At 66.6% G+C, this 111,705-nt stretch carries 106 protein-coding genes (1 of these 106 cut by a window edge); 32 read left to right on the plus strand and 74 right to left on the minus strand.

Features of this window, described 5'->3' with window-relative positions:
- The 14 genes from ACZ1I2_RS00250 to ACZ1I2_RS00315 form a co-directional block, all read right to left on the minus strand.
- Positions 1–553: the 5' portion of a hypothetical protein gene (locus tag ACZ1I2_RS00250; protein ID WP_465171586.1), read on the minus strand. Its footprint begins 926 nt before the window's first position; 553 of the gene's 1,479 nt are visible here — the first part of the coding sequence; its start codon is at positions 551–553; the stop codon falls past the left edge of the window.
- Positions 554–557: 4 nt separating this feature from the next.
- Positions 558–1,067: a DUF2306 domain-containing protein gene (locus ACZ1I2_RS00255; RefSeq protein WP_465171585.1), complete on the minus strand. Its 510-nt coding sequence runs from the start codon at positions 1,065–1,067 to the stop codon at positions 558–560.
- Positions 1,068–1,322: 255 nt separating this feature from the next.
- Positions 1,323–1,793 (minus strand): hypothetical protein, encoded by a 471-nt coding sequence (locus tag ACZ1I2_RS00260; RefSeq protein ID WP_465171584.1) that lies wholly within the window; start codon positions 1,791–1,793, stop codon positions 1,323–1,325.
- Positions 1,794–1,819: 26 nt separating this feature from the next.
- Entirely contained in the window at positions 1,820–2,356 is a 537-nt protein-coding gene (locus ACZ1I2_RS00265) for a demethoxyubiquinone hydroxylase family protein (protein WP_465175503.1), read from the minus strand.
- Positions 2,353–2,859: a disulfide bond formation protein B gene (locus tag ACZ1I2_RS00270; protein WP_465175502.1), complete on the minus strand. Its 507-nt coding sequence runs from the start codon at positions 2,857–2,859 to the stop codon at positions 2,353–2,355. The genes ACZ1I2_RS00265 and ACZ1I2_RS00270 overlap by 4 nt, the downstream gene beginning before the upstream one ends.
- Before the next feature lie 115 nt (positions 2,860–2,974).
- Positions 2,975–4,306 carry a S41 family peptidase gene (locus ACZ1I2_RS00275; protein WP_465175501.1) on the minus strand — a complete coding sequence of 444 codons (1,332 nt, stop codon included), beginning with the start codon at positions 4,304–4,306 and terminating at the stop codon, positions 2,975–2,977.
- A gap of 125 nt (positions 4,307–4,431) precedes the next feature.
- Positions 4,432–5,625 (minus strand): murein hydrolase activator EnvC family protein, encoded by a 1,194-nt coding sequence (locus tag ACZ1I2_RS00280; RefSeq protein WP_465175500.1) that lies wholly within the window; start codon positions 5,623–5,625, stop codon positions 4,432–4,434.
- A 3-nt stretch (positions 5,626–5,628) separates the two neighbouring features.
- On the minus strand, positions 5,629–6,051 hold the full coding sequence (locus ACZ1I2_RS00285; protein ID WP_465171579.1) for a 23S rRNA (pseudouridine(1915)-N(3))-methyltransferase RlmH: 423 nt from the start codon (positions 6,049–6,051) through the stop codon (positions 5,629–5,631).
- A 109-nt stretch (positions 6,052–6,160) separates the two neighbouring features.
- Positions 6,161–6,577, minus strand: a complete 417-nt coding sequence (gene rsfS / locus ACZ1I2_RS00290; protein ID WP_465171578.1) for a ribosome silencing factor — start codon at positions 6,575–6,577, stop codon at positions 6,161–6,163.
- Positions 6,578–6,585: 8 nt separating this feature from the next.
- On the minus strand, positions 6,586–7,203 hold the full coding sequence (locus ACZ1I2_RS00295) for a nicotinate-nucleotide adenylyltransferase (RefSeq protein WP_465171577.1): 618 nt from the start codon (positions 7,201–7,203) through the stop codon (positions 6,586–6,588).
- Complete coding sequence (locus ACZ1I2_RS00300) at positions 7,200–7,481, minus strand: type II toxin-antitoxin system RelE/ParE family toxin (RefSeq protein ID WP_465171576.1); 282 nt, start codon at positions 7,479–7,481, stop codon at positions 7,200–7,202. Before ACZ1I2_RS00300 ends, ACZ1I2_RS00295 begins: the two co-directional genes overlap by 4 nt.
- The gene (locus ACZ1I2_RS00305) at positions 7,481–7,738 is read right to left on the minus strand and encodes a CopG family ribbon-helix-helix protein (RefSeq protein ID WP_465171575.1); all 258 of its coding nucleotides are present in this window, start codon (positions 7,736–7,738) and stop codon (positions 7,481–7,483) included. Before ACZ1I2_RS00305 ends, ACZ1I2_RS00300 begins: the two co-directional genes overlap by 1 nt.
- Before the next feature lie 31 nt (positions 7,739–7,769).
- On the minus strand, positions 7,770–8,807 hold the full coding sequence (locus tag ACZ1I2_RS00310; protein WP_465175499.1) for an aldo/keto reductase: 1,038 nt from the start codon (positions 8,805–8,807) through the stop codon (positions 7,770–7,772).
- A 113-nt stretch (positions 8,808–8,920) separates the two neighbouring features.
- Positions 8,921–10,186, minus strand: coding sequence for a glutamate-5-semialdehyde dehydrogenase (locus ACZ1I2_RS00315; protein WP_465171573.1), 1,266 nt, complete (start codon positions 10,184–10,186; stop codon positions 8,921–8,923).
- A gap of 79 nt (positions 10,187–10,265) precedes the next feature.
- Here ACZ1I2_RS00315 and ACZ1I2_RS00320 point away from each other — a divergent pair, with 79 nt between their 5' ends.
- Entirely contained in the window at positions 10,266–11,333 is a 1,068-nt protein-coding gene (locus ACZ1I2_RS00320) for a DUF3667 domain-containing protein (RefSeq protein ID WP_465175498.1), read from the plus strand.
- A gap of 21 nt (positions 11,334–11,354) precedes the next feature.
- Here the strand turns inward: ACZ1I2_RS00320 and ACZ1I2_RS00325 are convergent, their stop codons facing one another.
- Entirely contained in the window at positions 11,355–11,726 is a 372-nt protein-coding gene (locus ACZ1I2_RS00325) for a hypothetical protein (RefSeq protein ID WP_465171570.1), read from the minus strand.
- A gap of 152 nt (positions 11,727–11,878) precedes the next feature.
- Here ACZ1I2_RS00325 and ACZ1I2_RS00330 point away from each other — a divergent pair, with 152 nt between their 5' ends.
- Both ACZ1I2_RS00330 and ACZ1I2_RS00335 read left to right on the plus strand, forming a co-directional pair.
- Positions 11,879–13,576, plus strand: a complete 1,698-nt coding sequence (locus ACZ1I2_RS00330; RefSeq protein WP_465175497.1) for an Hsp70 family protein — start codon at positions 11,879–11,881, stop codon at positions 13,574–13,576.
- A gap of 13 nt (positions 13,577–13,589) precedes the next feature.
- Entirely contained in the window at positions 13,590–15,974 is a 2,385-nt protein-coding gene (locus ACZ1I2_RS00335; protein ID WP_465175496.1) for a hypothetical protein, read from the plus strand.
- 50 nt (positions 15,975–16,024) lie between these two features.
- On the opposite strand, the gene ftsH is transcribed toward ACZ1I2_RS00335, so the two are convergent.
- The 7 genes from ftsH to ruvB all read right to left on the minus strand — a co-directional run bounded on the left by ftsH (position 16,025) and on the right by ruvB (position 25,226).
- Positions 16,025–17,986 carry an ATP-dependent zinc metalloprotease FtsH gene (gene ftsH, locus ACZ1I2_RS00340; RefSeq protein WP_465171567.1) on the minus strand — a complete coding sequence of 654 codons (1,962 nt, stop codon included), beginning with the start codon at positions 17,984–17,986 and terminating at the stop codon, positions 16,025–16,027.
- Between the two features lie 78 nt (positions 17,987–18,064).
- A complete protein-coding gene (gene tilS, locus ACZ1I2_RS00345; RefSeq protein WP_465175495.1) occupies positions 18,065–19,057 on the minus strand; it encodes a tRNA lysidine(34) synthetase TilS in 993 nt (330 codons plus the stop codon).
- Positions 19,058–19,166: 109 nt separating this feature from the next.
- On the minus strand, positions 19,167–20,156 hold the full coding sequence (locus tag ACZ1I2_RS00350) for a hypothetical protein (RefSeq protein WP_465175494.1): 990 nt from the start codon (positions 20,154–20,156) through the stop codon (positions 19,167–19,169).
- 61 nt (positions 20,157–20,217) lie between these two features.
- The gene (locus ACZ1I2_RS00355; protein ID WP_465171563.1) at positions 20,218–21,123 is read right to left on the minus strand and encodes a helix-turn-helix domain-containing protein; all 906 of its coding nucleotides are present in this window, start codon (positions 21,121–21,123) and stop codon (positions 20,218–20,220) included.
- A gap of 110 nt (positions 21,124–21,233) precedes the next feature.
- Complete coding sequence (gene ptsP / locus ACZ1I2_RS00360; protein WP_465171562.1) at positions 21,234–23,504, minus strand: phosphoenolpyruvate--protein phosphotransferase; 2,271 nt, start codon at positions 23,502–23,504, stop codon at positions 21,234–21,236.
- Positions 23,505–23,634: 130 nt separating this feature from the next.
- Complete coding sequence (locus ACZ1I2_RS00365; RefSeq protein ID WP_465171561.1) at positions 23,635–24,111, minus strand: hypothetical protein; 477 nt, start codon at positions 24,109–24,111, stop codon at positions 23,635–23,637.
- A 92-nt stretch (positions 24,112–24,203) separates the two neighbouring features.
- Positions 24,204–25,226, minus strand: a complete 1,023-nt coding sequence (gene ruvB / locus ACZ1I2_RS00370) for a Holliday junction branch migration DNA helicase RuvB (RefSeq protein WP_465171560.1) — start codon at positions 25,224–25,226, stop codon at positions 24,204–24,206.
- Between the two features lie 59 nt (positions 25,227–25,285).
- On the opposite strand from ruvB, the gene ACZ1I2_RS00375 reads away from it, so the two are divergent.
- Complete coding sequence (locus ACZ1I2_RS00375) at positions 25,286–26,188, plus strand: 2-hydroxyacid dehydrogenase (protein ID WP_465171559.1); 903 nt, start codon at positions 25,286–25,288, stop codon at positions 26,186–26,188.
- A gap of 130 nt (positions 26,189–26,318) precedes the next feature.
- On the opposite strand, the gene ACZ1I2_RS00380 is transcribed toward ACZ1I2_RS00375, so the two are convergent.
- The 6 genes from ACZ1I2_RS00380 to ACZ1I2_RS00405 all read right to left on the minus strand — a co-directional run bounded on the left by ACZ1I2_RS00380 (position 26,319) and on the right by ACZ1I2_RS00405 (position 29,316).
- The gene (locus ACZ1I2_RS00380; RefSeq protein ID WP_465175492.1) at positions 26,319–26,621 is read right to left on the minus strand and encodes an antibiotic biosynthesis monooxygenase family protein; all 303 of its coding nucleotides are present in this window, start codon (positions 26,619–26,621) and stop codon (positions 26,319–26,321) included.
- Complete coding sequence (ruvA, locus tag ACZ1I2_RS00385; RefSeq protein ID WP_465171557.1) at positions 26,618–27,211, minus strand: Holliday junction branch migration protein RuvA; 594 nt, start codon at positions 27,209–27,211, stop codon at positions 26,618–26,620. Before ruvA ends, ACZ1I2_RS00380 begins: the two co-directional genes overlap by 4 nt.
- Before the next feature lie 109 nt (positions 27,212–27,320).
- Complete coding sequence (gene ruvC / locus ACZ1I2_RS00390; RefSeq protein ID WP_465175491.1) at positions 27,321–27,815, minus strand: crossover junction endodeoxyribonuclease RuvC; 495 nt, start codon at positions 27,813–27,815, stop codon at positions 27,321–27,323.
- Positions 27,816–27,843: 28 nt separating this feature from the next.
- The gene (locus tag ACZ1I2_RS00395; protein ID WP_465171555.1) at positions 27,844–28,587 is read right to left on the minus strand and encodes a YebC/PmpR family DNA-binding transcriptional regulator; all 744 of its coding nucleotides are present in this window, start codon (positions 28,585–28,587) and stop codon (positions 27,844–27,846) included.
- Between the two features lie 118 nt (positions 28,588–28,705).
- Positions 28,706–28,945, minus strand: coding sequence for a DUF2312 domain-containing protein (locus tag ACZ1I2_RS00400; RefSeq protein WP_465171554.1), 240 nt, complete (start codon positions 28,943–28,945; stop codon positions 28,706–28,708).
- Positions 28,946–29,019: 74 nt separating this feature from the next.
- Entirely contained in the window at positions 29,020–29,316 is a 297-nt protein-coding gene (locus tag ACZ1I2_RS00405) for a DUF1244 domain-containing protein (RefSeq protein WP_465171553.1), read from the minus strand.
- A 74-nt stretch (positions 29,317–29,390) separates the two neighbouring features.
- On the opposite strand from ACZ1I2_RS00405, the gene pyk reads away from it, so the two are divergent.
- On the plus strand, positions 29,391–30,848 hold the full coding sequence (gene pyk, locus ACZ1I2_RS00410; protein ID WP_465171552.1) for a pyruvate kinase: 1,458 nt from the start codon (positions 29,391–29,393) through the stop codon (positions 30,846–30,848).
- Positions 30,849–30,851: 3 nt separating this feature from the next.
- Here the strand turns inward: pyk and ACZ1I2_RS00415 are convergent, their stop codons facing one another.
- The 4 genes from ACZ1I2_RS00415 to ykgO form a co-directional block, all read right to left on the minus strand.
- Entirely contained in the window at positions 30,852–31,241 is a 390-nt protein-coding gene (locus ACZ1I2_RS00415; RefSeq protein ID WP_465171551.1) for a type II toxin-antitoxin system VapC family toxin, read from the minus strand.
- Complete coding sequence (locus ACZ1I2_RS00420; protein ID WP_465171550.1) at positions 31,238–31,522, minus strand: type II toxin-antitoxin system Phd/YefM family antitoxin; 285 nt, start codon at positions 31,520–31,522, stop codon at positions 31,238–31,240. Before ACZ1I2_RS00420 ends, ACZ1I2_RS00415 begins: the two co-directional genes overlap by 4 nt.
- Before the next feature lie 357 nt (positions 31,523–31,879).
- On the minus strand, positions 31,880–32,497 hold the full coding sequence (locus ACZ1I2_RS00425) for an HAD family hydrolase (RefSeq protein ID WP_465171549.1): 618 nt from the start codon (positions 32,495–32,497) through the stop codon (positions 31,880–31,882).
- Positions 32,498–32,623 (minus strand): type B 50S ribosomal protein L36, encoded by a 126-nt coding sequence (gene ykgO, locus ACZ1I2_RS00430; RefSeq protein ID WP_004210176.1) that lies wholly within the window; start codon positions 32,621–32,623, stop codon positions 32,498–32,500. It abuts the gene before it with no gap.
- A gap of 164 nt (positions 32,624–32,787) precedes the next feature.
- Here ykgO and ACZ1I2_RS00435 point away from each other — a divergent pair, with 164 nt between their 5' ends.
- Positions 32,788–33,408, plus strand: a complete 621-nt coding sequence (locus tag ACZ1I2_RS00435) for a DUF4136 domain-containing protein (protein WP_465171548.1) — start codon at positions 32,788–32,790, stop codon at positions 33,406–33,408.
- Positions 33,405–34,523, plus strand: coding sequence for a M14 family metallopeptidase (locus tag ACZ1I2_RS00440; RefSeq protein ID WP_465175490.1), 1,119 nt, complete (start codon positions 33,405–33,407; stop codon positions 34,521–34,523). The genes ACZ1I2_RS00435 and ACZ1I2_RS00440 overlap by 4 nt, the downstream gene beginning before the upstream one ends.
- 115 nt (positions 34,524–34,638) lie before the next feature.
- On the opposite strand, the gene ACZ1I2_RS00445 is transcribed toward ACZ1I2_RS00440, so the two are convergent.
- Positions 34,639–35,361 (minus strand): dienelactone hydrolase family protein, encoded by a 723-nt coding sequence (locus tag ACZ1I2_RS00445; protein WP_465175489.1) that lies wholly within the window; start codon positions 35,359–35,361, stop codon positions 34,639–34,641.
- Between the two features lie 110 nt (positions 35,362–35,471).
- On the opposite strand from ACZ1I2_RS00445, the gene gpmA reads away from it, so the two are divergent.
- The 3 genes from gpmA to ACZ1I2_RS00460 all read left to right on the plus strand — a co-directional run bounded on the left by gpmA (position 35,472) and on the right by ACZ1I2_RS00460 (position 37,783).
- A complete protein-coding gene (gene gpmA, locus ACZ1I2_RS00450; RefSeq protein WP_465171545.1) occupies positions 35,472–36,158 on the plus strand; it encodes a 2,3-diphosphoglycerate-dependent phosphoglycerate mutase in 687 nt (228 codons plus the stop codon).
- Positions 36,159–36,230: 72 nt separating this feature from the next.
- Positions 36,231–36,716, plus strand: coding sequence for a 5-(carboxyamino)imidazole ribonucleotide mutase (gene purE / locus ACZ1I2_RS00455; protein ID WP_465175488.1), 486 nt, complete (start codon positions 36,231–36,233; stop codon positions 36,714–36,716).
- Entirely contained in the window at positions 36,713–37,783 is a 1,071-nt protein-coding gene (locus ACZ1I2_RS00460) for a 5-(carboxyamino)imidazole ribonucleotide synthase (protein ID WP_465175487.1), read from the plus strand. The genes purE and ACZ1I2_RS00460 overlap by 4 nt, the downstream gene beginning before the upstream one ends.
- Positions 37,784–37,839: 56 nt before the next feature.
- On the opposite strand, the gene ACZ1I2_RS00465 is transcribed toward ACZ1I2_RS00460, so the two are convergent.
- From ACZ1I2_RS00465 to ACZ1I2_RS00485, 5 genes are all read right to left on the minus strand, one after another.
- The gene (locus ACZ1I2_RS00465) at positions 37,840–38,139 is read right to left on the minus strand and encodes a hypothetical protein (protein ID WP_465171542.1); all 300 of its coding nucleotides are present in this window, start codon (positions 38,137–38,139) and stop codon (positions 37,840–37,842) included.
- A gap of 20 nt (positions 38,140–38,159) precedes the next feature.
- Positions 38,160–40,991: a M16 family metallopeptidase gene (locus tag ACZ1I2_RS00470; RefSeq protein ID WP_465175486.1), complete on the minus strand. Its 2,832-nt coding sequence runs from the start codon at positions 40,989–40,991 to the stop codon at positions 38,160–38,162.
- 72 nt (positions 40,992–41,063) lie between these two features.
- Positions 41,064–43,196: a penicillin acylase family protein gene (locus ACZ1I2_RS00475; RefSeq protein ID WP_465177204.1), complete on the minus strand. Its 2,133-nt coding sequence runs from the start codon at positions 43,194–43,196 to the stop codon at positions 41,064–41,066.
- A gap of 2 nt (positions 43,197–43,198) precedes the next feature.
- Positions 43,199–43,771 (minus strand): ExbD/TolR family protein, encoded by a 573-nt coding sequence (locus ACZ1I2_RS00480; RefSeq protein WP_465175485.1) that lies wholly within the window; start codon positions 43,769–43,771, stop codon positions 43,199–43,201.
- Positions 43,772–43,870: 99 nt separating this feature from the next.
- Positions 43,871–46,159, minus strand: coding sequence for a TonB-dependent receptor (locus ACZ1I2_RS00485; protein WP_465175484.1), 2,289 nt, complete (start codon positions 46,157–46,159; stop codon positions 43,871–43,873).
- A gap of 247 nt (positions 46,160–46,406) precedes the next feature.
- Here ACZ1I2_RS00485 and clpB point away from each other — a divergent pair, with 247 nt between their 5' ends.
- A complete protein-coding gene (clpB, locus tag ACZ1I2_RS00490) occupies positions 46,407–48,986 on the plus strand; it encodes an ATP-dependent chaperone ClpB (protein WP_465175483.1) in 2,580 nt (859 codons plus the stop codon).
- Between the two features lie 90 nt (positions 48,987–49,076).
- Here the strand turns inward: clpB and ACZ1I2_RS00495 are convergent, their stop codons facing one another.
- The 4 genes from ACZ1I2_RS00495 to xseA form a co-directional block, all read right to left on the minus strand.
- Positions 49,077–52,124: a TonB-dependent receptor domain-containing protein gene (locus tag ACZ1I2_RS00495; RefSeq protein ID WP_465175482.1), complete on the minus strand. Its 3,048-nt coding sequence runs from the start codon at positions 52,122–52,124 to the stop codon at positions 49,077–49,079.
- 264 nt (positions 52,125–52,388) lie between these two features.
- Positions 52,389–53,309, minus strand: a complete 921-nt coding sequence (locus ACZ1I2_RS00500; protein ID WP_465181549.1) for a M23 family metallopeptidase — start codon at positions 53,307–53,309, stop codon at positions 52,389–52,391.
- Complete coding sequence (locus ACZ1I2_RS00505; RefSeq protein ID WP_465171535.1) at positions 53,306–53,506, minus strand: DUF2093 domain-containing protein; 201 nt, start codon at positions 53,504–53,506, stop codon at positions 53,306–53,308. Before ACZ1I2_RS00505 ends, ACZ1I2_RS00500 begins: the two co-directional genes overlap by 4 nt.
- An 11-nt stretch (positions 53,507–53,517) precedes the next feature.
- A complete protein-coding gene (gene xseA / locus ACZ1I2_RS00510; protein WP_465175480.1) occupies positions 53,518–54,906 on the minus strand; it encodes an exodeoxyribonuclease VII large subunit in 1,389 nt (462 codons plus the stop codon).
- Here xseA and purD point away from each other — a divergent pair.
- Entirely contained in the window at positions 54,905–56,167 is a 1,263-nt protein-coding gene (purD, locus tag ACZ1I2_RS00515; protein ID WP_465175479.1) for a phosphoribosylamine--glycine ligase, read from the plus strand. The two genes, xseA and purD, sit on opposite strands and share 2 nt — an antisense overlap.
- Positions 56,168–56,523: 356 nt before the next feature.
- Here the strand turns inward: purD and ACZ1I2_RS00520 are convergent, their stop codons facing one another.
- Positions 56,524–56,763, minus strand: a complete 240-nt coding sequence (locus ACZ1I2_RS00520; RefSeq protein ID WP_465175478.1) for a hypothetical protein — start codon at positions 56,761–56,763, stop codon at positions 56,524–56,526.
- Between ACZ1I2_RS00520 and ACZ1I2_RS00525 the strand changes: the two genes are divergently transcribed.
- Together ACZ1I2_RS00525 and ACZ1I2_RS00530 are read left to right on the plus strand one after the other, a co-directional pair.
- Entirely contained in the window at positions 56,762–58,210 is a 1,449-nt protein-coding gene (locus ACZ1I2_RS00525; protein WP_465175477.1) for a vWA domain-containing protein, read from the plus strand. The genes ACZ1I2_RS00520 and ACZ1I2_RS00525 overlap by 2 nt on opposite strands.
- 64 nt (positions 58,211–58,274) lie before the next feature.
- On the plus strand, positions 58,275–58,823 hold the full coding sequence (locus tag ACZ1I2_RS00530; protein WP_465175476.1) for a helix-hairpin-helix domain-containing protein: 549 nt from the start codon (positions 58,275–58,277) through the stop codon (positions 58,821–58,823).
- Positions 58,824–59,002: 179 nt separating this feature from the next.
- Here ACZ1I2_RS00530 and ACZ1I2_RS00535 read toward each other — a convergent pair whose 3' ends face one another.
- Positions 59,003–60,316 (minus strand): hemolysin family protein, encoded by a 1,314-nt coding sequence (locus ACZ1I2_RS00535; protein WP_465171530.1) that lies wholly within the window; start codon positions 60,314–60,316, stop codon positions 59,003–59,005.
- Positions 60,317–60,464: 148 nt separating this feature from the next.
- On the opposite strand from ACZ1I2_RS00535, the gene ACZ1I2_RS00540 reads away from it, so the two are divergent.
- A complete protein-coding gene (locus ACZ1I2_RS00540) occupies positions 60,465–61,142 on the plus strand; it encodes a YiaD family glycine zipper/OmpA-like lipoprotein (protein ID WP_465171529.1) in 678 nt (225 codons plus the stop codon).
- A gap of 159 nt (positions 61,143–61,301) precedes the next feature.
- Here ACZ1I2_RS00540 and ACZ1I2_RS00545 read toward each other — a convergent pair whose 3' ends face one another.
- Both ACZ1I2_RS00545 and ACZ1I2_RS00550 read right to left on the minus strand, forming a co-directional pair.
- The gene (locus ACZ1I2_RS00545; protein WP_465174031.1) at positions 61,302–61,730 is read right to left on the minus strand and encodes a nucleoside deaminase; all 429 of its coding nucleotides are present in this window, start codon (positions 61,728–61,730) and stop codon (positions 61,302–61,304) included.
- A gap of 88 nt (positions 61,731–61,818) precedes the next feature.
- Complete coding sequence (locus ACZ1I2_RS00550; RefSeq protein WP_465171528.1) at positions 61,819–62,100, minus strand: hypothetical protein; 282 nt, start codon at positions 62,098–62,100, stop codon at positions 61,819–61,821.
- A 190-nt stretch (positions 62,101–62,290) separates the two neighbouring features.
- Between ACZ1I2_RS00550 and rpmB the strand changes: the two genes are divergently transcribed.
- Positions 62,291–62,590 (plus strand): 50S ribosomal protein L28, encoded by a 300-nt coding sequence (rpmB, locus tag ACZ1I2_RS00555; RefSeq protein ID WP_272624386.1) that lies wholly within the window; start codon positions 62,291–62,293, stop codon positions 62,588–62,590.
- 62 nt (positions 62,591–62,652) lie between these two features.
- Here the strand turns inward: rpmB and ACZ1I2_RS00560 are convergent, their stop codons facing one another.
- On the minus strand, positions 62,653–63,675 hold the full coding sequence (locus tag ACZ1I2_RS00560; RefSeq protein ID WP_465175475.1) for an esterase-like activity of phytase family protein: 1,023 nt from the start codon (positions 63,673–63,675) through the stop codon (positions 62,653–62,655).
- 140 nt (positions 63,676–63,815) lie between these two features.
- Between ACZ1I2_RS00560 and ACZ1I2_RS00565 the strand changes: the two genes are divergently transcribed.
- On the plus strand, positions 63,816–64,214 hold the full coding sequence (locus ACZ1I2_RS00565) for a glycine zipper 2TM domain-containing protein (RefSeq protein WP_465171526.1): 399 nt from the start codon (positions 63,816–63,818) through the stop codon (positions 64,212–64,214).
- Between the two features lie 258 nt (positions 64,215–64,472).
- On the opposite strand, the gene phbB is transcribed toward ACZ1I2_RS00565, so the two are convergent.
- From phbB to ACZ1I2_RS00585, 4 genes are all read right to left on the minus strand, one after another.
- Complete coding sequence (gene phbB, locus ACZ1I2_RS00570; protein ID WP_465171525.1) at positions 64,473–65,195, minus strand: acetoacetyl-CoA reductase; 723 nt, start codon at positions 65,193–65,195, stop codon at positions 64,473–64,475.
- A 35-nt stretch (positions 65,196–65,230) separates the two neighbouring features.
- The gene (gene hemH / locus ACZ1I2_RS00575) at positions 65,231–66,238 is read right to left on the minus strand and encodes a ferrochelatase (RefSeq protein ID WP_465175474.1); all 1,008 of its coding nucleotides are present in this window, start codon (positions 66,236–66,238) and stop codon (positions 65,231–65,233) included.
- On the minus strand, positions 66,235–68,478 hold the full coding sequence (locus tag ACZ1I2_RS00580; protein WP_465181550.1) for a xanthine dehydrogenase family protein molybdopterin-binding subunit: 2,244 nt from the start codon (positions 68,476–68,478) through the stop codon (positions 66,235–66,237). The genes hemH and ACZ1I2_RS00580 overlap by 4 nt, the downstream gene beginning before the upstream one ends.
- Before the next feature lie 131 nt (positions 68,479–68,609).
- Positions 68,610–70,310 (minus strand): class I adenylate-forming enzyme family protein, encoded by a 1,701-nt coding sequence (locus tag ACZ1I2_RS00585; protein WP_465175472.1) that lies wholly within the window; start codon positions 70,308–70,310, stop codon positions 68,610–68,612.
- Positions 70,311–70,374: 64 nt separating this feature from the next.
- On the opposite strand from ACZ1I2_RS00585, the gene lgt reads away from it, so the two are divergent.
- From lgt to ACZ1I2_RS00610, 5 genes are all read left to right on the plus strand, one after another.
- Positions 70,375–71,253 carry a prolipoprotein diacylglyceryl transferase gene (gene lgt, locus ACZ1I2_RS00590; RefSeq protein WP_465175471.1) on the plus strand — a complete coding sequence of 293 codons (879 nt, stop codon included), beginning with the start codon at positions 70,375–70,377 and terminating at the stop codon, positions 71,251–71,253.
- Positions 71,254–71,311: 58 nt separating this feature from the next.
- The gene (locus tag ACZ1I2_RS00595; RefSeq protein WP_465175470.1) at positions 71,312–72,397 is read left to right on the plus strand and encodes a class I SAM-dependent methyltransferase; all 1,086 of its coding nucleotides are present in this window, start codon (positions 71,312–71,314) and stop codon (positions 72,395–72,397) included.
- Complete coding sequence (locus ACZ1I2_RS00600; protein WP_465171519.1) at positions 72,394–72,903, plus strand: N-acetyltransferase family protein; 510 nt, start codon at positions 72,394–72,396, stop codon at positions 72,901–72,903. The genes ACZ1I2_RS00595 and ACZ1I2_RS00600 overlap by 4 nt, the downstream gene beginning before the upstream one ends.
- Positions 72,900–73,658: a peptidoglycan editing factor PgeF gene (gene pgeF / locus ACZ1I2_RS00605; RefSeq protein ID WP_465175469.1), complete on the plus strand. Its 759-nt coding sequence runs from the start codon at positions 72,900–72,902 to the stop codon at positions 73,656–73,658. Before ACZ1I2_RS00600 ends, pgeF begins: the two co-directional genes overlap by 4 nt.
- Positions 73,659–74,105: 447 nt before the next feature.
- Positions 74,106–75,434 (plus strand): cystathionine gamma-synthase family protein, encoded by a 1,329-nt coding sequence (locus ACZ1I2_RS00610; RefSeq protein ID WP_465175468.1) that lies wholly within the window; start codon positions 74,106–74,108, stop codon positions 75,432–75,434.
- 141 nt (positions 75,435–75,575) lie between these two features.
- Here ACZ1I2_RS00610 and ACZ1I2_RS00615 read toward each other — a convergent pair whose 3' ends face one another.
- Positions 75,576–76,892, minus strand: a complete 1,317-nt coding sequence (locus tag ACZ1I2_RS00615) for an NAD(P)/FAD-dependent oxidoreductase (RefSeq protein WP_465175467.1) — start codon at positions 76,890–76,892, stop codon at positions 75,576–75,578.
- A 139-nt stretch (positions 76,893–77,031) separates the two neighbouring features.
- Here ACZ1I2_RS00615 and ACZ1I2_RS00620 point away from each other — a divergent pair, with 139 nt between their 5' ends.
- The gene (locus ACZ1I2_RS00620; RefSeq protein ID WP_465171514.1) at positions 77,032–77,829 is read left to right on the plus strand and encodes a hypothetical protein; all 798 of its coding nucleotides are present in this window, start codon (positions 77,032–77,034) and stop codon (positions 77,827–77,829) included.
- A gap of 175 nt (positions 77,830–78,004) precedes the next feature.
- Here the strand turns inward: ACZ1I2_RS00620 and murA are convergent, their stop codons facing one another.
- Entirely contained in the window at positions 78,005–79,288 is a 1,284-nt protein-coding gene (murA, locus tag ACZ1I2_RS00625; RefSeq protein WP_465175466.1) for a UDP-N-acetylglucosamine 1-carboxyvinyltransferase, read from the minus strand.
- 184 nt (positions 79,289–79,472) lie between these two features.
- Between murA and ACZ1I2_RS00630 the strand changes: the two genes are divergently transcribed.
- Positions 79,473–80,171: a Crp/Fnr family transcriptional regulator gene (locus ACZ1I2_RS00630; protein WP_465175465.1), complete on the plus strand. Its 699-nt coding sequence runs from the start codon at positions 79,473–79,475 to the stop codon at positions 80,169–80,171.
- Positions 80,172–80,327: 156 nt separating this feature from the next.
- Here ACZ1I2_RS00630 and clpS read toward each other — a convergent pair whose 3' ends face one another.
- From clpS to ACZ1I2_RS00645, 3 genes are all read right to left on the minus strand, one after another.
- Positions 80,328–80,663 (minus strand): ATP-dependent Clp protease adapter ClpS, encoded by a 336-nt coding sequence (clpS, locus tag ACZ1I2_RS00635; RefSeq protein WP_465174030.1) that lies wholly within the window; start codon positions 80,661–80,663, stop codon positions 80,328–80,330.
- A 202-nt stretch (positions 80,664–80,865) separates the two neighbouring features.
- Complete coding sequence (locus ACZ1I2_RS00640; protein WP_465175464.1) at positions 80,866–81,648, minus strand: phasin family protein; 783 nt, start codon at positions 81,646–81,648, stop codon at positions 80,866–80,868.
- 123 nt (positions 81,649–81,771) lie between these two features.
- Positions 81,772–83,505, minus strand: a complete 1,734-nt coding sequence (locus tag ACZ1I2_RS00645; RefSeq protein ID WP_465175463.1) for a PHA/PHB synthase family protein — start codon at positions 83,503–83,505, stop codon at positions 81,772–81,774.
- Positions 83,506–83,617: 112 nt separating this feature from the next.
- Between ACZ1I2_RS00645 and ACZ1I2_RS00650 the strand changes: the two genes are divergently transcribed.
- Positions 83,618–84,823 carry an LL-diaminopimelate aminotransferase gene (locus ACZ1I2_RS00650; RefSeq protein WP_465171509.1) on the plus strand — a complete coding sequence of 402 codons (1,206 nt, stop codon included), beginning with the start codon at positions 83,618–83,620 and terminating at the stop codon, positions 84,821–84,823.
- Positions 84,824–84,902: 79 nt separating this feature from the next.
- On the plus strand, positions 84,903–85,331 hold the full coding sequence (locus tag ACZ1I2_RS00655; RefSeq protein ID WP_465171508.1) for an acyl-CoA thioesterase: 429 nt from the start codon (positions 84,903–84,905) through the stop codon (positions 85,329–85,331).
- A 111-nt stretch (positions 85,332–85,442) separates the two neighbouring features.
- Here the strand turns inward: ACZ1I2_RS00655 and ACZ1I2_RS00660 are convergent, their stop codons facing one another.
- A complete protein-coding gene (locus ACZ1I2_RS00660) occupies positions 85,443–85,922 on the minus strand; it encodes a winged helix-turn-helix transcriptional regulator (RefSeq protein WP_465171507.1) in 480 nt (159 codons plus the stop codon).
- Between the two features lie 130 nt (positions 85,923–86,052).
- Here ACZ1I2_RS00660 and ACZ1I2_RS00665 point away from each other — a divergent pair, with 130 nt between their 5' ends.
- Positions 86,053–86,370 (plus strand): CC_3452 family protein, encoded by a 318-nt coding sequence (locus ACZ1I2_RS00665; protein ID WP_465171506.1) that lies wholly within the window; start codon positions 86,053–86,055, stop codon positions 86,368–86,370.
- Between the two features lie 80 nt (positions 86,371–86,450).
- Complete coding sequence (locus tag ACZ1I2_RS00670; RefSeq protein WP_465175462.1) at positions 86,451–88,541, plus strand: RelA/SpoT family protein; 2,091 nt, start codon at positions 86,451–86,453, stop codon at positions 88,539–88,541.
- A gap of 134 nt (positions 88,542–88,675) precedes the next feature.
- Here ACZ1I2_RS00670 and ACZ1I2_RS00675 read toward each other — a convergent pair whose 3' ends face one another.
- Positions 88,676–90,382 (minus strand): hypothetical protein, encoded by a 1,707-nt coding sequence (locus tag ACZ1I2_RS00675; protein WP_465181551.1) that lies wholly within the window; start codon positions 90,380–90,382, stop codon positions 88,676–88,678.
- 126 nt (positions 90,383–90,508) lie between these two features.
- On the minus strand, positions 90,509–90,643 hold the full coding sequence (locus tag ACZ1I2_RS00680; RefSeq protein WP_465175460.1) for a hypothetical protein: 135 nt from the start codon (positions 90,641–90,643) through the stop codon (positions 90,509–90,511).
- Between ACZ1I2_RS00680 and ACZ1I2_RS00685 the strand changes: the two genes are divergently transcribed.
- Complete coding sequence (locus tag ACZ1I2_RS00685; protein ID WP_465175459.1) at positions 90,642–91,667, plus strand: glycosyltransferase family 2 protein; 1,026 nt, start codon at positions 90,642–90,644, stop codon at positions 91,665–91,667. The two genes, ACZ1I2_RS00680 and ACZ1I2_RS00685, sit on opposite strands and share 2 nt — an antisense overlap.
- A gap of 155 nt (positions 91,668–91,822) precedes the next feature.
- Here ACZ1I2_RS00685 and ACZ1I2_RS00690 read toward each other — a convergent pair whose 3' ends face one another.
- Both ACZ1I2_RS00690 and ACZ1I2_RS00695 read right to left on the minus strand, forming a co-directional pair.
- Positions 91,823–92,554 (minus strand): class I SAM-dependent methyltransferase, encoded by a 732-nt coding sequence (locus tag ACZ1I2_RS00690; protein WP_465171502.1) that lies wholly within the window; start codon positions 92,552–92,554, stop codon positions 91,823–91,825.
- 1 nt (position 92,555) lies between these two features.
- Positions 92,556–92,939 carry a GtrA family protein gene (locus ACZ1I2_RS00695; protein WP_465174029.1) on the minus strand — a complete coding sequence of 128 codons (384 nt, stop codon included), beginning with the start codon at positions 92,937–92,939 and terminating at the stop codon, positions 92,556–92,558.
- An 86-nt stretch (positions 92,940–93,025) separates the two neighbouring features.
- Between ACZ1I2_RS00695 and ACZ1I2_RS00700 the strand changes: the two genes are divergently transcribed.
- A complete protein-coding gene (locus ACZ1I2_RS00700; RefSeq protein ID WP_465181552.1) occupies positions 93,026–94,855 on the plus strand; it encodes an AcrB/AcrD/AcrF family protein in 1,830 nt (609 codons plus the stop codon).
- Positions 94,856–94,975: 120 nt separating this feature from the next.
- Here ACZ1I2_RS00700 and ACZ1I2_RS00705 read toward each other — a convergent pair whose 3' ends face one another.
- From ACZ1I2_RS00705 to ACZ1I2_RS00735, 7 genes are all read right to left on the minus strand, one after another.
- Positions 94,976–95,596 carry a MarC family protein gene (locus tag ACZ1I2_RS00705; protein ID WP_465174028.1) on the minus strand — a complete coding sequence of 207 codons (621 nt, stop codon included), beginning with the start codon at positions 95,594–95,596 and terminating at the stop codon, positions 94,976–94,978.
- Positions 95,597–95,607: 11 nt separating this feature from the next.
- A complete protein-coding gene (locus ACZ1I2_RS00710; RefSeq protein WP_465171500.1) occupies positions 95,608–96,210 on the minus strand; it encodes a Cif family virulence factor in 603 nt (200 codons plus the stop codon).
- On the minus strand, positions 96,207–97,082 hold the full coding sequence (folD, locus tag ACZ1I2_RS00715) for a bifunctional methylenetetrahydrofolate dehydrogenase/methenyltetrahydrofolate cyclohydrolase FolD (RefSeq protein ID WP_465171499.1): 876 nt from the start codon (positions 97,080–97,082) through the stop codon (positions 96,207–96,209). Before folD ends, ACZ1I2_RS00710 begins: the two co-directional genes overlap by 4 nt.
- Complete coding sequence (locus ACZ1I2_RS00720) at positions 97,079–97,381, minus strand: DUF167 domain-containing protein (protein WP_465171498.1); 303 nt, start codon at positions 97,379–97,381, stop codon at positions 97,079–97,081. Before ACZ1I2_RS00720 ends, folD begins: the two co-directional genes overlap by 4 nt.
- Positions 97,382–97,384: 3 nt before the next feature.
- Positions 97,385–97,690 (minus strand): YggT family protein, encoded by a 306-nt coding sequence (locus ACZ1I2_RS00725; protein WP_465174027.1) that lies wholly within the window; start codon positions 97,688–97,690, stop codon positions 97,385–97,387.
- A gap of 72 nt (positions 97,691–97,762) precedes the next feature.
- Positions 97,763–98,662, minus strand: a complete 900-nt coding sequence (gene argB / locus ACZ1I2_RS00730; protein WP_465171497.1) for an acetylglutamate kinase — start codon at positions 98,660–98,662, stop codon at positions 97,763–97,765.
- 189 nt (positions 98,663–98,851) lie between these two features.
- Positions 98,852–99,493, minus strand: coding sequence for a queuosine precursor transporter (locus ACZ1I2_RS00735; RefSeq protein WP_465171496.1), 642 nt, complete (start codon positions 99,491–99,493; stop codon positions 98,852–98,854).
- A 129-nt stretch (positions 99,494–99,622) separates the two neighbouring features.
- Between ACZ1I2_RS00735 and ACZ1I2_RS00740 the strand changes: the two genes are divergently transcribed.
- Positions 99,623–100,888 carry a NupC/NupG family nucleoside CNT transporter gene (locus tag ACZ1I2_RS00740; protein ID WP_465175458.1) on the plus strand — a complete coding sequence of 422 codons (1,266 nt, stop codon included), beginning with the start codon at positions 99,623–99,625 and terminating at the stop codon, positions 100,886–100,888.
- On the opposite strand, the gene ACZ1I2_RS00745 is transcribed toward ACZ1I2_RS00740, so the two are convergent.
- Together ACZ1I2_RS00745 and ACZ1I2_RS00750 are read right to left on the minus strand one after the other, a co-directional pair.
- A complete protein-coding gene (locus ACZ1I2_RS00745) occupies positions 100,885–101,496 on the minus strand; it encodes a DedA family protein (protein WP_465171494.1) in 612 nt (203 codons plus the stop codon). The genes ACZ1I2_RS00740 and ACZ1I2_RS00745 overlap by 4 nt on opposite strands.
- Before the next feature lie 45 nt (positions 101,497–101,541).
- On the minus strand, positions 101,542–101,982 hold the full coding sequence (locus ACZ1I2_RS00750) for a winged helix-turn-helix transcriptional regulator (protein ID WP_465171493.1): 441 nt from the start codon (positions 101,980–101,982) through the stop codon (positions 101,542–101,544).
- Positions 101,983–102,068: 86 nt separating this feature from the next.
- On the opposite strand from ACZ1I2_RS00750, the gene ACZ1I2_RS00755 reads away from it, so the two are divergent.
- Positions 102,069–102,875 (plus strand): SDR family NAD(P)-dependent oxidoreductase, encoded by an 807-nt coding sequence (locus ACZ1I2_RS00755; RefSeq protein ID WP_465175457.1) that lies wholly within the window; start codon positions 102,069–102,071, stop codon positions 102,873–102,875.
- Positions 102,876–102,931: 56 nt separating this feature from the next.
- Here ACZ1I2_RS00755 and ACZ1I2_RS00760 read toward each other — a convergent pair whose 3' ends face one another.
- The 4 genes from ACZ1I2_RS00760 to ACZ1I2_RS00775 form a co-directional block, all read right to left on the minus strand.
- Entirely contained in the window at positions 102,932–104,527 is a 1,596-nt protein-coding gene (locus ACZ1I2_RS00760; RefSeq protein ID WP_465175456.1) for a rhamnogalacturonidase, read from the minus strand.
- Positions 104,528–104,587: 60 nt separating this feature from the next.
- Positions 104,588–107,701 carry a TonB-dependent receptor domain-containing protein gene (locus tag ACZ1I2_RS00765; RefSeq protein ID WP_465175455.1) on the minus strand — a complete coding sequence of 1,038 codons (3,114 nt, stop codon included), beginning with the start codon at positions 107,699–107,701 and terminating at the stop codon, positions 104,588–104,590.
- 311 nt (positions 107,702–108,012) lie between these two features.
- Positions 108,013–110,223, minus strand: coding sequence for a hypothetical protein (locus tag ACZ1I2_RS00770; protein ID WP_465175454.1), 2,211 nt, complete (start codon positions 110,221–110,223; stop codon positions 108,013–108,015).
- Complete coding sequence (locus ACZ1I2_RS00775) at positions 110,220–111,704, minus strand: UxaA family hydrolase (protein ID WP_465175453.1); 1,485 nt, start codon at positions 111,702–111,704, stop codon at positions 110,220–110,222. The genes ACZ1I2_RS00770 and ACZ1I2_RS00775 overlap by 4 nt, the downstream gene beginning before the upstream one ends.
- Between the last annotated feature and the right edge of the window lies 1 nt (position 111,705).

A 111,705-nucleotide genomic window follows, 5' to 3' on the forward strand; every position in this document is an offset into this window, starting at 1 on the left:
GCAGCGCCCCGACCGGCGCATGGCCGAACAGGGTGGTCGACCAGCCCCAGACCGGGGTCGCCAGCGCATAGGCGAGCGCCGTGACCAAGCCGGCGCGCACGCTGCCGGTGATGCCGGTCGCGAGATCGAGCAGCAGCACCGCAGCGAGCGCCGTGAGCAGCGCGACCGTCATCGCCACCGCGATGCGCAGCCGCAGCCGCATATAATCCCAGAGATCCTTGTTGCCGATCTCCTTGGGCATGCGCGTCGCGGTCGTGCCGGTCATCACGTCGCCGAGCCACACCGCGGGCATCGCCATGATCGTCATGCCCGGCGCCTTGTCGAGATAGGTGTGCTTGCCGAATTCCGCCTTGTCGATCGTCAGGTCGCGGAACTCGTCGATCGTCGCGTCATGCTGCTCGACCAGCGAAATGGACGCGAACATCCGCGTCGCGTTGTTGGCATTATAGGGGGAGGACCCGAACCAGCTGACCGACATCCACACCAGGAGGAACAGGCCGAGCGCGAGCTTGTACGGCACGCGCACGGCCGTGGAGGACGTCGTCAGGGTCATGATGTCAGCCGAACAGCCAGGCGCCGAGCATGCGGCCGAAAGGGAAGGTGAAGAAGCCGGCGATGAGCAGCGCGCCCGTCACCATGCCGCGCACCATCCTGCGGTGCTGCCGGACATTGTGATTGCGCGCCGTCCACCAGATCAGCGGCGCGACGATGACGACATAGGCCGAGATGAGATGAATGATGCTGAAGCCGCCATGGTGACTCTCGCGCACGCCGAAGGAGACCAGGGCGGTCAGGAACATCGCCGCCACCCAGATCTTGCCGAGCAGCCGGTGGCGCGAGTCGCCGCGCGGGCGCAGCAGCATCACCGGCGTGAGCGCGAGCGCTGGCAGGATCGTCGCGAGATGCGCCCAGACCAGCGGCGGCACCGCACCCCAATGCGGATAGCCCCGCGCGAGCGCGACCAGCACCGTCGCCAGCAGGGCGATCGCGGCGACCGCCAGAAATTTCTCATATCCGTCGGCCGCGAGCGGCTTTGCCCGCACCGTTCCGGCCGTCACCGTCGCCATTGCCCTGCCCCTTAGCGGAATAAGGCGGAGTCCCTAACCGAAGCGTCGAGGCAAGGTCAAAGCCTCAGGCGTCTAAAGCAGCGTGCGGTAAATCTGAACCACCGCCGTTCGTCCTGAGTAGCCATTGAGCTTGTCGAAATGGCGTATCGAAGGACAAGCGTCACGCGCCACACCTGTCCTTCGATACGGGTCTTCGACAAGCTCAGCCCCTACTCAGGACGAACGGTTCTGATTTTACGCACGCGGCTCTAAGGCTCAGGGTAGCGAGTCCTCGAGTCGCTTCTGCTCGGCCTTTTTCTGCTGGCTCTCGCGCTTGGCCTGTTGCGCCTGCTGGAGGAAGCAGCCGCTCTGCCCGCCGGCACCCACCGTGGAACAGCTGCCTATGCCGCCAGCTACGGTCGGATCGTTGACCAGGCCCTGCGCCTTCACCGCCCAGCTCTGGTTCTCGGGCGTGATCTGCAACTCGCGCACGTCCTTGGGGATACGGAACTGCTCGCTCGGGTTGCCGCGCACGCACACCACCACTTCGGCGCCATCGGCATTGGTCGGGCAGCGCTCGTTGCCGAACAACGTGATGACGCCGTTGACCGGCGCGCTGCGCGAGACCTCGGCCGGGCCCTGCGGCACCACCACGCGCGGGCCCGGCAATGCCGGTCCGGCGACCTGGGCTGCGGCCGGGCCGGTCGCGACCAGCGCCAGCGCCGACGCCATGATCCTGACAATCATCACACTCTCCCGTCTAATCCGCTCAATCAGAGTCTTTTGGCGGTCGCGATCGCCGCCTTGCAGCCGAGGCGGATCAGTCCGCTCAACAGGGGATAGGCTAGCGCACGCTCGGCGCCGGAGGCGAGCGCGGTATCGCGATGCTCGACCTCCTCGGCCTGAAAATCCGCAATCGCCTCGGACAGTTCCGGATCGCTCTCGCCGAGCGCGGCGAGCTGTTCCGAATAATGCTTGTCGATCTCGGTCTCGACCGCGGCGGTGCAGGCCATCGCCGCCTCCGGCCCGATCGCCGCCGTCACCGCGCCGAGCGCGAAACCGGCCACGTCCCAGAAGGGCTGGAGCAGGGTCGGCCGAACGCCGCGCCGGGCCATCATCGCATCGAAAAAGGCGCGGTGGCGCTCCTCCTGCCCGGCCATGCCGGCGATCTTCCGCGCGGCCGGGGTCCGGTCGCCCATCACCGCGAGCTGGCCGGCATAGATGCGCGTCGCGCCATATTCGCCCGCCTGATCGACGCGGATCATCGACTGCGTGGCGCGTTTCGCGTCGCCGGGCCGCCAGCCGTTCATTTCGCGAAGGCCGAAATCTTGCGCGGGCGGCGCAGCAGCCACAAGATCGCCAGGCCGCCAGCGAGCGAGAAGATCGCGTTGAAGCCCGCGAGCGAGATGCCGAACAGCGACCATTGCGGCACGTCGCAGCGCACGACCGGCGCATCCATGATCCGCTTGAGCATGTCCTGCACCGACCCGCCGGTGCCCTGCATCGTCGTCGAACAGGCCGTGATGCCCTGCCACCAATGATATTCGACCCCGGCATGGAACACGCCGATCGCGCCGCTGACCAGGATGGCGAGCGCCGCGAGCACGACCAGCCCGCGCTTCAGGACGGCGCCCGGCACCACGAAGGCGAGCGCGGCCAGCACGATCGCGGTGTAATGCGGCCAGCGCTGCCAGTGGCACATCTCGCACGGGAACAGCCCGCCGATATATTGCGACCCCAGCGCGCCGGCCATCAAGCCGGCGGGGAGCAATAGGGCGATCCAACGGGCGGTGGGGAAACGGTCCTGGATCATTAGGCTACCTCGTCATGCCGGACTTGTTCCGGCATCCATCGTTCAGCAAGCGCCGCCATCGGTTGCGGCACGATGGACCCCGCAACAAGTCCGGGGTGACGGACGGGACAGTGCCTCACTTCTTCGCGACCGCCGCGACCTGGGGCGCCGGGGTCGTGGCGAGCCGGCCGATCGTCTTCAGCGCATAATCGAGCTGAAAATCCTCGATCCCCTTCTCCTTGAGCTGTTCCGGCGTGGCGGCGAAGCGCGGATCGGTCTTGGTGTCTTCCTCGAGCACCGAATTATCGGCCTTGACCTCGTTGATCAGATGGCGGCGCAGATCGGCCTCGCGGAACACCGGGCGCGACTTGTAGTCGGCGTCGGAAATCTGCGGCACCTTGATGTCGGGCTCGATCCCGCCTTCCTGCACCGATCGGCCCGAGGGCGTGTAGTAGCGCGAGGTGGTCAGGCGCAGCGCGGTCGAATTGCCGAGATCGAGCACGGTCTGCACCGATCCCTTGCCGAACGAGCGTTCGCCCATGACGAGGGCGCGGTGATGGTCCTGCAGGGCGCCGGCGACGATCTCCGAGGCGGAGGCGGTGCCGGCATTGGTCAGCACGATCACCGGCAGGCCGCGCGCATAATCGCCATTATGCGCATAGAAGCGCTGGATGTCGTTCTTCTCGCGACCGCGTTCGGAGACGATCTCGCCATAATTGAGGAAATTGTCGGCGACGCTCACTGCCTCGTCGCGCAGCCCGCCGCCATTGTCGCGCAGATCGACGACATAGCCGAGCGGGGCATGGCCGAGCGATTTCTCGATGCCGAGGATCGCCGCCTTGGTCGCCTCGCCGGTATTTTCGGAAAAGGTGTTGATGTTGATGATGCCGATGCCGTTCTTCACTTCCCATTTCACCGGCTTCTGCACGATCTTCTCGCGCACCATCGACACCTCGATCGGCTTGTCGCGGCCGGGGCGGATCAGGGTCAGCTGGATCTTGCTGCCGGGAGGGCCGCGCATCTCGGTGATCGCTTCGTCGAGCGTCTCGCCATAGATCAGCTTGCCGTTGATATGGGTGATATAGTCGCCCGACTTGACGCCCGCGCGCCAGCCCGGCGTATCCTCCTGCGGCGAGATCACCTTGACCGCGCCGTCCTCCATCGTGACGGTCAGGCCCAGGCCGCCATAGCTGCCGAGCGTCTGGATACGCAGATTGTCGTAATCGAGGCCCGTCTCATAGGCGCTGTGCGGATCGAGCGCGGCGAGCATGCCGGAAATCGCGCCCTTGATCAGCGTCTTGTCGTCGACCTTGTCGACATAATCGACCTTCACCCGGTTGAAGACGTCCATGAACTGGTCGATCTCGCGATAGGTATTGCTGTCGACTGTGGCCATCGCGCTGGTGCCGATGGGAATGATCGCAAGGACCGCGGCGATCGCGGTGGCCTGAAGAAGTGCACGTGACATAAGCTTTTACCCAAACCGGTTTGCGGGCATCGTAGCGCTCAAACGCCGCGGATGAAAGCGCGGCACGGCTGAATGGGAGGTGACTCCGCGTCTTTCCCCCGCCCGCGCGGGAGGCAGGCGCCCTTTTATCCCAGCAGCGGCGTCATATCGACCGCTCGGTCGCGCCGGCGCAGCTCGATAGTAATGCGCGCATCCTCGCCGGTGCCGGCCCGGCCGACCGGCGATCCCTGCGCCACCGTCTCGCCGACCCGGGTGGAAACCGTACCGAGCCCCGCGATCAGCGAGGTCCAGCCGCCGCCATGATCGATGATCACGATCGTGCCATAGCCGCGAAAAGGGCCCGCATAGGCGATCCGCCCCGCCGCCGGCGCGATCACCATCGCCTCGGCGGCGCTGGCGATGGTCAGTCCCCGCGCACGCACGCCGGCGTCCGAGAGCTCGCCCAGCCCGGTCACCACCCGTCCCGCGACGGGCAGCCGGTAGGGCGGCGTGCCGCCCGACCAGGACAATGTCTCGATCGGCGAGGCGACCTCGCCCGGGCGCGCCGGGCGCGGCAGCGGGCCGGGCAGCGACTGCAGCGCCTCCCGGGTCGCGGCCTGGTCGGCGAGCTGGTCCATCAGATCGACGATATCGCGGGCGCGCTCGCCCAGCGCGATCGCCCGGTCCGATTCGAACAGCGCGTCGCGCCCGAGCGCCCGGGCGCGCAACCGGTGTTCGACCTCGAGCCGGGCGAGCGCGAGGCGCTGGTCCCGCAGCTGCGCCCTGCTTTCGGCGAGGCGCCGCGCGGCAAGCGACGCGCCCGCCTGGAGCTGGCGGGTGCGGGCAAGGTCGGCGCGGACATCCGCTGTACGGGCGCGGACGAGTGGCAAGGTGCTTGCCAGCACCGCACGGACATGGACGATATCGCTGACCGATCCGGGCTGAACGATGCCGACCAGCGCCGGCCGCCGGGCCAGCGACTGCAGCGCCGCCATCAGCCGCGTGACCGGCCCCTGCCGCGATGCGAGCCGCGCGCGCTGCGACGCGAGCAGCCGGTCGATGATCGCGATCCGCGCCTGGCCCGCGGCGATATCCGCCTCGGCCTGCTGGATGCGCGCGGCGACCGCGGCCTCCTGCGCACGCGCTCGGGCCGCCTCATCCTGTTCGCGCACTGCGTCCTGCGCGAGCCGGGCCGATCGCGCGGCGGCGGCGGCGGATTGCTGCCTTGCCGCGATCAGGCGCTGCTGCTCCGCGGCGGGTGTCTGGGCCGAGAGGGCCGCGATGCCGATGCCGGCCAGGGCGGCCGCAAGGGCGATCGATGCTGTCCATGCCCGGCGCATGGCCTATCCTTCGCGATGATAGGGATGGTTGGCAAGGATGCTCGTCGCCCGCCACAATTGCTCGGCGAGCATCGCGCGGGCGAGCAAATGCGGCCAGGTCGCGCGGCCGAAGGACAGCAGCAGATCGGCACTGGCGCGCTGCGCATCGTCGAAGCCGTCGGCCGCGCCGATCAGGAATCGCGCCTCGCGCACGCCGCCGTCGCGCCATTTCTCCAGCCGATCGGCGAAAACGCGGGAGGGCAGCACCTCACCGGTCTCGTCGAGCATGACGATGCGCGTACCCGGCTCGATCGCGGGCATCCTGCCGCCGGTATCGGGCAGTTCGGTCAGCTTCACCGGCCAGGCGAGCCGCTTCACATAACGATCGACCAGCTCGGCTTCGGGCCCGCGCCCGATCCGGCCGCGCGCGACGATATGGAGCAGCATGCCGGACCCCTAGCCCGTTCGCCCTGAGCTTGTCGAAGGGCTGATCTTCTTTTCCGGCGTCGAAAGAAAGAACAGTGCTTCGACAGGCTCAGCACGAACGGAAAGATGATTACGCGTCAGGCGTCGGCGTCGCGCCAGGCGAATCCGGGGTCGGCAGCGGCGCGTCGCCGAACGCCCACATCCGCTCGAGATTGTAGAAGCTGCGCACTTCCGGGCGGAACAGATGGACGATCACGTCGCCCGCATCGATCAGCACCCAGTCGGCAGTCGGCAGGCCCTCGATCCGGGTCGACCGGCCCAGCTCGCCCTTGATCTTCTCGGCGAGCTTCGATGCCATCGAGGCGACCTGACGCGTCGAGCGGCCGCTCGCGATCACCATGTGATCGGCGATGCTGCTCTTGCCCGCCAGCGGGATCGAGATGGTATCGACTGCCTGATCGTCGTCGAGCGACGCCAGGACGAGCTTGTGCAGCGCCTCCACCTCATCGGGTTCGGACGCACGATACGCAGGGGAAGATGAGGCCAAGACGATTCCTATGTTGAGGGTGTGAGGAGCACTGGTCGCGCAAAACGGCGCTGCCAGGCGGGATCGGCCAAACGAAGCCGGGTCGCAGAAGTCGGGTCGGGGCGGAATCGCAACAGCACGAGTGCCGGCATTCTCCACTTCGTCCAGCTCTTTGCCTGGTCCACGGGCCGGATGAAGCGCCGCAACCAACCCATCGCGGGGGCCGCGTGGGCAGCGCCATCATAGCCCGGACGGGCGACCACCGCAATCGGAACCTCGCGTGCTATGCCGCGCCAGTCCTTCCACCGGTCGAACTGGGCGAGATTGTCCGATCCCATCAGCCAGATGAAGCGTTTGTTGGGGTAGCGGCGCCTGAGCGTGCGGATCGTATCGATGGTGAAGCGCGTGTGCATGTCGAGCTCGATCGCGCTCGGCCGGATCGGCGCATGCCGTGCCATCCGCCGCGCCGACGCGAAGCGGATCGCAAAGGGCGCCATATCGCCCGCCGCCTCCTTGAGCGGATTGCCGGGCGAAACCAGCCACCACACTTCGTCCAGTCCCAGCGCGCGGATCGCGGCGAGGCTGATCGCGCGGTGGCCGCGATGCGCCGGATTGAACGAGCCGCCGAGGATGCCGATCCGGATCATTCGGCCAGCCAGTCCGCCGCGCCGTGCCTGACGCGACGAATCTCGATGTCGTCGCCGCGAACGACGTAGAGCAGCACGAATGGCGTGTGTCGTACACTCCATTTGCGGACATCGAGCGTCACCAGCGGCCGGCCGATATGGGGATTGGCCAACAGCACCGATGCGGCACCATCAATTCGATCGACGATCGCTTCGGCAAGGTCGGGATCGATCGCATCATAATAGTCGGCGATCGCAAAGACATCGTCGCGAGCGGGCCGCGACCAGAGGAGGCGCATCAGGCAGCGCGCTTCCGGCCAAGCTTCCAGCTCTTGATATCCGCGATCATTTCCTCATGGGTCAGATAATCGCCGCGGTCGATCGCATCCTCGCCTTCCTTGATGAAGGCACGAAACTCGGTTTCTTCCTTCACGTACCGCTGGATGGCCTTGGCGACGAGCCAGGCGCGCGTGCGTTCCTGACTTTCGGCCAGCGCGTCGAGGGATTGAAGCGTCTGTTCATCGACTCGCGCGGTGATCACTGCCGTCTTGCTCATGTATCGAACGTATACATCCGATACATCCTTATCAATCCCCGCGCGGCGGCTGCTTCAGCACATTGTCGCGATAGGTGGCCTGAAGCGCGGTCATCCAGCCGGGATATTCCCCCGGCAGCGTCGATACCGCATCCAGCGTCGCCAGCTCGTCGGCACTCAGCGCGACCCTGGTCGCCCCGAGATTGTCGTCGAGCTGGTCCTGCCGCTTCGCCCCGACGATCACGCTGGTGACGTGCGGCTGGTGGAGCAGCCAGGCGATCGCGATCTGCGCGACCGACACGCCATGCGCCCTGGCGATCGACCCGAGCGCATCGAGCACCTTGTCGCCGCGCGCCTTGTCGACCGGCGGGAAATCGCGCGTGGCACGGCGGCCGTCGCTGTCGCCATCGCGATATTTGCCCGAGAGATAGCCGCCGGCGAGCGGGCTCCACACCATCAGGCCCAGGCCTTCGGACTGCAGCATCGGCACCACCTCGCGCTCGAGATCGCGGCCGACGATGGTGTAATAGGATTGCACGCTCTGGAATTTCGCCGCGTTCAGCCGCTCGGCGATGCCCAGTGCCTTGGCGATCTGCCACGCCGCCCAGTTCGACACGCCGACATAGCGGACATGGCCCTGACGCACGAGATCGTCGAGCGCGCGCACCGTCTCCTCGATCGGCGTCAGCGCATCGAAGCCGTGGATCTGGTAGAGATCGATATGATCGGTGCCGAGCCGGGTCAGGCTCGCCTTGACCTCGTCCATGATGTGCCCGCGCGAATTGCCGCGGCTGTTGGGCCCCTCGCCCATCGGGCCCATCACCTTGGTGGCCAGGATCACCTCCTCGCGCCTCAATCCCAGATTCTTGATCGCCTGGCCGGTGATCTGCTCCGACAAGCCTTGCGAATAGACGTTCGCGGTGTCGATGAAGTTCACGCCGGCATCGACCGAGGCCCTGAGCAAGGCATCGGCCTCATCCTGCTTCACCTGGCCCATATAGGCGAAGAAGCCCTCGCCGCCGAAGGTCATGGTTCCCAGGCACAGTTCGGACACGAACAGGCCGGTGCGCCCGAGCGGATTGTAACGCATGCTTGGGTCCCCTTATCGATGCCACTCCCGTCGGCGCTGCGGATATGCGTATCCGTCGGCAGGGCGACAATGGGTTTGTTGAATAAGAGGGTTTGTTGAAATAATGGGCGGGCCTAGGGCCGCGTCTGCCCCGTCCCACGAACGATCCATTTGTAGGTCGTCAGCCCTTCCAGCGCGACCGGGCCCCGCGCGTGCAACCGGCCGGTGGCGATGCCGATCTCCGCGCCAAGGCCGAACTCGCCGCCATCGGCAAACTGAGTCGAAGCGTTCCACAGCACGATCGCGCTGTCGACGCCGGCGAGGAAGCGTTCCGCCACGCCCTCATTCTCCGCGACCACCGCATCGGTATGGTGGGATCCGTGCGCCGCGATATGCGCCATCGCGCCCTCCACCCCGTCGACCATCGCCACCGAGGCGATCGCGTCGAGATATTCGGTGTCCCAATCGGCCGCGTCGGCGGGCCTGGCAGTCGGCACCAGCGCGCGGATCGCCGCGTCGCCGCGCACTTCGCAGCCGGTATCGCCCAGCACCTTCACCAGCTCGGCCGTGTGCGCATAGGCGCGGTCGATCAGCAGGGTCTCCATTGCGCCGCACACGCCGGTGCGGCGCATCTTGGCGTTGACCGTGATCGCCTCGGCCATCGCCGGATCGGCCGAGGCGTCGACATAGACGTGATTGATCCCATCGAGATGCGCAAGCACCGGCACACGCGCCTCGGCCTGGACGCGGGCGACAAGGCTCTTGCCGCCACGCGGCACGACCAGGTCGATCATGCCCTCCGCGCCGAGCATCGCGCCGACCGCCGCGCGGTCGGTGATCGACACCAGCTGCACCACATCGCCCGGCACGCCCTCGCGTTCCATACCGGCGACGAGCGCGGCATGAATCGCACGGTTGCTCCCGATCGCTTCGGACCCGCCGCGCAGGATCACCGCATTGCCCGATTTGATGCACAGCGCCGCCGCGTCTGCCGTCACGTTCGGGCGGCTTTCATAGATGATGCCGATCACCCCGATCGGCACGCGCACCCGGCGCAGCACCATGCCGTTGGGGCGGCGGGTCTCGTCGATCAGCTGGCCGACCGGATCGCGCAGGCCGGCCACCGCGGCGACGCCCGCCGCCGTGGATTCGATCCGTCCGGCGTCAAGGCGCAGCCGGTCCAGCATGGCGCCCGACAGGCCCGCGGCCCTGGCGCGCGCCATATCCTCGTCATTGGCGGCGGCGATCGCCGGCGCGGCCTCGCGAATCGCCTCGGCGGCGGAATCGAGCGCGCGCGCCTTGACCGCACTGGACAGGCCGCCGAGCACATGGGCGGCGGCGCGGGCGCGGCGCCCCATATCGGCGATCAGCGCAACGGAATCGGTTTGGACATCGGCCATGGGGGCGTCGCTACCACGAGCGTCGATCCTCGCCAAAGCGCTATCGCCTTTTGCCCCCTCAAGATGATATTCGCATCGCATGAGTGGGGGAATCGAAGCAGCCGGCGACATCGCCACCGGCGTCCTGATCGGGCGCGCCGTCGAACCGCATGCCGGCGAAGGCCATGCGCACGGCGCCGGACATGGCCTGTGCCTCAATTGCGGCACGGCGCTGATCGGCGACTATTGCCATGCCTGCGGCCAGGCCGAGCATGTCCATCGGTCGCTCGCATCGATCGGGCACGACCTGCTCCACGGCGTGTTTCATTTCGAGGGCAAGATCTGGCGCACCCTGCCGATGCTGGTGACTCATCCCGGCGCGCTGACCCGGCGCTACATCGCCGGCGAGCGCGCGCGCTTCGTGTCGCCGCTGGCGCTGTTCCTGTTTTCGGTGTTCCTGATGTTCGCGTCGATCCACACCTTCGACGGCGACATCGAACCCCCTGGCAGCATCAGCCCGGCCAAGCGCCAGGAGCAGATCGCAGAGATCGACGGCCAGCTCGCCAAGGCGAAGGTCGAGCTGAAAAAGGCCGAGGCAGCGCACAAGGACAATGGCATTCCGGACGGCGATCTGATCGCCGCCCGCGCCGTGGTCAGTTCGCTCACCACCGCGCGGCAGGGAATCCTGTCCGGGAAAGACGGCATCCCGGTCACCGATTTCGACACCAAGCTCGGCTGGCCCGCGCTCGAGCATGGCGTCAAGAAGTTCAAGGCCAATCCCGGCCTTGCGCTCTACAAGCTACAGTCGAGCGCCTATAAATATTCCTGGGCGCTCATACCCATCTCGGTGCCGTTCGTGGCGCTGCTGTTCCTCTGGCGGCGCCAGTACAAGCTGTACGACCATGCGATCTTCGTCACCTACTCGCTTGCCTTCATGATGCTGCTGGTCGTCACGCTCAGCATTGGCGGCACGCTCGGGCTGTCCGGCGGCCTGATCGCGCTCGTCGCCATCGTGGCGCCGCCGGTGCACATGTTCGCGCAGCTGCGCGGCGCCTATTCGCTGCGCAAGCGATCGGCCTTGTGGCGGACCGTGGTGCTGCTCCACTTCGCCTTCATCGCGCTGCTGGCCTTTTCGATGCTGCTGCTGGTGCTCGGGCTGATGAAATGAAGACGCCCAGGTACAGGGGAGTCAGGGACAGGGGTAGCGCTTGTCCATGAAGCTGTAGAAGGCGGTCTTCACGCTTATCCCGCGCTTTCCCTCCGGGAGGGTCTGGAAGGACGCGATCAACGTGTTCGAATCGATCCTGGCCTGGCCCTTGGGCGGCGGGCAGCTGCGCGGCTTGCGGCCGGCCGCCTTGTCCGCGTCGATCTGGGCGCGATAGGCCTCGGCCGCGGTCGTCACCTCGCCGCGCAGCAGGCCGAGATCGGACGACATCATCGCCGCCATGCCCTTCGCCTTGAGTGCCGCCGCCTTGGCGAGAAATTCGTCGACCGTCATTGCCTGCGCCGCGACCGGCAACACCAACAGCGCCAGCGCGCCCGCCATCATCGATCTGCGCATTCCCATCCCCTCATCCGCACGCGCCTCCATGATGGCGGCCCACCCGGTGAACCGAAAATGAACTGAAACGGGGCGCCCGGGCAATCCGGTGCTTCACCGCCGCGAGCCGTGCGGTTATGCGGTTGAAATCAGGGTGGGGACCAGCGCACGCGATGATCATCGGAATCGATCTCGGCACGACCAACAGTGCCGCGGCAGTGTGGAAGGACGGCGCGGCGACGCTGATTCCCAACCGCCTTGGCCAGATGCTGACGCCCTCGGCGGTCAGTATCGACGACAATGGCAGCTTGCTGGTCGGCCTTGCCGCGCGCGACCGCCAGGCGAGCCATCCCAAGGCCACCGCCACTGCCTTCAAGCGCTATATGGGCACGAAGCGCACCACGCGGCTCGGTGGGCGCGATTACAGCGCGGAGGAGCTCTCCGCACTGGTGCTGCGCAGCCTGAAGGAGGATGCCGAGGCCTATCTCGGCGAGCCGGTCACCGAAGCGGTGATTACCGTACCCGCCTATTTCAACGACCAGCAGCGCAAGGCGACTCACCGCGCCGGCGAGATCGCCGGCCTGCGCGTCGAGCGGCTGATCAACGAGCCGACCGCCGCCGCGCTGGCCTATGGCATCCACAATCTCGATCGCGAGGCACGTTTCTTCGTGTTCGACCTGGGCGGCGGCACCTTCGACGTCTCGATCGTCGAGATTTTCGAAGGCATTATCGAAGTCCGCGCCTCGACCGGCGACAATCAGCTGGGCGGCGAGGATTTCAACGAAGTGCTGATCGGCCTGATGCGGGCAAGGTTCGCCGACGACTGGAAACGGTTCGAGCGCGACGACGCGCTCTACCAGAAATTGCGCGAGGCGGCCGAGCGTGCCCGCCGCGACATGTCCGCCGCCCCGTCGGCCACGATGCGCCTGGTCTGGCAGGACATTCCCTATGAGATCGAGATCGAGACCGCCGCGTTCGAGACTCAGGCGGCCGCGCTGATCGAGCGGCTGCGCGAGCCGGTGCTCCGCGCGCTGCGCGACAGCAATCTCCGGCCCGAGGCGCTGTCCGACATCATCCTGATCGGCGGCGCGACGCGCATGCCGGTGGTGCGCCGCGCGGTCGCGCGCATGTTCGGCCGTTTTCCCAACGCGACGGTCAATCCCGACGAGGCAGTGGCGCTCGGCGCCGCGGTCCAGGCCGGGCTGAAGGCGCGCGATTCGGCGCTGAAGGAAGTCGTCGTTACCGATGTCTGCCCCTATTCGCTGGGCGTCGAGGTCAGCCGCCAGCTTCCCGGCGGCGGCTATGAGCACGGCCTGTTCGCGCCGATCCTGGAGCGCAACACGGTCATTCCGGCGAGCCGCATCCACAGCTTCTCGACCCTGCAGGCCAACCAGACCGACGTGGTGTTCGGCATCTATCAGGGCGAGGGGCGGCTCGTCCGCGACAATGTGAAGATCGGCGAGACCAGGGTGAAGGTGCCGCGCGGCCCGGCCGGCGAGCGGATCGACGTGCGTTTCTCCTATGACGTCAGCGGCTTGCTCGAGGTGGACATCCTGGTCGAGAAATCGGGGCTGCGCACGCAGCTGCTGATCAACGACGATCCGGGCGGCGACGAGAAGGCGATCGCCGAGCGCCGCGCCGCGCTCGCCGCGCTCAAGACGCATCCGCGCGAGGACGAGCTCAACCGCGCGGCGCTGGCGCGCGGCGAGAAATGCTTCGAGAATTTCCTCGGCGACGAACGCGCGGCGATCGATTACCTGATCTCGCAGTTCCAGCGCGTGCTCGACGGACAGGATCCGCGCGCCGTCGAGCATGCCCGGCAGGAATTCCACGAGGCACTGGACCGGATCGAGGGCGAGCGCTTCCTGTGAGGAGCGTCCGGCCATGAACAGCGTCTGGGACGTCCTGGAGATTCCCCGGGGCAGCGACCGCGACGCCATCCGCCGCGCCTATGCGAAAAAGCTGCGCGTCACGCATCCGGAAGACGATCCCGAAGGATTCAAGCAATTGCGCGAAGCCTATGAGGCAGCGCTCGAACAGCATGATTATGTCGCCCGCTGGGCCGATGATGAGGATGATGCGGACGGCGGGATAGAAGGCGACCCCGCCGAAGCGGCACCTCATGACTGGAGCGCGCGCGCGCGGCGCGATGATCCCGGCGATCCGGTCCCGGCGCCCGCGACGCCCGAGCTCGACGCAATGCTTGCCGGGCGCGAGGAGGAACTGGCGGCGCTGCGCGCGGCAATGGCCGATCTCGAAGCGGGGCTGCGCGGACCCTGGCGACCCGGCGACGCGGTGCTCGAGAAGCGGCTCGAGGCGATCCTGACGTCGCCCGCCATGGGCGAGATCCGTATCCGCGACGATGTCGAGCCCTGGCTCGCCGACCTGCTCGCCTCGACCATCCCGCAGAGCGACGCCGTGCTGATGCAATCGATCCAGGCGTTCGGCTGGGGCGGCGACGATCATCATCTGCGCGGGACGAGCTGGTCGATCTCCGCGGTGCTCGGCCGGCTCGACGAATGGCGGATCATCGAGGGGCTCAATCATCACAGCCATGCCTATCACCCGGCCTGGCGATCGCTGACCCGGCCACCCGGGGCGTGGTGGTCGTGGCGGCTGGACGCGTTCCGGCCCGGCATGATCGACGGGGTGGAGACGTTGCTGGGCGAGCATGGCGAGGTCGCACCCGGCCTGCATCATTCGTTCAAGAGCGATTCGGTCGCCCGCTGGCGGACCTTCCTCGCCAGGCCGCGCCTGACTCTCGGCATGCTCGCCATGATGCCGATCGCGTTCCTGGCGACGCTGTGGCTCGGCTATGTCGTCGCCGGAACCGGCGTGGTGCGCGAAGCCTGGCTGATCGCGGGCATGGCCGCGATCGGCTTCGTGACGCCGGTGGCGATCCTGCTCCTTCTCGCGCCGGCGCGGAAACGCTGGCGCGCGGCGGAGCACCACCCGCGCTGGCAGCGCGAGGGTTGGCTTATCGCCTATGCGCTGCTCGGTTTCGTCGCGTCGGCGCTGCCGCGTCCGTGGTGGCCGGCGCTGATCCTGCTGCCCGCCATCGTCATCGCTGGCTGGGCCTATGTCGCGACCCCGCGCGCCGAACCGGGCCCGTTGCGGATCGGCGGCAGCGCCGTGACCTTTGCCATCGCAGGCTTTTTCGGCCTGGTGATGTTCGACCAGCTCGCGCCCGCCGAAGCCTTCGCGCTCGGGACGATGGCTGCGCTGCTGGTCTATCTGCGGATCGGGGCCTGGCCGGCGGTGCGGACCATGATCGAGGATCTGCTCTGGCAGCACCGCGAATGGATCATCCTGGGCAGTATCGTCGCCGGGCTCGGGACAGCCGTCGGCATCTGGCTGCTGCGCGAGCTGTGGCAGCCGGTCCTGCCCTTCTATCCGGTGGCGCTCGCCGCCATCGCGCTGGTGCCACTGGTCGGCGCGCCGGCACGCGGTTTTGGCGGGCCACCGCGCTGGATCGCGCGCACGCTGTTGATCCTCGCCTTTTTCTGGGCGTTCGGCGCATCGGTACCACCGTCAGAACCCCGGACGTCGACCAACGCCAGCGGCGTACCCTTTGTCCTGGGTGGCGACCTTGGGAATGCCGATGCGGATATGAGGCGGATGGAGGCCAATGTCAGCGGCTTCTCCCAGGTCCGGCAGGGCAATCCCGATCTTTACGACGCCATCCGCGCGGTGATGGTCCGGTATCGCAGCAACGAGATCACCCGCGATCAGGCCAATGCGCAGATCGGGACGCTCGTCACCGCGGAGCTTCGCGAAAGATTGCCCGAGGCGCAGACCGGCCCGCTGGTCGAATGGCTGCGAATCCGGATGGACCGGCTCGAGGCACTACGAAGGGCCAAGCCCGCCCTGTGCGCCTCGGAAAAGACCGCGATGGACGACGACATGGTACCCGAGCGGATTCGCCGGCGGGCCAGCGCCCAAACCTATGACATCGTCTCCACGACCTCGGCCACGCCCGAGGAGATGGCCCGGGGCCGGGTCATCAGCGGCAGCACGCTTGTCCGCCGGGCGTCGGCCGCGCTGCACATCGACCAGCGGGCGCTGATCGAGCGGCTCGACGGAAAGCGCGGCGACGTGCTCGCCTGCGACGCGAAGATCGCGCTGACTCAGACGCTGCTCGACAGCGACAGTCTCGACGATATCGCCGCGACCTTGCGGGCCGAATTCAGCCGCGCGCGGGATGCCAAGCCCGTCCCTGCGCCGGCGCAGGAAAAAGCCGGCGGCCGCAAGGTGCAGCCGCCGGCTTGAGATGGGGATCGTCCGGGCAACCCGCCCGGGCAGCTCAGGACCGTAGGATCTCAGGCGCCCTGGGGCGCCGGCGTTCCGAACGGGCCCTTGGGGCGCCGCGTGCGCGGGATCGAGGTGCCGCCGGTCGGCACCGCCGGGCCCTTGGGACCGCTGTCGATGCGGCCGATTTCCTCGCCGGCGATCAGCTTCTTGATCTCGTCGCCCGACAGAGTCTCATATTCGAGCAAAGCGCCGGCCAGCAGATGAAGCTGGTCGAGATGCTTGTGGAGCAGCTCCTTGGCGCGGTTGAGGCCGCCCTCGACGATCGTCTTGATCTCGTCGTCGATCAGTTGCGCGGTCTGGTTGGACATGCGCACCGGGCGGCTCGACGAATAGCCGAGGAAGCTTTCGCCCTCGGGCTCGGCATATTCGAGCGGGCCGAGCTTGTCGGACATGCCCCAGCGCGTGACCATGTCGCGGGCGAGGCCCGTGGCATATTGGATGTCGCTCGACGCGCCGGACGAGACCTTGTCATAGCCGAAGATCACTTCCTCGGCGACGCGCCCGCCCATCGAGACGGCGAGGTTCGCGTACATCTTGTCGCGGTGATAGCTGTAGCTGTCCCGTTCCGGCAGCCGCATGACCATGCCGAGCGCGCGGCCGCGCGGGATGATCGTCGCCTTGTGGATCGGGTCCGATGCCGGCTCGTGGATCGACACGATCGCGTGGCCCGCCTCGTGATAGGCGGTCATGCGCTTCTCGTCCTCGGTCATCACCATGGAACGCCGCTCGGCGCCCATCATGACCTTGTCCTTGGCTTCTTCGAACTCGGCCATGGCGACCAGCCGCTTGCCCTTGCGCGCCGCGGTCAGCGCCGCCTCGTTGACGAGGTTGGCGAGATCGGCGCCCGAAAAGCCCGGCGTGCCGCGCGCGATGACCCGCGGATCGACGTCGGGCGCTAGCGGCACCTTCTTCATATGGACCTGGAGGATCTTCACCCGGCCCTCGATGTCCGGACGCGGCACCACGACCTGGCGGTCGAAACGGCCCGGCCGCAGCAGCGCGGGATCGAGCACGTCGGGACGGTTGGTCGCGGCAATGATGATGATGCCTTCGTTCGCTTCGAAGCCGTCCATCTCGACCAGGAGCTGGTTCAGCGTCTGCTCGCGCTCGTCATTGCCATTGCCGAGGCCCGCGCCGCGATGGCGGCCGACCGCGTCGATCTCGTCGATGAAGACGATGCACGGCGCCGACTTCTTGGCCTGTTCGAACATGTCGCGCACGCGGCTGGCGCCGACGCCCACGAACATCTCGACGAAGTCGGAGCCCGAGATGGTGAAGAAGGGCACGCCCGCCTCACCCGCGATGGCGCGGGCGAGCAGCGTCTTGCCGGTACCGGGCGAGCCGACCAGCAGCGCGCCCTTGGGGATCTTGCCACCAAGGCGGGCGAACTTGGTCGGGTCCTTCAGGAACTCGACGATCTCCTGCAGTTCCTCGCGCGCTTCGTCGATGCCGGCGACGTCGTCGAAGGTCACCTTGCCCTCGCGCTGAGTCAGCATCTTCGCGCGGCTCTTGCCGAAGCCCATCGCGCCGGAGCCCGAATTCTTCTGCATCTGGCGCAGCACGAAAAAGGCGATGCCCAGGAACAGCAGGAACGGAAGCGACTGGACCAGCAGATATTGCCAGATCGGCGGGCCATCCTCAGGCCGCGCCGTGATCGTCACATTCTTGTCGCGCAGGCGGTCGGTCAGCTTGGGATCGGCCGGCGCATAGGTGCGGAACTTGCTCGAATCCTTCAGCGTGCCGGTGATCACCTCGCCCGCGACGTTGACGTCCTGGACCGTGCCGGCCTCGACCTTGTCGAGGAACGTCGAATAGGGAATGGTGCTGCTCGCCACCGGCTGGGCGCGACCGTCGATCAGCGTCACGAACAGCGCAAGCGCGACGAGGATGCCGACCCAGATCAACAGGCTCTTCATCCAGGGGTTGCCGCCCCCGCTGTCCGGGCTCGGCTGCTTGTCATTCTCGTTCATGGGTATCCGGTACCTTTCACGCTACAAGATAAGCGGTGTGAGGTTAATGGCAATGGAACAACGCAATGCTTTCGTTGATCAGTGTGATCGGCGCGGCGGAGCCTCACGAAAGTGCCACAGATCACCTTTTGCCGACGCCATCACCTCGGCCTGGGTGGCGGCTTTTCCGGCTTCGAGCGCGTCGAGCAGTGATTCGATGTTGGTGGAACGGGACCAATGGCCCCCGCCCATGCCGTTCATCATGATCACATGGTCGATCGCCATCCGCGCCAGATAGCGGCGGATCGCCCGAGGCAGACCCCCGACATCGATCTTCGCCTCGAAATCCCCGGCGGGCAGCGCCCGTTCCTGCCAGAGCCACTGGCTGATCGCGAGCAGATCGGCGTCGACGTCCGCCAGATGGGCGGCGGACCGCCCGATCTGGACCGGATCGATCCAGGGCGCGCCGCCAAGCAGTCGGCGGAATCGGGTCCGGTCGAACCGGTCGTCGTCATTGCTCGGATCGTCCACGAACGGCAGCCCCATCGCCTCCGCCAGCGCCACCAGTTCCCGGTGACGCCAGCCAAGCAGCGGCCTGACGAGCAGCAGCGGCGCATAGGAGATCGCGAGGCCCATTTCTTCCTCGACGACCGACATCGGCACCTCGAGCTCCTGCCGCGCCCGCACCGCGGCGAGCCCGGAAAGGCCCGCACCCCGCGCCGCCCGCATCAGGAAGGTTTCGGCCTGATCATCGGCATGATGCGCCGTCGCCAGCGCGACCGCCCCCGACTCGATTGCCCAGCGCCGCAGCAGCACATAGCGTTCCTGCCGCGCCCAGGCCTGGATATTGTCGCCGGCATCGGGTGGAACGGCGATGCGCAGGCTCTGGTGCGCAATGCCCGCGCCGGCGCACCAGCCGGCCACCATCGCCGCCTCATCAGCGGATTCGGGCCGCAGGCCATGGTCGACCGTCGCCGCGATCACCTGCCCGGGAAAGGCGGTAGCGGCCAGCGCCAGCATCGCCATGCTGTCGGGTCCGCCGGACACCGCCAGCGCGATCCGCTCGTTCGGCGCCGGGACACGCCCCAGCACCGCGTGGACATCTTTGCGGAATCGATCGACCGAGACAGTATCCGGCGCGCTCACGCGCACAGTGCTTAGCTGGATCCCGGCCTGCGCCGGGATGCCCCGCCGGCGCGGGTCACTTGCACTTCGCCTCGGTCCGGCCGCGCGCGATGTCGGTCTTCATCGTCGCGCTGATCTTCGCTGCATAGACGTCGCTCAGTTCGCCATAGACCTTGCAGGCATCGCCCGGCTTGCCGAGCTTCATCAACGCCGACGCCAGATAATAAAGGCTGTCGGGCGCCCGCTCGCCATCGGGCATCTTCTTGTAATTGTCGTAGAAGGCAATCGAGGCGAGCGACGGCTTGCCTTCGTCGAGATAGGAGCGGCCGAGCAGGTTCTGCGCATAGCTGGCCCGCTTGTGCTTGGGATAGGTCGTGACGACCTTCTTCAGCTGCGCCTCCGCCTCGGGATAGAACTGGCCCTGCCACAGGCGATAGCCATAGAGATAGGCATCCTCGGCCGGATCGTCGCTGACCGACTTCTCGACCGCCGCCAGTTTCTGGGCGCGCACCGGATCCTTGGCCGCGCTGGCAGGCGCGGGTGGCGTCGCGGCCGGGCGGCCCGGCGTCGCCGCCGGTGGCCGCGTGCTCGATCCCGGTCGCGGCGTCATCACCTCGGCCGTGCCGGCCACCGGCGCACCGGCCGGGCTCGCGCCCATACCCGCCGACGAGGCATTGTCTTCCAGCACCCGCAGCCGGGCATCGACGGTGCGCTTATACGCCTCAAAGGCCTCCTCGACCTGGCGAATCCGGTACTGGCTGGTCTCGACCTGGCCGGTCAGGCTGGTGATCTGCGATTCGAGCGCGTTCACCCGCGCGTCGAGATCGGCGACCGGGCTCGATGCCGGGCTTCCCGGAATGTCGGGATTTTGCTGAGGCGTGGTGATGTCGGGCTGGACGAACTGATCCCTGCCGCCCGGAAACACCTTGCGCTGCACCGCGCGCATCTCGCTCTCGAGGCGGCCGACACGACCCTCGATCGCCGCCTGGCCCTGGGCGACACCCGGCACGAGGCCAACCCCCGCCACCATCATCGCCGTCGTCGCCATCATCACGAAATTACGCATCTACACGTCCCGCTATCCTGAGTGTCAGGCTATAGCTGACACCGGCATTCTGTCGCCAGCCTTAAGGTGTCGCAGTCGGGGCGGGTGCCGGGGCGAAGGCAGGCGGCGCGGCAACGTCGGTCGGCGTCGGGGCCGGCTCGACGGTTGTGCTCCGCGCGCGCCGCGTCGGCGCCACTGCCGCCGGTGCGACCGGCAAGGGCGTGCCATTGGCCCGGGCCTGCAGCGCGGCCGCCCCGATCGGCACGTCCTTGATCGCCACCCTGCCGTCGCCGAGCGGCGCCACCAGCGACCCGTTGAGCATCACCTGCAGCTTGTCCGGCCGCCCGATATTGATCATCGGATTATTCGCATCGGCCGGCACGTCATAGCGGTCGCCCGGCTTCAGCGTGTTTTCGTAGAGCGTGGTGCCGGCCGCGTCATAGACCCGCATCCACACCTCGTCGGTTGCGGTCAGGGTCACCTGCCCGCTCGCGGCCGGCGTGGGCGTCGGGGCGGGCGCCGGCTGCTCTTCGGCGGTCTCGCTCAGCACAGGGGCGGGCGCCTCCTCCGCACGGAACAGGCTGGTACCGTACCAGAGCCCCCCGCCGATCGCGAGCAACAGCGCAAGGATGCACGCGATGATCGCGATGCCGGCAGTCGGCACCCGCGAGGCCTCGGCCACCGTATAGGTTTCATAATCGGTGCGGCGCACGCCCTGGTCGTTCTGACTGCGTACGTCGCGCGCGATCGCGACCTCGTCGGCGCCGACCGCCCGGGCATAGGCCTTGGCGAAGCCGACCGAATAGGTGATCGAGGGCAGCGCCGCGAAGTTGGATGCCTCGATCGCCTCGAGCTGACGAATCGGAATGCGGGTCCGCGCCGCGATCTCGGCCAGCGACAGGCCCTGCGCCTCGCGCGCCTCGCGCAGACGCTCGCCAGCGGTCTTGGGGAACAATGTCGCTTCTTCGCCGGAATCGGTGTCGGTCATGATCTTCTCCGGCGAGGCAGGTTGCGCCCTCTATGATTTTCCCGCGCCGCCGCGTGTCTCACAAAGGGACTGCGCTGAGTCAACGGCCTGCGGTGCTGCCTGTCACACTATCATGCCAGTTCGACGCCGCTTTTTGCCGCCCAGGCCGTCAGCGCCCCGCGCATGTCGCGCGGCGGCTTCGCCAGCAGCTCGTCCATGAACGCGACCAGCGCGGCGCGGTCGAGCGAACGGACCATCGCCTTGATCGGCCCGACCGCGGCGGGCGTGATCGACAGCCGGTCGATGCCGAGCCCTATCAGCGCCATCGCCTCGAGCGGCCGCCCGCCCATCTCGCCGCATACCGCGAGCTGGACGTTCGAGGCGCGCGTCGGCGCGACCAGCCGGCGCAGGAAGCGCAGGATCGCCGGACTCAGCCAGTCATAGCGTTCGGCAAGCCTCGGATTGGCGCGGTCCGCGGCGAACAGGAACTGAGTCAGATCATTGGTGCCGACCGACAGGAAATCGATATGGGGCAACAGCAGGTCGAGCTGCTCGGCCAGGGCCGGTACCTCAAGCATCGCGCCGTAGCGAATCTCGGCCGGCAGCTTGCGCCCGCGCGCCGCCATCCAGTCGCGCTGCGCCTCGAACAAACCGCGCGCCTCGTCGAACTCCCAGGGCTCGGAGACCATCGGAAACATCACGTTGAGCGTGCGCCCCGACGCCGCCTCGAGCAGCGCGCGGGCCTGAACCTTCATCAGGCCGCCGCGATCCAGCGCGAGCCGGAGCGCGCGCCAGCCCATCGCCGGATTCTCCTCGTCGGCATCTTCCTTGTTGAGATAGGGCAGGGCCTTGTCGCCGCCGATATCGACGGTGCGGAAGATCACCGGCCGGTCGCCCGCCGCGTCGAGCACGTCGCGATAGAGCCGCTGCTGCCGCTCGCGCGCCGGGAGCGTCGCCGAGATCAGGAACTGGAATTCGGTGCGGAACAGGCCGATGCCGTCAGCACCGGTCAGGTCGAGCGCGGCGACATCGTCGCGAAGACCCGCATTGACCATCACGGTCACCCGGTGTTCGTCCAGGGTGATCGGCGCTTCGGTCTTGAGCGCGGCGAAGGCGGCGCGGCGCTTCTGGCGAAGCTGCAGCTTGGTCTCGAACGCTTCCTCCATCGCGGCCGAGGGGCGCGCAAAGACGGTGCCTTCGGTCACGTCGAGCAGGAGCAGATCGCCCTCGCCGATCAGCTGGCGCACGCTCTTGACCCGACCCAGCACCGGCACGCCCATGGCGCGCGCGACGATCGTGACATGCGCGGTGAGCGAGCCTTCCTCGAGCACCACACCTTTCAGCCGGCGACGGTCATATTCGAGCAGTTCTGCAGGCCCGAGATTGCGCGCGATCAGGATGGTGTCCTGCCGCAATCCCATCTGCGCCGCGGTGCCCATCTGGCCGGAAACGATGCGCAGCAGCCGGTTGGACAGGTCCTCCAGGTCGTGCATCCGGTCGGCGAGCAGCGGATCGTCGATCTGTCGCATGCGCATCCGGGTGCGCTGCTGCACACGCTCGATCGCCGCCTCGGCGGTCAGGCCGGAATCGATCGCCTCGTTGATCCGGCGGCTCCAGCCCTCGTCATAGGCGAACATCTTGTAGGTCTGCAGCACCTCGTCATGCTCGCCACCCACGCCGAACTCCGCCTGCGCCGCCATGCGCTCGATCTGCTCGCGCATCTTGTCGAACGCGGCATAGACGCGGTGGCGCTCCGCCTCGGTATCGTCCGCGACGGTATGCTCGATGGTGATGCGCGGCTGGTGATAGACGGCATAGCCCGACGCCATGCCATCGACGAGCTTGAGGCCCGGGATGCGCATCGGCGCGGTGGACTGCGGACGCGCCGAGGCGCCGCCGCTCGCATCGGCGAGATCGGCATTGGCGATCAGCTCGCTCAGCACCATGGCGACGGTCTGCAGGGCTTCGATCTCGACATCGTCATATTTATGGGGATCGGCATGCTGGACACACAGCACACCCACCGCACGTTCGCGCCGGATGATCGGAACGCCGGCGAAGCTGTGGAATTTCTCCTCGCCGGTTTCGGGCTTGTAGGCGAAATCGGGGTGCGACGCGGCCTCGTCCAGGTTCAGCGTCTCGACTTCCTGCGCGATCGTGCCGACCAGGCCCTCGCCCATGGCGAGCTTGGTGACGTGCACCGCCTCCTGCGCCAGACCGCGCGTGGCGTAGAGTTCAAGCACGCCGTCGCGCAGCAGATAGATCGAGCAGACCTCGCTCGACATCGCCTCGCCGACGATCTGCACCACTGAATTGAGCTTTGCCTGCGCCGTGGTGCGCGACGCCATCAGGTCGTGGAGGCGGACGAGGATCTCACGGGCGGAGGCGGCGGCGCTGGGCATGATCTGGCGCTAACAGATTGTGAAGGGCTGGGCCATAATGCTGCGCAACATGATTGCTGTTCCGGGAAGAAGTGGCGATCACCGCTCGCCACGGCCCTGCTCGCCGCTGCGGATACCAGCCACACCGCGCTCAGGGCTTGGGCCTCCAGCATGATTTCAAGCGCGCGAGGCTATCCTCGACCCAGTCCGCAAGCGGCGTGCCGACATCGCTCGTCCACGTCATGCGGCTGAGCCCAAGCTGATCCTCGACCGGCATCGTGAGTCCATAGCCGATTCCGTCAACCAGAATTTCGGTCGGCGCGGGTCCGAGGCCGGGCGGCACGATCGCCGGCGGCTTCAGGGCGCGAAGCCGCGCCATCACCATATGTACGGCGGGGCAACTCCGGCTGTCGGCCCAAACGCGTGTGAGAGAGCCGTCACGAAAGCGCTGCGTCAGCCGCAGCTTATATTGCACGACGCCGCCCGCGTTCCCGTCGGTCCCGATATCAACCGTTTCGGTCCGATGCTCCAGCGTGGGGCTTCGCGAGAAGTGGCCCCAGGCACGATCTGCAAACGGGTCAATGGGCGGCGCAGCTATTTGCAGCACTATCGCCATCACTGTGAGCATCGCGAGTCCTCGGAATAGTCAAGAACGGATGGAGCGTAGTGGTAAAATCGCGAGGTCGACAGAGGCGTTCAACCGAGGACAAGCGCTCCAGGCTAGTCGAACAGCCCATCCTGCGTACTGGCCGGTGGATTGAGCCCAAGATGTTTCCACCCCCCCGCATTGAGCATCCGGCCCCGGGCGGTGCGCGCGATCAGGCCCAACTGGATCAGATAGGGCTCGATCACTTCCTCGACCGTGTCGCGCGGCTCGCTGAGGCCCGCCGCCAGCGTCTCCACCCCGACCGGCCCGCCGCGATAGACATCGGCGATCATCATCAGATAGCGCCGGTCCATCGCGTCGAGCCCGAGCTTGTCGACTTCGAGCCGGTTGAGCGCCGCATCCGCCGCCACCGCGTCGACCGTCTCGCGCCCGGCGACATTGGCGAAATCGCGCACCCGCCGCAGCAACCGCCCGGCGATGCGCGGCGTGCCGCGCGACCGGCGCGCGATCTCGTGCGCGCCATCGGGCGAGACATGCAGGTCGAGCAACGCCGCCGCCCGGGTGACGACCTTTTCCAGCTCTTCGACGGTATAGAAATGGAGCCGCACCGGAATGCCGAACCGGTCGCGCAACGGCGTGGTGAGCAGGCCTTGGCGCGTGGTCGCACCGACCAGAGTGAAGCGCGGCAGATCGATCCTGACCGAGCGCGCCGAAGGTCCTTCGCCGATCATCAGGTCGAGCGCACGGTCCTCCATCGCGGGATAGAGCACCTCCTCGACCGCGGGCGCGAGGCGGTGGATCTCGTCGATGAACAGCACGTCGCCGTCCTCGAGATTGGTCAGCAGCGCGGCGAGGTCACCCGACTTGGCGATGACCGGGCCGGAGGTGGCGCGGAACCCCACGCCCATCTCGCGCGCGATGATCTGCGCCAGCGTGGTCTTGCCGAGCCCGGGCGGGCCGAAGAACAGCACATGATCGAGTGCATCGCCGCGCGATCTCGCCGCCGAGATGAAGACGCGCAGATTCTCCCGCGCCGCCTTCTGCCCGACAAACTCGTCGAGCGACTTCGGACGCAGCGCCGCGTCGATATCCTCGGGCTTGCGTCCGGGCGTGATAAGGCGGTCGCTGTCACTCACTGAGCGGCGATAGCGCGCCGACGCTGGCGGGGGCAAGGCGCGCGCACTATGAGGGCGCAATGAACGACCTTCCCGACCTGTATCTCCCCGCCGCGATGGCCGGCCCCCTGATGGACGAGCTGGAAAAACGCTTCGTCGTGCACCGCGACAATCCGCCACCGACAACGCGCGCCATCGTCGGCGGCGGATCGGTGGTGGTCGACCAGGCGCTGCTCGACCGGCTGCCCGCGCTGGAGATCGTCTCGGTCAATGGCGTCGGCTATGAGCGGATCGATCTCGACGCGGTCCGCGCGCGCGGCGTGCGCGTGACGACCACGCTCGATATCCTCACCGACGACGTCGCCGATCTCGCCATCGGGCTGATGCTGGCGGTCGACCGGCGCCTCGCCTTCAACGACCGGACGGTTCGCGCAGGCGGCTGGAACGTCCCGCTTGGCCGGCGCTCCAGTGGTCGGCGAATCGGCATTTTCGGCTTCGGCACGATCGGTCAGGCGATCGCGAAGCGCGCCGCGGTGTTCGCCAGCGAAGTGCTTTATACCGCCCGGCACGAGCGGCCGGACTCGGGCTATCGTTTCGTGCCCGACATCGGCGCTTTGGCAGAAGCGTGCGACACGCTGATCCTGATCGCGCCTGGCGGCGACGCGACGCGCAACATCGTCAATGCCGATGTGCTGGCCAGGCTCGGCAAGGACGGCGTGCTGATCAACGTCGCGCGCGGCAGCCTGGTCGACGAGCCTGCGCTGATCGCCGCGCTGGAGGCAGGGACGATCCGTGGCGCGGGCCTCGATGTGTTCGCCGACGAGCCGCATGTCCCGGAAGCATTCCGGACTATGGATCAGGTCGTGCTCATCCCGCACCAGGGCAGCGCCACGGTCGAGAGCCGCACGGAAATGGCGGCGCTGGTGGTGGCCAATCTCGACGCGCATTTCGCGGGCAAGCCGCTGCTCACGCCGATCGCTTGAGCCCTGTTCCAGCGTTAGACGGGTCTTCCTCTCCCCGTTCGGGCTGAGCTTGTCGAAGCCCTGTTCTTTCTTCCGCCCAAGGGAAGAACAGCCCTTCGACAAGCTCAGGGCGAACGGGGGGTGAATCACCCTACCCGTCATGCACCTCATAATGCGTGACGTGCGGCTCCAGCTCGATCAGGAAATCCCGGTCGAAGTCGTAATATTTCGCGACCTCATGATCTTCGCCCGCAAAGCGCCTGATCGCTTCCAGGTCCGGCCAGAAGCTCAGCATCTGGAAATGCACCACCGCGCCCTCGGCCCGGTGCAGGCACCAGGCGCCGAGATTGCCCGGCGTCGACTTATAGTCGGGAAGGGCAACCTCACGCATATGCGCCAGATAGGCCTCCGCCTTGGCTGCCGGGACGGCGCCATGCCACAGCCGCGCGATCACGCCCTGGACGCCTTGCGCAGCGCCAGCCGCACGAGCGCGTCCAGCGTGGCACCCGAACCCAGCTCTTCCTCCGCCGCGGCAACCGCGGCGCTGGCCTCCGCGGGGCGGAAACCGAGGTTGAGCATCGCCGAGATCGCATCCGCGCCCGCGCCGCTCGCCGCGACCGGGGTCGCCCCGCCGATCGCGATGCCGCCGATCCTGTCCTTCAGCTCGCGCACGATGCGCTCGGCGAGCTTCGGCCCGACGCCATTGGCGCGGGCGACCATCGCCTTGTCCTGCGCGGCGATGGCGCGGCTGAGGTCGGACGGGTCGAGCGCCGACAGGATCGCCAGCGCCACGCGCGCGCCCACGCCCTGGACGCCGGTCAGCAACCGGAACCAGTCACGCTCGCTCGCGGTGGCGAAGCCGACCAGGCGGATGAAATCCTCCGCGACCAGCATCTCGGTGTGCAGCATCGCCGCCTCGCCGACCGGCCCGATCGCAGCCAGGGTGCGGGACGACGCGCCGACGAGATAGCCGACGCCGCCGACATCGATCACCGCATGATCGATACCGAGGGAGTCGAGGCGGCCTTTGAGATGGGCGATCATGGGCCAAAAATCTTCCGTTCGGGCTGAGCTTGTCGAGCCGGAGGCCGGCCGCAGGCCAACCCCTGTTCTTTCTGGCTACCGTAGAGAGAAGAACAGTCCTTCGACAAGCTCAGGACGAACGGGAGAGGGAGCGCGCGCTCGCGATGTGATGCGCGTGGCAGATCGCCACCGCCAGCGCGTCGGCGGCATCGGGGCCGTCGATCTTCACGCCCGGCAACAGGCGCCCCACCATGGCATGGACCTGCGCCTTTTCCGCCGCGCCGGTGCCGACGACCGCCTTCTTGACCAGCCGCGCGGCATATTCGCCGACCTCCAGCCCCGTCCGCGCCAGCGCGCACAGCACCACGCCGCGCGCCTGGCCGAGCTTCAGCGTCGATTGCGGGTTGGCGTTGACGAACACTTCCTCGACCGCGGCCGCGTCGGGCGCATGGTCGACGATCAGCGCGCCCAGCATCGCATCGAGGTGCGCCAGCCGGCGGGGGAGCATCGCGGCGCTGTCGGTCTTCAGCCGGCCATTGGCGAGGTGCGACAGCCGGTTGCCATCGGCACGGATCAGCCCCCAGCCGGTCGTGCCGAGCCCGGGATCGAGGCCGAGGATGATCATATCCTCCCCGGCCCGGGGAGGATTGAGGTCACCCTAATTTCTCCAGCACGGCGTCGGACACGTCGTAATTGCCCCATACCTGCTGCACGTCATCATCCTCGTCGAGGACATCGATCAGCTTGAACAACAGGCCGGCATCGTCCTCGCCGACCTCGACCATCGTCTGCGGCTTCCAGGCGAGCTTCGCGCCCTCGGGCTCGCCGAGCACCGGGGTCAGCGCCTTCACCACTTCGTGCAGCGCGTCGTTCGAGGTCCAGATCTCATGGCCATCATCGCCCGATTCGACATCCTCGGCACCCGCGTCGAGCGCTGCCTCGAACACCTTTTCCGCATCGCCGGCGCTCGCCGGATAGGAGATCAGGCCCATCCGGTCGAAGCCATGGCTGACCGAGCCGCTCGCGCCCAGATTGCCGCCATTCTTCGAAACGGCGGTGCGGACATTGGTCGCGGTGCGGTTGCGATTGTCGGTCAGCGCTTCGATGATCAGCGAGACGCCGCCGGGGCCGAACCCCTCATAGCGGATCTCTTCGTAATTCTCCCCGTCGCCCCGCTCGGCCTTGTCGATCGCGCGCTGGATATTGTCCTTGGGCATCGACTGCGCCTTGGCGGCGTTGACCGCCGCGCGCAGCCGCGGGTTCATGTCCGGATCGGGCGTGCCCATCTTCGCCGCCACGGTGATTTCGCGGCTGAGCTTGGAGAAGGCGGCGGACCGTTTCTTGTCCTGTGCGCCCTTGCGGTACATGATGTTCTTGTATTTGGAATGGCCTGCCATGGGACGTCCTGAAAACTAACCGTTCGGGCTGAGCTTGTCGAAGCCCTGCCCTTGCTGCACCTGAGGTAGAAGAAAGAACAGTCCTTCGACAAGCTCGGGACGAACGGAAAAGGGTGGCTTAGTCGAGTCCGAGCGCTGCCTTGTAGGTGTCGAGCAGCATCTCGGCCTCGTCGCGGTGATGCTTTTCCATCTTGCGCAGCTTGACGATGGTGCGGATCGTCTTGGTGTCGAAGCCGGTCGATTTGCATTCGGCGTAGACGTCCTTGATGTCGTCCGCGATGCCCTTTTTCTCTTCCTCGAGCCGCTCGATGCGCTCGATCAAAAGGCGAAGCTGGTCGGCGGCGATCACGTCGCTCATGAAATAGTCCCCGGGGTTGATTCGTTGGAAAGGTGGGGGGCTTTAAGCCAGCGCGGCGCGCCCGTCACGCATCTTCACGCATTCTTCGCGACGCTCTCCGCCATGCGCCGGAGCTGCTCGGGCGACGCCTCGCCCTGATGGTCCGCCTTCCACTGCGCATAGGGCATGCCGTAGATCGCTTCGCGCGCGCCCTCCTTGTCGAGCGTGCTGCCGGACGCCTCCTGCACCCAGTCGGACAGACAGTTGCGGCAGAATCCGGCGAGTCCCATCAGGTCGACATTCTGCGCGTCGCTGCGGTGGCGCAAATGCAGCACGAGCCGGCGGAAGGCGGCTGCCGCCACGGCATCGTCGATCGTCTCCAATTCGGCCATTTTACGCGCTCCACGGTTGATCCCCCCGTGATAGGGGTTAGAGCCAAGCGCGCACAAGCCGAGGAACGCGTTACATGACCAAGGCCATCAGCCCCCGATCGCGCAAGGTGCGCGTGCTCGCGACACTGGGGCCCGCCAGCAGCACCGCCGAGATGATCGGCAAGCTGTTCGAAGCAGGCGCCGACGCTTTCCGCGTGAACATGAGCCACGGCGACCAGGCCTCGAAGGTCGCGGTGATCCAGGCGATCCGCAGTCTCGAAAAGAAATATGGCCGCCCTACCACCATCCTCGCCGATCTGCAGGGCCCGAAACTGCGCGTCGGCAAGTTCGAGGGCGGCCGCACCGAGCTGGTCACCGGATCGACCTTCATCCTCGACCGCGACAAGACGCCGGGCGACGCGACCCGGGTCGAGCTGCCCCACCGCGAGATCTTCGAGGCCATCGAGCCGGGCGCACGGCTGCTGCTCGACGACGGCAAGCTGGTGCTGCGGGTCGAGAGCCATGAGGAAAAGAAGATCGTCACCACCGTGGTGGTCGGCGGTGCGCTGTCCAACAACAAGGGGCTGAACGTGCCCGACGTGGTCGTGCCGATGGCGGCGCTGACCGAAAAGGACCGCAGCGACCTGGCCTTCGCGATCGACCAGGGCGTCGACTGGATCGCCCTCAGCTTCGTCCAGCGCCCGGAGGACCTCGCCGAGGCGCGCAAGCTGATTCAGGGCAAGGCCGCGCTGATGGCCAAGATAGAGAAGCCGTCGGCGATCGACCGGCTGGAGGAGATCGTCGAGCAATGCGATGGCGTGATGGTCGCGCGCGGCGATCTCGGCGTCGAGCTGCCACCCGAATCGGTGCCGCCGCTGCAGAAGCGCATCGTCGAAACCGCGCGCCGCCTCGGCCGTCCGGTGATCGTGGCGACTCAGATGCTCGAATCGATGATCACCGCGCCGACCCCGACCCGCGCCGAAGTCTCCGACGTGGCAACCGCGGTCTATGACGGCGCCGACGCGATCATGCTGTCGGCGGAAAGCGCGGCGGGTGCCTGGCCGATCGAATCGGTCGCGATGATGAATTCGATCGGTGAAGCGGTCGAGCGCGACCCGATGCACGGCGACCGAATTCATTTCACCGTCACCCGCCCCGACCCCACCACCGCTGACGCGCTGGCCGAGGCGGCGAAGAACATCGCGGCGACCGTGACCGCGGCGGCGATCATCTGCTTCACCTCGTCGGGCTCCACCGCCCGCCGCGTCGCACGCGAGCGGCCTTCGGTGCCGCTGCTGGTGCTGACCCCGAAGATCGAGACGGCGCGGCGGCTCGGCCTGCTCTGGGGCACGCATGCGGTGCACACCCGCGACGTTGAATCCTTCGAGGACATGGTCGCCAAGGCCAAGCGCATGGCGATCCGCCACAATATCGCCAAGGCCGGCGACCGGCTGATCATCATCGCCGGTGTCCCGTTCCGCACGCCCGGCTCGACCAATGTGCTGCACGTCGTGCGGGTGATCGGCGACGAGTTGAAAGGCTATGGCGGCTAGTTCCTAAGGCGTAAGCGCCAAAGGGTGGCTGGCCAGCAACCGGTCACGGGTAAGCAGTTTGACGCCCAACTCCTGTGCCTGGATCAGCAGAATTTCTGCGAACGGGTCTCGGTGCGGTGTCGGATGCTTTAGCCATGCGACGGCCTGATCGGTTGTCAGGACCAGGATGCCGATGCCCAGGATATCGAGCCCCGCTCGAATCTCGACCGGATCGGCTGCCCCCTTTCTCGCACCCGAGGCCGTGACGCGCTCCCATTTGAGGCGCAACTCCCAGAGCGAGATCGCCGATACGAGGGAATCATTTTCTTCGATCGCTGCCAATTCCGCCGGACGCAACACGCTCGGGTCGCGGACGAGCCAGAGTGCAATATGCGTATCGAGCAGCAGTGTCATTGCGGTTCGACGTCAGGATTCCCATCAAGCATCAGTGCCCTGCGACTATATTCCGGATCGTTGAAATCAGCCGGCCACATTTCTTCGGCCGTAAGAGCGCCCCAACCCCGATCTTGGCGAAATCGTTCGAGTGCCCTCCAGTCCAGCGTCTTCCTTGCCGGAGCCGGACCGAGTTCCGCCACCGCAACGCCGTGTTTGGTGATCGTCACACGTTCGCCGCGTTCAACCGCGGCGAGAGCCCGCGCAAACTGCGCCCGTGCCTCGCGAACCGACATTTCCATGATCGCCTCCAGATATGTACACGGTGTACACAAATATGCGCATGCGGACAAGCAGCCTCGATTCAACGCAGGCGCCGATCATGAGAGCGTGACGCGGTCCGCAAGCCGGGCGCGCTCTTTGACATGGCTGGATGATGTTGGACGATAACCGCGCGGTGCCACGCCCCTGTTACGCGGAAAAACCGCGCCGTTTTCGACATTTTTTCGGCATTTTTTCCGCTGTTACGCCGTAACAGGGAAAAGCCACCTCAACCCGCTGGAATCGCTCGCCCAAATCGGCCCGGAATTCCAACATAACAGCGAAAGAAAAAAGGGGAGCGGCGTAACAGCAAAAAACCCGGGTCGCTGTTGGACGAATCAGGCGCGGAGTAGCCCCAGCGCGCTGAGCTGCCCGCGCAACGTCGGAGCGTCGACAAACTGCAGGCCGCGCATCCCGACTCCGTTCGCCGCGGCGACATTGTCCTCGCGGTCGTCGATGAACACCGCCTCGCCAGGCTGAAGACCGAAGCGGTCGAGCGCGAGGTGGTAGATGGCGGGATCGGGCTTCACCAGCCGCTCGTCGCCCGAGACCACGATATCGCGGAACCGGTCGAAGGTGGCGGCTTCACGGTCACGGAAGGGGCGCCAGAACTCGCCCGAGAAATTGGTGATGGCGAACAGCGGCACGCCGGCCGCGTCGATCTCCTCGACCAGCTCGCCCATGCCCGGCAGCAAGCCCGGGATCGTGTCGCTGAAGCGCGGCCCCCAAAGGGCGATCATCTCGGCATATTCCGGGTACAACGCGCTCAGCTCCGCCGAGGTCTCGGCGAAGGGGCGGCCCAGATCGTGCTGGAAATGCCATTCCTTGGTCGCGACATCGCGCAGGAATGCATCGAGCGCCCGATCGTCCTCGATCAGGCGCTCGTAAAGGAACCGGGGGTTCCAGTCATACAGGACGTTGCCGACGTCGAAGACGACGGCAGCCGGCCGGCTCACTTAGCCCTGGCGGGCCTTGAAGCGGCGGTTCGTCTTGTTGATGACATAGGTGCGGCCACGGCGGCGGATCACGCGGTTGTCGCGATGCCGGCCCTTGAGCGACTTCAGGGAATTGCGGATCTTCATGATCGATTCGCTTCTTTGATTCTCGGGTTTTGGAAAGAGGCGTCCGCATATGGACGAGCGGGTCCCAAGTCAACCCGCGCGACACGGAACCCGGATGCGTCTATCGTGCGTTATCGCTTACAGCGTTACAGTGACGCAACGATCGGTTCGAAGGACAGGCTAAGATGACGGGCAGCATGACGACGGCACGGACATTGTTCATCGCACTCGCGGCGACCAGCCTGGCAGGATGTGCGACGACCGTCAGCGGCCCGGTCCAGGTGACGCGCTTCCATCTCGGCGCGCCGCTCGAGCGCGGCACCGTCACGGTCGAGCCGCTGCCCGGCGGCGGGCCGGCGAGCCTCGAATTCGCGACCTATGCCTCGGCGGTCGAGGCCGAGCTGGTCCAGTCGGGCTATACCGCGGCGCCCGCCGACGTGCGCGGCCAGTATCTCGCCGTGGTCGGCTTCACCCGCACCACGCTGGAGGGACCACCCAAGCCACCGCCATTCAGCATCGGCCTTGGCGGCGGCTCCTATAGCGGCGGGCGTGGCGGCGGAGTCGGGGTCGGCGGCGGCGTTTCCTTCCCGATCGGCAAGGCGAAGTCGCGCTATGTCGTCGCGACGGAGCTGTCAGTGCAGATCCGCCGGCGCAGCGACGGCACGACCATCTGGGAAGGCCGCGCCCAGACTCAGGCCGACGACAAGGCGCCCGAGGCGCAGGCAAACGCGGCGGCGAGCAAATTGGCCCATGCCCTGTTCCTGGGGTTCCCCGGCGAATCCGGCCGTTCTATCACCGTCAGATGAGCATTCAGATCAACGCCGCCTTCGATGGCGGCAACATCCGCCTGGTCGCCATTGCCGGCGACCGGATCGACCTGGAGATCGTGCAGGATCACCAGTCGGACTTCTTCCAATGGTTCTATTTCCGCGTCGCCGGGGCGAAGGGGCGCAAGCTGACCTATCGCATCGTCAATGCGGGGTCTTCGGCCTATCCGTTCGGCTGGCCCGGCTACAAGGCACGCGTCTCGACCGACCGGATCGACTGGCGCATGACCGAGACGCGCTATGCCGACGGCGTGCTCGAGTTCGACTGGGAGGGCGATAGCGAGCTGGTCTGGTTCGCCTATTTCGCGCCCTATACGATGGAGCGCCACGACGCTTTGGTCGCCGCGACCGCACTGCAGCCCGGCGTGACTCACCGCCAGCTCGGCCAGTCGCTCGACGGCCGCGCGATCGACTATTTCCGCATCGGCGAGGGGCCGAAGCAGGTCTGGCTCTATGCCCGCCAGCATCCCGGCGAATCCATGGCCGAATGGTGGATGGAGGGCGCGCTGGAACGGCTGACCGACACCGAGGACGAAGTCACCGCCGCGCTGCTCGCCAAGGCGACCTTCCATGTCGTGCCGAACATGAACCCGGACGGATCTTTTCGCGGCCATCTGCGCACCAATGCCGCGGGCGTGAACCTCAACCGCGAATGGCACGCCCCGACGCCCGAGAAGAGCCCCGAGGTCCTGAGCGTGCGCAACGCGATGGACGAGACCGGCGTCGCTTTCGCGATGGACGTGCATGGCGACGAAGCGATCCCCGCCAATTTCCTCGCCGGCTTCGAGGGCATTCCGGGGTGGACCGACGCGCTCGGCGACAAATTCTACGACTATGCCCGCCGCCTCGCGGCCCATACCCCCGATTTCCAGATCGAGAAGGGTTATGAGAAGTCGAGCCCGGGCAAGGCCAATCTCACCATGTCGACCAACCAGCTCGCCGAACGCTTCGGCGCGGTGGCGATGACGCTGGAGATGCCGTTCAAGGACCATGATCCGAACCCGGACGCCGAGTTCGGCTGGTCGCCGGAGCGGAGCAAGCAACTCGGGCATAGCTGCCTCGAAGTGCTGGCCGAGGTGATCGATTCAATCTGAGGGAAGAGCGCACTCTCACCCCGTTCGTGCTGAGCTTGTCGACGCACTGCTCTTTCTTAACCGCCAAAAAGAAGAACAGCCCTTCGACAAGCTCAGGGCGAACGGTGGCGGTTCGCTAGAACAGCTCCGCCAGGAAGCCCTTCATCGCTTCCCAGCTCCGCCGGTCAGCGCGCTCCTCATAAGCCACCCCGGGCCGGGTGGAGGTTTTCGCCGCATGGTCGGTAAAGGCGTGGCCGGCATTGCCATAGACATGGATCTGCCAGTCGGCCCCGCCCTCGGTCAGCTCGCGGCTGAGCGCCACCATTGCATCGGCTGGCGCCAGCGGGTCGTCCCAGCCGTGGCAGACGAGCAGTTTCGGCTTGATCGGCACGGCGTTGGCATGGTCCGGGCGGTCGTACACGCCGTGGAAGCTGACACAGCCAAGCGTGTCGAGCCCGGCGCGCGCCATGTCGAGCACGCATTTGCCGCCGAAGCAGAAGCCGATCGCCGCGGTCTTTGCCGGATCGACCCGGTCGAACCCCTTCAACGCATCGAGCGACGCCTGCAACCGGTCGCGCAGCAGCCCGCGATCGGCGTTCAGTTCGTTCATATAGATCGCCATGTCGGGTGACTCATGCGTGGTGCGCTTGCCCTGGCCGAACACATCGCAGGCGAACCCGACATAACCGAGCCTCGCCAGCGCCTCGGCCTTGAGTGTGTCGGCTTCCTTCTGCCCGCGGATATTGGGCACGACGAGCACGCCCGGCCGCATCGTGGTGATCTCGTCCTCATAGGCGATCACGCCCTCGAACGGCCCGCCCGGCCCGTTATATACGAGTGTCTGCCGTACGATCGCCATGGAGAGTCTCCTTTTGCGGTCAATTGCCACGCCGGGAATGCACAGGGCAAGTTGCCTCATGGACATCAATCGTTAGAGACGGGCGCGTCATCGATAGCCCGGGAGAAACCATGCCCACCCTCGTCCTGATCCGCCACGGCCAGTCCGCCTGGAACCTCGAGAACCGCTTCACCGGCTGGTGGGACGTCGACGTGACCGAAAAGGGCGCCGAGGAAGCCCGTGCCGCCGGCCGGCTGATGAAGGAGAAAGGCCTGGACTTCGACCTGACCTTCACCTCGCTTCAGACCCGTGCGATCAAGACGCTCAACCTCGCGCTCGAGGAAATGGGGCGGCTGTGGCTACCGGTCGAAAAGGACTGGCATCTCAACGAGCGGCACTATGGCGGCCTGACCGGCCTCGACAAGGCCGAGACCGCGGCGAAGCATGGCGAGGAGCAGGTCCATATCTGGCGCCGCAGCTTCGACATCCCGCCGCCCCCGATGGAAGCGGGCGGGCCGTTCGACCTGTCGCAGGACCGCCGCTATGCCGGCATCGCCATTCCCGACACCGAGAGCCTGAAGGACACCATCGCCCGCGTGTTGCCTTATTGGGACGGGCGCATCGCCCCCGCGCTCAAGGCCGGGCAGCGCGTGCTGATCTCGGCGCACGGCAATTCGCTGCGCGCGCTGGTCAAGCATCTGTCGAATATTCCCGACGACGAGATCACCAGCTTGGAGATCCCCACCGGCCAGCCGATCGTCTACGAACTCGACGAGGCGCTGAACGCGACCGACCGCTATTATCTGAGCGAGCGCTGACCTTTTGAGTAAGTACGTTGCCCTTGCGGTGTCCCATGGTTAGGAAACCGCTCCTTTTTACCGGGGTATTTCATGTCGGATCATCCCCTTGTCGGCATCATCATGGGCAGCGCGTCCGACTGGGACACGATGCGCCATGCCGCGGATGCGCTCGCCGCGCTGGGCGTGCCGCATGAAACCAAGGTGGTGTCGGCGCACCGCACCCCGCTGCGGCTCTACGACTATGCCGCCCAGGCCGAGCATCGCGGGCTGAAGGTGATCATCGCCGGCGCGGGCGGGGCCGCGCATCTGCCCGGCATGGCGGCCGCGATGACTCACCTGCCGGTGCTGGGCGTGCCGGTCGAATCCAAGGCGATGAAGGGCATGGATAGCCTGCTCTCGATCGTGCAGATGCCCGGCGGCGTGCCCGTGGGCACGCTCGCCATCGGCAAGGCCGGCGCGAAGAATGCCGGCCTGCTCGCCGCCGCGATCCTCGCCACCAGCGACGCGCTGCTCGCCGAGCGGCTGAAGAAGTGGCGTGCCGCACAGACGGACAGCGTCGCGACCGACCCCGAATGACGATGCTTCCACCCGGCTCCACGATCGGCATCCTCGGTGGCGGCCAGCTCGGGCGGATGCTCGCGGTCGCGGCGGCACAGCTTGGCTATCGCACCCAGATCCTCGCGCCGGATGCCGAGAGCGTCGCCGCGCAGACCGCGTCGAGCTTCACCCGTGCCGATTATCACAGCCGAATCATCCTCGACGAGCTTGCCGCCTCGGCCGATGTCGTGACCTATGAGTTCGAGAATATCGCGATCGACCCGATCCGCTATCTCGCAACGAAGCTGCCGGTGCACCCCGCCCCCGCCGCGCTGGAAGTCGCGCAGGACCGGGCGACCGAGAAGAGCTTCGTCGACGGTCTCGGCGGCCGCACCGCGCCGTGGCGCAAGGTCACCACGCTCGACGAGCTGAAACAGGCACTGGCCGAGATCGGCGCCCCGGCAATCCTCAAGACCTTGCGGCTCGGCTATGACGGCAAGGGCCAGGTCCGGCTCCGCACCGCCGACGATGCAGAAAGCGCCTGGGCCGAGATCGGCGCGCGTCCGGCGATCCTCGAAGGCTTCGTCACCTTCAGCCACGAATTCTCGATCATCCTGGCGCGCGGCGCCGACGGCGCGATGGTCAGCTATCCGCCGCCCTGGAACCAGCATGTCGACGGCATCCTCGACCGTTCCTCGCTGCCCGCCCCCGCCGAGATCGCGCGTCACTGGGCCGAAGCGGCGGCGCTGGCCGGGCGCGTGGCGGATACGCTCGGCTATGTCGGCGTGCTGACGCTGGAGTTCTTCGCGACCGAGGATGGTCCGGTGTTCAACGAGATGGCACCGCGCGTCCATAATTCGGGGCACTGGACGATCGAGGGCGCGGTGACCTCGCAGTTCGAGAATCATATCCGCGCGATCTGCGGCCTGCCGCTCGGCGACACCGGGCTGACGGCACCGGGCGTCGAGATGGAGAATCTGATCGGCGAGGACGCCCATCGTTGGGCGGAGATCCTCGCCGAGCCGGGCGCGCATCTGCACCTGTACGGCAAGACGGTGCGGCCGGGCCGCAAGATGGGCCATGTGACCCGGCTGGCGCGCTCATAGAAAAAGCCCGCCCTCCTTGCGGAAAGCGGGCCTCTTCATCTCACCAAGACTGCAGATCAGCCGGTGCGCGTGCCCGTCAGCGGGAAGCTGCCGAACGCGCCAGCGCCGACCGAGCCGGCCAGCGTGTCGCCGTCCGCGGTCGCGGTGCAGTCCAGCGTCATCGGCATCGGCACGGTGATGTTCATGCTCCAGTGGATGGTATCGCCGTCCACGGTGCCGTTGATGTCGGTCGACCCCATCGCGCCGCTGTTGGTACCGGTGAAGGTGCCGCCATCGGTCTTGATCGTCAGCGTCATCTTCTGATCGCCAAGCGGCGACTTGACCGTCGCATCCCAGGTGCCGTCGATTCCAGCCATATCCGTCTCTCCATGAATCCCTAGCGCACGTCCGCGACGGACGCCGCGGGCACCACCTCAACCGGCAGCCCGAGGCTGTCAAGCTGGGGCCGAACCGTCTTCGCATCGCCCACGACCACCCAGATCAGCTTGGACGGATCGATTACCGCGCGTGCCGCAGCGTCAAGCTGGGCAACCTTCAGCCCGCGATAGACCTGGGGAAGTTTCGCATAATAATCGTCGGGCCGCTTGTAGAGGCTGTTCGACTGCATGCCCGACAGCACCGCGCCCGCCGTTTCGAAGTTTCCGGGCAGCGAGCGAATCGTGCCCGTGATCGTCCGGTCGAATTCGAGCGGGGTGATGCCCTTGGTCGTCAGGAAGTCTTGCACGTCAGCCCGAACCGCCGCGATCGAGGCGCCGGTCTTGTCAGCCTGGACGGGCGCCTGGATGACATAGGGCGCGGCGAATTCGGCACGCTGGAAGCCGCCGCCGGCGCCATAGGACCAGTGCTTGTCCTCGCGCAGATCCATGTTGATCCGCGACAGGAAGCCACCGCCAAGCGTGTCGTTGGCCGCAAGCAGCGGCACGAAATCGTCCGTGCCTTTCAGGCTGGTCGGGGTCGCGGCGTAGATCAGCGACTGCGGCGAATCGGGCCGGTCGATCAGCACGATCTTCGGCGCCGAGGGCGTCGACGGCGCGGAGAAATCCTTCACGCCCGCCGCACCCGTCGGGGTCCAGTCGCCGAATTCGGCGTCGAGTGCTGCCTTCACTTCGGCGAGCGGCCGATCGCTGACGACGAAGATGCGTGCCTTGTCCGGCCGGAGCCAGGCGTGCTGGAACGCGATCAGATCGTCGCGGGTCAGCGCCGCCACGGCCTTGGGATCGCCGCTGCCGAACGATTTGGCGTAGGGCGAGGCCGGGCCATAGACGAGCCGCGGCATGACGCGCGTCGCGAGCCCCCCCGGGTTGGTCAGCTCGGCCTGGATCTGCGCGAGCTGCTGGTTCTTGACCCGGTCGACCTCGGCCGGCGCGAAGGCCGGGTTGCGCACGATATCGGCGAACAGGTCGAGCGCCGGCACCAGGTTCGGGCTGGGCGCCGACAGGGTCAGGCTGGTGCGGTCGGCACTGGCGCCGGAGCCGATCGCGGCGCCGAGCCGCTCCTTCGCCTCGGCGATCTGGATCGAATCGAGCGTGGTCGTGCCTTCGTCCATCATGCCGAGGGTCAGCTGCTGCGTGCCCAGCCTGGTCGCCGGATCGGCCGCCACGCCGGCATCGAAGCTGATCACCGCCTGGGTGATCGGCACGGCGCCGCGCTGGGCATAGATCAGCTCGATGCCGTTTTTCAGGCTGGTGTGCACCGCCGGCGGGAAATCGATGTCGGAGATATTGGCCACGCCGGGCATTGCGCCGCGCGTGCCCTTGACCGGCACGTCCGTCGACGGCTTGGGCTCGACCGGCGCTGCCTCGGTATAGGCCTCGCGCGGGCCCGGCACGACGGTCAGCGCATAGACCGGGCGAGTCAGCCATTTGGCGGTCGCGGCCCTGACGCTCGCCGGCGTCGCGCCCGCCATGGTCGCGAGCTGTTTCTTGTAGAAGGCCGGATCGTTCGAATAGAGCGCGCCCTGCGCGAGCTGCGCCGCCTTGCCATTGCCGCCGCCGACCGACTCCAGGCCCTGGATCGTGCTGGTCACGCTGCCCGTGGCAACACGCTGCACTTCGTCGGCGGTGGGGCCCTTGGCGACCAGATCGGCCATCACCTCATCCAGTCGTTTCGCGACCAGCGCCGGATCGACACCCGGCTTCACATCGGCATAGACTTCGAACAGACCGATCTGCGCGAAGGTCTGGTTGCTGGCCGAAACGCGAACCGCGATCTTTTCCTTGCGCACCAGCGCATTGTCGAGCCGCGAGCTCGACAGCCCACCGAGCACGCCCGCCGTCACGTCGAGCAGCACGGCGTCCTTGTCGTTGACGCCGGGCACCGCCCACATGCGGTAGATGCGGGTGGTCGAGACCCGGTCCTTCATCACCTCCGCCTTGGCGGCGGCGAGGTCGGGGACGTCCGCCTTGGGCACGACGCTGACCGGGCCGCGCGGAATCGCACCGAAATATTTCTCGACGAGCGGCTTCGCCGTGGCGAGGTCGATATCGCCCGCCAGCGACAGGATCGCGTTGTTCGGCGCATAATGATCGTGGAACCAGTCCTTCACCGTGGCGAGGCTGGCGGCATCGAGATCGGCCATCGACCCGATCGTCGAGTGGCGATAGGGATGGCCCTCCGGGAAGAGGGCGTCGAGCTGGCTGTATTCGACCAGGCCGAAGGGCTGGTTGTCGCCCTGGCGCTTCTCGTTCTGGACGACGCCGCGCTGCTCGTCGAGCACGCCCTGCGTGACCGCGCCGGTGAGATAGCCCATGCGGTCGCTCTCGAGGAACAACGCGCGGTCGAGCGCGGGCGTCGGCACCGTCTCGTAATAATTGGTGCGGTCGAACCAGGTCGTGCCGTTCAAGTCAGTCGCGCCGACTTCCTTCATCGGCCCGAAATAGTCGCCCGGCGCATTCTCGCTGCCATTGAACATCAGATGCTCGAACAGATGCGCGAAGCCGGTCTTGCCGGCTGGCTCGAACTTCGACCCGACATTGTACCAGACCGAGACCGCGACGATCGGCGCCTTGCGATCGGTATGGACGATCACGCGCAGGCCGTTGGCGAGGGTGAATTCCTGGTATGGAATGTCGACGCTCTTCGCGAGCACGGAGACCGGGGCTGGCTTGGCCGCAACCGGCCTGGCTGCCGCCTGGGGCGGCGCCGCCACGACGGGAGTCGCCAGCGCGCCGAGCGCCACGCCCGCAAGCGCGAACAACTTGATGTTCATGAAAATGCGTCCTCGAAAAGCAATTATATTGCGCAGGTATAACGCGGCGATTTCAGCGCGCAATCGGGGCGATCAGGGCCGGTAGACCCGCTCGACATGACCCCTGAGCTGCGCCGGATCGAACCATACGGGCTTCAGCTGATGTCGGACGAACAACGGCGCCTGATCGGCATAATGCGGCGAATCGGGGCGCGTGGTGGCGGCGCCGAAGGGCTGGATCGACTGCGAGCTGACCTTGCCCTGCCTGTCCCAGGCAATGAACATGATGAAGCTGTCGCCATGCTTCACCGCCAGCCGACCATCGGCCGCCTCGTCCCACAAGGCGGCGGCGCGGAGCACGTCGGGGCCGCCATCCATCGGCAGATCGACCTTGCCCTGGCGCACACGGAGCACGACGCCGAGCGGCGGATCGAGCCGGCCGAAATGCGTCGTCAGATAGGCAGCGGCAGTGGCGAGTTCCTCGCGCGGATCGGCCTCGGGCCGGCGCTGGTAATGCCATTTGTTGCCGGCGCGCAGCAGCAGCGCGGCGATGGCGTCAGCCGGGCCCTTGCCGTCATAGTTCCAGTCCCATTTCGCCAGCAGCGTCTGGGCATCGATCAGCGTCTTGTCTCCTTTGGGGTCGACCGCGGCAATATCGGCGAACCATTTCGCCGCCCAGCTCACCCGGCTGACGCCGGTATCGAACTTGATGCGGTGCAGGTCAGCGTCGCTGATCGACGGATCGGCACCCATCAGCTCAAGCGCGCGGGTCGCGCGGTTGGTCGTGTCGGTCTCGATACCGAGCAGCGGCGAATAGTCCGCCGGGTTCATCTCCGAGCCCGCCCCCGCCGCCTGGAAGGGCGTGTTGTTGGCGTTGATCAGGAAGCCCGAAGCGGGGTTCACGTTGCGCGGCACCTGCGCCCAGGGCACGGTGCCGGGCGCGAGGTCGCGCGAGGTGTCGCCCGGCAGCACCCCGGCATAATCGTAACCCGGCTTCCGGTTGAGGAAGCTGGCATTGTAGAAATAGGCGATGTTCCCGGCCGCGTCGCCATAGAGGAAATTGGTCGCCGGCACGCCCTGAATCGCCAGTGCCTTCTGCCACTCGGCAAAGTCACGCGCGCGGTTCAGCCGATAATATTCCTCGCCCATCTTCAACTGGTCAGCCCCGCCATAACGGAGCGCTAAGGCGCCTTTGGCATTCTCGACCACGGGGCCCTGCACCGCCCGCAGCACCGTCTTGGGCACCGGCAGCACGAACGGACCCCACAGCTTCACATGCAGCCACACCCGCGTCTTTTCGAGCGGGCGCCATTTACCGTCGAAACGATAGGCGTCGCCCGCCGCGTTGAGCACCAGCTTGTAGACATCGATCAGATCGGGCCGGTTGACCGTGTTGGTCCAGCCGAGCGTGCGATTATGGCCGAGCAGCGGATAGGGCGCGCCTGGGAAGGTCGCGCCGGCGAAATCCCAGCCGGTCCGCGAATGCACCACCAGCTCATACCAGGCAGCGCCGCCGCGCCAGGGCTGGTGCGAGTTGGAGACGAGCCGGGTGAAGCCGTCCGCCGACCGTTTCGGCGCGACGACAAAGGCGTTTGAGCCATTCTCGTTACCGTTGGGGCCGATCGGCGTGATGTCCGGCGCGTCCGGCACCGGGCCGGCACTCTCCTTCGGCAGCGGCGTGTCGCCGGCGAGAGCGCCCAGCACGGCATCCAGCCCGAAGAAGAAGGGCGAGCGCAGCACGAAGCCGGTCGCGACATCCCGGCCCTCGACCGGGAAGAGCTTCGCCAGCCGCACCTCGCCCGGATGCTTCTCGGCATAATGGTTGAGGCCCGAGGCATAGCCGTCGAGCAGCGCGCGCACGTCCGCGGGCTGCTTCATGTAATCGCGTGCCACCGTCTCGCGCGCGCCGAGCAGATGAAGCACATAATCCGTCTTCGCCCCGTCTCCGCCGGTCATCGCGCCGAGCCGCCCGCGCGTCATCGCGAGCACTTCCTGCAGGGTCGCGAAATCATCCTCGGCATGGGCATAGGCGATGCCATAGGCGACGTCGGGGTCGGTCCTGCCGAAGATATGCGGCACGCCGAAAGTGTCGCGCGCGATCGTCACGTCATAGGCATGCGCCGGGGGCGCAGGCGGGGCGGACGCGGTCAGCGGTTCCCACACCGCGAGGCCGATGGCGAGCAGCAGAAGAAGTGCAAAAAGCCCAAGCCCGAGCCGCTTTACCATGGTCATTTCGACGTTCCTTCGGATGGCGCTCCCGAGCCGCCGATAAAGGCGATCTTGCCTACCCCCGCGTCCGCAATGACCTTTTCGATCGGCGCGACGCACTGATAGGTCGCGCTCGAGCTGGCCCGAAAATGGACATCCGCCCCTTCCGCCGCCCAAGCCGAAGACCTCGCGCGCAGCACATCGAGCGTTATCCGCCGGCCATCGAGCTTCAGGCGGCAGCGTCGGTCGACCTCGACGACGACGCGTCGTGGTGGCGGTTCGGATATGAAGCCGATCTTCGTGAAACCCGCCGCTTGCAACGTGTAGATAACGCCGCCGATACACCGGTAAGGCGCGTCCACCTTCCCGTCGATGTGAATGCCTCGTTTCTTGTCCTCAGCCGACACTGTTCTTGCGCGGTCGAGCAACGCTTCGTCGTCGACAGTCTCACCATTCCAGATCGTGACGCACTTGCCTGATGAGTCGGCCAATATCCGGACATGAGGCGCACCACCGGAGGGATCGGCAGATAGCACCGCCAGCAACGCCACAATCGCCGTCATGCCCACCCCTGCCGTATGGCGCATCGTCAAGCGGCGCCAATCGCAATCAGGGTAGCAGGCTTTTGCCGGGCGTCGCTAGCCAATCGCCGCCGTTCCCACCCGAAGCGGGGAACGGCGGCGGCGTAGCGATCAGAAAGCGGTCTTCACCGTGACGAAGAACTGCTGCGGCGCGCCGGCGAGCAGCGTCTGGTTGTCGCCGCTGTTGCCGAAACCGTTCGACCCGATGGTCGAGACATATTTCTTGTCGAACAGGTTGGTCGCGTTGAGCTGCACCTCGACCTTGCGATCGCCCGGCAGGGTGACGCGGGCGCCGAGGGTCGCGTCGAAGATCACCTGGCCCGGCACCGACTGGTCGTTGGTGTAGGTGAAATAACGCCGGCTCATATAATTCGCGCCGAACCGGCCGAAGAACATGCCCTGGTCATAGGTGATCTCGCCCTTGGCGAGGTGCTTCGGGCTGTCGACGGTGGTCTTGCCCTTGGTCAGCACCGTCGCGCTGACATTATCGCGATAGGTCGAGTCGTTATAGCTGTACGAGGCGAAGACGCCGAAGCCGTACGGCAGCTTCACTTCGCCCGCCGCCTCGAACCCGTAAGCGCGGACCGAGCCGACATTCTGGAGGATCACCGGATTGCCGACGATGCCGGCACCCGTCGTCACGCCGAGCAGGCGGTTGCGGAAATCGACATAATAAGCGGCGATCAGGCCGTTGAACCAGCGGTTCTTGAAGCGACCACCCAGCTCATAGGTATCCGATTCCTCGGGCTTGAGCTTGGCGGTGGTCAGCAGCGCATCGAACCCCGGCTGAGTCGTCGCGAACGGGCCGGTCGTGGCCGACGACACGAAGGCGCGCTTCACCTGCGTGAAATCGCCGAACAGCTCGGCGCTGTCGTTCAGCTTGTAGTTGAAGCCGGCATGCGGCTGGAACCAGTCAGTCACCTTGATCTTGCCGGCGGCGAGGCCACCCCCGACGATCGGCGCGGCCGCGTTGCGGACGTCGAAGCCCTTCCACCCGAAATCGAGCGTCAGGGCACCAAGCGCGATCTTGTCCTGGACATAATATTGGACCGTCTCGGTATCGTAATTGAAATCCCACTGGGTGAAGAAGGGATTGGTCTGGAAGTCGAGCGAATCCCGCGTCGAGACGTTACGGCTGGTCAGGCCGTAAAAGCGCCGCGCCTGGCGGAAATCATTCTTCTCGTACCAGCCGCCAACGGTGATGTCGTTGAAGGCCAGCATGCCGCCGACCGAGCCGAACACGCCCTTGCGACGGATGTCATACTCCGTGGTGCGCACGGAGAGCGGCGCGCCGCCGGGCGTCGCGGTGTACGGCGTGTACCAGATGCCCTGGCCATGGTTCGAATGATAATAGGCCTTGAGCATGCCGTGGATCGGCGCGTCCTTCGCCGTCTCGATGCCGAGCGACGCGAGATAGTCGACGCGGAGACCGGCGGCATCGAAATAGACGTCGTCGGCGGTGCCATAAGGTGCGGGATAGGGGATCGGCGCGGTCGGATGCGCGCTGTTATACGCCAGCGTATCGGCGATCACGACGGCGAGCGGATAATTGTTCGAGATATTGTCGTTACGCAGACCGAGGCGGTGGATCATGTCGAGCGACAGATCCTGATAGTCATTCTCGCGCCGGTCCGAGAAATCGAAGGTACCGACGAGCCGCATGGCGCCGACCGGGGCAGTGAACTTCGCATTGATCTGGTGCTGGCGCTGCGAGCCGAACCCCTTCCATTTATCGGTATCGAGGAAGCCGTAGGAGACATAGGCGCTCGGGCCGTTCTCGCCGAGCACGCCGGTGTCGAGCCGGCCAAAGGCGCGCACGGTGTTCTCGCTGCCATAGGTGCCGTTCAGCGTCATGCCGAAGACGGGCTTGGGGTCGCTCGACAGGAACTCGATGGTGCCGCCGAGATTGTTGGTCGCCTGAGTCCCGATCGACCCGGCGCCCTGCGACACGATCGTCTGGCCGATATTCTCCGACGAGATCGCGCGGCTGATGTGGAGGCCGTTGGTGTTGCCGTAGCTGCCGTCGCCGAGCGGGATGCCGTCGAGCGTGAAGCCGATCTGGTTCTGGTTGAAGCTGCGGATCGAGACGCGTTCCGACCATTCATAGGCGCCAAAGGCATCGGCCGACTGGAAATTCACGCTGGGCAGCTTGGCGATCGCCTTCAACGGGCTGGTGCCCGCCGGCAGGCGCTCGATATCGACCTGGCTGATACGCTGCACCTGGCGCGTTTCGCCGCGGCCGATGACGATGATGTCCGCGGTAGCGTCGTCGTCGGCCACGGGATCAGCCGTCGTCGCATCGGTCGCGGCGGCGGGCTTGTCTTCGATGACGGCGGCGTTCGCGGCGAAAGGCGAACACAAAGCGGTGCCAGCCAGCAGCCAGGCGTGAAGATGGCGCATGTCGATTGTCCCCCTTGGGCGTGAATTGGGCGTGTTTTTCCGCGGCGCCCCACTCCCGGCGCCTCGGAGCCGCCTAGGCGTTGCGCGTTGCACAATTATGGGAGGAACAAGTCGTTACCGCGTGACTGGTGAGACAGGTTCGTGACACGTATCTATCTGTCGGCAGCGAGGGTGAAAAAGTCGGGCGCAAGAGGCTTGTGTTGCATATATACAACACCATATCCGTGCCGGACCTGGAGGGACAACAATGAACCTGGAAAAATTCACCGACCGCGCAAAGGGCTTCCTGCAATCGGCACAGACCGTCGCGATCCGGATGAGCCATCAGCGCATTGCGCCCGAGCATATCCTGAAGGCGCTGCTCGAGGACGAGCAGGGCATGGCGGCAGGGCTGATCACCGCCGCCGGCGGCGACGCAAAGCGCGCGGCGACCGAGACCGACGCGGCGCTGGCAAAGGTGCCCGCCGTCTCGGGCGGCGGCGCACAACAGACGCCCGGCCTCGACAATGACGCGGTGCGCGTGCTCGACCAGGCCGAGCAGGCCGCGACCAAGGCGGGCGACAGCTTCGTCACGGTCGAGCGGCTGCTGCTCGCGCTTGCGCTCTCCACCACGACCACTGCCGGCAAGGCACTCGCGGCGGCGGGCGTGAAGGCCGATGCCCTGAACGCCGCGATCAACAAGATCCGCGCGGGCCGCACCGCCGACAGTGCGGGTGCCGAGGACCGGTTCGACGCGCTCAACAAGTTCGCCCGCGACCTCACCCAGGCGGCGCGCGACGGCAAGCTCGACCCGGTGATCGGCCGCGACGAGGAAATCCGCCGCACCATCCAGATCCTTGCCCGCCGTACCAAGAACAACCCGGTGCTGATCGGCGAACCCGGCGTCGGCAAGACGGCGATCGCCGAAGGTCTTGCGCTGCGCATCGCCAATGGCGACGTGCCCGACACGCTGAAGGACCGGAAGCTGATGTCGCTCGACATCGGCAGCATGATCGCCGGCGCCAAATATCGCGGCGAGTTCGAGGAGCGGCTGAAGGGCGTGCTCGATGAAGTGCGCGCCGGCGAAGGCGACATCATCCTGTTCATCGACGAGATGCACACCCTGATCGGTGCCGGCAAGACCGACGGCGCGATGGACGCGTCCAACATGATCAAGCCGGCGCTGGCCCGTGGCGAGCTGCACTGCGTCGGCGCGACCACGCTCGACGAATATCGCAAATATGTCGAGAAGGACGCCGCGTTGCAGCGGCGCTTCCAGCCGGTGTTCGTCGGCGAGCCGACGGTCGAGGACACGATCTCGATCCTGCGCGGGCTGAAGGAGAAATACGAACTTCACCACGGCGTGCGCATCACTGACGCCGCGATCGTCGCTGCCTCTACCCTTTCAAACCGATACATCACTGACCGCTTCCTGCCCGACAAGGCGATCGACCTGATGGACGAAGCGGCTAGCCGAATCCGCATGGAGGTTGAATCGAAGCCCGAGGAGATCGAGACGCTCGACCGGCGGATCATCCAGCTCAAGATCGAACGCGAAGCGCTGAAGCGCGAGACCGACGCGACCTCGCGCGAGCGGCTGGCCAATCTGGAGGGCGAGCTCGCCAATCTCGAACAGCAATCGGCCGAGCTGACCACGCGCTGGCAGGGCGAGAAGGACAAGATCAACGCCGAGGCGAAGCTGAAGGAACAGCTCGACGCGGCGCGGCTCGAGCTTGAGCAGGCGCAGCGCGCCGGCGATCTCGCCAAGGCGGGCGAGCTGTCCTACGGCACCATCCCGCAACTCACCCGCCAGCTCGACGAGGCGCAGGCGACTACCAAGGGTGCGATGCTGCGCGAGGAAGTGACCGCCGACGATATCGCCGCCGTGGTCAGCCGCTGGACCGGCATCCCGGTCGACCGGATGCTGGAAGGCGAGCGCGCCAAGCTGCTCGGCATGGAGGAGGCGCTCGGCAAGCGCGTGATCGGCCAGGCCCAGGCAGTCCGCGCGGTCTCGACCGCGGTACGCCGCGCGCGCGCCGGCCTGCAGGAGCCCAATCGCCCGCTCGGGTCCTTCCTGTTCCTCGGCCCGACCGGCGTCGGCAAGACCGAACTGACCAAGGCGCTCGCCGAGTTCCTGTTCGACGACGCCAATGCGCTGGTCCGCATCGACATGAGCGAGTTCATGGAGAAGCACGCGGTCGCCCGGCTGATCGGCGCCCCTCCCGGCTATGTCGGTTATGAGGAAGGCGGCGTGCTGACCGAGGCGGTGCGGCGCAGGCCCTATCAGGTCGTGCTGTTCGACGAAGTCGAGAAGGCGCATGGCGACGTGTTCAACATATTGCTGCAGGTGCTCGACGACGGGCGGCTGACCGACGGCCAGGGCCGCACGGTCGATTTCTCGAACACACTGATCATCCTGACCTCGAACCTGGGCAGCCAGTATCTGTCGAGCCTGGGCGACGGCGAGGACGCGTCCTCGGTCGAGCCGCAGGTGATGGAGATCGTGCGCGGGCATTTCCGCCCGGAATTCCTCAACCGGCTGGACGAGATCATCCTGTTCCACCGGCTCGGGCAGAGCGAGATGGCACCGATCGTCGATATCCAGGTCTCGCGCGTGCAGAAGCTGCTGGCGGACCGCAAGGTGGTGCTGGAGCTGACCGATGGGGCACGCGCCTGGCTCGGCCGGGTCGGCTACGACCCGGTCTATGGCGCGCGGCCCTTGAAGCGGGCGGTGCAGCGCTATCTGCAGGACCCGCTGGCCGACCTGATCCTGCGCGGCGACGTGAAGGATGGGTCGACGGTGAAGGTCGATGAGGGCGACGGGAAGCTGGAGCTTGCGGTGGGGTAATGTCCCGGGCCCTGGCCCCGCAATACCGACGGACAAAAAAAGGGGCGGATCCCGAAGGATCCGCCCCGATTTTTTGTAGTCCTGCGTGGCTTAGAAGTTGAACTTCGCGCCGGCGCGGAACTGACGGCCGAAGATGTTGTAACCGGCCTGAACCGGGTTGTAGAGATACGCACCATAGGTGACCGCATCGAGACCCGGCTTGGCGTTCGTCAAGTTGAGCACGTTCGCGTAGAAGGTGAACTGGTCGTTGACCTTAACCGACAGGTTCGCGTCGAACGTGATGTACCTCTTAACGCGGCAGCCGGTGTAATCCGGCGCGAGACCGCAATCGCCAGCGACGGTGCCCTGATCCTCAGCCGAGAGATCATATCCCGAAGTATAGTTCACGGTACCGGTGAGAGCGAACTGGTTGTACTCCAGCGTGTTCCGCCAGTTGCCGCGCCAGCGGAACGTGCCCGAGCCAGCGGTCAGGTTGAAGTTGCCGAGCGTGTCGACATACGTCTCCTTGGTGCCGTCCGGGAAGGTCGTGCTGAGCTCCAGGATCAGGCTGGCGTCGAGGACGGACGTCCATTTGACCGCACCCAGGTCGAACTTCGCATTCGCGCCGAAATCGATGCCTTCCGACTTGATCGTGTTGGCATTGATCAGGGCCGACTGAACGAAGGCGATACGCGGCTTGGCGGTCGGATTGTTGATGTCCGCCGCATCAGCGATGACGTTGTAGCCCGCCGGGATCGGCTGGCCGGCATAATAAGCTGCGATAGCCGGTGCCGAGGACGGCGAGGTGATCGCGCCGGTCTTCTTGATGTTGTAGTAATCGACCGTGAACGAGACGTTGCGGATCGGCTCGAAAAGGACGCCGGCGGTGAAGCTGCGCGACTTCTCAGGCTTCAGGTTCGGCGAGGCAAGCGTCGTCAGACCGATCGAGTAGTTGGTGAGATACGACGGGCAGTTGTTGGCATTCGCACCGCATGCCGCGCCGTACAGAGCGCGGAAATTTTGCGGGATATTCCCGACAGTTTGCGAGACATAGCCAGTCGTCGGCAGAGCGTTTGCTTCACCGAAGGACGGGATACGATACCCCTTGGAATAGGTCCCGCGGATCAGCAACTGGCGGATCGGCTTAAGCTTCACACCGAATTTCGGCGAAAAAGCGCTCTGGCCCGACGAATAGTGATCGTAACGACCCGAGGCGTTGAGCTCGATCTGATCGATGACCGGCGCGTTGAGTTCGTAGAAGGCCGAGGAAACGGTACGATTGCCCTTGGTGCCGAACGCATTGAGCGTGAAATAACGCTGGGTCGGGCCATTGACGTCGGAGTTCGCGCTGGGCGCGTCCACCGCTTCGTAATAAACCGATCCGCCGACGCCGAGCTGGAGCGGGCCGCCCGGGAGCTGCGCCAGTTCCTTGCCCAGGCTGATCTGCCCCTGGAACAGATCGGACGACGAGTTCGTCACGTTGTCCGGCGTCAGATAATCCTGCGCCGCCTGGCTGTTCGCGAGCGGATTCACGAAATTGTACGAGCCGTCGTTCACCACGTCGAGCAGGTGCTGGATGTACACATAGCCACGCGACGTGCGCTTCAGATCGGTGTGCATCGCCGTGAAGTCGACCTTGTAGCTGATGCCGTCGAACACGTCGCCGGACACACCGGCAGCGGCGCGGTACACGCGGCTGCGCGTCAAGTTGCTGGAAACCTGCGGGATCGTGCCGATGACCAGCGCGCGCTGACCGGCAGCCGCGAACGGATTGTTTGGATTGAGCGTACCGTTGGTCGCGGTGCAGGCAGCGATCGTGCCGCGCGGGCAGACATAGGTCGGCAGCGACAGGACGAACGAGCCGGGTGCACGGATCGCCGCGGCGCTCGAGGTCGAGAACTGCGGGTAGAAAATCCCGGTCGGCGCGTTGCCACGGATGGTGGGCGGGCCGCCATCATAGGAGGTGCTGGCCTGCTGGAAGTTGCCCTGGAAATAGCCTTCCGTATTGTCGCCGAGCATCGCGGTGACCTTGAACGAGGCCCCGAAACGCTCGATGTGCGGTGCAACCGTGCCATATTTGTTGACGCCGTCTTCGCGGCACACGGTGGTCGGCAGGTTGGCGTTTAGCGACGGTACGCGATCCGCGGCAGTCGGGTTATAGGCAACGCCGCCGTTGCAGACGCCGGGGTTCAGCAGCTGATAGCGCGTTCCGGGGACTGCGGCGTTGGCCTGATCCGCCGGGCGGACATAGATGTTGGACAGGTTATAATTGCCGTCCGCCTGGGCCGTCAGGTTTCCGTTGTTCGGCAATACGCCATTCTCGAGGCCATAAGCCTGGCCGTTATGACCGCAGACGTTCGGGTCGACACGCGAACTGCAGAGACCGGTCTGATCCGACGTGTTGTACGGATATCCCAGGTCGCGATTCTCGACTTCCTCGGCGCGATAATAAAAGCCGCTGATATAGGCATTGAAGCCCTTCTCATCGAGATCGCCGATGCCGGCGGTCAGCGACAGGCGCTGATTGCCGCCGAAGCCGCGCTCCGCGACGCCGGCTTCCGCGCGGCCCTGGACGCCAGTGACCGAACGCTTGGTGATGATGTTGACCACGCCCGCGATCGCGTCTGCGCCGTAGGACGAGGACGCGCCGTCGCGCAGCACTTCGATCCGCTCGACAATGTCGTCCGGAATGGTGTTGAGATCGACGAAGTTGCGCGAACCGTCATCGGCCAGCGGATAGTAAGCGGCGCGCAGGCCGTCGAACAGAACCAGGGTCGAGTTGGTCGACAGGCCGCGCAGCGACACCGACGACGCACCGCCGGCAAACGCGCCGTTGGCGGTGAAGGAGTTGCCGAGCGCCGGACCGTTGTTGGACGACAGCTGCTGGATCGCGTCCTGCACGGTGTTGATGCCGCGGGCGTCCATCGCCTCGGTCGTCACGACCGTGACCGGCGACACCGTCTCGGTGTCGGTGCGGCGGAACAGCGTACCGGTCACGACGATGTCGCTATTGTCGTCCGCAGCGGCCGTCTGGCCTTCCTGTGCGGCCGGAGCCGGGGTCTCCTGCGCGAACGCAGGGGTGGCCGCCAGCACCAGCGCGAATGGCGCAGCGGTGGCGAGCAGACGCGCCTTACGCGCGAAATTGTCTGGATTGATCACGAATTTTTCCCTCGCTTGACCCCTCCGGCCGCTTTGCGCGGTCCGGCAAGGTGATTGCCAAGCCCCCATCGGCCGCACGCAATACGGCCCCAAGAGACATGGCGGTGTGATGGGCCAAGCGCTCAGTTTCTGTAAAGGTAGCATTCATCTTCGCTGCGCTGCTTTCGCCCTAGCTGTATCCAAAAAGACACAGAAACGACGCGTTTCGGCAGCAATCGGCCGGTATCGCAGGATACCGTGCTGCGCCTGCGAAGGCCTGACTTGCTATGGAGTAACCGGCATCGGACCCGCCACGAGCAGCGGATCGATGCGGGAATCGCGCCACTTCATCCCCCAGTGGAGATGGGGTCCGGAGGCCCGGCCGGTCATGCCGATCAGGCCGACGGGCTGGCCGCGCCGCACCTTGTCGCCGACCCGGACGGTGATCTTCGACAAGTGCAGGAACGCGGTGTTCAGGCCCATGCCGTGATCGATCATCAGCAGATTGCCCTCCAGCGTGAAGGGATGGTCCGCGGCGAGAATCACCACCCCGTCAGCGGGCGCGACCACGATGGTGCCGGTCGGACGGGCGATGTCGAGCCCGGAATGATAGCTGCCCGCTTCGCCATTCTTGTAGATGCGCTGCGACCCGAACAAGGTGGAGATGCGCCCCGTCACCGGCCAGATGAACGGCCCGCGCCAGCCGTCCGCATCCGTCCCGATCCCGCGCGCGGCGGTGATCTGGGCAAGCTCGGCCGGGCGCAGTTTCTCGAACTCGGGCTGCGGCACCGGATATTTGGGCACGGTGTCGAGCTTCGAAATGTCCCAGGCGCGCGGCGCGACCGTCAGTGTGTCGCGCACATCGCCGCCGCGGGCCAGAGTCACCACCAGGCTGGCGGTCGGTTTCGCGTCGCGGTCGAACGCGATCAGGAACCGGCCGTCGGGCGCGACCGGGATGGCGGTGCCGTCGAAGGTGAGCTGGCTGGTGCCGACGGGCGCGATGCCGATCACCAGGCCGCCCTGGATCATGCTGCCCGAATAGCTGAAGCGCGCCGGAACCGGGGTCGGCCGGGGCGGGACGGTCGGCGCGGCTTGCGGGCTTGCCACGGGCTGCCCGACCCCGGGCGCCGCCGGCGACGCCCTCACACAGCCTCCGGCGACGATCAGCGCGGCGATTCCAACCACCCCGCGCCAGCCTGGCGTCATTGCGGCGCCATCGCCTGCATCGCCAGTTCCGGGGTCGCATAGGGCTCCTGCCGCGCGACGCTCCAGTAGCGCAGATCTTCGAGCGCGATCCGCTGGCCGGAGACCGCGCAGACGACATGGTCGCCGGTCGCGAGCACGCGGAAGCCATTGGCCATGTAATGAAGCCGCGCCGGGCGATCGCTGTTCGACATCAACATCGTATTTCCGCTCACAAAAGGCTCGGCTGTTCCGGGCTTGCCTTGTCATATGCCTTGCCGCACGCCCGCTCAACCCGCGCATCGACGGGCCCGTCGCGGAAGTGGAGCGTGATGGCGCCCGCCGTGCGCGCCGCCGCGCTGGTGGTGACGACGGCGCCCGAGGGCCGCGCCGAGACGCGGACATAGCCGCGCTCCAGCAATTTGTCGGGATTGAGCGATTCGGCCAGTCGCCAGGTCCGGTCGAGCCGGGTCCGCGCATCCTCCAGCCGGCGCTCCAGCACCGACAGCCGCAGCGCCCCGGCCGAACGATCGAGCACGCCGCGCGCCAGCGTCACGCGCCGTTCCAGCCCGCGATCGAGCCGCGCGCCGAGATCGTCGGCGCGCTGGCGCTGCGGACCGAGCAGCGCGTCGCGCTTCGGAATCACCCGCACCAGCGCGTCGAGCCGTTCGCGCCCGCGTTCGTGATAGCGCCGCGCGCAGCGTTCGGTCCGCTGGCCCATCGCGGCGAGCGTCAGCCGCAGATCGGCGAGCACCGGCACCGCCATCTCGGCGGCGGCGGTCGGCGTCGGGGCGCGCAGGTCGGCGGCGAAATCGGCCAGCGTCGTATCGGTCTCGTGCCCGACCGCCGAGATGATCGGGATCGAGCAGGCAGCGATGGCGCGCACCACCACTTCCTCGTTGAACGCCCAGAGGTCCTCGATCGAGCCGCCGCCGCGCGCGACGATGACGAGGTCGGGGCGCGGCACCGGCCCGCCCGGCTGGATCGCGTCGAACCCGCGCAGCGCCGCCGCGACCTCGGCCGCGGCGGCGTCGCCCTGTACCTTGACCGGCCAGACCAGCACATGAGTCGGGCAGCGATCCTCGAGCCGGTGCAGGATGTCGCGGATCACGGCACCGGTTGGCGAGGTGATGACCCCGATCACCCGGGGCAGATAGGGCAGCACCTTCTTGCGCGCATTGTCGAACAGCCCCTCGGCGGCGAGCCCGGCCTTGAGCTTCTCCAGCAGCGCCATCAGCGCGCCCTCGCCCGCCAGCTCCATGCGCTCGATCACGATCTGGTATTTGGAGCGGCCGGGATAGGTGGTGACCTTGCCGGTCGCGATCACTTCGATCCCGTCCTGCGGCTGGAACGGGATCAGCGCGATCTGGCCCTTCCAGATCACGCCGTCGATCACCGCGCTGTCATCCTTCAGGCTGAGATAGGCATGGCCCGAGGCGACGCGCTTGTAGCCTGAAATCTCGCCGCGCAGCCGGACATGGCCAAACTCGCCCTCGACGACGCGCTTGAGCTTCAGCGCCAGTTCGCCCACGCCGAGCGGCGCGGCGTTGTCGCCCGGCATCTGCTCGGCTACGAGCCGCCCGGTCTTGTCGTCGAGATCGTCGTAAAAGGGGTCGGTCATGAATGTCCTGCTGATCGGCTCCGGTGGCCGTGAACATGCGCTCGCGTGGCGCCTCGCGCAATCGCCGCGCCTCGGCAAGCTGTTTGCGGCGCCCGGCAATCCGGGCATCTCCGAGCATGCCGACCTGGCCGATCTCGACCCGGCGGATCACCGTGCGGTGATCGATTTCTGCCACCGCCAATCGATCGGCCTGGTCGTGATCGGGCCCGAAGCGCCACTGGTCGACGGGCTTGGCGACAATATCCGGATGATGGGCATTCCAGTGTTCGGCCCGACCAAGGCGGCGGCCCAGCTCGAAGGATCGAAGGGCTTCACCAAGGATCTGTGCAAGCGGGCGAAGATCCCGACCGCCGGCTATGTCCGCGTCACCTCGCGCGACGGAGCGCAGGCGGCACTCGGCGAGTTCGGCCTGCCCGTGGTGGTGAAGGCAGACGGCCTCGCCGCCGGCAAGGGCGTGACGGTCGCGACCACCCGCGCCGAGGCCGAGGCAGCACTCGACGAGCTGTTCGCGGTGCGCGGCGCCGAAGCCGTCATCGAGGAATTCCTCGACGGCGAGGAAGCCAGCCTGTTCGTGCTCGCCGACGGCGAGGCTATCCTGGTGTTCGGATCGGCCCAGGACCACAAGCGTGTCGGCGACGGCGATACCGGCCCCAATACCGGCGGGATGGGCGCGTACAGCCCGGCGCGCGTGCTGACGCCCGAGCTGGAGCAGCAGGCGATCGACGCAATCATCCTGCCCACCGTGGCGGCGATGAAGGCGGCCGGCATGCCCTTTTCGGGCGTGCTGTTCGCAGGGCTGATGCTCACCGCCGACGGGCCCAAGCTGATCGAATATAATGCCCGCTTCGGCGACCCCGAATGCCAGGTGCTGATGACCCGGCTCGAGGACGACCTGCTTGAGCTGATGCTCGACACCGCCGAAGGGCGGCTGGCCGGTCGCGCGCCGTTGCGCTTCTCGCCCGATACCGCGCTGACCGTGGTGATGGCGGCCAGGGGCTATCCCGGCACGCCCGAGACCGGCGGCGCCATTGCCGGGATCGATGCCGCCGAGGCGCTCGGCGCGCGGGTGTTCCAGGCGGGCACGCGTCTCGACCGCGGGAAGCTGGTCGCCTCAGGTGGGCGTGTTCTGGCGGTCACTGCGACCGGCCCCGATATCGCGACCGCCCAGACGGACGCCTATCGCGCCGTCGATGCGATCGATTTCCCGACCGGTTTCTGCCGCCGCGACATCGGCTGGCGCGAGATCGCCCGAACCCGCTGATTCCGGGTCGCATCGCCCCAGGCCTCGGCGAGGAGAATGCGTCACCTGTTCCACCTGTTATTTCGACGAAATTTTTTTCTCACCTGTTATGTTGGATTCCGATCCTTCTTTTGTGGTGATGTTTCAGACTGTTACTGCCCAAGCACCTGTTACTGAATAACAGGTCGGAAACAGGTCGATAACAGGTGGCACGGCCGGTAATTGGTTCGAGCGGATCTCCTGCAATCTTCAACTGAGAAAGAGCGGGACGTACCTGACAAGGGCGTCGTCCAAATTCACGCTGCCATGATTCGCTGCGATGTTGAATCGACGCGCCACACCATTCTCTCGGCTGGCTTGGCAACAGTTATATTATGTTATACCATTACATCATTGGAGAGAAGATAAGGGAGAGAGTCGATGAGGTTTCGTCCCGCTATCGCTTCCGGATCGATCAGCCTGTTGCTCACGGCAGGATTGATCAGTCTGTTGATCACATCGTCGTCGCAACCGCCGGTGCGGAAGCTTACCGAAGCGCTTCGATCGATGGATGTCATGGAGCCCATGCCGCCGCCGGTCGAGCCGACATCCTCATTCAACAGGGCGCCGCCCGCCATGATGCTGGCGCTGCCGTCCTCCCCCACCGCGCCTTATGGTGCGCCCGGCAACACCGAACGCTATGACGGCCGGCCCGTCGCCCCGATCCAGCGCGTCTCGACCAACCCCGTCTCCACCTTCTCGGTCGATGTCGACACCGGCTCCTATGCCAATGTCCGACGCTTTCTGAACCATGGCGAAGCCCCGCCGCCCGAGGCCGTGCGCACCGAGGAGATGATCAATTATTTCCGCTATGACTATCCGCGCCCGACCGATCGCGCCCAGCCGTTCAGCGTGACGACCAATGTCTCGACCACGCCGTGGAACCGGGAATCGCGGCTGCTCCGCATCGGGCTGCGTGCCTGGGACGTGACCACCGCCGCGCGGCCCCGCGCCAACCTGGCCTTCCTCGTCGATGTCTCGGGGTCGATGGAGGACGCCGACAAGCTGCCCCTGGTCAAGGCGGCGCTGACCGGGCTCGCCGACCGGCTCCGCCCCGACGATCGGGTTTCGATCATCGTCTATGCGGGCAATGCGGGCATGGTGCTGAAGCCCACGGCCAACAAGAATGCGGTGAAGGCAGCGCTCACGCGCCTGGAGGCCGGCGGATCCACAGCGGGCGCCGCAGGCATCCAGCTCGCCTATGACACCGCCCGGTCCAGCTTCATGAAGGACGGCGTCAACCGTATCTTCCTGGCGACCGACGGCGATTTCAACGTCGGGATCAGCGACACGAGGGCGCTCGAGGCCCTGGTCAAGTCCAACCGCGACGACGGCATCACCCTCACCACGCTCGGCTTCGGCGAAGGCAATTACAACGAGGCGATGATGGAGCACATCGCCGATCTCGGAAATGGCAATTACGCCTATATCGACAGTGCGACGGAAGCGGGGAAAGTGCTCGACGAGCAATTGTCCGCGACGCTCGTCACCGTCGCCAAGGACGTGAAGGTGCAGGTCGAGTTCAACCCGGCCGAGGTGAAGCAATATCGCCTGATCGGTTATGAGAACCGCGCTTTGGCCGAAGAGGATTTCAACAACGATTCGGTCGACGCGGGCGATATCGGCGCCGGGCACCAGGTGACCGCGCTGTACGAAGTGATGCCGGCCAGCGCGAAGGGCTGGGCCGACGAGCGGCGCTATGCCCAAAAGCGCACCGCTGCCGCAGGAAGCGGCACCGAGCTGGGCTTCGTCAAGCTGCGCTACAAGCTGCCGGACGGGAAGCAATCGCGGCTGGTCACCCGCGCGGTCCCCGCCAGCCTGATGCGGAACGCCGCCGCACCGGCCGGCGACATGGCGTTCGTCGCGGCGGTCGCCGCCTATGGTCAGAGACTGCGCGGCGACAATTTTCTCGGCAGCTTCAGCCTGGCCGATGCACGCGCGCTGGCGGGCATCCAGCAGGACATCTGGCGGCAGGAATTCGTCAGGCTGACCCGCCTTGCCGACAGGAAGCGCGCGGGCGAGTGACGATCCGGTGGCGTTGCCCGGCCATCCTGCGATAGGGATGGGCGGCAACCCACGGAGCCGAAGCATGGAAACGACCGCCCCCCTGATCCTGATCGCGCTGCTCGCGATCGTCGTGATCGCCGGCATCATCTGGGGTATCAAGCTCCGGCGCGAGCGCCGCGCCGCCGACGATATCGTCACCGAGAACCGCGCCGCGGCCGAGCAAGGTTCGCCCGGATCGACCGTGCCGCCTGCTGTCGCGCCCAGCCCGCCGCCGCTCGCCAACGAGCCGATCGTGGCGGCCGCCGCGTTCGATGCGACGCCCGCCTCGATCGCGGTGGAGATGGCCGAACCGGTAGCCGAACCTGCCCCCGCTCCCGCACCGGCACCTGCCTCCGCCAACTTGACTCAGCTCAAGGGGCTCGGCCCCAAGCTGGTCACCACCCTGGCGGAGCTCGGCATCACCCGGATCGACCAGATCGCCGCGCTGACCCCCGAGGAGGCGCAGGATCTCGACGCGCGGCTGGGCAATTTCCGCGGCCGGCTGGCGCGCGACCGCTGGATCGAGCAGGCCCGCCTGCTCGCCGCGGGCGACCGCGCGGCCTATGAGGCCGAGTTCGGCAAGCTGGGTTAGAACAAGATAAATTCAGGTCGACCCGTTCATCCACTCGTCCGTTCGTCTTGAGAGACAGGTGGTGCCGCCCGGAACGGTGCCTCGATACGAGCCCTCGATACGCGCCTGCGGCGCTACTCGGTCTCTACTCGGCACGAACGGACGAGGAGACGGGCAGCCCAGCTGAAAGCCTTCCCGGCCTAGCGCTTCTTCTTCGCCTCGCTGACCAGCAGCTTGTCGATGCGCCGGCCATCGAGATCGACCACTTCGAATTTCCAGCCCTGCTCGATGAAGCTTTCGCCCTCGCCCGGCAGGTGGCGGAACACCGCGAGCGCGAGGCCGGCGACCGTCGCATAGTCGCGATCCTCGGGTAGATCGATGCCGAGCCGTTCGGCCAGCGCATCGACCGCCATCTGGCCCGCGACGAGCAGCGACCCGTCGTCGCGCTCGACCACCGACGGCGCTTCGTCCGGATCGGTGTCCGACGCGAACTCGCCGGCGATTGCCGCGAGCAGATCGGCGGGCGTCACGATGCCTTCGAAATGACCGTACTCGTCATGGATCAGCGCCATCGGGACTTCGGCCTGGCGCAGGGCATCGAGCGCGTCCATCGCGTCGATCTGGTCGATCACTACCGGCGCCTGGCGCATCAGCACGCGCAGATCGAGCGGCTCGCCCTTGAACAGCGCCACCGCGATGTCGCGCGCCTGGACCACGCCGATCACCGCATCGACCGATCCGTCGGCGACCGGCATGCGACTGTGCGACGCCGCCATCAGCGCGGCGCGGATGCCGGCATCGTCGAGCGTCGCGTCGATCCATTCGACATCGGTGCGCGGCGTCATCACTTCGCGTACCGGCCGGTCGGCCAGGCGGACGACGCCCGAGATGATCGAGCGCTCATGTTCCTCGATCACGCCCGACTTGCTGGCCTCGGCGACGATCAGATGAAGCTCCTCGGCCGTCACATGATCCTCGGTCTCGCGCTTCAGCCCCATCAGGCGGAACAGCGCGCCGCTCGACGAATCGAGCAGCCAGACCACCGGGGCGGTGCACCACGCGAGAGTCAGGAGCGGACCCGCCATGAGCGCGGCGATCGGTTCGGGGGCCCGCAGCGCGATCTGCTTCGGTACCAGTTCCCCGACGACGAGCGAGGCATAGGTCGTGATGGCGATGACGATGCCGAAACCGACCGTCTGCGCGATCTCGTCCGACAGGCCGAGAAAGCCGAGGCGCGCCGCCACCGGCCCACCCAGGCTTGCGCCCGAATAGGCACCGGCGAGGATGCCGATCAGCGTGATGCCGATCTGCGTGGTGGAGAGGAACTTGCCGGGATCGGCCGCCAGGGCCAGCGCCGTACGCGCGCCGCGCTTCTTCGCGCGTGCCATCGCCTCGAGCCGCGCCTTGCGCGACGAGACGATCGCCAGCTCCGACATCGCGAAAACGCCGTTCAACACGATCAGCGCGAAGATGATCGCGACGTCGATCCAGGGGAAGGGGGGAAGCGGTGCCATGGCGCGCTCCAAGTCTTTGGCGGGTTTCTCGCGCCTGCACAACCGCCTGTGACACGGAAGTTCGAATCGGAGGCGGAACAAGCGGGCGGCCAGGCGTGTTGAAACGGGGCAAAGCGGCGCCTCAGCGCGCCGCGACAGGGAGAGAATCATGACGCTGTCACATCGGGCGCTCGCCGCCACCGCCCTTGCCGCCCTGATGGCGACGAGCGCCTGCACCACTGACCCGGTCACGGGCGAACGCCGCATCTCCAAGGCGGCGATTGGCGGAATCGGAGGGGCGCTCGGCGGTTATCTGCTCGGCGATATCGTCGGCGGCCGGCACGACCGGACCGAGAAGATCGTCGGCGCCGGCATCGGCGGCATCGCGGGTGCCGGGATCGGCGCCTATATGGACAAGCAGGAACGCGATCTGCGCGCGCGCACCGCGGGCACCGATGTGCAGGTGATCCGGCAGGGCGACGACCTGATCCTCAACATCCCGTCGGGCATCAATTTCGCCTATAACAGCGCGGCGGTCGCGCCGCAGTTCCAGCGCACGCTCGATCAGGTCGGGCAGGTGCTCGGCCAATATGACCGCACCTATGTCGATATCTACGGCCATACCGATTCGACCGGCAGCGAAGCCTATAACCAGGACCTGTCGGAACGGCGCGCCGGATCGGTCGCCGACTATCTCGAGACGCGCGGCGTGAAGTCGGCGCGAATCGGCATCCGCGGTTTCGGCGAGCTGCAGCCGATCGCCTCGAACGATACCGAGGCAGGTCGCGCGGCGAATCGGCGCGTGGAGATCAAGATCGTGCCGATCTCCGAGAGCGATGTGCGGTAAAAGACTGCCTCTCCCGCCCGGTAGAGGCCGAGAACCGTCTTTCGAGAAGGGAGAGGGCTCGGTCGGAACCGGTCGTGAGGCTCGAACTGGCCGTTCCGACCGAGCCCTCTCCCTCGCTGCTGCGCAGCTTGCCCTCTCCCGAAAGGGAGAGGGCGATGATCAGCGACGTGCCGCGAAGAAATCCCTGAGCAGCGTGGCCGCCTCGCCTTCGCCGATCCCGGGATAGATTTCGGGCCGGTGGTGCACGGTCGGCTGGGCGAACAGCCGCGGGCCATGTTCGACCGCCCCGCCCTTGGGGTCGCCGGCGCCGTAATAGAGGCGCGCGATGCGGGCATGGGCGATGGCGCCCGCGCACATCGCGCAGGGCTCGAGCGTCACCCACAGATCGCAATCGGACAGGCGATCGCCGCCGATCGCCTCGGCCGCCGCGCGAATCGCCAGCATCTCGGCATGGGCGGTGGGATCGTGAAGCGCGCGCGGCGCGTTGGCCGCGACCGCCAGGATCTTTCCATCACAGACGATCGCTGCGCCGACGGGCACTTCCCCGGCGGCAGCAGCCTGGGCGGCGGCGTCGAGCGCGGCGCGCATCGGGGCAGGAATCGGGAACATGCCGCCCCTTTGCCTCAGCATCGCCGCCCGGGCCAGCCCGGCGGCGATGCTCAAGGGGCGCCGACGCTTACCGCGCGGTGTTGGTCGACGCGTCGACGGGCTTGTTCACATTCACCGTCGGCACGCTGATCGTCTTCTCCACGGTGGTGACCTTCGGCACCTCGATCGTCTTGTTCGCGGTGCCGACGCTCACGGTCGCGACATTGGCATCGACCGTTGGCGCGGCGCCCCCATTGACGCTGACCTGGGGCAGCGAGCCCGGCGTGGTCTTGAGCGTCAACAGGCCGAGCGACAACATCACGACGACGACGACGGCGGCGATTCCAACCAGAGCTAACAAGGCGCGCATTGGCATTCTCCAAAAACGAGGCAATCGAATCGTTACCGTAATCAACTGACGGGGGCGCACTAGGTTGCATCGGCGCATCAGGATGCACGGGAATGCCTGAATCGGTTGACGCATCGTCCCGTTGCGGCTATCCGCGCCGCCTTTACGGGACCAGCCAGCACGGTCTGGCCGAAACTCAGGAATACGACTCATGTCGCGCATTTGCGAACTGACCGGCAAGGGCCGGCTGGTGGGAAACAACGTCTCCCACGCCAACAACAAGACCAAGCGTACCTTTCTGCCGAATCTGCAGAACGTCACGCTGATGTCCGAAGCGCTGGGCACCAGCGTCAAGCTGCGCGTCTCCACGCACGGCCTGCGCTCGGTCGAGCATGTCGGCGGCCTCGACAACTGGCTGGTCAAGACCTCGGACGACAAGCTGTCGCTTCGTGCCCGTCGCCTGAAGCGCGACGTCCGCAAGAAGCTCGGCACCGTCGCGGTGGCCGCTTAACCTTTTCGATCGAATCGAAAAACGCCGGCCTGCTTCCCCTCGGGGAGCGGGCCCGTTGCGTTTCAGCCCAGCCCCCCGTCGAATCGGGGCGGCCGACTCGGGGTCGGCGAATCGGGCTCGAGCCTGAACTTGAGCAACAGGCTGCGCTGCAGGAACAGCTTATTGTCGTCGGACACGATCCAGACGATCGTCGCCTTGCCCTCCCGCGTCACCGCCATCCCTTCGAAATTATCGTGGACCATCGGGCTGGCCAACGTCGCGATCTCGCGTCCGCGCACGACAGCGCCCGGGCGAATCGCCCGTGAATCGATCAGGACCAGCTTGGTCGAAAAGGCGAACGGGACCGCGAATCGACGGTTGAGCACGAGCAGCCTGCCATCGGGCAGCACCGCCATGTCGCTCGGATCATAATGCGCCGGCGGGATATAGCTGAAACGAAAGCCGCGATCGGGCCGGTCGACCGGATCGCCCGAGAAGCGAATCGCCGCCCTGCCCCTGCGGCCGGGCCAGGGCTCCCGCTCCCCGATCACGATGAATCCGCCATCGGGCAGACGCGCCATGGCCTCGGCCCCCGAATTGACCGGCCAGTCGGCCATGGCGCGCGGAACGGCATGTGCCTCGCCGCGCGCCAGCCCCGGTGCAAAGCGCCAGATCGCGTTCGCCCGCTCGAACCCGACCCAGAACCGGCCGCTGATCGGGTCGGCCGTCATCGATTCGCTGTCGCGGTCTTCCTTCAGCCAACCAGTACCGGGCCCGGCAGCAAGATTGGCAAAGGATCGCTCGCTCAGGCGCCCATGCGAATCCAGGCGGAAGCGCACCACATTGCCGCCGTCGCTGAGCAGGGTGACGCGATCGCCCAGGACCGCCATCGCCGAGAACCCGCCAAAGGCCGGGTCAGGGCTCGTCAGTTCCACGCCGCCGAGCCAGGTCAACTGCCCCACGCGGTTCAGTGCGGGATATGCCGGGTCCAGGGAAACGCGCTTTGCTTCGAACGCCGGGTCGCCGCCGAGCAGGGCCAGCCTCTTTTCCCCCATCCATGGCGGCGTCAGGAACAGCAGCAGCAGGACGGAAGTGAGGATGCGCATCGCCGCCGCCCTGATCGACCCGGCGCACCGGCGCAACCGCGATCGGCACCTGAACGTCCGCTAACGACTCCATTCAGGACGAGCTCAAACCGACTCACCCATAAGGGCTCCAACGACACGGCATTCAGAGGAGACTCGCCATGTTCAAGAAACTTTCCCTGGCCGGTGCGGCCCTCGCGATGAGTGCCACCGCCCTGATCCCCGCGACGCCCGCCGCCGCGCAGAATTACGACCGCCATTATCGCGGCGACCGCTACGACAACCGTTACGACAATGGCTATCGCGATTACGATCGCGGCTATCGCGACGATCGCGGCTACGACAATCGCCGGAGCTATCGCGGCTATAACCGCAGCTACCGCGCGCGCTGCAACAACGACACCGGCACGGTGGTCGGCGCGATCGCCGGCGGCCTGCTCGGCAACACCGTCGCCGGCCGTGGCGACCGCCTGCTGGGCACGGTGCTCGGTGCCGGTGCCGGCGCGCTCGCCGGCCGCGCGATCGATCGCTCGGACGATCCGCGCTACTGCCGCCGCTAACGGAATCCCTCGCGTGGTGTAACGAGGGCGAGGGCCGGTGCCGGAAGGTGCCGGCCCTCAACTTTTGGGGGTGCCGGGTCCAGGCATCTGACCGGCACCTGATCGTAACTGCCCGCTGGAAGTCCCTTGTGTTCCCGCGAACAAGAAGCGCGCGCCGGCGGCAAAGCCGCCGTCGGTCGGGTTGGGCGAGCCCACCCGCCGGCCGTGCCGGGCGCTGCGCTTCGCGCATCGGGGTCGTCGTAACGACCCCTGCGCCCGTCAGTACATATGTTGCCCGCCATTGATCGACAGCGTCGACCCCGTCACGAACCCGCCTTCCTCCGAACACAGGAAGGCAACGCCCCGCGCGATCTCGTGGGCCTGGCCGAGCCGCCCTACCGGAATCTTCGCCACGATCTTCTCCAGCACATCGGCCGGCACCGCCGCCACCATGTCGGTGTCGATATAGCCTGGCGCGATCGCGTTGACCGTCACCCCGGCGCGCGCGCCTTCCTGCGCCAGCGCCTTGGTGAAGCCGTGAATGCCCGATTTCGCGGCGGCATAGTTCACCTGGCCATATTGGCCGGCCTGGCCGTTGATCGACCCGATATTGACGATCCGCCCCCATTTGCGCTCGCGCATGCCGGGGAACACCGCCTTGGCCATGTTGAAGCAGCCACCCAGATTGGTGTCCATGACTTCCTTCCACATCTGGTAGGTCATCTTCAGGATCGTGCCGTCGCGGGTGATGCCGGCATTGTTGACCACGACGTCGACCGGCCCGAGCTCCTCGGCGACTCTGGCGCAGCCCTCCTGGCAGGCATCGTAATCGCCCACGTCCCACTTGTACGCGGCGATGCCGGTGCGTTCGGTGAACTCCCGGGCGCGCTCGTCATTGCCGGCGTAATTGGCCGCGACGGTCATCCCCATGTCCTTGAGCGCGAGGCTGATCGCCTCGCCGATTCCTCGGGTGCCGCCGGTGACGATCGCGACGCGTGCCATATAGATCTCCTGGGGTTCAGATACCGTGGCGGAGGCTAGGCGGGCCGGTTCCAGCCTTCAAGCTCCCGTTGCAGCAATGTGCGCAACATTTCCATGCCCACCGCGCTGTCGTTGAGGCAGGGCAGATAGGCGAAATCGGTCCCGCCCGCCGCCAGGAAGCTCTCCCGCCCGCGGATATTCAGTTCCTCCAGCGTCTCCAGACAGTCGGCGGAGAAGCCCGGCGAGACGATCGCGACCTTCATCACGCCCTTGGCCGGCAATGCCTCGAGCGTGCGGTCCGTCGCGGGTTCGAGCCATTTGGCCCGGCCGAAGCGCGACTGGAACGCGACGATCAGCTCACGCCCCATGGCCTCGCCCAGCAACCGCGCCGTCTTGCGGCAGTGGCAATGATAGGGATCGCCCAGCTCGAGCGTGCGCTGCGGCATGCCGTGGAAGCTGGCGACGATCGCCTGGGGTTCGAAATCGAGCGCGGCGAGCGACGCCTCGACCGACGCCTTGAGCGCGGCGATATAGGCCGGATCGTCATGATAGGGCGGCAGGGTGCGGATCGCCGGCTGCCAGCGCATGCCGGCAAGGACCGAAAAGGCCTTGTCGTTCGCAGTCGCCGTCGTTGCTGCGCAATATTGCGGATAAAGCGGCGCCAGCAGGATCCGCTCGCAGCCCGCGTCCTTCAGCGCTTTCAGCCGATCGGCGATCGCGGGATTGCCGTAGCGCATCGCCCAGTCGACCATCACGTCGGGGCCGAACGCACCCTGAAGCGCCATCGCCTGCGCCCGGGTGATCGCGGCGAGTGGCGAGCCGTCCTCGCGCCAGACCATACCATAGGCATGCGCCGACTTTTTCGGCCGTGTATTCAGGATGATACCGCGCAATATCGGTTGCCACAGGACAGGCGATATCTCCACCACGCGGCGGTCGGAGAGGAATTCGCCCAGATAGCGCTTCACCGCCCCCGCATCCGGCGCGTCGGGCGTGCCAAGGTTGATCAGCAGCACGCCGATCCTGGGCTCGGGAATCGCCGGGTGTGCGGTGGGGAGGGTCATGCTTCGCCGGGCATCAGGGGGAGGGTGCGCATGCGGAAACCCGTAGAGGCCTGGAGCGCATTGGCAATGGCGGGGGCGACCGGCGGCACGCCCAGCTCGCCGACGCCGCCGGGATCGGCCTCGCTGCGGATCATCTCGATCGTGATGTCGGGGGTATCCGCGAGGCGCGGCAGGCCGAGATCGCCGAAGCTGCGGGCATCGCCGACATTCTCGGTGAAGGTCGTGGCGCCGCCCAGCGCCGCCGCCATGCCGAAGATCAGCCCGCCTTCGATCTGCTGGCGCACCACGTCGGGGTTGATCTGGCGCCCACAATCCACCGCCGCGACGATCCGGTCGACCACCGGCCGCTGGCCCTCGTCGATATGCGCCTCGGCCAGCACCGCGATATGGCTGCCGCGGAAGCTGTGACAGGCAATGCCCTGGCCGCTGCCCTGGATGCCGCCTTCCCAGCCGCCAAGCGATGCGGCGGTCGACAGGCACCGCGCCAGCCGCGCATCGCCGCCGAGCATGCCGATGCGGAACGACAGCGGCTCCGTCCCCGCGACATGCGCCAGCTCGTCGAGGAAACATTCCGTGAAGAAGCTGGTATAGCTGTGCGCGCCCGAGCGCCAATGGCCGGTCGGCACGCCGATCTCGGCCGGGTGATGATCGACCGCGTAGGACGGGATGCGGTAGAAGGGCCTGGCCCCGGCGACGGCATAGGCGTCACCCACGCCCGGCAGCGCCAGCGCGGCCCGCGCGGCCTTGTCGGCGCCCATCAGCCGCCCGGCCAGCTCGCGCCCGGTGGTCGGGGCGGCGATCTTGGCAAGCCAGCCGAGGATCTGCCCATTGGGCCCGAGCCGCGCCGACATGCGCGCCGCGGCGGGCGGACGATAGCGGTCATGCGTCAGATCCTCGCTGCGCGACCAGACGAGCTGGACCGGGCGCTTGAGCTTCTCGGCGAGGATCGCTGCCTGTTCGGCGGCGAGATGTTCGAGATTGGCGCCGAACGAGCCGCCGATCAGCATCGGGTGGACGACCACCTTGTCCTCGGCGATGCCGAGCACCGCCGCCGCCGCCGCGCGGGCGAGCCCCGGCGCCTGAGTCGGTAGCCACAATTGCAGCCGGCCGTCGCTGTAATGCGCGGTGGCGGTGATCGTCTCGACCGCGGCATGGACCGCGAGCCCGGCGCGGTATTCGGCGGTGACCAGGCGCGCGCCCTTGAACGCGGCCGAGAGATCGCCCGCGGTCGCCATACGCTCGCCGGGTCCATCGAGCGCCGCGGTCAGAGCATCGTCGATGCTGGTCGAATTGACGATCGCGCCGCGCGTCTCGAAGCGCGGGCGCATCGCCCCCAGCGCCTGGTTCGCCGCCCACCAGTTGTTGGCGATCGCCGCGACCCAATTGTCGTTGGTCGCGACGGACAGCACGCCCCGGATGCGATCGGCGGCGGCAAGATCGACGCTGAGCAGCTTCGTATCGCCGACCGGCCCCTGACGAATCGCGGCGAACACCATGTCGGGCAGGCGGACGTCTCCGGCAAAGTTCGCCGATCCATCGACCTTCGACGGCACGTCGAGCCGGGGCAGCGACTGGCCGAGCAGGCGATTCGTGTCGCCGCTGCGCAGCGGCAGCGGGTTGGGCAGCGATCCGCCGACCGCCTCGGCGGCGAGGTCCCCGAAACGCAGCCGGTCGGCGCCGTGGATGACGAAGCCGCCGGCCGTGCCGCAGGCCTGCCAGTCGACCTTCCAGCGCTTCGCCGCCGCCTTGCACAACAGGACGCGCGCGGCGGCCCCGGCATCGCGCAGATCATTCTCGAACGCCCGGATCGACGTCGAGCCGCCGGTCAGCACCAGCGCGGTCCGCGCCGCATGGCCGGAGCGCAGCGGCGCCGGCAGCGCGTCGAACACGCCCTCGAACAGCACGTCCGCCGCCATCGCATTGGCATAGAGCGGGTTGAGCGGCGCCGGCTGCACCGCGACGGTGCGCCAGTCGGCGCCAAGCTCGTCGGCGAGGATCTGCGGCAGGGTGGTATAGACGCCTTGGCCATGTTCGGCCTGCGGCACCGCGACGGTGACATGCCCGTCCGTGCCGATCTTCAGCCAGGCGCCGAAGATCGTCTCGCCCTTCGTCGCGGTGAGGTTCGGCGCGTAGCTGCGCGGCCAGACGCCCCAGGCGACCAGCAGGCCGACGCCAACGCCACCCCCGATCAGCAGCGTGCGCCGGTCGATGTCGGGGAGTGCGTCGCGGACCGCCATCATGCTGCTCTATCGTGCGGCGAGTATTGGGGAAAGGCCCGCCCCCTCACCCGTTCGTTTCGAGCGCAGTCGAGAAACAGCCCCAGGTGCTTTCCAGGGTGTCTCGACTTCGCTCGACACGAACGGAAGGGGAGTCAGGCCGCCGCCTCGGCCGCCGCGATTGCCTGGTATTTGGCCCGTAGCCCGACCTTGTCGATCTTCTCGGTGCCCAGCCGGGGCAGTGGATCGGCCGAGGTCCAGATGCGCTGCGGCACCTTGAATGCGGCGATATGCGCGTAGAGATAGGCGCAGAGCTGGTCGGGCGTCAGTTCCGCGCCGTCGCGATATTTCACGACCGCGCCCGGCACTTCGCCGAAACGCTCGTCCGGCAGGCCGAACACCGCCGCCTCGGCGACGGCGGGATGTTCGTAGATCGCCGCCTCCACTTCCTGGCAGGAGATGTTCTCGCCGCCGCGGATGATGATGTCCTTCTTGCGGTCGACGATGAAGAGATAGCCTTCCTCGTCGAGATAGCCGATGTCCCCGGTCAGGAAATAGCGGTCGGCGGTGAGGGCGGCGGCAGTCGCCTCGGGCCGGTTCCAATATTCCTTGAAGTTCGCGACCGACCGGATCGCCACTTCGCCCCGCTCGCCCGCCGCGACGGGCCGGCCCAGCGCATCGAGGATGGCGAGATCGACCAGGGGCGCCGAGGCGCGGCCGGTCGAATTGGGCTTGGCGAGATAATTGTCGCGCCAGTTGCCGCAGCCGATGCCGTTGGTCTCGGTCAGGCCGTAACCGAGCAACGGCGCGCCGCCGCCCATCTCCTCCTTGATCCGCCGGACATGCTCGACCGGGCGCGGCGCCCCGCCGGCGGCGAAATCGGTGACGGACGACAGGTCGTAATTGGGGCGGTTGGGATGAGTCAGGATCTCGAAGCTCATCAGCGGCACGCCGACGAAATAGCTGATCGCCTCGGCCTCGATCAGCCGCATCGCTTCCTCGGCATCCCATTTCGGCATCAGCACCAGCTTGCGGCCCATCGCGAAGCTCTGGAGGAACACCGGAACCTCGGCCGTGACATGGAACAGCGGCACGTTGAGCAGGGTCGCGGGCTGGCCCTGCGGTGGGTTGCCGTCCTTCGTCGCGATGCCGAGCATGACCAGCGCCTGGGCGAGATAGTTGAACACGGCTTGCAGCACCGCGCGGTGATCGCTGAGCGCGCCCTTGGACTGGCCGGTCGATCCCGAGGTGAACAGGATCGTCGCATTGTCGTCCCCGCTCAGCGCGGGCAGCGCAACATCGGGTGCGTCGCGGGTGACGGCGTCCATCGCCCTGGCCAGCGGCAGCGCATCGTCGATCTCGACCACCGGCACCGTCATAGCCTCGATCGCCGCGAGCCGCTTCGCGCGGGGCGGATCGGCGAACACCAGGGCGCAGTCGACGTCGGCGATCGCTTCGGCCAGCTCGGCCGATTGCCACCAGCCGTTGAGCAGGGTGGCGACTCCGCCCGCCATGGCGATGCCCATATAGAGCGTGATCCAGGACGGCGAGTTGCGCATCGCGATGCCGACGCGGTCGCCCGTTTTCAGCCCCTTGCCGACCAGGCTCCGCGCCACCTTGTCGGCCTCGGCATGGACCTCGGCGAAGGTCAGCCGTTCCTCGCCCGCGACGAGGAAGGTCTTGTCCCGATGCTCGGCCGAATAATGCGCGAAATAATGCGGCAAGGCGGGCGGCACGGTCGCGATCAGCGGCAGATCGACGCCGTTCAGCGCGATCGTGCCGAGCGCCAGCGGCGCCCCCTCTCCCGTGAGCCCGGCCAGCCCTTCGTCCATTCGGCGGTCAAGCTCGGTGCGCATGCTCTCTCCCCTTGGGTTTGTCGTTACTGGCCTTTATGGAGACGCGAACCCTTGGGGAAAAGCCTTGATCCTGACAACGCTCGCCAGCGCATCGAACCATATCCATTTCGACAGCCTCGGCCTCAAGCCGGTGGCGCTGTCGCTCGGCTTTTTCGACATCAAATGGTATTCGCTCGCCTATATCTCGGGCATCCTGCTCGGCTGGTGGTATCTGCTCAAGCTGATCGCGCAGCCCGGCAGCCCGATGGCGCGGCGCCATGCCGACGATCTGGTGTTCTACGCGACGCTCGGCATCATTCTCGGCGGGCGGCTCGGCTATGCGATCTTCTACGCGCCGTCGATGTTCGCCAATCCGCTGCAGATCCTGAAGCTGTGGGACGGCGGCATGTCCTTCCATGGCGGGATGATCGGCACCTCGCTCGGCATCATCCTGTTCGCGCGGCGGCACAAGCTCGACTGGCTGCGCATCCATGATTATCTCGCGTGCTGCGTGCCCTTCGGCCTGTTCTTCGGGCGCCTCGCCAATTTCGTGAACGGCGAGCTGTGGGGCAAGCCGACCGACGTCGCCTGGGCGATCGTCTTTCCGCGCACCGTGGCCGGCGGCCTCGACCCGGCCCGCCATCCGAGCCAGCTCTACGAAGCGGGGCTCGAAGGGATCGTGCTGTTCGCGATCCTGTGGTTCGCCTTCTGGCGCACCAAGGCGCGCTACGACCCGGGCAAGCTGGTCGGCCTGTTCCTGCTGTTCTACGGCCTTGCCCGCTTCACGGTGGAATTCTTCCGCGAGCCCGATTCGCAGTTCGCCGGCACCTTCTTCGCCACGACGATCCATATGGGCCAGGTGCTGACCCTGCCGATGATCGTCGGCGGCATCTATCTGATCGCGACCTCGCAGAAGCGCCGCCAGCGCGTCGAGCCGATCGCGGGGAGCGAGAGCGTCGCGTGATCTTTCTCCCCTCCCGCTTGCGGGAGGGGCCGGGTGAGGGCATGTCGCCACTGAACCAATGGAACCCACAAGCCCTCCCCTAACCCCTCCCGCAAGCGGGAGGGGGATTGAAGCCCCGCTCGCCGATCGGCTCGCCCGCGCGATAACGCTGGCGGGGCCGATCTCGATCGCCCAGTTCATGTCGGCCGCCAACGCGCATTATTATGCGACGCGCGATCCGCTGGGGGCGGCCGGCGACTTCACCACGGCGCCCGAGATCAGCCAGATATTCGGCGAGCTGATCGGCCTGTGGAGCGCCGATTTGTGGGACCGCGCCGGCCGGCCCGACATCGCCTGGGTCGAGCTCGGTCCGGGCCGCGGCACGCTCGCCGCCGATGCCCTGCGGGCCATGGCCAGGGCCGGGCTCACCCCGCCGGTGCATTTCGTCGAGACCAGTCCGACGCTCCGCGCGGCGCAGGCAGAGCGGGTGCCCGAGGCAAGCTGGCATGACGATGTCTCCACCCTGCCCGGCGACCGGCCGCTGATCGTGATCGCGAACGAATTCTTCGACGCGCTGCCGATCCGCCAGCTCGTCCGCGCGCTGGACGCCTGGCACGAGCGCTTCGTCGCCTGCCAGGACGTGCTGTTCCTGCCGATCGCCGGCAAGCCGGTGCCGGCCGAGATCATCCCCGAAGCTCTGCGCGATGCCCCGCCGGGCTCCGTGATCGAGACCTCGCCCGCCAGCGTCGCAGTGATGCGCGCGCTCGCCGCCACGATCGCGCGGCAGGGCGGCGCTATGCTTGCGATCGATTATGGCTATGAGGGGCCGGCGATCGGCGACACGCTCCAGGCGGTGCGCGGCCACCGTTTCGCCAATCCGTTCGATGCCCCGGGAGAGCAGGACCTGACCGCCCATGTCGACTTCGCGACGCTTGCCGCCGCTGCCCAGCTGGAGGGCGTGACAGTCCATGGCCCGATCGGCCAGGGCGCGCTGCTGACCGCGCTCGGCGTGGACGCACGCGCCGCCGCGCTCGCCAAGGCCTCGCCCGGCCGCACCGAGTCGATCGCAGCGGATCGCGAACGGCTGACCGTCGCTATGGGCAGCCTGTTCAAGGCGCTGGCGATCACCGCCCCCGGCTGGCCGACCCCGGCGGCCTTCGCATGATCACCTATCGCGATGCCCGGACGATCGACGGTCCGGCGCTGTCCGCCATGGCGCGGCGATCCTTCACCGAGACCTTCGGCAATCTCTATCGCCAGTCCGATCTCGCGGCGTTCCTCGACGATGCGTTCGGGGCGAATGGCCTGCCCTCGCAATTGTCCGATCCCGATTTCACCGTCCGGCTGGCGCTGGAGGACGGGGAGATCATCGGCTTCGCCAAGATGGGCCCGGTGACCTTTCCCGGCGAATGGCGGCCCGACGCGATCGAGCTCTATCAATTCTATGTGCTCGGCCCCTGGCAGGGCCAGGGCGTCGCGCCCGAGCTGATGGACTGGGCGCTCCAGCATTCGCGCGATCACGGTGCGAAGGAGATCATCCTCAGCGTCTATGTCGACAATCACCGCGCCCGGCGTTTCTACGAGCGCTACGGCTTCCAGGAGATCGGGCGCTACGCCTTCCGGGTCGGCGAGACGATCGACGACGACCGCATCATGCGGCTGGTGCTGTGAGTGTCGAGGTCATCCGGGCCAAGACGCTCGACGGCGTCGCGCACGGGTTTCTCGGACGGCGCGGCGGCGTCTCGACCGGGCTCTATGCCGGGCTCAATGTCGGCATCGGATCGGACGACGATGCCGAGATCGTGGCGGAGAATCGCCGGCGCGCGAGCGAGGCAGTGTTGCCGGGCGCCCGGCTCCTGACGCTGTACCAGACTCATTCCGCCGATGTCGTGCGCGCGCTGACCGCGTTCGACGACCGCCCGTCGGGCGACGCGCTGGTGACCGAACGGCCGGGCCTGGCGCTGGGCATCCTGACCGCGGACTGCGCGCCGGTGCTGCTGGCCGACCGCGAGGCCGGCGTGGTCGGCGCGGCGCATGCCGGGTGGAAGGGCGCGATCGGCGGCGTGACCGACGCGACGATCGCGGCGATGGAAAAGATCGGCGCGCGGCGCGAGCACATCGCCGCCGCGGTCGGCCCGTGCATCGCCCGGTCGAGCTATGAGGTCGACGATGCGTTCGCCCGGCGCTTCGAGAGCGACGACCCGTCCAATGAGCGCTTCTTCGCGCCCGGCAAGCCCGGCCATCACCAGTTCGACCTCGAAGCCTATGTCGCGCACCGCCTCGCCAGGGCCGGGCTCACCCGCATCGAGATGCTCGGTCTCGACACCTATGGCGATGCGGACCGTTTCTTCAGCTTCCGCCGCGCGACTCATCGCGGCGAGCCGGGTTATGGCCGGCAGATCTCGATCATCGGCATCGCCGGCTGACCTTCGCCCTTCGTCCAACACCCAGGCTGTTTCCGGCAGCTTTTTTCGCCCGCTGCTATGTTGGATTTTCGGGGCCCTTTTCCCCCGATAGTCCAGTGCGTTGCGGACCATTTTCCCTGTTACGCGTAACAGCGGAAAAAATGCGCGCCTTTTCCGCTGTTGTGGCCATGATTTTCCGCTGATCGAACGGCGAAAACCGTCCAACATTCCTCTGTCACGATGCGAAAGAGCAGGAGGGCGTTGAACGCCACCCTTCGGGCCCCTGATGCCGCGAGCGGCGCGTCTCTTGAATCAGCGATTCTCCCCGCCGGCGACGGAACGAGCGCCGTATCGACCCGTTACCGGAACGACGGGCTTTACAATGCCGTCGCCTTGCCTGCCGCGCAGGAAAGTATCAAATGCGACTATTCGCGCCGGACGGCGCACTCTCTTACCCAGGACGCATCCATGGCGATCAAGAACGAAGACGAAGCCGACCTGACCGGCGTCGCGCCCCGCACCAAGCCCAAGCCCTCGGTGGAGAAGATCGGCGACCGCAAGCTGAAGCCGTCCACGCTGATGATGGGCCATGGCTATGACCCGATGCTGTCGGAAGGATCGCTCAAGCCGCCGATCTTCCTGACCTCGACCTTCGTCTTCCCCAATGCCGCCGCGGGCAAGCGGCATTTCGAAGGCGTGACCGGCAAGCGCCCCGGCGGCGCCGAGGGGCTCGTCTATTCGCGCTTCAACGGGCCGAACCAGGAGATCCTGGAAGACCGGCTGGGCATCTGGGAAGATGCCGAGGACGCGCTTGCCTTCTCCTCGGGCATGTCGGCGATCGCCACCTTGTTCCTGTCGATGGTCCGCCCGGGCGACACGATCGTCCATTCGGGCCCGCTCTATGCCGCGACCGAGACCTTGATCGCGCGCATCCTCGGCCGCTTCGGCGTCCATTGGCTCGACTTCCCGGCGGGCGCGACCCGCGAGGAGATCGACGCGGTGCTGGGCAAGGCCGCGGCCGGCCGCGTCGCACTGATCTATCTCGAAAGCCCGGCCAACCCGACCAACGCGCTGGTCGACATCCAGGCGGTCGCCGCGAGCCGCGATGCGATCTTCAAGAACGCCGCGGAAAAGCCGCCGATCGCGATCGACAACACCTTCCTCGGCCCGCTCTGGCTCAAGCCGCTGGAGCATGGCGCCGACATCGTCGTCTATTCGCTGACCAAATATGCCGGCGGGCACAGCGACCTGGTCGCGGGCGGCGTGCTCGGCTCGAAGGAGCACATCAACACCATAAGGCTGATGCGCAACACGATTGGCACGATCTGCGACCCGCACACGGCCTGGATGCTGATGCGCAGCCTGGAGACGCTGGAACTGCGCATGAGCCGCGCCGGCGAGAATGCGGTGAAGGTATGCGAATTCCTGCGCAGCCATCCCAAGGTCGAGCGCGTCGGCTATCTCGGTTTCCTCGAGGATACGCCCGGGATGGAGCGCCAGGCCGATATCTATCGCCGCCACTGCACCGGCGCCGGATCGACCTTCTCGCTGATCGTGAAGGGCGGCGAAAAGGAAGCCTTCGCGTTCCTCGACGGGCTGAAGATCGCCAAGCTGGCTGTGAGCCTGGGCGGCACCGAGACGCTGGCGAGCCATCCGGCGGCGATGACGCATCTGTCGGTGCCCGACGCGCGCAAACAGGCGCTGGGGATTACGGACAATCTGGTGCGGATTTCGATCGGGGTCGAGGATGCGGACGATCTGATTGCGGATTTCCGGCAGGCGCTGGATTCGATCTAAGAGTCGGCCGCCCCTATTTTCGTCATGCCGGACTTGTTCCGGCATCCATGGCTCCGCAAGCGCCGCAGTGGTTGCGTTTGCGGGACGATGGACCCCGGAACAAGTCCGGGGTGACGGCAGTGGTGGGGCAGGCGTCCCGACTCAGTGCAGCTTCAGCCTCGGCCGGATGATCGTGTTCACCCGGCCGATCACGATCAGGCCGATGCCGCGCAGCCAGCCATGGATCGCGATCAGGTGCATGCGGTAGAGCGAGACATAGACGAAGCGCGCCAGCCGCCCTTCGATCGCCATGCGCCCGCCGACGAGATTGCCCATCAAGCTGCCGACGGTCGAGAAGCGGCTGATCGACACCAGCGAGCCATGATCGTGATATTCGAACGGCTTCAATGGCCGGTCGTTCATCAGCCGCACGAGATTGTGGAACACGGCGGTCGCCATCTGGTGCGCCGCCTGGGCGCGCGGCGGGACCGGGCGGCCGGTCGCGGGATCGAGGCAGGAGCAGCAATCGCCCAGCGCGAAGATGCGGTCGTCGAGCGTGGTCTGCAGCGTCGGCTTGACCAGCAGCTGGTTGTTCCGGTTGGTCTCCAGCCCGCCGATATGATCGAGCGTCGCCGCGCCCTTCACCCCGGCGGCCCAGACGCGCAGCTCGCTGACCACCCGTTCCCCGCTCGCGGTGACGATCGCGTCTTCGGTCGCCTCGGTCACGCGCGTATCGGTCAGCACACGCACGCCGAGCGTCTCCAGCTCGGCCTGCGCCGCCGCCGCGAGCTTCTCGGGAAGCGCGGGCAGGATGCGCGGCCCGGCCTCGATCAAGGTCACTTCGAGCCTTTTCTCGTCGAACGTCTCCAGACCGTAGAAACGCAGCGCGGCGGCTGAGTTGAACAATTCGGCGGTGAGCTCGACGCCGGTCGCGCCACCGCCGACCACGGCAATGCGGACATGCTCGTCCGAGGCCGGGTCGAGGCTCATCGCGCGGGACACGCGCAGGCAATGGTTGAGCAGCCGGTTGCGGAAGCGATCGGCCTGCGCGCGATCGTCGAGCACCATGCAATGCTCGCGCACGCCCGGGGTACCGAAATCATTGGTGACCGACCCCACCGCCAGCACCAGATAGTCGTAGCGAATCGCATGGCGGCCGATCAGCTCACTGCCGTCCTCGTCGAGCAGGGGCGCGACCCAGAGCTCGCGCCTGTCCCGGTCGATGCTTTCCAAGGTGCCGAGAAAGAAGCGATAGCCCCAGCGATAGCAATGGCTGCGATAGCCGACCTCGTCGAGATTGGCGTCGAGCGACCCGGCCGCGACTTCATGCAGCAGCGGTTTCCAGATATGGGTGCGGTTGCGCTCGACCAGGATGATGTCGTGGCGCTTGCGGCCATATTTCGCGCCGAGCCGCCGGGCGAGCTCGAGCCCGCCGGCCCCGCCCCCGACGATCACGATCTGAATCTTGCGCTCGGTCATTCCTGTCCCCCGGATGCCTGGCCGAAGCCGCACGATAGCAGCCGGCCCGCAGCTGGCGAGGAAGATTTGGCTCTGAAGGCCTGCCCTTGAACTTCGCCGGAAAGGCGGCCAGCGTTCGGCGACGACGCGGGGGAGCAGCATGACATCAGCCGAACAGCCGGGCATCGACCCTCGTCCGTTGCTCGGCGACTTCACCAGCGACCTCTGGTTCCCGCATTATGCCCAGGGCGTCTGGGGTCCCTGGTCAGTGCGGATCATCGCGATGCCTTCCGCGCGGGGTTATTGGGGCCAGGTCTATCGCATGATGGGCACTGTGATCCTGACCGGGCCGGTCGAGCAGGGCGAGGTGAGCTGGATGTCGATCGTGCCGATGGAGGTCGAGAGCCAGGAGATCGGCATCGCCGCGGCACGCGGCCACACCGTGGTGCTGGGGCTGGGCATGGGCTGGTGCGCGGCCAATGTCGCGCTCAATCCGGCGGTCGACCGGGTGACGGTGGTGGAGCGCGACCCGCAGGTGATCGCGCTGATCGAGGCGCTGGGGATCTTCGCTCAATTGCCGGACGAGGCGCGCGGGAAGCTGCGCATCGTGCAGGCCGATGCGCTGGATTGGCGGCCGGACGCGCCGGTCGACAGCGTGCAGGCGGATATCTGGGCGAAGGTCGTCGAGCCGCGGAAATGGGCCGATGTCCGCCGCATGCAGGAGAATATCGGCGCGGCGAGCCTCTATTTCTGGGGACAGGAGATGGAATTGTGGCGGCTTGCCTGCCGGGAGGCGGGCGGGGTGCCCGAGGGAATCGATCGCGAGGGGATCGTGCGACTGATCGAGGGCACGGGTTTGCCGTTGGTCTGCCCCGACTGGCCCGATTATGGCGAGCGTATCGTGGCGGCCGCGCCGTGGTGGACGCCCAAGCGCGACGGTTGGTGGGACGAGGTTTAGGGAGAGCGATAAACCCGCCGTTCGTCCCGAGTAGCCATCGAGCTTGTCGAGATGGCATATCGAGGGACAAGCGTGCCGCGCCTCACCGATACCTCGATACGGGCCCTCGATACGGCTTTGCCTACTCGGTCCCTACTCGGCACGAACGGCGTGGGGATGAGGCGGGTAGAAAGTCTCAGCCGTCGCTGACGCGCTCGATATCGGCACCCACCGCGCTCAGTTTCTCTTCGAGCCGCTCGTATCCGCGATCGAGGTGATAGACGCGCTGGACCTGAGTCTCGCCCTCGGCGGCGAGGCCGGCGAGGATCAGGCTCATCGAGGCGCGCAGATCGGTCGCCATTACCGGCGCGCCGACCAGTTTCTCCACGCCGCGCACCACCGCGGTGCGGCCGCGCACCTGGATGTCGGCGCCCATGCGCGCCAGTTCCGGCACGTGCATATAGCGATTCTCGAAGATCGTCTCGGTCAGCACGCTGGCGCCGTCCGCCAGGGCGAGCATCGCCATGAACTGCGCTTGCATGTCGGTGGCGAAACCCGGGAACGGCGCGGTCGACAATGTGAGCGGGCCGAGCCGGCCGGTCGCCTCGACGAACAGGCTGTTGCCGCGTTCCTCGACCGTGACGCCCGCCTCGACCAGCGCGGCGACGGTCGCGCGCATATCGTCCATCGCGACGCCGACCAGTTCCAGCGCACCGCCGGTGATCGCGGCGGCACAGGCATAGCTGCCCGCCTCGATCCGGTCCGGCATCACCGCATAGGTCGCGCCGTGCAGCCGGTCGCGGCCTTCGATCTCGAGCGTCTCGGTGCCGATGCCCGAAATCGACGCGCCCATCGCGACGAGCATGTTGCAGAGATCGACGATCTCCGGCTCGCGCGCGGCATTCTCGATGATCGAGCCGCCCTTCGCGGTCGCCGCCGCCATCACCGCATTCTCGGTCGCGCCGACCGACACGATCGGGAAGGTCACCCGGCCGCCGGGCAGCCGACCGCCCGGCGCAGTTGCCTTCACATAACCCGCGGCCAGTTCGATCTCGGCGCCCAGCGCTTCCATCGCCTTCAAATGAAGGTCGATCGGGCGATTGCCGATGGCGCAGCCGCCCGGCAGCGACACGGTCGCCTCGCCGGCGCGGCCGATCAGCGGGCCGAGCACCAGGATCGAGGCGCGCATCTTGCGCACGATGTCATAGGGCGCCTCGGTCGCGGTCAGCTTGCCGGCGCGGATCGTCATCACCCGGCCGAAATCCTCGGGCCGCGCGCCCTCGATCTGGGTCGAGCAGCCGAGCTGGTTGAGGAGATGCCCGAAGCTGTCGACATCGGCGAGGCGCGGCAGGTTCCTCAGCGTCACCGGCTCCTCGGTGAGGAGCGCACAGGGCATGAGGGTGAGCGCCGCGTTCTTGGCGCCGGAGATGGGGAGGCGGCCCGAAAGCCGGTTGCCGCCGCGGATGAGGATACGGTCCATTGGCGGCTTCTATCGCCTGCGCGTGCCCACGCAAGTGGCGCCTTGCGTAAGTGTTACATGTTGCGTCGCGGTGACAGCGCTTGATCGACTTTAATGCACTGATTCTCCTGCAATGCTCTGGCTTGTCGGGGTTTGGGGGAATGTTCGCGTGCCGGGTAGTTGTTTCGCTGAACGATTGAGCGGCATGGTCGCGCTGACTCCTGGCGAACACCGCGCACTGGAGCAGCTGGAGGACCGCGAGCGCAGCCTGCGTCGCGGCGCGACCCTGCAGCGCGAGAATGATCGCTGCAGCGAGCTGTTCATCCTGCGCAAGGGCACGATGATGAGCTCCGTGCTGCTCGACGACGGCAGCCGCCAGATCCTGCGATTCCTGTTCCCCGGCGACATGATGGGGGTCTCGTCCCTGGTGTACAGCGAAGCGCCGGAGACGATCACCGCGCTGACCGATGCGGTGGTCTGCCCGTTCGAGCGCACCGCGATGAGCAAGCTGATCAGCGACCATCCCCGGCTTGCCGCGCTGATCATGGTCTATAACCAGATCGAGCGGGCGGCGCTGACCGACCGGCTGGCGGCGCTTGGCCGCACCTCGGCCAAGGCGCGGGTGGCGGGGATCCTGCTCGAGATGCGCAACCGGATGCGCATGCTCGACAAGGCGACCAACGCCAGTTTCACCCTGGGCCTGACCCAGGAGGAGATCGGCGACGCGACCGGACTGACCGCGGTGCACGTCAATCGCATGCTGCGGCAGCTGGAAGAGGAACGCATCATCGCCCGCGAGGGCGGACGCGTGACGCTGACCGACGAAAGGTCGTTGCAGCGGGCGGCAAATTTCGTGGATCGCTATGCCGGGCTGGACCTGGCGTGGTTGCCGGCGGCGCGGTGAATTTTATTCCTCCCTCGCGAAGCGGGGGAGGGGGACCACGAAGTGGTGGAGGGGGCTTGGAGCGCGGCCACGTTGCCGCGCTCCAAGCCCCCTCCACCATTCGCAGAAGATGCGAATGGTCCCCCTCCCCCAGTTCCTGGGGGAGGAATTAAGGGATCACGCCTTTTCCAGGGTGCATTGCAGGGGGTGCTGGTTCTGCCGGGCGAATTCGATGACCTGGGCGACCTTGGTTTCCGCCACTTCGTAGCTGAACACGCCGCACACCCCGACGCCCTTCTGGTGGACGTGGAGCATCACCCGCGTCGCGGCTTCCATGTCCATGCGGAAGAAGCGCTGGAGCACCAGCACGACGAATTCCATCGGGGTGTAATCGTCGTTGAGCAGCAGCACCCGGTATGGAGTCGGCTGCTTGGTCCGCGTGCGGGTGCGGGTCGCGATGCCGAGGCCGGTGCCGTCGTCATCGCCCCCTTCGCCGTCGCGGCGCTCGGCCATGGCCGTCGGGATGAGCTGATTGATCATGAGAAGCGAAAATATGGCATGCCGCGGCCCAAGGGCAAGAGGGTGCGCGCGATCAACCTCGTTTGTGGCGTCTTTCGACGCGCTGGCGCTGCCCTTGCCGACGCACGGCACCAATAAACGAAAAAGGGCGGCCCCGAAGGACCGCCCTTTTCCTATTCGACGATCGTGCGCGACATTACGCGGCGATCTTCGCCTTCTCGGCGGCGAGCGCGACGCGGTTCGAGATCGGCTGAGCGACCTCGCCGGCGAGCTTCAGCATCGCTTCGGTGTTCTTCGAGGTCTGGGCGACGATCGAGTCGAACGACGAGCGGACATAGTCGCTCTGCAGCTTGAAGAAGTCGGTCGGCGACTTGATCGTCGACAGGCTCTTCAGCGCGGCGGTGGCGCCTTCGAACTGCTTGCGGCTGTAATCGGCAGCGTCCTGGCCGAACGACTCGAAGCCCTTGGCGGCAATCTTGCCGGACTCGACGATCGCTTCGATATTGCCCTTCGAGAATTCATTGGCTTCCTCGAACAGCTTGGTGCCCTTCTCGACGGCGGCCTTGGCGCGCTCGTTTGCTTCAGCGAACAGGGTCTGCGCCTTTTCGGCGGCATTCTTCAGATTGGCTTCCATGGTCTTCACTTCCTTCTGGATCAGGGCGACCGGCGTTTCGACGACGGGCGTGATGGGTTCGATAGTCTTCACTGCGGTGTCGGCTGCTTTTTCGATCACCCGTTCGACCGCCGGTTCAACGGCGGCGACGGGCGCGGGCAGCTCGATCTTGGCGGCGACCGGCGGAACCGGCTGGGCCGCGACAAGTACCGGCGCGGCGACTGCCTCCACGGCGGCCGGAGCGACGGGCTTGGTGGCGGGCTTAGCGACAGTCTTCGTCGCTGCTGCCGCCTTTGGGGCTGTTGCCCTCGGCTTTGGCGCTGCCGCCTTGGCCGGACTTCCGGGCTTGGGACCCTTGCTGGCCATAAAGGCCTCCCTCACGTTACTTGTTGCACTGCAATATAGCGCATGCTGCGCGTTCCGCAAGGCTTTTTGTTGCACCGCAACATAAGCGTCATGCTACAGGTGTAGCGTAACGATTCGAAAGACTTAGCGCGCCCTCACATAGCTGCCGGGCGCGTCCTCGATCACCGTTAGGGGGCCTTCGCCCGGCTTGCGCGCGCCGCTGACCGGTACGGTCGAGTCGTCCTGCTGGTGCAGCCAGCCGAGCCAGTCGGGCCACCAGCTGCCCTTGGTCTCGGACGCGCCCGCAACGAACTCGGCGAGCGTTTCGGCGGGCTTCGGATTGAGCCAATATTGATATTTGCCGAGCGCCGGCGGGTTCACCACCCCCGCGATATGCCCCGACCCGGCCAGCACGAACTTCACCGGGCCGGTGAAGATGTGCGTGATGTTCCACACGCTCTCCGCCGGAGCGATATGATCGTCACGGCCGGCCTGGACATAGGCGGGCGTCTTCACCCGAGTCAGATCGATCGGCGTCCCGCCGGCCGACAGCATGCCGGGCTTCACCAGCAGATTGTCGCGGTAGAGATCGGTCAGATAGCTCATATGCCACTTGGCCGGCAGGTTGGTGGTGTCGCCGTTCCAGTGGAGCAGATCGAACGGCGTATAATCCTGGCCGAGCAGGTAATTGTTGGTGACGTAATTCCAGATCAGGTCGCGCCCGCGCAGCAGGTTGAAGGTCAGCGCGAGATAGCGGCCGTCGAGGAAACCCTCGGGCGAGAGCGTGGCGATGGTCTTGAGCTGTTCGTCGTCGACGAAGTTGAGCAGTTCGCCAGCGCGAGAGAAATCGACCTGAGCGGTGAAGAAGGTCGCGCTTTTCACCTTGTCCGCCTGTTCCCGCGCGGCGAGCACCGCAAGCGTTGCGGCGAGCGTCGTGCCGGCGACGCAATAGCCGATGGCATGGACCGCATCGACCCCGAGCCCCTCGCGCACCGAATCGATCGCGTCGATCTGCGCCGCGACATAATCGTCCAATACCACGTCGCTCATGCTGGCATCGGCGGATTTCCAGGAGACCATGAAGACGGTGATGCCCTGGTCGACCGCCCAGCGGATGAAGCTCTTCTCCGGCGTGAGATCGAGGATGTAGAAGCGGTTGATCCAGGGCGGAAAGATGACCAGCGGCACGGCCAGCACCGTCTCGGTCGTCGGGGAATATTGGATCAGTTCGTAGAGCGGGGTGCGCCTGACCACCTTGCCCGGCGTGGTCGCGAGGTTGCGGCCAAGCTCGAACGCGTTGGGATCGGTGTGGGTGAGCTGGCCCTTGGCGAGATCGGCCAGCATGTTCTGCAGGCCCTTGAGCAGATTCTCCCCGCCCGTCTCGATCGTCTTTTCCAGCACCACCGGGTTGGTGACGGGGAAATTGCTCGGGCTCATCGCCTCGAGAAAACCCCTGGCGGCGAAGCGGAGCTGCTCCTTCTGGCGATCGTCCACCCCCGCCAGCGCATCGACATTGGCGAGCATGTGATCGGAGATCAGGAAATAGCTCTGGCGGATCCAGTCGAACAGCGGATTGTCGCGCCATTGCGGGGCGGCGAAGCGTTTGTCGCGGGCATGCCTGCCGTCATCGGCGGGCGGCGCCTGGGGATCGAGGAAGCGCTGCCAGAGAGTGAGGCTGTCCGTCCAGAAGGCTTCCGCGCGCGCGATCGTCGCGGGATCGTTGAGGCCGGGAATGACCGGCACACCGAGATCGCGCTGCTCGGCCGCGGCGGTCGAGAGGCCGCTTTCCAGCATCATCTGCTGCGCGCGGCCCATCACCCAGGTCCAGTGCTGGAGTTCCGCGAGGCTGGGCAGGTCGGGGGCGTCGGATTCGGCCATGGTTTCCTCGGGTGGCGAATTTCGACCACCCTAACGCACGAGGCGATGTCCGTCATTCCCGAGCGGGCGCAAATAAACTAAGGGTCGTCGCTCCTCCAACCGGAAGTGAGCCATGTCCGACGATTTCTACCGCATCAAGCGCCTGCCCCCCTATGTCATCGCCGAAGTGAATGCGATGCGGGCGGAAGCGCGCGCGGCAGGCGAGGACATCATCGACCTGGGCATGGGCAATCCGGACCTGCCACCGCCGCCGCACGTCATCGACAAATTGTGCGAAGTGGCGCGCAAGCCCGATGCGCATGGCTATTCGGCGTCGAAGGGCATCCCCGGGCTGCGCAAGGCCCAGGCCGGCTATTACCAGCGGCGTTTCGGCGTCGAGCTCAATCCCGATACCGAAGTGGTGGTCACGCTCGGCTCCAAGGAGGGCCTGGCCAATCTCGCCCAGGCGATCACCGCGCCGGGCGACGTCGTGCTCGCGCCGAACCCGAGCTATCCGATCCACACCTTCGGCTTCATCATCGCAGGTGCCACGATCCGCAGCGTGCCGACCACGCCCGACGAGCAGTATTTCGAGGCGCTGGAGCGGGCCATGGCCTTTACCGTGCCGCGTCCGAGCGTGTTGGTGATGGGCTATCCGTCCAACCCGACCGCCGAAGTGGTCGACCTGGCGTTCTACGAGCGGGTCGTGGCGTTCGCGAAGGAGCACAAGCTCTGGGTACTGTCCGACCTCGCTTATTCCGAGCTCTATTATGACGGCAAGCCGACACCCTCGATCCTGCAGGTGCCGGGCGCGAAGGACGTCGCGGTCGAGTTCACCTCGCTGTCCAAGACCTATTCCATGGCCGGCTGGCGGATCGGCTTCGCGGTGGGCAATCCGCAGCTCATCTCGGCGCTGACGCGGGTGAAATCCTATCTCGATTACGGCGCCTTCACCCCGATCCAGGCCGCCGCGGTGGCCGCGATCAACGGGCCGCAGGATATCGTCGAGCAGAATCGCCAGCTCTATCAGCGCCGCCGCGACGTGCTGATCGAGAGCTTCGGCCGCGCCGGCTGGGACATTCCGGCGCCCCGCGCCTCGATGTTCGCCTGGGCGCCGCTGCCGCCGGCACTGGCGCATCTCGGCAGCCTGGAATTCTCCAAGCAGCTGCTCACCCATGCCAAGGTCGCGGTCGCGCCGGGCGTCGGGTACGGCGAGAATGGCGAAGGCTATGTGCGCATCGCGATGGTGGAGAATGAGCAGCGGCTGCGCCAGGCGGCGCGCAACGTGAAGCGCTATCTCCAGAGCATGGGCGTGAACACGCCGGCGCGCACCGGCTGACCGCCGGCGAGCAGGGCGGGGGAGCGGGGCCGGGGGCGATCGGATTGACGGCGGGGCCGGCGCGGGCCATCGCCGCCGCATGACTCGCCCCGGCTTCGCCTTCTCCACCCGCCTCAAGGTCCGCTATGCCGAGATCGACGGGCAGAAAGTGGTCTTCAACTCGCGCTATCTGGAATATGCCGATGTCGCGGCAACCGAATTCTGGGACTGGACCGGGATCAGCGACACGCTGGGGGCCGCCTGGACCGAGACCGAATTCCATGTCCGCCGCACCGAGATCGATTATCTGAAGCCGTTCGTGTTCGGCGATTCACTCGACGCCTTCGTACGGATCGAGCGGATCGGCACGTCGAGCATGACTCAGCGGTTCGAGCTGTGCCATGCGGTGACGGGCGATCTGCACACGGTGATCGACATGGTCGTCGTCAATGTGCACCTGCCGACCGGCAAACCGGTCGCGATCGGCGCCCCAATCCGGGCGTTCCTGGAAGGGTTGCGGCAGGAGTAGGAACATGTTCCGTTCGGGCTGAGCTTGTCGAAGCCCTGCCCTTTCTCTGAAACGAAGAAGTGCAGCCCTTCGACAAGCTCGGGGCGAACGGGTGGTTTAAGTCCCCGCCCCCTATTCCGCCGCGCGCATCTCGGGTTCGTGCACGACATCCTCGGCGAGTGCCCAGAGCAGGTCCTGCTTGGTCAGCACCCGCCCGTCCCAGGCGCGCACCTCGATCGGGCCGATCGGGCGCATGTCGCGCGCGTCGACCAGCACCGGGGTGGCGGGCATGCCGGTCTCCCAGCGTTCGCCCCATTGCCGGAGCGCGATCATCGTCGGCAGCAGCGCCGCGCCCTTCTCGGTCAGGCGATATTCGATCTTGCGCCGATCCTCCGGCATCGCCTCGCGCGTCAGGATGCCGTGCTCGACCAGCCGGGCGAGCCGATTGGCGAGGATATTGCGCGCGATGCCGAGCTCCGACTGGAACTCCTCGAAATGATGGAGGCCGTTGAAGGCGGCCCGCAGGATCATGAAGCTCCAGCGTTCGCCCATGGCCTCGAGCGCGGCAGGCAGGCTGCAAACGCTCAGTACTTCACGGATTTTACCGCCCATCTCGTTCCTCTCGACCCATGGAGCCTAACCCAAATCGCTCGTCATGGAAATGACATATAAGTTTTCAGTTGCAACTTACTACCTAATGCAGTAGGTAGTGATTCGCAACTGGATTCAAGGAGGACTAACAATGACCCGCATTCTTTCAATCGCTGCCGCGCTCGCCGGTTCCGTCATGGCGCTGTCGCCGACCGTCGGCATCGCGCAGGGCCCGGGCGGCTATTACACCGCGACCCCGGTCGCGCAGCCGGCCAAGACCAGCTTCATTACCAACAATGTGATGTGGAAATGGCGCGACACCAATTTCACCGCGAACAAGACCAGCGCGCGCGACAACATCGTCTGCCAGATGATCGTGCAGCGCGCCGGCGCGCTGAGCGAGTTCACCGCCGGCGGCCAGGCGTTCGACGCCGAGGCGCTCGCCAAGTGCAACGCCCGCGCGAAGTGATATCCCCTCGGCCGCGGCAATCGTACTGCCGCGGCCAGCTTTTTGTTGCAAAGCAACAGTTCGCGGCCCCATCTTAAGGCGTGCTGCGCCAATATGAACTTGTAGACCGGGTCCTCGACTATGACCCGCAAGCCGACGAGGCGCTGCTGAATCGCGCCTATGTCTTCTCGGTCAACGCGCACGGCACGCAGAAGCGCGCCTCGGGCGACCCCTATTTCAGCCATCCGATCGAGGTGGCCGGCATCCTGACCGAGCTGCATCTCGACGACGAGACGATCGCGACCGCGATCCTGCACGACACGGTCGAAGATACCGTCGCGACGATCGAGGAGATCGAACGGCTGTTCGGCCCCGCGGTCGCGCGGCTGGTCGACGGTGTCACCAAGCTGTCGAAGATCGAGGCGCAGACCGAGAATGAGCGCGCCGCGGAGAATCTGCGCAAATTCCTGCTCGCCATGTCGGACGATATCCGCGTGCTGCTGGTCAAGCTGGCCGACCGGCTGCACAATATGCGGACGCTCCACTACATCCCCAACCCCGACAAGCGCCGCCGCATCGCGCGCGAGACGATGGACATCTATGCCCCGCTCGCCGAGCGGATCGGCATGTACGAGTTCATGAAGGAGATGCAGACGCTCGCCTTCAAGGAGCTCGAGCCGGAAGCCTATGAATCGATCACCAAAAGGCTGACCCGGCTCAAGGAAGGCGGCGGTGACCGGATCGCCAAGATCGGATCGGGGCTGAAACTGCTGCTGTCCCGCCACGGCATCGACGCCGACATCTCGGGCCGCGAGAAACACCCCTATTCGATCTGGAAGAAGATGGCCGAGCGGCACATCAGCTTCGAGCAGCTTTCCGACATCATGGCGTTCCGCGCAATCGTGCCGACCGAGGAGGCCTGTTACCAGGCGCTGGGCGTGATCCATCGCCGCTGGCCGATGGTGCCGGGGCGGTTCAAGGACTATATCTCGACCCCCAAGCGCAATGGCTATCGCTCGCTCCACACCAGCGTGATCCATGCCGACAATACCCGGGTCGAAGTGCAGATCCGCACCGAGGAGATGCATGAGGAGGCCGAGCTCGGCCTCGCCGCGCACTGGGCGTACAAACAGGACAAGGTACGCCCCGAGACTCAGGTGAGCTGGATCCGCGACCTGGTCGAGATTCTCGACAATGCCGAGAGCCCGGAAGAGCTGCTCGAGCATACGCGCATGGCGATGTACCAGGACCGGATCTTCGCCTTCACCCCCAAGGGCGAGCTGCACCAGCTGCCCAAGGGCGCGACGCCGATCGACTTCGCCTATGCCGTGCATACCGATCTGGGCGACCAGGCGGTCGGCGCGAAGATCAACGGGCGCGTGGTGCCGCTCAAGACCAGCATCGAGAATGGCGACCAGGTGCAGATCCTGCGCTCCAAGGCGCAGGAGCCCCAGGCCAACTGGCTGAGCTTCGCCATCACCGGCAAGGCCCGCGCCGCGATCCGCCGCCATTTGCGGTACAAGGAGCGCGAGGAGACTCAGGCGCTCGGCCGCAAAATCTATGACGAGATCCTGTCGCACCTGCCCGCGCCGCTGGCGGCAGGGGCGATCGGCGCGGCGCTGAAGCGGTTGAAGCTGCCCGACGAAGCCGCGCTGCTGGAGGCGATCGCACGCCGCCGCATCACCGACCCCGAAGTGATGGAGGCGCTGATGCCCGGCTCCGGCGGCACCGCGACAGCACGGGCGACGCCGATCCAGACCAGCGCGATCTCGATCAAGGGACTGACCCCGGGCGTCGCGTTCGACCTGGCCGAATGCTGCCACCCGGTGCCGGGCGACCGGATCGTCGGGCTGCGCCGCCCGAACGAGGGCATCGAGATTCATGTGATCAACTGCCCGCGGCTCGCCGACAGCGACGATGCCGACTGGGTCGATATCGCCTGGGGCGACAAGACCGAGGGCGCGACCGCGCGCATCTCGGTCGAGGTGAAGAACGAGCCCGGCGCGCTGGGCGTGATCGCGACGATCATCGGCGCGCAAAAGGCCAATATCGTCAACATGCGGCTCGACAATCGCGACACCGGATTCCACACCAACACGATCGATGTGGAGGTGCACGACCTGCATCACCTGACCCGGCTGATCGCAGCGCTGCGCGCGGCCGACGCGGTCAACATGGTGGAGCGGGTCTGACGATCGGCGACGCGCGCTTGGACGATCAAGTCCAGATATTTATGCTATGGTTCAATGCCCTGAATTAAGCCCAGGACGTAACGACCAGCAGTCGGGAACGCGGTGGAGGTCGGAGCAGCGAGCCGTCAGGCCCCTCATCGCCACCAGCCTGTCCGCGCGATCGGAACAGCGACATCGATCCGGCCGAGACAGACCAGCGGTATGCGGCGCTCCTCGCCTGGCCGCGCCAGCGTGACGGCGAAGCGGAGGACGGCCGGATCGTCCTGCGGCGGGGTGGCGGCATGCCAGTCAAGCAGCGCGTCGGTCACTTTCCGGCGGAATGCGTCGACCGGGACTGAGCCTTCCGACACGTCCGGGGACAATGCGAGGACGGCGTCCGCCAGGCATATCGGAACGCCGACGTCCGCCTGACTGTCGCCGATGCCCAGCGAGACCCGCCAGGACGCTTCGATGTCGATATGGATATCGCGAAGCGCGGGGCCCGTCGGCACCGGCTCGGGCAGCAAGGACGCGAACAGATCGCCCATCGCCTCCGACAGCGTCGCCGCCCCCGCTCCGATCCGGAAAGGATGCGATGGCAGATCGGCCAACGGAACCAGGGGTTCCAGCCCTTTCACCAGCGGCGTCGTGTGGATGAACGCCGGATCGACCAGGGTGCCGTCGGGCGAGTCGGGCGGCGCCAGATTGGCGTTGCGCCGCGCTTGAGCCGCGACATCGACCTTTCGCGCCTGGATCATGGGCGGCATGGCCCAGGTGAAGGTCAGCGGTCCGCCCGCAGGATGAGCGGCTAAGGCCCGATAGCTGTCGCAGGCCTGGCCGGGCCCGGCCGGCGCGACGAAGCCGGTGATCGCCGGCCATGGCGGCATCCCGTCGTCGCCGGGAAAGCGCGTGACGCGAAGGTCCGGCAGCGTCCGGAAATCGACGGCGTAGCGCCAGATGGCCGCGCCAGCGGATGCCGTGTCGACATCCGCGCGCTCGATCGGCAAGTCCCGCGCGCGCCAGTCCGGCCATGTCGAAACTACATCGCCGATCAGCGCGTCCCATCGTTCCAGCGCGGCGCGCGCCACGGTCGCGCTGCCGCCCGCCAATGCCGCCGCGAGCTGCGGTGCGATCTGCGGCCACTCGACGATTGTCCGGGCCAGCGCGTCGAACAGGGTCGTGGCCGCGGCCGCCCGGGGCATTATCGCCCCGATAGCCGGCCCCGTCGCCGGATCGACCGGAGACGGATCATTCATGATGAGAGACAGCAGCATCTCGTCCTGGGCGGCCTGCGAGGTTTCGATCGTGACCACGCAGTCCCATAAAAGTGCCGCCGCGATCGACACCGGCGCCGGCGCGGTGACGGCGCCCATGGCGCGGATCGAGGGCGGTCGCGGCCCGAACGGCAATGGGGCGCCGTTTCCATCCGGGGCATAGGCAGTGCCGAGACGGTCGAGCAGGGCCTGGCGGAAGAGCGCGCGCGCCTCTTCCATCGCGGGCACCTGACCGGGGACGACAAGGACGGGGAGCAGAGTCGATGCGAGGATGTCGGCGAGCTGTTGCTTGTGCCCGGCGAGCGAGGCCGCGCGATCGGGATCGAGCGCGACGATCGCCGCGCGCATGCCCGGCGCGAACAACCCGTCGACGGCGTCGAGGAAGATGGCGGCCCAGGCCGTCATGTCGATGTCGGTGAAGACATGCACAGGATCGGGCGACCGGATATCGCTGTTGTCGCCGACCCAATCGTCCCCATAGCTGCGCACCGCCACGCTTCCCGACAACAAGCGCGTCGAAACCGGTGCCGGCGCAAAGCCCCAGGGTCGTGTAGCGCCGGGCGCGCCTTCATCCGATCGAGACATCATGATCCCCAGTTCGACGGCCAAGATTTATCGCATGTTTCCCGACCGCAGCCGCATGCTCATGGGCCTGAGCACAGTGTGATCATCGCACGGCCCGTGCAAGGGATATGGCGCCCCGGAGGCTGATCCTCAGGCCTCGTTCCAGGACAGCGGTTCGTCGAGCGTGGCGACGACCGTTCTTGAAAGGCGGCGATCCGGCTCCGCTTGATCCAGCGCAATCTTCCGATGACGGGGGGATGAGTTGCCGTTAAACAGCGCGCCCATGCATCGTCCCGCCCTTTCCGTCGTCGTCCCCTGCTATAACGAGGCAGCCTGTCTCGATGCCCTGCATGCCCGCGTCGCCGCGGCGGCGCGCGCGGCGGTGGGCGAGGATTTCGAAATCCTGTTCGTCAATGACGGCTCGCGCGACGAAAGCTGGCAGGTAATGCAGCGGATCGCCGCCGCCGATCCGCGCCTCGTCGCGATCAACCTGTCGCGCAACCATGGCCATCAGCTCGCGCTGACCGCCGGCCTCGATCTCTGCGCCGGCGAGCAGATCCTGATCATCGACGCCGACCTGCAAGATCCGCCCGAGCTGCTCACCGACATGCGCAAGGCGATGACGGAGCAACAGGCCGACGTGGTCTATGCCGTGCGCCGCAAGCGCGAGGGCGAGAGCATCTTCAAGAAAGCGACCGCCGCGATCTTCTACCGCATGCTCGACCGCATCACCGACACGCCGATCCCGCTCGACACCGGCGATTTCCGGCTGATGAGCCGGCGGGCGCTCGACGCCTTCCTGTCGCTGCCCGAACAGGCGCGGTTCATCCGCGGCATGGTCGCGTGGATCGGCTTCCGCCAGATCCCGTTCGTCTATGACCGGGCCGAGCGCCATGCCGGCGAAACCAAATATCCGCTCGGCAAGATGGTCCGCTTCGCGCTCGACGCGGTGACCGGCTTCTCGACGGCCCCGTTGCGCTTCGCGAGCCATGTCGGGCTGGCGCTGACCGGCGCCTCGCTGCTGCTGTTCGTCTATATCGCGATCGGTTTCTTCACCGGCAGCGCCGTGCAGGGCTGGACCTCGACCATGCTGGTGGTGGTGCTGCTCGGCGCGGTGCAGATGTTCGTGCTTGGCATGATCGGCGAATATCTCGGCCGGCTCTATGTCGAATCGAAGCGGCGGCCATTGTATCTGGTCGCCGACATCGCCGGCCCGGTGCAGGGGCGGGCGACGCTCGGGTACCGCGCGGAGGTGGCTGCGCCAGCCGGGCGACCCGATGTCGCCGAGGGCCCGCCGAAGGGCGAGTAAGGCCGGATCGACACGGTCAGACCAAAACACTTCTTCGTCATGCCGGACTTGTTCCGGCATCCATCGTTCCGCAAGCGCCGCAGTCGTTGCGTGTGCGGAGCGACGGACCCCGGAACAAGTCCGGGGTGACGATCAGGGGATGGTCGCCGGAGCGCCTATTTCGCCGGCGACGCCAGGGTGATGATCGAGACGCCCGGTGACAGCGGCACGCGGCCGACGAGGTGGCGTTCGAAGCGGAAGATCTTTTCGAACAGGGTGTTGACGATCTTTGGCGGCGGCGAATCGTCGCTGTCATCCTTGCCGGTCAGCCGGCCGGCCAGCCGTGCCGCTGCGGCGAGCGGGAAGAGCAGCGAGTTGAAATAGCCGAGCTTGCGGGGCTCGAGCCCCGCCGCGCGGATGACCCTGACCAGCCCCGCCTTGGAATAGCGGCGATGATGATGGTTCACCACGTCGTGCGCGCTCCACATCCATTGATGCGCCGGCACCGTGATCAGGATCTTGCCGCCCGGCTTCAGACATTCGGCCATGGCCTTCAGCGCGCCGACATCGTCCTCGATATGCTCGACCACGTCGAGCACCGCGATCAGGTCATAGGCGCCGCGCTCGACCCCGGTCAGCGCCGGGAGCGGCGCCGCGCCGACCTCGCGGCCGAGCCGGGCGCTCGCGATCTCGCGCGCGGCGGGATCGATCTCGATCGCGTCGATGCGGCCGAAGGCGGCGAGCATCGGCAAATTGTGGCCGGTGCCGCAACCGATCTCCAGGATGCGGGCATTGGCAGGCAGATGGCCCTCGCGCGCCAGATACTCGGCCAGGATGTCGCGGCGCGCCCGGTACCACCAATGCGTGGAATCGTGCGCCGCCATGCGGTCATAGACGATTCTGTCCATATCAGCCGAACACCCACCAGCGATTGAGCGCAAAGGTCGCGAGCGGAATCACGAAGACCACGGGGATCAGCGGCACCCAGACCGGTTGATGCAGCAGGCCAGTGATCAGCCAAGTGAGCAGCGCGTTCAGCACCAGGCCGAAACCCTGCACCGCGACGAACTTCGCATGCTGGCGCCCGCTCGAATCGCGCGTGCCGTGCCCCTTGAAGCTCCAGGCGCTATGCAGGAAGAAACCCGCCGTCACCGCGACGGCGAAAGCGAAGGGGACCGCATAGACCGCCTGTCGCGCGGGGAATACCCAATGCGTCAGCGGCAGATAGACCGCCGAATAGATGACGGTCGAAATGCCCCCGGCAATGCCGAAGCGAATGAGCTGGCCGAGCATGCCGCTCGTCCGCCAGGTCTCGATCTGTCTGATAATCGCCGTCACGCGTACCTTGCCCTTTACGCGCGCCGCACTAGAGCGCGAACGTGACCGAGGGAAGCCCTTTGCAAAACACGACCGATCGTCCTCTTGTCCGCGAGCTGGACAGATATTGGCTGCGGCTGACCCTGATCGCCTGGCTGGCGGTCGGCATCTGGTTCATGATCGACCGGTGGAACGCGATCCACTGGCTGTCGCTGGGCGACACCGACGACAATATGCGGCTCGCCCAGGTGCGCGCGCTGATGAATGGCCAGGGCTGGTACGATCTGCGCCAGTACAAGCTCAATCCGCCGGGCGGGTTCGACATTCACTGGAGCCGGATCGTCGACCTGCCGATCGCCGCGCTGATCCTGCTGTTCAAGCCGTTCGTCGGCGTGGCGGAGGCGGAAAAGCTGGCCTGCGGCATCGCGCCGATCCTGCCACTGTCGATCGCGATGATCGGCATCGCCGCCACCGTGCGCCGGCTGGTCGGCGGGATTTCCTGGCCGCTCGCGCTGGTATTCCTGGTGGCGGGTTGCACCTCGACCATCCTGATGTTCATGCCCGACCGGATCGATCACCATGGCTGGCAGCTCGCCATGCTGAGCCTGACCGTCGCCGGCCTTGCCGACCGCATGGGCGCGCGCGGCGGGGCGATGGTGGGTGTCGCCAGCGCGGTCTCGCTGACCATCGGGCTCGAGCTGCTGCCCTATGCGGCGATGGCCGGGGCGATCATCGCGCTGCGCTGGATCCAGGACCGCGGCGACGTGCAGCGCATGACGGTCTATGCGCTGACGCTCGGCGGCGGCTCCGCGCTCGGCTATGCGCTGTTCGGCTCCTACGCAAACGAAGTGCTGCGCTGCGATGCGCTCACGCCGGTCTGGCTCAGCGTGATGGTCGCGGCGGGGGCGTTGCTGTTCGTGCTTGGCCGGATCAACCCCGAACAGCGCATGGCCCGGCTGTCGCTCGCCGTGGTGGCGGGCCTGATCATCGCCATCGGCTTCGCCCTGGTCTTCCCGCAATGCCTGGGGCGGCCCGAACAGGTCTCGCCTGAGCTTGCCCGCAACTGGCTGGACAATGTCCGCGAGGCCCGGCCGATCTACAAGCACGCTTTCCGCACCGCCTTCCCGATCGTGACCTTGCCGGTGATCGGCATCATCGGCGCCTGCATCGCCACCTGGCGCGCGCGCGGCACGCCCCGGTTCAACGGCTGGATGCCGGTGCTGCTGTTCTGCAGCTTTGCCGCGCTGATGCTGTTGTGGCAGGCGCGCGCCGGGCCGGCCGCGCAGCTGCTGGCAGTGCCGGGCGCGACCGCGCTTGCCTGGATCATCCTGCCCTGGTGCCTGGGCCATCGCTCCGTCCTGGTGCGTGTACTTGGCACCGTCACCGGGCTGCTGGCGGTGTCCGGCCTGTTTTCCGGCCTCGTCATCAAATATTTCAGGATCGATCCACCAAGCGCGCGGGTGCAGATCGTCAACAATGCCAGCGGCCGCTGCCCGACCATCCCGGCGCTCGCCCCGCTCGACAAGCTGCCGGCGCAGACGATCTTCACCTTTGTCGATCTCGGTCCGCGGCTGATCACCATCACGCACCACAGCGCGATCGCCGGCCCTTATCACCGCAATGGCGACGCGATCCTCGACGTGCAGCACGCCTTCAAGGGCACGCCGGAGAATTTCCGCGCGATCGCGAAGCGGCACGGCGCCAGCTTGCTGCTGATCTGCCCCAACATGGCGGAATCGACGATCTATCGCTCGCGCGCGCCGGGCGGCTTCTACGACCAGCTGGCGCATAACAAGGTGCCCGCCTGGCTCGAGCAGCTGCCGCTGCCGAAGAAATCGCCGCTGCGCCTGTTCCGGATCCATTATGAGGATGGGGCTGAACGCCCCGACTAGCCCCATTTCGGTTCGTGTCGAGCGACGTCGAGACACATTGGCTGGCGGTATCGCATGCCAGGTTTCTCGACTGCGCTCGAAACGAACGGTGAAGGGTACAACCGCCTGAGCGAAGCGGTTCTACAACAGGCTGATCCGTACCCCGTCGATCACGAACTGCACGGCGAGCGCCGCGAGGAGCACGCCGAGCAGCCGAGTGATCACCGCCTCGATCTTGACGCCGAGCACGCGCATGATCGGCCCCGCCGCGAGCAGGGCGAGCAAGGTCAGCGCCAGGATCGTCGCCAGCGCGGCGAGCACGACGAGGGTGCGCTCGATCCCGTCATTGCGGCTCATCAGCAGCATGACCGAGGCGATCGAGCCGGGGCCGGCGATCATCGGCATGGCCATGGGGAAGATTGAGACGTCCTCGACCTCGGGCGTCTCGGCGACCTTCGCCGCTCGGTCCTCGCGCCGCTGCGTGCGTTTCTCGAACACCATCTCGAGCGCGATCAGGAACAGCATGATGCCGCCCGCGATGCGGAAGCTCGCCAGGCTGATGCCGAGCGCGCGCAGCAGATCCTCGCCGAACAGCGCGAAGACGAACAGGATCGCCGAGGCGACCAGAACCGAGCGGACCGCCATGGCGCGGCGATGCGCCGGCGACGCGCCCTTGGTCAGGCCGGCATAGATCGGCGCGCAGCCCGGCGGATCGATCACCACGAAGAAGGTGATCAGCGAGGAGACGTAGAGCGCGATCAGGCCTGACGTGCTCACTGCGCCGCGATCCGGTCGGTCATGACCGGTTTCATGACGCGCCCGTCCCACAGCCAGACGTCGAAGCTGCGCGCGCCATCCGGGGCGACGTGCCAGCGCCAGGCGAGCGTGCGGTCTTCCGACTGGCCCTCGGCGGTCTCACCGTCGCGGTAGCGCACCGCGGCGACGGTGGAAGGGCTGCCCTTGCACGAGCCGCGGCGAATCTTCGGCGCGTCGCCGGCGGGGCGCGGTTTGGCGAGGCCATCGCCGCCGTCCATCGTCCATTTCCAGCCGCCATCGGCCTGACGCTGCCAGACGGTCGAAAAATAGCCGAACGCGTCGCCCTTCGGCCTGATCCACGGGCCGGTATTGACCGCCAGCGCGCCGTCGCACGAGACATAGCTGTCAGCCGCCCACCACATCAACGCGGCCGGCGGATCCTTGCGGTCCCTGAGAAAGTCCTGCGTCTTCACCGGCTGGGGCGCAAACATCACCGCATCCTCGGTCGCGTAGCGGCGGAACGCGGTCCATTGCCCCTCGGCCTGGGCGGCGTTGGCAAAGGCGCGCTCGGCCTGCGCCGCGGTCTGCGGCACCGCCGCGGCGAGGAGCAGGACGATCACAGCGCGTCCTTGTCGTAGGGCACCTTCATGCGGCGATGCGCCGAGACCAGCGTGTTACGCAGCAGCACCGCGATCGTCATCGGCCCGACCCCGCCGGGCACCGGGGTGATCGCGCCGGCGACGCTGGCGGCACCGGCGAAATCGACATCGCCGACCAGCCCATCCTCGGTCCGGTTGATGCCGACATCGATCACGGTCGCGCCGGGCTTGATCCATTCGCCGCGGATCATCTCGGGCCGGCCGACCGCCGCCACGACGATATCGGCGCGGCGCACCACGCTCGACAGGTCCTTCGTCCTGGAATGCGCGATGGTGACGGTGCAGCTTTCCTTGAGGAGGAGCTGCGCCATCGGCTTGCCGACGATGTTGGAGCGGCCGATCACCACCGCGTCGAGCCCGCCGAGATCGCCCAGCCGGTCCTTGAGCAGCATGATGCAACCGAGCGGAGTGCAGGGCACGAAGCCGTAAAGGCCGGTCGCGAGCCGGCCGGCATTGACCGGGTGGAATCCGTCGACATCCTTGTCCGGGTCGATCCGGGTGGTGACGACCCGCTCGTCGATATGCGCCGGCAAGGGCAGCTGGACGAGGATACCGTCGACATTCGCATCGGCATTGAGCCGGTCGACCAGCGCGACCAGTTCGTCCTGCGGGACATCGGCGGGTAGGCGATATTCGAAACCCGCCATGCCGGCGTCCTTCACCGCCCGGCCCTTAGAGCGGACATAGACGGCGGAGGCCGGATCGTCGCCGACCAGCACCACCGCGAGCCCGGGCGGGCGGCCGGCGGCGGCGACAAACGCCGTCACCTGCTCGGCGATGCGACCGCGCAGGGCCAGGGCAAAGGCTTTTCCGTCGATGATGTCAGCGCTCATGGCGCCGCCTCATAAAGACTGGCGGCGATTTTCGCCAGCAGCGCAGGCTCGCCCGCGATGGCAAGCCGCTTCAGCCGCGCAGTCTCTCCGGCGACCAGGCTGACGTCGCGTTTCGGCACGCCGAACGCCCTGGCGACAAGGGCGACCAGCGCCGCATTGGCCGCGCCCTCGACCGGCGGCGCGTTCAGCCGCGCCGCGAAATGATCGTCGGTTCCAGCCGCGAGAATGTCGCGGGAGGACCTGGGCGTGACACGAACCGCAATCGCGATGCCGTCCGGCCGGAGCGCCCAGGCGGGCATGGTTCAGACGACCGGCGCCGCGACGAGTTGGGCATAGATGGCCGGCACGATGATGTTGGACAGGATGTAGAGGATGAGCAGGACCACGAGCGGCGACAGGTCCAGCGCACCGAAATCGGGCAGAATCCGCCGGATCGGGCGATAGAAGGGCTCGGTGATTTTCCGCAGCGCTTCCCAGATTTGACGGACCGTGTCGTTATGGGTGTTGATCACGTTGAAGGCGATCAGCCAGGACAGGATCGCCTGGATCAGGATGATCCAGGTGGCGACGTTGAGAAGCACCTGAACGATCTGAAGAAGGACGAGCAAAAGGGCCAAGGCGGGTCTCCGGGTCGAGTGGAAGCCAAGCCTAGCGAAACGCGGTCGTTTCGAACAGGCCGTTCAGCGCCGAACCAGCGTGCCCGCACCGCGCCGGGTGAAGATTTCCAGCAGCATCGCATGCGGCACCCGGCCGTCGAGGATGACCGCGGCGTCGACCCCGCCCTCGACCGCGGCGACGCAGGTCTCGAGCTTCGGAATCATGCCCCCGCTGATCGTGCCGTCGGCACGCAGCGCAGCGATGGCGTCGGGATTCAGGTCCGTCATCAGCTCGCCCGACTTGTCGAGCACGCCGACCACGTCCGTCAGCATGAACAGGCGCTGCGCGCCCAGTGCCGAGGCGATCGCGCCGGCCATGGTATCGGCATTGATATTATAGGTCTGGCCGTCCGCCCCTTGCGCGATCGGCGCGACCACCGGGATGATGCCGGCGGTCGACAGGGTGTCGATGATCCGCCGGTCGACGCCGACCGGTTCGCCGACGAATCCGAGATCGACATGGCGCTCGATGCCCTGCAGCCGGTCGGGGGTGTTGCGGCCGACCTTCTCGGCGGTGACGAAACCGCCATCCTTGCCGGAGATGCCGACCGCGCGGCCGCCGGCCTGGCCGATCCAGCCGACGATTTCCTTGTTGATCGATCCGGCCAGGACCATCTCGGCGATCCGCGCAGTCTCCGCATCGGTGACGCGAAGCCCGTCGACGAAGCGCGATTCGACGCCCAGCCGCTTCAGCATCGCGCCGATCTGCGGCCCGCCGCCATGGACGACCACCGGGTTGATCCCGACCGCCTTCATCAGCACCACATCCTCGGCGAAATCGCGCGCCGCCTCGGGATCGCCCATGGCGTGGCCGCCATATTTCACGACGAAGGTCGCGCCGGCATAGCGCTGCATATAGGGCAGCGCCTCGACGAGCGTTTCGGCCTTGGCGAGCAGGGCGGGATCGGGGGAGTGATCGGTCATGCGGGCCCCATAACCGGAACGTCAGCTTGGTGAAAGCTACTACCCCTCTCCCTTCGGGGAGAGGCAAGCTGAGCAGCAGCGAGAAGGAGAGGGCTCGGTCGGAACGGGCCATGGGACCAAAGCCGGCCGTTCCGACCGAGCCCTCCCCTCGCCGGCTTCGCCGTGCGTCCCCTCCCCTACGGGAGGGGTTTAAGAGCGCGCTGCGTCCAGGCGGCGGCCGAGCCAGACGAAGAAGGTGATCAGGAACGGCACCAGCACGATCGACAGCACGACCTTGGCGAGCATCTGGCCGCCCATCAGGCCGAGGATCGGGCGTTCGCCGTAGAAGGATATCGAGATGAACAGCACGGTATCGACCACCTGGCTGACGATGCTGGCGATCATGCCGCGGAGCCAGAGCAGCTTGCCGGTGCCCTCCCGCAGCTTCGAGAAGATGAAGATGTTGAGCGTCTGCGAGATGCCGTAGGAGATCAGCCCCGCGATCATCATCCGCGCGCTTTGCCCCACCACGATCGGAAAGGCCTCGATCGCCGGCGGGTACATGCCCGGATCGGTCGGCAACGCCAGCACGACCTGAATCAGCGCCGCCGAGACGATCAGCGGCACGAAGCCGAAGCGGACCAGCATGTCGCCCGCCTTGCGGCCGTGCAGTTCGGTCACCGCGCTGCCCATTACGACCAGCAACAGGAAGCCGAAGATCCCGGCCTCGACCGCGAGCGGACCGAGCTGAACCTGTTTGACCCCGAGCACGCCCGCGATGCAGACCATGCCGCCATAGAAGATCGAATAGACGAAGAGCGAACGCGGGATCGCGGGAGGGGTCTGAGTCATCGCCGGGACGCTACCGCCTTTTACGCGCACGTCAAACCGCCACTAGCCCAATCGCGTCCGGCCTGTATGGTGGGTTCCCGCGCCGTCCCCCCGGGACTGCGTTGTCTTATTCGCAGGCGGGCGCCCTTCATGAACAGTTTTCCGATCGGTATCATCGGCATCGCCGTCATCCTGGCCCTGGCCTTCCTGCTGTCGACCAACCGGCGCGCGATCCGGCTGCGCGTCGTCGGCGCGGCCTTCGCGCTACAGGCCGGCGTCGCCGTGCTGGTGCTCTATGTGCCCGCCGGCAAGGCCGCCATCCTGGGCCTGTCGCACGGCGTCGCGGCGATGCTCGGCTATGCCGGAGAGGGTACCAAGGTCATCTTCGGCCCGCTCGCCACCGATCCGCGCTTCGGCACGTCGTTCGCCATCTCGGCGCTGCCGGTCGTGATCTTCTTCGCCGCTTTGGTCTCCGTCCTCTATCATCTCGGCATCATGCAGGTGATCGTGCGCTGGATCGGCGGCGCGATCGAATGGGTGACGGGCGTCTCCAAGGTCGAATCGCTCTGCGCCGCCGCCAACATCTTCGTCGGCCAGAGCGAAGCCCCGCTGGTGATCCGACCCTATCTCGCGTCGCTTACGCCGCAGCAGCTGTTCGCGGTAATGACGGTCGGCATGGCCGGCGTCGCGGGCACGATCCTGGCCGCCTATGCCGCGTTGCTCGGGCCCGCGTCCCTCCCCTATCTGCTCGCCGCCTCCTTCATGTCCGCGCCGGGCGGCCTGCTGATGGCCAAGATCATCATGCCCGACGATCCCCATGTCGTCGAAGACGAACTGCCGCTCGGTGACGATATCGAGGCGCAGGTGATCCGCGTCGCCGAGGCCGCGATCGAGGAGGAACGAGCCGCCAACATCATCATGGCCGCCGCGATGGGGGCGCAGACCGGCGTGAAGATCGCGGTCGCGGTCGCGGCGATGGTGCTGGCCTTCGTTTCGCTGGTCGCGCTCGCCAACGGATTGCTCGGCGAGGTCGGCAGCTGGTTCGGCTATCCGACTCTGAGCTTCCAGGCGATTCTCGGTACGATCCTGTCGCCGGTCGCCTTCCTGCTCAGCATTCCGTGGAGCGAGGCGGGCACCGCGGGCGGTCTGCTCGGCACCAAGGTCGTGCTCAACGAGTTTGTCGCCTTTGCCGATCTCAGCCAGATCAAGACACTGTCGCCCCGCAGCACGGCGATCGTGACCTTCGCGCTGTGCGGTTTCGCCAATTTCAGCTCGATCGCGATTCAGATGGCCTCCGCCGGCAGCCTCGCCCCCAACCAGCGCTCGATGATCGCCAAGCTCGGCATCCGCGCGCTGGTCGCGGGTAGCCTGGCGAACCTGATGAGCGCCGCGCTGGCGGGCATGCTGATCAGCTAGGCGCGGGACTCACGCCCGGCGGCGGCAATACGCTCGCACCGGTCGGCATAGCGGTGGTGCAGCCATTGCACGGTTTTCGACAGGACGAAGATCAGGACGAGGCCGGCCGCCAGCATGGGCAGCAAGCGCCCGGCGGACAGGGCATCGCCGAACAGCCGCTCGATCCCATGGCCGAAACCATAGCCGATGCCGGTGAACAGGGCCGCCCAGATCGCCGCGGCGAGCGCGTTGAGCGGCAGGAAGGTGCGCGTGCGGAGATGCGAGGTGCCGATCGCGATCGGGCTGATGGTGCGCAGGCCGTAGAGAAAGCGGAAGCCCATCACGAACAGCACGGGATGCCGTTCTAGGGTGACCAGCGCCTTGGCGAAGCCGGGCTTCGCGGCCAGGCGCCTGACGCGCGGATGATCGCGGAAATAGCGGCCCGAGGCGAAGAACAGCTGGTCGGCGACGAACGACCCGGACGCAGCGGCAAACCACACTGCCCATAAGGGCAGCAAATGACGGTGCGCCAGCACCCCGCCGGCGACCACGCAGGTTTCTCCCTCGATCCCCGCGCCGAGGAAGATCGCGGCGAAACCATAGTCGGCGATGAGGGACTCGATCGTCATCCCGCCGATTCATGGCGGATCGCAGACGACCTGGCCAGCCCGGCGTCAGGCGCCGGGCTGCACCAGGCGAAGGTCGAGATCGGACAGTGGCGTGCCGGTCGCGCGATCGACCACGACCGCCTCGACCGACGCACCGCTGCCCTTTTCGACCAGGTGCGAGACGGGTGCGTCGCCAAAGTGGCGCGCGCCCCAGGCGCCGAAGGCGAACAGCACGGGGAGGAAATCGCGGCCGGTATCGGTCAGCAGATATTCGTCGCGCGGCGGATGTTGGCTGTAGCGATGGCGCTCGAGCAGTCCGCCTTCGACCAGCGCGCTCAGGCGGCGCGTCAGGATGTTCGGCGCGATACCCAGATTCTTCTGGAACTGGTCGAAACGCGTCGCGCCGCCGCCAGCGTCGCGCAGGATCAGCATGCTCCACGCATCGCCGACATGGCAGAGGCCACGAGCGACCGGGCAGGGTCCGTTCGAATATTTTTCGGTGTCCATTGCACAATGATAGTCACGTTCCTATCATTATGCAAGTCACCGGCACTACCCCTCTTTCAGGCGCCGGCGGAGCAAGGAGACACACCATGACGACTTCGACCTTGGGCACTGCCCTCATCACCGGCGCATCGACTGGCCTTGGCGCGGTCTATGCCGACCGCCTCGCCCGCCGCGGCTACGACCTGATCCTCGTCGCGCGCGACGCCGGGCGGATGGAGACGCTGGCCGCCAAGCTGGCCGCCGAGACCGGCCGTTCGATCGACGTGCTGCCCGCCGACCTGACCGACCGCGCCGATGTGGCGAAGGTCGAGGATCGCCTGACCTCCGACGCCGCGATCACACTGCTGGTCAACAATGCCGGCATGTCGCTCAATGGCGGCCTGCTCGACAGCGAGGTGGCCCAGGTCGAGAAGCTGATCGCGCTCAACATCACGGCGCCGACCCTGCTCGCCGGCGCCGCCGGAAAGGCCTTCGCCGCGCGCAAGAGCGGCGGAATCATCAACATTGCCTCAGTGCTGGCGCTGCTCCCGGAGATGTTCGACGGCGTCTATAGCGGCTCCAAGGCCTATGTGCTGAACCTCAGCAAGTCGCTGGCCAAGCAGCTCGAGCCACAGGGCGTGCGCGTCCAGGCCGTGCTGCCCGGCGCGACCCGCACCGAGATCTGGGAGCGCTCGGGCAAGGACGTCGACAGCTTCCCGGTCGAGTGGGTGATGGAAGCGGGCGACCTGGTCGATGCCTCGCTGCTCGGCTTCGATCGCGGCGAGACGATCACCATCCCGCCGCTTGCCGATGACGGCCAGTGGGACGCCTATGAGGCCGCGCGCCTGGCGATGGACGGCAAGCTTTCCAACCGCGAGGTTGCGCCGCGCTATCGTGAGGCCGTTGCGGCCTGAGCCGCGTGAGCGGGCGTGGCGCCATCAAGGGATATGGCGCCGCGCCCGCAAGCTTCTCAGAACCGGTCGGAAACAAGCCCGTCGACGGTCCGGTCCTTCAGCCAGCGGCTGCCGAAGCTGCGGAAATTGGTGACCCGGTCGAGCACGAAGCTCTCCCCCCTGGGCACGCGCAGGCGGAAGAAATCCGCCTCCGTCACATCGTTGAGATAGAAGGCCGCGCGGGGATCAGATTTCTCGACCGCAATCTCGACATTGCTCATCTCGATATTGCGCACGTCGCGGATGAAGAATCCGGTCGCGGGCACATCGCCGAACATGTTGGGTTCGGGATAAGCGAGCTCGTTGAGCGGCGGGCGCAGCGCTGCCATTGCCTCGGGCGCCCCCCCAATCTGGTGGAGGAAGACGTCGCTGATCTTCACGTCCTCGATCGGATGGCCGGGAATGCCGGCCAGGATCGAAGGCAGCCAGCCCGCGCCCGAGCTGACGATATTGCTGATCAGCACCCGCTTGAGCGTGCCGATCGGCGTACCCTTGGGCCCGCGCATGCGCCGGCCCAGCCGCATGAAGATCGGCGAGCTAAAGCTGCCGCGCATCGTGACGTTGGTGACCGTCACATCCTCGAAATTGGCGCCGTCGACGGTTTCCAGCGCGAGGCCCTGGCTGCCGTCGAACACGCAATTGCTGATGGTGATCTTCTTGAAGCCGCCATTCGATTCCGTGCCGAACTTGATCCGGCCGTGCACGGTGTTGGCGAAGGAAGCCGGCATCTTCTCCCAGGTGCCGTCGATCACCGATCCGATCACATAATTGCCGGTGACCAGGCAATTGGCGATCATCAGATCCTCGGTATCGCGACGGTAGCCGAGCGCGAAGCTGCTCTTGGGGCAGATCGCATCGTCCCAGGGCGAGTTGATCGTGCAATTGGTGACGCGCACGCCGCGGCAACAATCGATATCGAAACCGTCGCGGTTGGTGTCGACCAGCAGATTGTCGATCGTCAGATTGTCGACGCCAGTCGCAAGCAGCGCGAACCAGCCGCCTTCGAGCACCTGGAAATCGCGCAGCAGCACGTTGCGGCACAGCTTCAGCGCGATCGCCTTGTTGCCGGTGCCGGGGCCGTTCGGGTCGCTGAGATAATTGTCCTTGCCGTCGCCGCGGCCCAGGCCCTTGCCCCAGATCAGGCCCGATCCGACGATCGCGATATCGTGCAGCCCTTCGCCCCAGATCAGGCTGTTGCGCCAATGACCATGACCGAAATCCTGATAGGCGCCGTGATCGCCGATCGGCTCCGCATGGTCGTAGCCGCCGCTGCCGGTCGTCGGTGCGGGCGCGGCGAGGATCGTCGCGCCCTGATCGAGATGGAGCGTGATCCGGCTCTTCAGGCGAATGGTGAAACAGGCATAGGTGCCGGCCGGGAAAAACACCGTGCCGCCGCCGCGCGCCGCGGCGAAATCGATCGCCTTGTTGATCGCGATCGAATCGATCGTCGTGCCGTCACCCTTGGCACCGAACTGGCGGACATCGACCCAGCCGCTCGTCCCGGCGAGGGGCAGCGCGCCCTGGCGCTCAGCGGCGAGCGCGGGGCTGGCGCCAGCCGCCGCAGTCAGGGCGGCCGAGCCGCCCAGGATCATCGAACGGCGATCGAGCGTCATCGAGTTTCCTCATGGTGGGCACGGAAGAGGGCAGCCGCCGGGGCGGCTGCCCTGTCCCTATCAGAACTTCACCGTCGCGCCGATGAAGAGCTCGGTGCCGATCACGTCATAGGTCGCGGCGAAGGTATTCGCGCCGGGGCCCTGGGTCGAGACGGGAGGCTGCTTGCCGAACACATTGTTCGCGCCGCCGAAGAAGGTCAGGTTCTTCAGCACATCGAGGTTGAACGAGACGTCGAAATAATTCTGCGCCCCCAGCTTCGGATAGGCGAAGCTGCTCAGTGCCGGTGCGTTGGCGGCACCCGAGCGCAACGGCAGCAGATAGCGGTCGGTCGTGACCGAACCGATATAGCGATGCCGGACGCTGAGGCTCAGCTTGTCCAGGTTCCAGGTCACCCGCGACGAGCCGCGCCAGGTCGGCAGCGGCTGGCCGCAGGTGGTGCCGAACGCACCGGCGCAATGGTTCTGGATGTTCGGGAAGGCCGCAACCGGAGTCGAGGTGAAATCGTTGAGCCAGGTATAGTTGGTGCTGAAATCGAACGAGCTCGTCTCGCTCAGCCCCGGGAAACCGAAGCCGACATTGAGATGATAGCGCGCGGCGAAATCGATGCCGGAGGTCTTGAGCGAGCCGGTATTGGCGTTGCGGATCTGCGCGACATAGGGATCGTTGATCGCGCCCGAATTCGGATCGCGCTTGATCGCCTGGCAATATTCGCTGTTCGCGTCCTGGATCACGTTGAAGCAGAGGTTCAGCGTGTTGGCGAGGCCGCCGCCGAGCGGCGAGATCGCGCCGTCCAGCGTGATGTTGAAATAATCGATGCTGAGATAGAGCCCCTTGATGAAGCTCGGGGTCAGCACGACGCCCGCGGTGAAGGTATCCGACTTCTCCTCGCCGACATTCGGATTGCCGCCGAAATCGGCCGGGATGATGCTGTTCGGCTGGACACCGGCGGTGAACACCGCCGCCGCGGGCACGCCGTTCGCGACGCAGACCGCGCGGACCGCCGCCGTCTGCTGCGCCACCGGCACGCGATCCGAGCAGGGATCGGTCGCCGTGCCGACGACGCGGCTGGTGCCGCCGAACAGCTCGTTGACGTTCGGCGCACGGATCGCGCGCTGATATTGGCCGCGGAAAGCGACGTCCCGGTTCACGCGCCAGTCGAGCCCGCCGAGATAGGTCCAGACGCCGCCGATGCCCTTCAGGCTGTAATCGGAATAGCGGAAGGCGGCATTGGCGGTCAGGTTCTGGATGAACGGCGTGTTGTGAATCAGCGGCACGCGGATTTCGCCGAAGACTTCCTTCGCCGACACCTTGCCGGTGGTCGGCAGGCCCGGATTGAACCCGGCGACGTCACCCGAGGAGAGGAAGGAATCCGGATTGAACTTCGCGCTCGATTCGCGCCACTCGACGCCGGTCGAGAAGCCGACCGGACCCGCCGGCAGCGAGAAGAGATTGCCGGTGAGGTTGGCGGAGGCGACCTGCAGTTCCGCCGTGGTCGAATTGGTCGCGCTGATCGAGATGGCGCTGGCGCAGGCGGCCGTGATGTTCTGGCCGAAGATGTTGCAGACCGGCGCCGCGCCGCCGACCGAGAGCAGGGACGCCTGCAGGCGGCTACGCGAGATAGCGTTGCGCAGGAGGGTCGTCTCCTCCGTGCGGGCATAGGTGTAATAGACGTCGTAGGAGAGGTCGGTCAGGAAGCTGTCCGACGCGCTGCCCAGATCGCCACGGAAGCCCCAGGCGCCACGGAAGGTGTTGCGGCGGGCATCGGCCTGACGGCGGCCGACTTCGAGATAGCGACGCCCGGCGGTGACGACGGCGAGTCCGTCGCCGGCGACCGTGGTGCGCGAGGCGGAACCGCTGGTCACCGTCGTCGTGCCGGTCTCGGCCAGATCGAGCTGGCGGAACACTTCGCGCAGCTGCGGCGTCAGATAGGGGTTGTTGGTGTTGAACAGGGTCGGCACGCCGACATTGCTCGGCGCCAGCTGCGCGCTCACCAGGTTGTTGGAGTAATGCAGCTCCATATAGCCGGTGATGTTGTCGCTGAAGTCGTAATGACCGAAGCTGTTGATCATCCAGCGCTCCTGCGGGATGATCAGGTAATTGTCGGGGCCGAGGTTGAAATCGTCCTGCGGAGTCAGCGCCGGGCGCGCGGTCGTACCTTCATTGTTGAAGGTGAAGCCGCGCGAGCCAAGGCCACCAAGACCCGCCGCGGTATAGGCGGCCTGAAGGGCCGGGCTGGCCGCACCGAAGGTCGGCAGGCCCGAGAAACGGCCATTGGGAATGTCGCCGCTGCCGCCGGCGATGAAGCCGAGCTGACCACCGGCCGAGGTGCAGGTCTGGCCGCCCGGGATCGCGAAAGGGGTGCCGGCGTGATTGGCGTTGCCGGTGCCGGGCACGATGCAGCCGTCGGACAGCGAATCATAGGCGAAGTCACCGCGCTCGCCGCGGGTGATCGCGCCGCGCTTCAGATAGTTGCCTGACACGACCAGATTGCCGCGGCCTTCGGAGAAATTGCCGCCGAGCGTGACGTCGAACGTATAGGTCGGCGTGCTGGTCGGCGCGGCATAGTTCAGCTGCGCCTTGGCCTCCACGCCTTCGAAATCGTCGCGCATGATGAAGTTGACGACACCGGTGATCGCATCCGACCCATAGACCGCGGACGACCCGCCGGTGACGACTTCAGTCCGCGCGATCAGCGAGGTCGGGATAGTGTTGAGATCGGTGACCTGATCCGGGCCGTAGATCGCGAAGCGGCGGCCGTTGACCAGCACCAGGTTGCGGGTCGCGCCGAAGCCGCGAAGGTTGACGTCGGCGGTGCCGCCCGGAACGGTGTTCGAGGTGGCGCCGCCATTTTGCGACCCGACGAACTGCGGCGAATCGCTCAGTAGCTTCTCGATATTGACCGTGCCGGCAAGCTTGACGTCCTCGGCATTGATCACGCTGACCGGCGTCGAGGCGTCGAACTCGGCGCGCTTGATGCGCGATCCGGTGACGGTGATTTCCTGCTCCTGCCCGACCGTGGCTTCATCGGCCGGAACGGCGGGCGCCGCGCTCTGGTCGATGACCGGCTGCGCCGTTTGCGCCGAAGCGATCGAGGCAAAGCTCAGGCCGGCGGCGACGAGCGCCGATCCGCACAGGAAGCGCGCGCGGCGGCTGATGATCTGGGTATCTTTCATAGGTTCCATCCCCTCTTGCGGCCTCCCCAAGGGAAGCGCTTGTTTGTCCCGGTCCGCTTGCGCGGCCCTGCCGTTCGCCGATTACCGGTCTTGTTCGTCCGTTCGATCCGCGATGCCGTTCTGCCGAGTCCCGAACCTCGAAGCTGGCCTCCAAGGTAGCGCTACCATTTTCGAACGTCATTATTTCTCATATTGTGGGATTGAATATTACAGAATGAGAAGTGGGGCGTCAATCGCAATTCGCGATCCTGTGGGACGCGTGTTCAAAGTTTGGAATTGCGTGTCCCGCAGGACACAGATTGTCCCGGACGTCAGGGCAGCGGCGCAATGCCTTCGGCCCGCACGCGCCACCCACGCTTCGGGAACCCCGGCGCCGCGCCGGTCGAACCGTCCCAGCCCGCCGCCATCATGCCAGTGACCAGCAACAGGCCGCCATTGGAGGGGAAATAAGTGTCGGCGACACGGGTATAGCCAGGGCCGTCCGGGCCGCCCGTCGCCGCCGGATCGAAACCGGCGCGCGGCGTCATGCCGCTGATGCCCCAGTGATTGTTGGCGGTATCGCGGAACAGCCAGTCGACCGCCTTGTCGGGCTCGCCGAGCCGCGCCGCGGTCATCGCGATCATCGGATAGTCCCAGCCCCAGGTCTGGCGCAGATCCCAGTCGTCCTCGACCGCGCGAAGCGTGCGGCGCATCGTCTCGGGATCGACATGGTCGCCGCCGATCGCGCCATAGGCCATCAGGAAGGATGGATGGTCGCGGTTGAGGCAATCATGCCCGATCGCATTGCGCCGGCATTCGGCGGAGGCGACCTTCTTCCAGAAATCGGGCTCGCTCTCGACCGGGAGATACAGGCCGTCACGCTGCGGCACCGGGCCGAGCAGGTCAATCACCTTGTCCCACTCGGCGACGCGCTTCAGCCCGCGCCGCTCACGCCAGGCCTGCGCCGTCTTCAGCCCCCAGCGGAAATATTCGATCTCATACGCCGGGTTCACCGTCGTCATTGGATCGTGATTTTCCTGCACCGGGATAATCGGCGGGCCGAGCACGAAACGCTTGCCCGTCTCGTCCCAGCGCGGCCAGGTGGCGAGCAGCCGCGCGGTCTGGTCGACCAGCTCGCCATAGCGGGCGAGCGTCGCGGCATCGGGATGCGCGCGGTAAAGCAGCTCCGCCATGTAGATCGGGTGCGGTTGCTGCCACATGATGAAGGGGTTGATCGGGCTCGGGCTGTTGCGCCCTTCCGGTCCCGACATCTTGGTCCACCAGGCGCCCTGTACCCCATGGCGCGCGGCCTCGGCCTTAGCCTGGGGCATGCGATCGAGATACCAGGCCATCGAGCGTTCGAGCAGCGCCGGCCGGCCCCAGAGCGCGAAATGCCCGGCGTGCCAGGGATGCACCTCGAGATGGAACTTGCCGTTCCAGCTGTTGGAGAAGAGCCCCTCCTCCTGCGGCGGCACATCGCCCGCCTGGTTGATCGCCGCGAGATACTGCGACAGCAGGATGCGGCGTTCTAGCTCCGGCGCGCGCGGATCGGTGCTGCCGGTGAAGTCGATCATGCCGCCTTTCGACCAGTAATCGCGCCAGTGTTTCGAGACGGCGGCGGTGGCGGCGACATAATCGGTGCGGGGCGCGGGCTTGCGGACCCGGTCGAAGCTGACGAACACCACCAGCCGGTCGCCGCGCCGGGCGACGACATGGACTTGGTGCGGGCCGGCCTGGGAGACGGTCGCCCCGGTCGCGGCGATCGCCGAATAGTAGATTGTGTCGTCGATCCGGTTGCTCAGCAGGAGCGCGCCAGGGCCGCGCGCAAGCACAGTGGTCCTGCGATCGGCGTCGTCGCGATAATCCGACGGATCGGGATTGAGGTTCCGCGACACCCCCGGGTAGCGCACGTCCACGCCGATCCGGCCGCTCGCGACCAGCGGCGAGCGGATTTCGACCATGATCATGTCGCGATCGGGGTGGACGCGAGTCGTCACCGTGACGGACTGGCCATCGAAGCGGAAGCTGCTGTCGAGCGCGCCGGTCCAGAGATCAAGATGCTGGCGCGTGGCCGACAGGGCCTCGAACGTCGCGGGCCTGCCGTCCCTGCCCTTGAGCGCCAGCGCGACCCGGCCCAGCGAGAAGCGGTGCGGGTTCTCGCGCAGCCAGACCAAAGACGGGTTGGTCTTCAGCAGATCGAAATCGCGCATATAGGAATAGGGCTGCGTGCTGCCGCCGGGCACGGGCACCTGCACCAGCCCGTTCGCTTCGGTATAGCCATGCGGGTTGGGGAAGCTGTGCCAGGCCCATTGCGCCATGGTCAGCAGCGGGGCGGTCTTCGCGTAGCGATCCGGGAAGGTCTGCAGCCCGGTGATGTCGGCGGTGAAGCCGATGCTGCCATTGCCCAGCATCAGCGGCGCATGCGGATCGACCTTGGTCAGCGTCACGTCGTGGCGTTTGACCAACGCCAGGCGGTCGATCGGCTGCGCGGTGGCGGGCGTGCCCGCGAGCAGCGCCAGCGCCGCCAGCCAGTAACCCCTCAAAGCGTCACGCCCCGCTTCCAGATCGCGATCTCGCGCTCGCCATTGCGTTCGGACGCGGTCTGCTTGCCTGAGGCGATGGCGCGGATCGTGTCGAGCAGCGCGTCGGCGGCCTGGTCCATGCCCTTGTCGAGCACCTGGCCGGCATCGAAATCGATCCAGTTGGGCTTGCGCTCGGCGAGCGGCGTGTTCGAGGCGATCTTGATCGTCGGCGCGGGGAAACCGAGCGGGGTGCCGCGTCCGGTGGTGAACAGGATCACGGTCGCGCCGGCCGCGGTCAGCGCCGTCGACGATACGGCGTCGTTGCCGGGCGCTTCGAGCAGGGTCAGCCCGGTGCGGCGCACGCGCTCGCCGTAATGGCGGACGTCGGTGACGGTCGCGTGCCCCGCCTTCTGCACCGCGCCGAGCGACTTCTCCTCGAGCGTGGTGATGCCGCCGGCAATATTGCCGGGCGAGGGGTTCTCAGACACCGGCTCGCCATGCTCGGTGAAATAGCGTTTGAAGTCGTTGACCAGCGCACCGATGCCGTCGAACACCTGCTCGTCCGCGGCGCGGTCCATCAGCAATTGCTCGGCGCCGAAGATCTCGGGGATTTCGGTCAGGATCGCGGTGCCGCCGGCGCGTGTCACCGCATCACTCATCCGCCCGACCAGCGGGTTGGCGGTCAGGCCCGAAAAACCGTCCGATCCGCCGCATTTCACGCCGAGCACCAGGTCCGACAGGGGCACCTCGGTCCGCGCAACTTTCGCCGCTTCCTCGACCAGTTCATCGACCAGCGTCAGGCCTTCCTCGATCTCGTCCCCGGCGAACTGCGCGGCGACGCTGCGGATCTTGCCGTGCAGCGCGGGATCGATCTCCTTCAACAGCCGGTCGAGCTGATTGGATTCGCAGCCGAGCCCGACCAGCAGCACGCCGCCGGCATTGGGATGCGCGGCCAGCGCAGCGAGGATCGAGCGCGTGCCGTCCAGATCGTCGCCGAGCTGCGAGCAGCCGAAGGGGTGTGCCAGCGCGAGCACGCCGTCGATGCGGTCGGCATGACGCCGCCCGGCGATCTCAGCGATCTTCTGCGCGGTGCGCCCGACACAGCCGACGGTCGGGATGATCCAGATCTCGTTGCGCGTGCCGACTCGTCCGTCGGCGCGGCGATACCCGGCGAAACCGGTGGCGGGCACCTTGATATCCGCCTGATGGACATGCGGGCGCCAGACATAGTCGTCGCTCGTCGCCAGCGCGGTCGCGACATTATGGACATGGACATGCTCGCCCGGCGCGATCTCGGCGGTGGCGATGCCGATTGGGAAGCCGAACTTCAACACCGGATCGCCGGTGTGAAGGGCGCGCAACGCAACCTTGTGCCCGCGCCCGATCGCCTGCGGCAAGGTCACCTCGACATCGCCGACCGTCGCGATGGTGCCGGCGTCCAGATCGTGGAGCGCGGTGGCGACCCCGTCCCGGGGATCGATGCGGAACAGCGGCAGGGTCATG

It is taken from the genome of Sphingomonas sp. BL-S-29 (assembly GCF_055521495.1).

Excerpts from the sequence above, each read along its gene's own strand:
- ACZ1I2_RS00255 (WP_465171585.1), bottom strand. The coding sequence starts at position 1,067 with ATGGCGACGGTGACGGCCGGAACGGTGCGGGCAAAGCCGCTCGCGGCC.
- ACZ1I2_RS00260 (WP_465171584.1), bottom strand. The coding sequence starts at position 1,793 with ATGATTGTCAGGATCATGGCGTCGGCGCTGGCGCTGGTCGCGACCGGC.
- ACZ1I2_RS00265 (WP_465175503.1), bottom strand. The coding sequence starts at position 2,356 with ATGAACGGCTGGCGGCCCGGCGACGCGAAACGCGCCACGCAGTCGATG.
- ACZ1I2_RS00270 (WP_465175502.1), bottom strand. The coding sequence starts at position 2,859 with ATGATCCAGGACCGTTTCCCCACCGCCCGTTGGATCGCCCTATTGCTC.
- ACZ1I2_RS00275 (WP_465175501.1), bottom strand. The coding sequence starts at position 4,306 with ATGTCACGTGCACTTCTTCAGGCCACCGCGATCGCCGCGGTCCTTGCG.
- ACZ1I2_RS00280 (WP_465175500.1), bottom strand. The coding sequence starts at position 5,625 with ATGCGCCGGGCATGGACAGCATCGATCGCCCTTGCGGCCGCCCTGGCC.
- ACZ1I2_RS00285 (WP_465171579.1), bottom strand. The coding sequence starts at position 6,051 with ATGCTGCTCCATATCGTCGCGCGCGGCCGGATCGGGCGCGGGCCCGAA.
- ACZ1I2_RS00295 (WP_465171577.1), bottom strand. The coding sequence starts at position 7,203 with ATGATCCGGATCGGCATCCTCGGCGGCTCGTTCAATCCGGCGCATCGC.
- ACZ1I2_RS00300 (WP_465171576.1), bottom strand. The coding sequence starts at position 7,481 with ATGCGCCTCCTCTGGTCGCGGCCCGCTCGCGACGATGTCTTTGCGATC.
- ACZ1I2_RS00305 (WP_465171575.1), bottom strand. The coding sequence starts at position 7,738 with ATGAGCAAGACGGCAGTGATCACCGCGCGAGTCGATGAACAGACGCTT.
- ACZ1I2_RS00310 (WP_465175499.1), bottom strand. The coding sequence starts at position 8,807 with ATGCGTTACAATCCGCTCGGGCGCACCGGCCTGTTCGTGTCCGAACTG.
- ACZ1I2_RS00315 (WP_465171573.1), bottom strand. The coding sequence starts at position 10,186 with ATGGCCGATGTCCAAACCGATTCCGTTGCGCTGATCGCCGATATGGGG.
- ACZ1I2_RS00320 (WP_465175498.1), top strand. The coding sequence starts at position 10,266 with ATGAGTGGGGGAATCGAAGCAGCCGGCGACATCGCCACCGGCGTCCTG.
- ACZ1I2_RS00325 (WP_465171570.1), bottom strand. The coding sequence starts at position 11,726 with ATGCGCAGATCGATGATGGCGGGCGCGCTGGCGCTGTTGGTGTTGCCG.
- ACZ1I2_RS00330 (WP_465175497.1), top strand. The coding sequence starts at position 11,879 with ATGATCATCGGAATCGATCTCGGCACGACCAACAGTGCCGCGGCAGTG.
- ACZ1I2_RS00335 (WP_465175496.1), top strand. The coding sequence starts at position 13,590 with ATGAACAGCGTCTGGGACGTCCTGGAGATTCCCCGGGGCAGCGACCGC.
- ftsH (WP_465171567.1), bottom strand. The coding sequence starts at position 17,986 with ATGAACGAGAATGACAAGCAGCCGAGCCCGGACAGCGGGGGCGGCAAC.
- ACZ1I2_RS00350 (WP_465175494.1), bottom strand. The coding sequence starts at position 20,156 with ATGCGTAATTTCGTGATGATGGCGACGACGGCGATGATGGTGGCGGGG.
- ACZ1I2_RS00355 (WP_465171563.1), bottom strand. The coding sequence starts at position 21,123 with ATGACCGACACCGATTCCGGCGAAGAAGCGACATTGTTCCCCAAGACC.
- ptsP (WP_465171562.1), bottom strand. The coding sequence starts at position 23,504 with ATGCCCAGCGCCGCCGCCTCCGCCCGTGAGATCCTCGTCCGCCTCCAC.
- ACZ1I2_RS00365 (WP_465171561.1), bottom strand. The coding sequence starts at position 24,111 with ATGCTCACAGTGATGGCGATAGTGCTGCAAATAGCTGCGCCGCCCATT.
- ACZ1I2_RS00375 (WP_465171559.1), top strand. The coding sequence starts at position 25,286 with ATGAACGACCTTCCCGACCTGTATCTCCCCGCCGCGATGGCCGGCCCC.
- ruvA (WP_465171557.1), bottom strand. The coding sequence starts at position 27,211 with ATGATCGCCCATCTCAAAGGCCGCCTCGACTCCCTCGGTATCGATCAT.
- ruvC (WP_465175491.1), bottom strand. The coding sequence starts at position 27,815 with ATGATCATCCTCGGCCTCGATCCCGGGCTCGGCACGACCGGCTGGGGG.
- ACZ1I2_RS00395 (WP_465171555.1), bottom strand. The coding sequence starts at position 28,587 with ATGGCAGGCCATTCCAAATACAAGAACATCATGTACCGCAAGGGCGCA.
- ACZ1I2_RS00400 (WP_465171554.1), bottom strand. The coding sequence starts at position 28,945 with ATGAGCGACGTGATCGCCGCCGACCAGCTTCGCCTTTTGATCGAGCGC.
- ACZ1I2_RS00405 (WP_465171553.1), bottom strand. The coding sequence starts at position 29,316 with ATGGCCGAATTGGAGACGATCGACGATGCCGTGGCGGCAGCCGCCTTC.
- pyk (WP_465171552.1), top strand. The coding sequence starts at position 29,391 with ATGACCAAGGCCATCAGCCCCCGATCGCGCAAGGTGCGCGTGCTCGCG.
- ACZ1I2_RS00415 (WP_465171551.1), bottom strand. The coding sequence starts at position 31,241 with ATGACACTGCTGCTCGATACGCATATTGCACTCTGGCTCGTCCGCGAC.
- ACZ1I2_RS00420 (WP_465171550.1), bottom strand. The coding sequence starts at position 31,522 with ATGGAAATGTCGGTTCGCGAGGCACGGGCGCAGTTTGCGCGGGCTCTC.
- ykgO (WP_004210176.1), bottom strand. The coding sequence starts at position 32,623 with ATGAAGATCCGCAATTCCCTGAAGTCGCTCAAGGGCCGGCATCGCGAC.
- ACZ1I2_RS00435 (WP_465171548.1), top strand. The coding sequence starts at position 32,788 with ATGACGGGCAGCATGACGACGGCACGGACATTGTTCATCGCACTCGCG.
- ACZ1I2_RS00440 (WP_465175490.1), top strand. The coding sequence starts at position 33,405 with ATGAGCATTCAGATCAACGCCGCCTTCGATGGCGGCAACATCCGCCTG.
- ACZ1I2_RS00445 (WP_465175489.1), bottom strand. The coding sequence starts at position 35,361 with ATGGCGATCGTACGGCAGACACTCGTATATAACGGGCCGGGCGGGCCG.
- gpmA (WP_465171545.1), top strand. The coding sequence starts at position 35,472 with ATGCCCACCCTCGTCCTGATCCGCCACGGCCAGTCCGCCTGGAACCTC.
- purE (WP_465175488.1), top strand. The coding sequence starts at position 36,231 with ATGTCGGATCATCCCCTTGTCGGCATCATCATGGGCAGCGCGTCCGAC.
- ACZ1I2_RS00460 (WP_465175487.1), top strand. The coding sequence starts at position 36,713 with ATGACGATGCTTCCACCCGGCTCCACGATCGGCATCCTCGGTGGCGGC.
- ACZ1I2_RS00465 (WP_465171542.1), bottom strand. The coding sequence starts at position 38,139 with ATGGCTGGAATCGACGGCACCTGGGATGCGACGGTCAAGTCGCCGCTT.
- ACZ1I2_RS00470 (WP_465175486.1), bottom strand. The coding sequence starts at position 40,991 with ATGAACATCAAGTTGTTCGCGCTTGCGGGCGTGGCGCTCGGCGCGCTG.
- ACZ1I2_RS00475 (WP_465177204.1), bottom strand. The coding sequence starts at position 43,196 with ATGGTAAAGCGGCTCGGGCTTGGGCTTTTTGCACTTCTTCTGCTGCTC.
- ACZ1I2_RS00485 (WP_465175484.1), bottom strand. The coding sequence starts at position 46,159 with ATGCGCCATCTTCACGCCTGGCTGCTGGCTGGCACCGCTTTGTGTTCG.
- clpB (WP_465175483.1), top strand. The coding sequence starts at position 46,407 with ATGAACCTGGAAAAATTCACCGACCGCGCAAAGGGCTTCCTGCAATCG.
- ACZ1I2_RS00500 (WP_465181549.1), bottom strand. The coding sequence starts at position 53,309 with ATGACGCCAGGCTGGCGCGGGGTGGTTGGAATCGCCGCGCTGATCGTC.
- ACZ1I2_RS00505 (WP_465171535.1), bottom strand. The coding sequence starts at position 53,506 with ATGTTGATGTCGAACAGCGATCGCCCGGCGCGGCTTCATTACATGGCC.
- purD (WP_465175479.1), top strand. The coding sequence starts at position 54,905 with ATGAATGTCCTGCTGATCGGCTCCGGTGGCCGTGAACATGCGCTCGCG.
- xseA (WP_465175480.1), bottom strand. The coding sequence starts at position 54,906 with ATGACCGACCCCTTTTACGACGATCTCGACGACAAGACCGGGCGGCTC.
- ACZ1I2_RS00525 (WP_465175477.1), top strand. The coding sequence starts at position 56,762 with ATGATGCTGGCGCTGCCGTCCTCCCCCACCGCGCCTTATGGTGCGCCC.
- ACZ1I2_RS00520 (WP_465175478.1), bottom strand. The coding sequence starts at position 56,763 with ATGGCGGGCGGCGCCCTGTTGAATGAGGATGTCGGCTCGACCGGCGGC.
- ACZ1I2_RS00530 (WP_465175476.1), top strand. The coding sequence starts at position 58,275 with ATGGAAACGACCGCCCCCCTGATCCTGATCGCGCTGCTCGCGATCGTC.
- ACZ1I2_RS00535 (WP_465171530.1), bottom strand. The coding sequence starts at position 60,316 with ATGGCACCGCTTCCCCCCTTCCCCTGGATCGACGTCGCGATCATCTTC.
- ACZ1I2_RS00540 (WP_465171529.1), top strand. The coding sequence starts at position 60,465 with ATGACGCTGTCACATCGGGCGCTCGCCGCCACCGCCCTTGCCGCCCTG.
- ACZ1I2_RS00545 (WP_465174031.1), bottom strand. The coding sequence starts at position 61,730 with ATGCGCGCCGCGCTCGACGCCGCCGCCCAGGCTGCTGCCGCCGGGGAA.
- ACZ1I2_RS00550 (WP_465171528.1), bottom strand. The coding sequence starts at position 62,100 with ATGCGCGCCTTGTTAGCTCTGGTTGGAATCGCCGCCGTCGTCGTCGTC.
- rpmB (WP_272624386.1), top strand. The coding sequence starts at position 62,291 with ATGTCGCGCATTTGCGAACTGACCGGCAAGGGCCGGCTGGTGGGAAAC.
- ACZ1I2_RS00560 (WP_465175475.1), bottom strand. The coding sequence starts at position 63,675 with ATGCGCATCCTCACTTCCGTCCTGCTGCTGCTGTTCCTGACGCCGCCA.
- ACZ1I2_RS00565 (WP_465171526.1), top strand. The coding sequence starts at position 63,816 with ATGTTCAAGAAACTTTCCCTGGCCGGTGCGGCCCTCGCGATGAGTGCC.
- phbB (WP_465171525.1), bottom strand. The coding sequence starts at position 65,195 with ATGGCACGCGTCGCGATCGTCACCGGCGGCACCCGAGGAATCGGCGAG.
- hemH (WP_465175474.1), bottom strand. The coding sequence starts at position 66,238 with ATGACCCTCCCCACCGCACACCCGGCGATTCCCGAGCCCAGGATCGGC.
- ACZ1I2_RS00580 (WP_465181550.1), bottom strand. The coding sequence starts at position 68,478 with ATGATGGCGGTCCGCGACGCACTCCCCGACATCGACCGGCGCACGCTG.
- ACZ1I2_RS00585 (WP_465175472.1), bottom strand. The coding sequence starts at position 70,310 with ATGCGCACCGAGCTTGACCGCCGAATGGACGAAGGGCTGGCCGGGCTC.
- ACZ1I2_RS00595 (WP_465175470.1), top strand. The coding sequence starts at position 71,312 with ATGGAACCCACAAGCCCTCCCCTAACCCCTCCCGCAAGCGGGAGGGGG.
- ACZ1I2_RS00600 (WP_465171519.1), top strand. The coding sequence starts at position 72,394 with ATGATCACCTATCGCGATGCCCGGACGATCGACGGTCCGGCGCTGTCC.
- ACZ1I2_RS00610 (WP_465175468.1), top strand. The coding sequence starts at position 74,106 with ATGGCGATCAAGAACGAAGACGAAGCCGACCTGACCGGCGTCGCGCCC.
- ACZ1I2_RS00615 (WP_465175467.1), bottom strand. The coding sequence starts at position 76,892 with ATGACCGAGCGCAAGATTCAGATCGTGATCGTCGGGGGCGGGGCCGGC.
- ACZ1I2_RS00620 (WP_465171514.1), top strand. The coding sequence starts at position 77,032 with ATGACATCAGCCGAACAGCCGGGCATCGACCCTCGTCCGTTGCTCGGC.
- murA (WP_465175466.1), bottom strand. The coding sequence starts at position 79,288 with ATGGACCGTATCCTCATCCGCGGCGGCAACCGGCTTTCGGGCCGCCTC.
- ACZ1I2_RS00630 (WP_465175465.1), top strand. The coding sequence starts at position 79,473 with ATGGTCGCGCTGACTCCTGGCGAACACCGCGCACTGGAGCAGCTGGAG.
- clpS (WP_465174030.1), bottom strand. The coding sequence starts at position 80,663 with ATGGCCGAGCGCCGCGACGGCGAAGGGGGCGATGACGACGGCACCGGC.
- ACZ1I2_RS00640 (WP_465175464.1), bottom strand. The coding sequence starts at position 81,648 with ATGGCCAGCAAGGGTCCCAAGCCCGGAAGTCCGGCCAAGGCGGCAGCG.
- ACZ1I2_RS00645 (WP_465175463.1), bottom strand. The coding sequence starts at position 83,505 with ATGGCCGAATCCGACGCCCCCGACCTGCCCAGCCTCGCGGAACTCCAG.
- ACZ1I2_RS00650 (WP_465171509.1), top strand. The coding sequence starts at position 83,618 with ATGTCCGACGATTTCTACCGCATCAAGCGCCTGCCCCCCTATGTCATC.
- ACZ1I2_RS00655 (WP_465171508.1), top strand. The coding sequence starts at position 84,903 with ATGACTCGCCCCGGCTTCGCCTTCTCCACCCGCCTCAAGGTCCGCTAT.
- ACZ1I2_RS00660 (WP_465171507.1), bottom strand. The coding sequence starts at position 85,922 with ATGGGCGGTAAAATCCGTGAAGTACTGAGCGTTTGCAGCCTGCCTGCC.
- ACZ1I2_RS00665 (WP_465171506.1), top strand. The coding sequence starts at position 86,053 with ATGACCCGCATTCTTTCAATCGCTGCCGCGCTCGCCGGTTCCGTCATG.
- ACZ1I2_RS00675 (WP_465181551.1), bottom strand. The coding sequence starts at position 90,382 with ATGATGTCTCGATCGGATGAAGGCGCGCCCGGCGCTACACGACCCTGG.
- ACZ1I2_RS00685 (WP_465175459.1), top strand. The coding sequence starts at position 90,642 with ATGCATCGTCCCGCCCTTTCCGTCGTCGTCCCCTGCTATAACGAGGCA.
- ACZ1I2_RS00680 (WP_465175460.1), bottom strand. The coding sequence starts at position 90,643 with ATGGGCGCGCTGTTTAACGGCAACTCATCCCCCCGTCATCGGAAGATT.
- ACZ1I2_RS00690 (WP_465171502.1), bottom strand. The coding sequence starts at position 92,554 with ATGGACAGAATCGTCTATGACCGCATGGCGGCGCACGATTCCACGCAT.
- ACZ1I2_RS00695 (WP_465174029.1), bottom strand. The coding sequence starts at position 92,939 with ATGCTCGGCCAGCTCATTCGCTTCGGCATTGCCGGGGGCATTTCGACC.
- folD (WP_465171499.1), bottom strand. The coding sequence starts at position 97,082 with ATGAGCGCTGACATCATCGACGGAAAAGCCTTTGCCCTGGCCCTGCGC.
- ACZ1I2_RS00720 (WP_465171498.1), bottom strand. The coding sequence starts at position 97,381 with ATGCCCGCCTGGGCGCTCCGGCCGGACGGCATCGCGATTGCGGTTCGT.
- argB (WP_465171497.1), bottom strand. The coding sequence starts at position 98,662 with ATGACCGATCACTCCCCCGATCCCGCCCTGCTCGCCAAGGCCGAAACG.
- ACZ1I2_RS00735 (WP_465171496.1), bottom strand. The coding sequence starts at position 99,493 with ATGACTCAGACCCCTCCCGCGATCCCGCGTTCGCTCTTCGTCTATTCG.
- ACZ1I2_RS00740 (WP_465175458.1), top strand. The coding sequence starts at position 99,623 with ATGAACAGTTTTCCGATCGGTATCATCGGCATCGCCGTCATCCTGGCC.
- ACZ1I2_RS00745 (WP_465171494.1), bottom strand. The coding sequence starts at position 101,496 with ATGACGATCGAGTCCCTCATCGCCGACTATGGTTTCGCCGCGATCTTC.
- ACZ1I2_RS00750 (WP_465171493.1), bottom strand. The coding sequence starts at position 101,982 with ATGGACACCGAAAAATATTCGAACGGACCCTGCCCGGTCGCTCGTGGC.
- ACZ1I2_RS00755 (WP_465175457.1), top strand. The coding sequence starts at position 102,069 with ATGACGACTTCGACCTTGGGCACTGCCCTCATCACCGGCGCATCGACT.
- ACZ1I2_RS00760 (WP_465175456.1), bottom strand. The coding sequence starts at position 104,527 with ATGACGCTCGATCGCCGTTCGATGATCCTGGGCGGCTCGGCCGCCCTG.
- ACZ1I2_RS00765 (WP_465175455.1), bottom strand. The coding sequence starts at position 107,701 with ATGAAAGATACCCAGATCATCAGCCGCCGCGCGCGCTTCCTGTGCGGA.
- ACZ1I2_RS00775 (WP_465175453.1), bottom strand. The coding sequence starts at position 111,704 with ATGACCCTGCCGCTGTTCCGCATCGATCCCCGGGACGGGGTCGCCACC.